Consider the following 81,792-nt stretch of genomic DNA (forward strand, 5'->3'; position numbering starts at 1 on the left):
CACGCGCAAGCGCGAGGTGGCCGCGTTCCTGGCCAACGTGTCGCACGAGACGGGCGGGCTCGTGTACATCGAGGAGATCAACAAGGGCGACTACTGCGACACGTCGTGGGGCCCTCCGGGGTGCAGCTGCGCCCCGGGCAAGCGGTACTTCGGGCGCGGCCCCATGCAGCTGTCGTGGAACGGTAACTACTGCGCGGCGGGCAACGCGCTGGGCCTGCCGCTCCAGGCGAACCCGGACCTGCTGGCCCAGGACGCGAACGCCGCGTGGCGCACGGGCTTCTGGTTCTGGACCACGCAGAATGGCGCGGGCTCCATGACGGCCCACAACGCCATCGTCAACAACGCGGGCTTCGGTGAGACCATCCGCACCATCAACGGGTCGGTGGAGTGCTACGGCCGTAACCCCGGCCAGGTGCAGAGCCGCATCGACAACTACCTGCGGTTCTGTTCCATGCTCGGCGTGAGCCCCGGCGGCAACCTGGGCTGCTAGGGAATCTGCCCCAGCAGTTCGTAGAGGGCCTCGCGCGTCAGCCCCACCGCGTCGCGGGCCACCGTCTCCAGCATCCCCCTCGCGCGCCCCAGCCGCGAGGGGTCCGCCTCCTCCAGCGCGGCGACCGCGGCCTCCTGGAGCTCGCGCGACGCGGCCGGTCCCAGCTGTCCCTTCAACAGGAACAGCGCCTCCGCCGCCGGAGCACCGGAGCGCACCAGGGCCACGGCGGAGCGGGCCGCGACGTGGGCGCTCTCATCCCGCAGGTGCTCGCGCAGGGCCGCGATGGCCTCGGGCGACAGCGGGCCGCTCAACCCCAGGAGCGACGCGGCCTCCTGACGGATGGGCGCCTCTGGCGCGGTCAGCGTGCGCAGCAGCGCGGACTCTAAATCCGGCAACGCGGGCACGGGCCGCGCCTCGCCCTGCAGTTCATCAAACAGGCCCCGCAGGGACACCAGCGCCAGGTAGAGGCGCGCGCCCTCCGACCCGCGCACCTGCTCCAGCAGCCGGGGCGCGGTGAGCTCCGGGGCCAGCGGGGCCAGCGCCGCCAGGGACTCCAGCGCGGAGAGGGCCACGGGCTCCTCGTCCTCCAGGAGCTTCAACAGCCGGGGCAGCTCCGCGGCCGCGGCGGTGCCCAGCCGGCCCACCACGCGCGCCATGGCGCCGCGGACCGAGGCACGCGGATGCTCGAACATCGCCCCCAGCGCGGCCAGCCGGGAGGGGTCCACGCGGCACACCACGGTGAGCACGCCCGCCGCGTTCTCCAGCGCGGGAGACTCGGCCTCCAGCCGCGCCAGCACCGCGAGCACGCGCTGGACGGCGAGCCCGGCGAGGCCCGGCTGCGGCGGCCACCAGCTGCGCTGCAACAGGAACAGCAGCGGCTCCGCGACCGCGGTCCCGGGCCGCCCCAGCTCTTCCAGGAGCGCCCGCGCGGTCCGCTCCCGCGACTCCGGCGCCCCGGACACCAGCAACTCCTCCAGCGCCGACAGCGCCTCCTCGCGAGCACCCGCGTCCCGCGAGGAGAGCCTGCCCCACCAGTCCTCCACCGTGCGAACACGGCCCCTGTTGCGCTCCGAAGACATGGCCCCAGGCTAGCGCAACGCCCCCGGAGCACAGGGACTTCACGCTACGGGGAGGCCTCCGAGACGTGGCCCTGCGGGTCCACGTCGAAGTGGAGTGCACCCCGGTTCTTGCCCACCACGTACAGGGCGTAGCGGCCCCCGGGTTGGAGCTCCCGGGGACCGTCCAGCACGGTGAAGCCGGGTGGCGCCTCGCCGTACGTCAACGAGGCCACGCTGGCCATGTCGCCGTAGGGCTCCGCCCGCAGCTGCCAGTACATCTCCCCCGCGCGGTCCAGCACCTGGACCGTGGTGTAGCGGGGGCGATCCGCGTGCTCTGGATCCTCCACGGTGAAGCGCGGAGCAGGCAGCTGCCGCGCGCCCTCCACCAGGGACACCTGGAGGACCGGACGGCACGCGGTGAGCAGCAGGAGCAGGACCCAGGCCCACCCCAGGCTGGCGAGGCGCGACGAGCGCATGGCCTACGGCGCCCCTTCGCCGGCCCGGACCTGGGCGATGGCCGCTTGAATCTGCGCCGTGTAGTCCTTGCCGTTGAAGTGGAAGCCGCCGGCGGGGTTGGCGAAGTAGCCCGCGAGCTGGGCCTGCTGGAGGAACTCCGCTTGCTGCTCGGGGTTGAGCTCCTTCCACGACTTGCCCGCGTCCAGGCCCTTCTCGAAGTCGTAGCCGTCCCCGATGTGCTGGGCCACCAGGGCCTCGCTCATGTAGTCCGTGCCACCGTTCTGGTGCTGCCAGACGTGCGCCGACTCGTGCACCAGCAGGTCCGGCGTCAGGGGCATGTTCTCCGGCGGGATGTAGATGGTGTTGCCGTGGGTGAACGCGCGGCCGGTGGTGCTGAAGAGGCCGGACTTGCCCTCCTTGATGCGCATCTGCGAGTAGTCGATGGAGTCCCCGTAGACGCTCTTCAGCGTGGCGATCTCACTGCTGGACAGCTTGCGCCCGGGCGGCTCCAGGCCCACCAGCGTCTGGATGGCGCTCAGGGCCCGTCCGCCCATCATCAGGAGGGCATCCACGGGCGTCTGCACCACGGCCTTCAGCAGGCCCAGCCCCATCTGCTTGAAGCCTTCACCGAACTTGCCCTGGAACAGCTTGCCGATGCCGCCGAAGAAGGTCCCTATCCCTTCGCCCACGTTGCGGACCGCGCCCACCACGGTGCTGATGGCGCCGGTGACCAGGCCGCGGATGCCGTCGCCCGCGCGGTTGGCCACGTTCTTCACGCCGCTCCAGACGGTCTTCGCCGCGCCGCCCACCCAGCTCGCCGCGCTGGAGACCGCGCCGCCCACGGCCTTCGCCGCGCCCGTGACGGTGTTGCCCACCCAGTTCGCCGCGCTGGAGACCGCTCCACCCACGGCCTTCGCCGCGCCCGTGACGGCGTTGCCCACGGCCTTGGCCGCGTCACCCAGGGCCTTGAAGGGGTTCCAGAACTCGACCTCCTTCGTCTTGCCGTCCACGACGATGGTGCCCTTGTCGTTCTCCGCGCGGATGTCCGCCACCTGCTTCGGGGTCAGCTTCTCCCCGGACAGGATGCGGCGGAACAGCTCGCCCTCGTCGCCCTGCGTGTCCTCGGTGTTGAGCTTCGTGTCCAGGTGGTGGCCCGCCTCCTCCACGTAGGTGGAGGCCGCCAGCGACGGATCCAGCGACTCATTGATGAGCACCGTGCCGGATTCCGCGTCGTAGGCGCCGTTGGCCCCGCCCAGCGTCTCCGCGGACACCGTGCGCACCGGCGGCAGCCAGCCGAAGTCGCCCTTCAGCGCCTGCTGCCGGAACTGCTCGGCCTTGGCGGCGTCATAGCCCTCGCCGTAGACCGTCCGCATCGTCTCGTGGAACTTCTGCTTGTCGGACGCCATCGCGCCGAACTCGCGCTTGAACGTGGACTGCACGTCCGGCTGCTTGGAGACGAACGCGCTCTGCTCGGAGAAGCCCGCCCGGCGAGTCGCCACCTCCGGCGCACGCGCCGGCGTCCCCTGCGCGGTGTTGCTGCGTGCCGTGCCCGCCGCCAGCCCCTTGCGAGGCTCCTGCGGCGGAATCCTGGGTTGAATCCGCATCGTCATCACATCCCCCTGTGTGAAGCATGAACAGACAGGACACAGTGTATAAGCCGTGTCCGACATGGGATGACATACGACGAACGGCCGATATCCCGGGCCGGCTACATCATCTGCGCCATCTGGATGAGATTGCCGCAGGTGTCCTCGAACACGGCGACGGTGACGGGGCCCATGGCGGTGGGCGGAGTCTTGAACGTCACGCCCAGCTTCACCATGCGGTCATGTTCCGCCTGACAGTCATCCACGCCGAACGACGCCGCCGGGATGCCCGCGTCGAACAGCGCCTTCTGGTACACGCGCGCGGGCGGGAAGCCCAGGGGCTCCAGCAAAATCTGCGTGCCCTCCAGCGCGTCCGGAGCGACGACGGTCAGCCAGCGCTCCCCGCCCGCGCCCACCGGGACGTCCACCTTCAGCACGAAGCCCAGGACCTCCGTGTAGAACTTCAGGGCCCGGGCCTGGTCATTCACCATCACGCTCATCACGCTGATCCGCATTCCGTGTCTCCTGGGTGTTTCGTTGTCTTGCTTCACCGGTGCCGGAAGCAGTCCACGGTGTGGTCATCCACGATGCCCGTGGCCTGCATCCATGCATAGACGATGACCGGCCCCACGAACTTGAAGCCGCGCTGCTTGAAGGCCTTGGAGTACGCCTCCGACAGTTCCGTCTTCGCTGGCACTTCGCCCCGGCTCTTCCACGCGTTGCGAATGGGCTTGCCGCCCGCCATGCCCCAGACGAACGAGGAGAAGTCCTCGCCCGCCTCCTGCATCATCAAATAGGCGCGCGCGTTGCCGATGGTGGCTTCAATCTTCGCGCGCGCCCGGACGATGCCCTCGTCCGCCATCAGGCGCGTGACGTCCTTCTCCGTGAAGCGCGCCACCACCTTCGGGTCGAAGCCCTTGAACGCCTTCCGGAAGGCCTCGCGCTTGCGCAGGATGACAATCCACGCGAGCCCCGCCTGGAAGCCCTCCAGCATCAGCATCTCCCAGAGCGCGCGGCTGTCGCGCACCGGCACGCCCCACTCCTCGTCGTGGTAGGTCTGGTAGAGCGGATCCGTCCCCACCCAAAAGCACCGCTGCCGCATCCCGAGCCTCCTGGTTCACGGCAGGGCTACCACGGCGCCTGAACAGGCGGCCAGTCCCGTTCAACGGGGCCGCGTCAGCAGCGCGAACAGCCCGTCGCTCCACCACCGTCCGCGCAGGCCCGGCACGAAGCGCTGCCAGTACACGCTGCTGCGGGGGATGCGTCCGGGCAGCGGATAGTCGAAGTCGATGGACTGGAAGCCCGCCTCCACGGCCATGCGCCGCGCGTCCAGCTCCGTGATGGGCGTGATGTGTCCGGAGTCCCGGTAGTCCTGCTCGCAGAACGCCGGGAAGTAGCCCCGGACCAGGAAGGACAGCCGCGCCGTCAGGCTGTCGTTGTTGGGCGTGGTGAAGAACAGGTGGCCTCCGGGCTTGAGCACGCGGAAGGCCTCCTTCACGAAGTGGCGCGGGTTGGCCAGGTGCTCCAGCACTTCAATGGCGAACACCCAGTCCACCGACCCATCGCCCCACGGCAGCGCGTCCCGGGACACGTCCCGCTGCTGGAACTCCACGCCCGGCAGGCGGCTGGCGCCCGCGTCGTGGATGTCCGTGCTGAGGATGCGCTCGATGGCGGGGTTCTGTTGCAGCCGGCGGATCCACCCGCCGCTGCCCGAGCCCACGTCGAGCACCACGCCGAAGGCCCGCTGCCCCGCCACGCTCCAGGCCGCGTCCCGCAGCGGCTCCGGTGACAGCCCGTCCTGACGCTGCGCGTAGGCGGCGGCGTCATGGCCCAGCGGCCCCGCGTTGCCCTTCACATCTGAATCCATGGGCGGGAGTCTACCCCCGGGAGCGGTGGGTTGCGCAGGTGATGGACCGTCTGCAATCCGCGCGAATCGCTATCATCCGCGCGCCAGGTGCTACCGGGAGGCACGCATGGGACAGCAAGTGGATGTCATCGTCGTGGGCGGAGGGCTCGCCGGACTCGTCGCCGCCACGGAGCTCGCGGATGCGGGCAAGCGCGTCGCCGTGGTGGACCAGGAGGGGCCGCAGAACCTGGGCGGCCAGGCGTTCTGGTCGTTCGGAGGCCTGTTCCTCGTGGACTCGCCCGAGCAGCGGCGCATGGGCATCAAGGACTCGCACGAGCTCGCGATGGAGGACTGGCTGGGCACCGCGGCCTTCGACCGCGAGGAGGACCACTGGCCGCGCAAGTGGGCGGAGGCCTTCGTCGCCTTCGCCGCGGGCGAGATGCGCCCCTGGCTCGTCCAGCAGGGCATGAGCTGGTTCCCGGTGGTGGGCTGGGCGGAGCGCGGCGGCTACGGCGCCGTGGGCCACGGCAACTCCGTCCCCCGCTTCCACGTCACCTGGGGCACCGGCCCCGGCGTGCTGGAGCCCTTCGTGCGCCGGGCGAAGGCGGCCGAGGCCAAGGGCACCCTCACCTTCCACTTCCGCCACCGCGTGGACGAACTGCTCACGCAGGACGGCGCGGTGGTGGGCGTGCGCGGCATGTTGCTGGAGCCCACGGAGGTCCCCCGGGGCGCCAGCAGCTCGCGCGTGACGGTGGGTGACTTCGAGCTGCGCGCGGGCGCGGTCATCGTCACGTCCGGCGGCATTGGCGGCAACCACGAGCTGGTGCGCAAGGCGTGGCCCCAGCGCATGGGCCCCGCGCCGAAGTTCATGATTCAAGGCGTGCCGGACCACGTGGACGGCCGGATGATCGCCATCACGGAGGCCGCGGGCGGGCGCCTCATCAACCGCGACCGCATGTGGCACTACACGGAGGGCCTGCGGAACTGGAACCCCATCTGGCCCCGCCATGGCATCCGCATCCTGCCGGGCCCCAGCTCGCTGTGGCTGGACGCCACCGGCAAGCGCCTGCCGCCGCCGCTGTTCCCCGGCTTCGACACGCTGGGCACGCTGGAGCACATCGTAAAGACGGGCCACGAGCACACCTGGTTCATCCTCAACCAGTGGATCATCAAGAAGGAGTTCGCGCTCTCCGGCTCGGAGCAGAACCCGGACCTGACGGGCAAGGACTGGCTGGGCGTGCTCAACCGCGCCGTGGGCAAGAAGGCCATGGGCCCGGTGGAGGCCTTCAAGGAGAAGGGCGAGGACTTCGTCATCTCCAACAACCTGCGCGACCTGGTCGCCGGGATGAACGCGAAGACGCCAGAGCCGCTGCTGGACTTCGCCACGGTGGAGCGCGAGGTGAAGGCCCGCGACCTCCAGATGGACAACCCGTTCAGCAAGGACCTGCAGCTGGCCGCCATCCGCCAGGCGCGCAACTACCGGGGTGACAAGCTGGTGCGCACCGCGAAGCCGCACCGCATCCTGGACCCCAAGGCGGGGCCGCTCATCGGCGTGAAGCTGAACATCCTCACGCGCAAGACGCTGGGCGGCTTCGAGACGGACCTCCAGGGCCGCGTCTTCAACGCCCAGGGGAAGACCATCCCCGGGCTCTACGCGGCGGGCGAGGTGGCCGGCTTCGGAGGCGGTGGCGTCCACGGCTACCGCGCCCTGGAAGGCACGTTCCTGGGCGGCTGCATCTTCTCCGGCCGCGCCGCGGGCCGTGCCGCGGCGGGGAGCCTCTAGGCCCTAGGCGGCGGCCTGGAAGGGCCACGGCGTGGGGCGCGGCCCGGCCGCCCAGTTGTCGTGCCGGCCGTCCCAGTACCCGAAGGTGAGCAGCGACGGATCCACGTCATCCAGCGTGTTGACGTAGATGGACACGAACTTGCCGCCCAGCTCCGGGACGTCGCCGTCGCCGTAGCACACCACCCCGCAGCGGCCGCAGAAGCTGCGGGTGTTGGGGCTGCCGTCGCGCCCGTACTTCTTGAGGGCGTCCTGGCCCTTCAAGAGGCGGAAGGCGTCCGGCTTCATGCCCACGCCGCCGCCGTAGCCGTACTTCATGCAGATGGTGCAGTTGCAGCGCGTGACGCCGGCCAGGTCCACGGTGGCCTCGTAACGCACGGCGCCACACAGGCAGCCGCCCGCGTAGGTGTGCAGGCCGCGCAGGGGAAGGGTCTTCGACAGGTCGTTCTGGGTCATGACGGAATCTCCGGGTGCCGCGTCGAGGGAACGCAATCAATCTGCCCCCGGCTCGTGACAGCCTTCTGTCAGGTTTGTCGCCGGCCTCTGTTGAACCCGGCGGGGCCTGGCCCAGAGTTCCCCCGTCCGCCGCCTTCCGGAGGCCCCATGCCCGTGTGGAAGTCCCTGTCCCGAGTCCTTGCCCCCGCCCTGCTCCTGCCACTCCTGGGGGCCGCGCCGCCCGCGTCCAGGCCTACCCCGGCCGCCCGGCCGTCGAAGCAGTACACGGTGGAGCAGTTCATGGGGTCCACGGAGGTGATGGCCCCGGTCTTCACCTCGGACGGCAAGCAGCTGCTCTTCTCGTCGAACGCGACCGGCATCTTCAACGTCCACAGCGTGCCGGTGGGCGGAGGCAAGCCCACCGCGCTGACGCGCTCGAAGACGGACGCCATCCGGGTGGTGGGGGCCTTCCCGCGCGACAACCGCCTCCTCTTCGAGCGCGACAAGGGGGGCGATGAGCAGACGCACATCTACGTGCGCACGCCGGACGGCAAGGAGAAGGACCTCACGCCCATGAAGAAGGGCGTCGCCCACTTCCTGGGCTTCAGCAAGGACGACAGCGCGTTCTACATCACCACCAACGAGCGCGACCCGGGCGCCATGGACGTGTACCGCCTTGACGCGAAGACGTACGCGCGCACGCTCCTGGCCCGGAACGACAAGGGGTTCGGCGTCGCGGGCGTGGCGCCGGACGAAAGCTGGGTGGCGCTGGAGGAGGCGGTCACCACGTCGGACGGCAATGTGTGGCGCTACGACGTCGCGACCCAGACGCTGAAGAACCTCACGCCGCACACGGGCGTGGCCAGCTACCGCGTGGGGGACATCCACCCCGTCACCGGGGAGCTGTACCTCATCACGGACGACGGCACGGAGTTCGCCCGCGTGGTGCGCCCGGCGAAGGAGGCCGGCAAGTGGGAGGACGTGGAGAAGGCGGACTGGGACATCATCGCCACGGAGTTCTCTCATTCGGGTGCGTTCCGCGTCTCCCTCATCAACGTGAACGCCGGCATCGAGGTGCGCCTGCACGACGAGAAGGCCGGGACGCAGGTTCCGCTGACGCAGCTGCCCGCCGGGATGATCTCCGAGGCCATCTTCTCCCGTGACGAGAAGCAGCTGGCGGTCCTCCTGGAGACGGACCGCTCTTCGGCGAACCTCTACGTCCAGGACCTGGCCACGAAGAAGACCACGCGCGTGACGGACACGATGAGCCGCGAGCTCGACTCCGAGGACCTGGTGGAGGCACAGGTGGTGACCTTCAAGTCCTTTGACGGGATGGAGATCCCCAACCTGCTCTTCAAGCCGCACCAGGCCACGGCACAGAACAAGGCGCCCGCCATCGTCTACGTGCACGGCGGTCCGGGCGGAGAGACGACCCGGGGCTACAACAACTTCGTCCAGTACCTGGTGAACCACGGCTACGTGGTGCTGGGCATCAACAACCGGGGCAGCGCGGGCTACGGCAAGACGTTCTTCAAGGCGGACGACCAGAAGCACGGCAAGGACCCGCTGCGCGACTGCGTGGAGGCGCGCAAGTACCTGGCCAGCCTGCCGTACGTGGACGGCTCGCGCGTGGCCATCATGGGCGGCAGCTACGGCGGCTACATGGTGCTGGCGGCGCTCGCCTTCCACCCGGACGCCTTCGACGTGGGCGTGGACGTCTTCGGCGTGTCCAACTGGCTGCGCACGCTCAAGAGCATGCCGCCCGAGTGGGGCGCCTTCCGTCAGGCCATGTTCCAGGAGATTGGCGACCCGGAGAAGCAGGAGGCGATGCTCAAGGAGATCTCCCCCCTCTTCCACACGGAGCGCATCAAGAAGCCGCTGTTCGTCGTGCAGGGCGCCAACGACCCGCGCGTCCTCCAGGTGGAGTCGGACGAAATCGTGGCGGCGGTGAAGAAGAACGGCGTCCCGGTGGAGTACCTGCTGCTCCCCGACGAGGGCCACGGCTTCAAGAAGAAGAAGAACGAGGCGCAGGTGGACCGGCGCACCCTGGAGTTCCTGGACCGCTACCTGAAGCCCGCCCCCGCCAGCGCCCCCAAGCTCTGAGGGCGGTCAGCCCTCAACGGCGGCGACGGGAGGGAGCCCTGGAATCAGCAGGGCCCGCCGTCGCCGCGGTGGCTTCGCCCCACTGCGTCCGCGCGACCGTGGCCAGCAGGTCGCGCAGCGCGGAGGCCTGGGTGTCGCCCACGGCGCGCTCGAAGTCCGCCTGGGCGCGCAGCCACAGCGGCCGGGCCTTGCGGTAGGCGGCCTGCCCTTCCGGAGTGATGGCGATGGCGCGCTGACGCCGGTCCGTGCGGCCCACCTCCAGCACCACGAAGCCGTCCTTCAAGAGGGGCCGGAGGTTGTGGGTGAGCGTGGACGGGTCCATCACCAGCTGTTCCGCCAGCGCGTTCACCGTCAGCGGGCCCTGGGACTGGACGTGGTGGAGGATGGAGTACTGCGTCGTCCGGAGGCCGCTGGGCGCGAGCACCTGATCATAGAACTGCGTGACGTGGCGGCTGGCCTGCCGCAGCGCCAGGCAGTTGCAGAGGGTGCGCTGAAGGTCGTCCGAGGACATCGCTGCCGGGAAGTATACGTGGGCGCACCCGCGCCGCGCGGGTCAGTCCCCGGCGACCAGCACGACCTTGCCCACCGTGCCGCGGCCCTCCAGCTGACGGTGGGCCTCTTCCGCGCGGGACAGCGGCAGACTCAGGCCCACCACGAGGCGAAGGCGCTTCGCCACGACCTCCGCCAGCAGCGCCTCGCGCGCCTTGCGCTGCACCTCCGGGGGCGTGGGGGTGTGCAGCCAGTAGGCGCTCACGGTGAGCGACTTCGCGTAGAGGGACTCCACCTCCACGTGCGGCGGATGGCCGCTGGCGTTGCCGTAGCTCACCAGGTGACCGAAGGGCGCCAGCGCGTCCAGGCTGGCCTGCCACGTGCTCGCGCCCACCGAGTCCAGCACGCGCTCCACGCCGCGCCCGCCCGTCAGCTCACGCACGCTCGCCGCGACGTCCTCCCGGTCGTAGCGGATGACGTCGTCCGCGCCCACGTCCCGCGCGAGCTTCGCCTTCGCCTCGCCCGACACCGTGCCAATGACCCGCGCGCCCGCCGCCTTCGCGAGCTGCACCGCCAGCAGCCCCACGCCTCCGGCCGCCGCGTGGATGAGCACCGTCTGCCCTGCCTCCACGCGCCCCACGGTGTGCACCACGTGGTACGCCGTCAGCCCCTGCACCAGCAGCGCGGCGGCCTCCTCGAAGGACACCTCTGGCGGCAGCACCAACAGCTGCTCCACGGGTGCGAGCGCCGCCTCCGCGTAGGCCTGCTTCGTCAGGGCGACCACGCGGCGTCCCACCCAGGATGCGTCCACGCCGGGCCCCACCGCGCGCACCACGCCGGCGGCCTCGCTGCCCAGGATGCGCGGCAGGGGCACCTGGGCGTCGTACAGCCCGCGGCGGCGCTCGGTGTCCGCGAAGTTCACGCCCGCGGCATGGACTCGCAGGAGGACCTGGCCTGGCCCGGGCACGGGCTCCGGCGCGTCCTCCCAACGGAGGACCTCCGGCCCGCCCAGCTGGTGGTAGCGGATGGCTTTCATGCGCGGAGTCCTAACGTCCAGCCTGCTTGCTTGTCAGGACTGAATTTCCGCCCACGTCGCTTCGGAGCGAAAGGAGCGGTCCCGATGCGCCAGGCGACGAAGCAGTCCCCGATGAACCTCAAGCACCAGAACCCTTCCAGTCACGGCATCGACGCGGCCTCGCGTCCCAGCCCGGTGACCGCTCCTTCCACGTGCCGCTGGCGGGGCTTCGCGTCCCTTCGCCTCGCCCTGCCCGGCTCCTGAAGGCGTCACGCCCCGTCCCTGACGTGGCTTGCCCCTGGAGGCCGGGCTCCCGACACGGGAACCCGGCCTTCTTCACGTCCGGGCACCCCGCTCCCCTTTTTTTCCGCTTCTTGCGTCCCACACGAAGGCCGCGCACCGGGTGCAGTCCGAACTCCAAATCCGGACGAGCAGGGTTCGACTCCCTGGCGGCCTGTCCCGCCCGAAAGGCCCGCTGTCATGGAAACGCTGGTGTTGAGCCAGTCCTATGAGCCTGTCGCACGCATCCCCTGGCAACGCGCCGTCATGCTGCTGGTCCAGGGCAAGGTGGAGGTCGTTGAAGAGTACGAGGACCGCGTCATCCGCTCGGTGACGGTGGAGCTGCGCATGCCGTCCGTCATCCGCTTCGTGCGCGCCCTGTGGAAGGGCCCGCGCGGCGTGCGCTTCAGCCGGGAGAACGTCTACCAGCGCGACCAGTGCCGCTGCCAGTACTGCGGCCGCAAGGTGACCCGCCCGGAAGCCACGTACGACCACGTGCTGCCGCGCGCGCAGGGCGGCCGCACCAGCTGGGACAACATCGTCATCGCCTGCGTGCCCTGTAACCAGAAGAAGGGCAACCGCACCCCGGCCCAGGCGCGGATGACGCTGCGCACCGTGCCCGCGAAGCCCAAGCGGTTGCCGGACGCACTGGTCGTGTCGTTCCTCGTGGAGAAGGGCCTGCCCCTGTCCTGGCGCAAGTTCCTGAGGGACGTGGCCTACTGGCACACGGAGCTGGAAGCGTAGGGTCCTTTGTCCACGCGGGTGGGCCGGGACTTCGCTTCCGCGCCGCAACGGTTAGAGTGCCGCACGTCGAGGGGGCGTTCCGGACCACACCATGGCGACGAGGAAGAACGAAGACCAGGAGCGGCTCATCGACCGCGACCTCACCGCGATGGCGCGCGAGGGGAAGCTGCCCGCCGCCCACGGCGTGGACACCGCCGTGACGGAGGTGCTGGGCCTCCTGGCGCGCGGAGGCAAGCACCCGCTGCTGGCGGGCGAGCCCGGCGTGGGCAAGAGCGCGCTCGTGCAGGAGGTGGCCCGCCGCATCGCCGAAGGACGCGTGGACGGGGACCTGGCCCAGGCGCGGCTGGTGGAGGTGTCCGTCGCGAACATCCTGGCGCGCAGCACGCAGCGCCAGGCCGCGGAGTCCTTCGAGGAATTGCTCAACCACCTGGGCCGCCACCCCTGCCCCATCGTCTACATCCGCGACCTGCCGGTGGCCCTGGGTGGCCCCCTGGCGCCGGTGGCCGTGCGCGCGCTGCGCACCGGCGGCCTGCGCTTCATCTTCGAGACCGAGCCCAAGCGCGTGCAGGAATTGCTGCGCGCCGATGAGGCTTTGGCGGAGCGGCTTCACCTCTTGCCCCTCCAGGAGCCCTCGCTGGAGAAGGCGCGCTGGATTGTCGGCCGCGTGGCGGAGGAGCTGGAGCGCGCGCTGCGGCTGCCCATCGACCCGGCGGCGTGCGACCTGGCGCTGCGGCTGTCCGCGAAGTTCCTGCTGGCGCAGCACATGCCGCGCAAGGCCATCGAGCTGCTGAAGGAGACGGCGGCGGAGGCCGCGGGCGTGGCGCGCGACCACGTGGGGCCGGAGGACGTGCTCACGCGCTTCTGCGCGGCCACGCGCCTGCCCCGCTTCGTCGTGGACGACGCGATGCCGCTGGACCTGGAGGAGACGGAGCGCTTCTTCGGGGAGCGGCTGCTCGGCCAGACGGACGCGGTGGCCGCGGTGCTGCGCTCGGTGGCGCTGCTCAAGGCGGGGCTCAACGACCCGCGCCGTCCGCTGGGCGTGTTCCTCTTCGCGGGGCCCACGGGCGTGGGCAAGACGCAGCTGGCGAAGCTGCTGGCGGAGTACCTCTTCGGCTCCGCCGACAGGCTGGTGCGCCTGAACATGGCGGACTATCCCAACGACGGCGACGAGAGCGTCCCCTTCGGCGCATCGTGGGCACCCGCGATGGAGACGCGGCGCGGAGAGCTGTCCGCGCTGCTGGACGGCAAGGTGTTCACCGTGCTGCTGCTGGACGAGTTCGAGAAGGCGGCGCGCAGCGTGCACGACCGCTTCCTCCAGCTCTTCGACGAGGGCACCTTCGTCAACGGCGCGGGCGAGGCGGTGTCGTGCAACAACACGCTCATCGTGGCCACGTCCAACGTGGGCTCGGAGGTGTACCGCGAGGCGGGGCTGGGGTTCGCCGCGCACAAGCGCGCGGAGGAGCAGGTGTCGGAGGTGGACCGCCGCATCGCGGAGGCCTTCCGTCCGGAGTTCCTCAACCGCTTCGACGCCATCTGCCACTTCCGTCCGCTGTCGCGCGTGGACATCCGCAAGATTGCCCAGCGCGAGGTGGGCCGCGTGCTGGAGCGCGAGGGCATCCGCGCCCGCGCGCTGGACGTGGAGGTGACGCCGGAGGTCGTGGACCGGCTGGTGGAGCGCGGCTATTCGCCGCAGTTCGGCGCGCGCTACCTGCAGCGTGAAATCGAGAAGACGCTCACCGCGGCGCTCGCGGTGGAGATTGCGCGCAGGCCGCTGCCGCCGGGCACGCCCGTGCGAGTGGAGTCCCGTCCGGGAGGCCGCGTGGTCGCGGTCGCGGAGCCCGTGCCGCCGCCTCGCGAGGTGACGGCGCAGCTGCTGTTGCCCACGCCGAAGGCCGCGGCGGTGAAGCGCCGGTTGGATCGCAAGTCACTGCTGATTGAGATGGACCGGCTGGTGGGCCGCGCACGCGCGCTCGCCGAGTCCACGGGGCGGACGGAGCTGGAGTCGCGCCGGGCCGCGCTGCTCGCGGAGACGCAGGCGCCCAACCTCTGGGACGACCCGCTGCGAGCGGCGGAGGTCCTGCGCGCCTTCCGCACGGTGGAGGCGCAGCTGGGAGAGCTGGACCGCCTGGAGGCCGCGTGCCACTTCGGGCGCCGGCTGGTGCGCGAGGCGAAGAACGAGGTGCAGCTGGGCTCCGCCGCGAAGCAGGTGGAGGAGGTCGCGCGCGAGGTCCAGATGGCGGAGGCGCTGCGGGCCTCCGGGGCCACGCAGATGGACAACGAGGCGCTGGTGGACATCTGCGCCAGCGACGCGTCGGAGCAGCAGGAAGCATGGGTGCAGGAGCTGGCCACCATGTACCTGGGCTGGGCGCAGCGCCGGGGCTACGAGGCCACGGCCGTCGCGGAGGCGGACGCACCCGCGCGCGTGGTGGTGCGCATCGCCGGACCGGGCGCGTACGGATTCCTCGCGGGAGAGGCGGGGCTGCACCGCCGCCTGGAGGACGAGAAGCGCCAGCGCGCGTACGTGCGCGTGCACCGGGGCGGGCCGCTGGAGGAGGTGGAGCGGGAGCTGCTGGTGCTGGAGGGCCGTCCGGTGAAGAGCCGCGAGGGCGACTACCTCCAGCGCGTGCGCAACGAGGTCACCGCGAAGGACGAGGCCACGGGCCGCGTGCTCACGCTCATCGGGGCCGGAGAGCTGGACGAACTCAAGGGCATTGCCGCGCGAGTCGTCGCCGGTCAGGGCGCCAGCACCGACGAGGCCCGCCGCTACTTCCTGGGCCGGGGAGCGCGAGTGGAGGATCCGCGCACGGGAGCCGGCACGCCGCGAGTGAAGGACGTGATGCGAGGCGAGCTGGACGTGTTCATCGCCGCGTGGATCTCCCGTCCGCCGCCAGAGGGCTCCACGCCGCTGTCCTGAGGGGTCAGGGCAGGTAGCCCTGGGCCACGCCCAGGCGCATGGCCTCCGCGAGCACATCCAGGCCCTGCGCGGTGTTGATGCGCGAGTGGGACATGGAGCCGCTGACCACCTGCACGGCTCCGCCCAGCACGAACGGCAGGGGCCGGCGTCCCAGCCGCAGCAGCCGCTCGTCGTAGAACGCGGCCGGGGCGCGCTCACGCACCAGACGCGCCAGGGCCACCATGTTCGCGGTGCGCGACGCCTGCATCGCGGGTCCCATGCACGAGAAGTCGAAGCCCACCTCCGGCAGCACGGCACCCCGGCCCTCACGGTCGAAGACGAAGATGACCTGCGACGTCTCCTCCTGGGAGCCGCGCACGCTCTTCTCCGTCGTCTTCGTCAGCTTCAGGCCGCCCGTGACGAGGGCCGTCCCCAGCGCCACCTTCGTCGTCTTCTCCGAGTGCTCACTCTGCGTGCGCAGGGACGAAGCGCCCCGGAGGATGACCGTCACGTCCTCCCAGGCCATCGTCAGCGGCGCGCCCGCGCGAGGCGTGAACGTGGCCTGCGCGGCGCCAAACGTCACGGTGCGTGCCGTGACACGCTCCGCGACCTCTGCGTCGTCGATGGCAAGCGCCGCGAGCCCCGCGTCCTGAAGGGTCTTCACCAAGGTATCCGCCGCATCGGGAGCCAGCCGCGCGAGCAGGGCGGGAGGCTCCGGGGCCAGTCGCATGCGGGCCTCCGCCGGAGCCATGCCCGCCGCGGCCGCGAGCACCTGCGCTGCTTCCGGAACCTCACCCGCGGGACGAACCAGCGCGACGATCTTCATGGCGTTTCCCACCCCTGGCGCGCCCCTCGTGCGAACGCAGGGCGGCGAACACCCGAACCCTGGCACCCCGGGAACATTCCCCAAAGGCCTCCGTCACGAGACTGTCGAGCACCCGCGCATGAGGCGCATCGCGGAGAAGCGCGGCTCCATCAGAAAACCTGTCCGACAGTCGGACAGGTTTTGACCACGCGGCCAGCTCAGTCGACCAGGTGCGGGTTGCGCAGCACCAGCACTCCGGCCAGCACGGTAGCGGTGTAGTCGTTGAGCTTGCCGGTGCGCATCAGCTCGCTCACGTCGCGCACGCCCGTCTCCGCGATGACGCGGTCCACCACTTCCTCCCCCTGGTTGTACGCCGCGAGCGCGAGCCGCCAATCGCCATAGCGCGCATACAGGTCCTGGAGGAGCGCCGCGGCGGCCTCCGTCTCCCGCGCCACGTCCAGCCGCTCGTCGAGCCCCGGCTCCACCTTCAAGCCATAGCGGCGAGCCGTCTCCGCGATGAACATCCACACGCCCGCGCCCCTCGGGCCCTTCGCCATCGACGGCTCGGGGGACGTCTCCGGCAGGTTGCGCACCGCCGACTCCACCATCGCCACCGCGAGCAGCCCCTCCGGCAGGGAGCGCGAGCGCAGCGTGCCCGTCATCGCCTCACGATGCGTCTGGAGGTTCGCCAGCGCCTTGCGCATGAAGTCGCGTCCCTTGCGCGTAGTGACGAACTTGTTGAGCTGATCCACCACGGCGGCATCCACCACCACCGGCAGGTCCCCCGCCTTCTGCCCCGCCTCCGCCAGCGCACGCGCCTCCGTCAGCGACACCGAGCGCCCCCGCACCGTGCCCTGCGCCCACAACGCCAGCGGCGCGAGCACCAACACCAGAGACAACGACAGACCCAGGGTGCGCACGGAACTGCGAGGACGAGGCTGGAACAACATGTGAATCCTCCTGACGGTGGGGTGGGACATGCCGGTGACTCCGGCGGGAAGAGAAAAGACAGACGGAACACGCAGCGACGCCTGCAACAGGCACCGCGCATACGCCTCCGCGGGCACGCGCCTCACGGTGACCAGCGCCTCGTCACAGGCCAGCTCCTGCCGCTCCGCCAACCACCGCGAGAACGCGCGCGCGAACGGATTCCAGAAGAAGGCGCTGTCGAACCCCAGCCGCGCATACGCGAGCACCGTGTCCCGCTGCCGGTGGTGTTGCAGCTCATGCCGCACCGTGAGCCGGAGCGCCTCCGGGTCCTCCAGCACTTCGGAGGGAACCACCGCCCACGCGCCGCCACCCGGGAACCACACGGAGTACGCACCCTCCGCCGCGTCCCCCATCACCACGCGCACCCGGCCCACGCGGCGAAGCACGGGCAGCGCCTCCAGCTTCCGCCGCAGCCGCGCGTACCGCCGAAGCTCCCATGACAGGACTCCCAACGCCCCCACCCCCACCAGCCCCAGTCCAAGCATCGCCCACGGCAGCTCCGGGCCCGGCGACGACACCTCCGTCACGGCACCGCGCACGGGCCGCGCTTCGACCGCCGTCAGCGGCGCGGCGTAGCGCACCAGCGAACGCTCGAACGTGAAGAGCGGCGCGGACGGCATCCACTCCCGCACCCCGAGCCCCACGAACGGCAGGAGCACCGCCAGCCCCAGCGTCACCCGCCCCACGCGCAGCGTCTGCCGCGAGGCCAGCCTCCGCTCCATCCCCAGCGCCAGCACCGCGCGCAACAGCCCGAAGCCCACCGCCACCAGCACCGCCGCCGTGAGGTACGCGGCCAGCACGTCCCGGACCGTGGCGCTCATCCCCGGCCCCCCTTGCGGCCCAGCAGCTTGCGGATCTGCTCCACCTCGTCCGCGGACAGCGGCACCGCCTCCACCAGCCGCGCCACCAGAGACGAAGGCGTCCCGTCGAACACCGTCGCCACCAGGTGGCGCACGCTCTGGGCCTCATAGGCCTCGCGCGTCAGCCGCGCCGAGTACAGGTGCCCCCGCCCCTCCTTGCGGCTCTGCACCACGCCCTTCTGCTCCAGGATGCGCAGCACCGTGGATACCGACGTGTAGGCCAACTTGCGCTCCGGAGGCAGCGCCGCCAGCACGTCCGCCACGCTCACCTCCCCCAACCTCCACACGAGCTGCATCAGCTCCAGCTCCACCGGAGTGAGCGGCTTGGACTCCTCGTCGGATGACGTCGGCTTCGTCACGGGCAGGGCCTCCCGGCTTCGAACTAAAACCTTAGTTCGAGCACAACTAAGCCTTTAGTTGAATTCCGTCAAGCAGGCGGGCGCGGGCTCGCGGTGGTCCAGGGTGCGGATTCCCACGCACAGGAGGGGCCGGGCCCTTAGACTTCCGGACACATGCTCCACGTCATCCCTCTGGGCGGCCTTGGCGAAATCGGCCTCAACGCCATGGTGCTCGCCTGTCGTGGGGAGATGCTGCTCATCGACGCCGGCCTGATGTTCCCCTCGTCGGGAATGCCCGGCGTGGACATCATCGTCCCGGACTTCACGCACCTGCAGCGCAACGCGGCCCAGGTGAAGGGCGTGCTCCTCACGCACGGCCACGAAGACCACATCGGCGCGCTCCCCTACCTGCTGGGCGAATTGCCGGTCCCCATCTACGGCACGCGCTTCACGCTCGCGCTCGCGCGCAACCGCCTGGAGGAGCTGGGCGTGAAGGCGGACCTGCGCGAAATCGAGCCGCGCACGCCCTTCCCCGTGGGCAGCGTCTTCACCGTGGAGGCCACGCGCGTGACGCACACCGTGCCGGACGCGGTGGGCTTCATCGTGCGCTCGCCCGAAGGCACCGTCATCCACACCGGGGACTTCAAGCTGGACCCCGACCCCATCGACGGGCTCAAGACGGACCTGGAGCGCTGGGGCGAGGCGGGCGACGAAGGCGTGCTGTGCCTCCTGTCGGACTCCACCAACTCCGAGCACGTGGATGAGACGGGCAGCGAGCGCGTGGTGCAGACCACCTTCGAGCGCCTCTTCCACGAGACGAAGGGCCGCATCGTGGTGGCCCAGTTCTCCTCCAACCTCCACCGCATCCGGCACCTGCTGGCGCTGTGCGAGCGCACCGGCCGGCTCGTCGCGCTCCAGGGCCGCAGCATGGTGCGCAACGTGGAGCTGGCGCGGGAGATGGGCTACCTGGACGTGCCCGACTCCCTGTTCGTGCACCTGGATAACGTGCCCAAGCTCGCGCCCCACCGCGTGGCGGTGCTCACCACCGGCGCGCAGGGCGAGCCTCGCGCGGGCCTCACCCAGCTGGCGAATGGGGACGGGCCCGTGCGCCTGGAGCCCGGCGACACCGTCATCGTCAGCGCCCGCCCCATCCCCGGCAACGAGCGCTCCGTGGGCGCGCTGCTCGACCAGCTCCACTGGCGCGGCGCCCGCATCGTGTACGCGCAGGTGGAGCCCGGCGTGCACGTCTCCGGACACGCCAGCCGCCCCCAGCAGCGCCGGGTGCTGGAGCTGATCCGCCCCAGGAACTTCATCCCCGTGCATGGGGAAGTCCGGCACCTGCACCGACACCTGACCACCGCCCGCGAGGCCGGCATGACGGCGGAGGGCCTGCTGCTGGCCCACGACGGGGACGTGGTGACGTTCGAGGGGGGGCGGGGCCGCTTCACGGGCAGCGTGCCCTCAGGGCGCATCATGATGGAGCGCTCCGGGGACGGGGTGGTGACGACGGAGACGCTGGCGGAGCGCAACAAGCTGGCGGAGACGGGCGTGGTGGCCGCGGCGGTGGTGCTGAGGCGCGACACCCAGGCGCTGGTGGCGGGGCCCCAGCTGTCCGGGCAGGGCCTCAGCCCGGACGAGCAGGGCGTGCTGGCCCGGGTGGCCCAGGAGGCGCGGGCCTACTTCGAGGAGCTCAACCCCCTGCTCCGGGGGGACGACGCCCTGGTGCGCGAGGAGCTCACGAAGGCGGTGAAGCGGGCCTTCAAGCAGCACACCTCCCGGCGAACCCTGGTGGTCCCCTTGGTCGTCCGGGTGTAGGTATGTTAAGGGCGCGAAAAGGTCCCCCCCATGCCCTCCTTCGACGTCATCTCCAAAATCGATCTGGCTGAACTCGACAACGCGGTCAATCAGACCCGCAAGGAGCTCAGCACCCGCTACGACTTCCAGGGCGTGAAGGCCGAAATCGACATCGCCCCGGACCATTCCGCGCTCACGCTGAAGACCAACAGCGAGGAGAAGCTCCAGGCCGCCAAGGAGGTCCTGCTCGGCAAGCTGGCCAAGCGCGGCATCAGCCTGCGCGTCCTGGAGTTCGGCGACATCGAGAAGACGGGCCTGTCCAACGTCAAGCAGCCCATCAAGCTCCAGCAGGGCATCCCGGTGGAGAAGTCCAAGGAGCTGATCAAGGTCCTCAAGGAGTCGAAGATCAAGGTGCAGGGCTCCATCCAGGCGGATCAGCTCCGCGTCACGGGCAAGAACCGCGACGACCTGCAGGAGGCCATGGCGCTGTTCCGCAAGGAGCAGGACCGCCTCAGCCTGGACATGCAGTTCACCAACTTCCGCGACTAGAGGCGTCCCTTCATGCACGCCGCCCGTCTGGCCCCCCTGCCCCTCTGTCTGCTCCTCGCCACCGGCGCCTTCGCGCAGGACGAGGCGCCCCGCCCCAGCAAGCCGGTGCCCGTGCTGAAGAAGGCGCCCCGGCCGGAGAAGGGGCTCAAGGACTTCGGCTCGCCGCTGGTCCTCAAGCCGCTGTCCACCGAGGGGGCCACCGCCAACTTCTCCGCCCGGGTGGGCTGGCGCAAGGACACGCTCTTCGTGGGCGTGGAGGCCACGGACAACCAGCTGCTCGCGGGTGACATCGTCACCCTGACGCTCCATTTCCCGGACGCGGGGCCTACCGCCCCGGGCTACACCTACCGCTTCGCCTTTGACGGCCAGCGCACCTCCGGCCCGGACAGCGGCACGCCCAGGTTCGCGCAGGGCCTGGTGAACGCGGCGGTGCACCGCCAGGGCGACACGCTGTCGGTGGTGTCCATGATTCCGGTGCGGGCCCTGCCGCGCTTCCCCGCGGTGGATCCGCTCGTCATGGACCTCTGCATCACCTACGAGGACCAGGACCAGGTGGGCGCCAAGGTGGTGCCGGTGTCCAACTGCAAGGGCGGCTCCATGCCGGAGGGCGAGTCGCTGCGCCTGCCGGACGAGGCGCGCAAGAACCTCAAGCTGAAGCCCTCCGCCAGCGTCACCACGCTGGAGGCGGCTCCCACCGGCTGGCTGGGCTGGGGCATGCTCAGCTACCCGGACTGGGCGCAGGGGGAAGAGAACCTCACCCCCGCCTCGCTGCGCGCGCTGGTGGCCCCCAACTCCGTGGACGCCAGCAAGATGGGCGTGAACCTGCCGGAAGCATTGAGCCTGCCGGACGGACGGCCGGTCGTTACCGTGCTCACTGGGAAGAACCCCTATGCCGTCGAGGGTCAATGTGACTCCGACGATGAGCTCCGGATGGGGCTCTATGTGGTGTCGGGGAAGACAGCCCAGCGGGTGCTCGACTGGCCGGCCGCCACCTGTGCGCTGGGTCGCGCCACTTCGGTGGAGCTGGAAGAAGACGGGGCGCTGAACATCGGTTACTCGAACGGCGCCATCATCAACTTCGTTTGGAGTGCGGACCACTTCGAGCGGACGCAACTGGGAAAGCGGTAGACGCGCGTGGAAGAGACCAAGAGCCTGTACATGATGACCCTCGGCTGCCCGAAGAACCGGGTGGACTCCGAGGTGATGCTGGGCACGCTGCGCACGCGCGGCTATTCGCTCGTGCAGGAGGCCTCGGAGGCCGAGGTCATCGTGGTCAACACGTGCGCCTTCATCGGCCCTGCGAAGCAGGAGTCGGTGGACTCCATCCTGGAGATGGCGGAGCTGAAGAAGTCCGGCTCGTGCAAGACGCTCGTCGTCACCGGATGCCTGTCCCAGCGCTACGGCCAGGAGCTGTCGCAGGAGATGCCGGAGGTGGACCACTTCCTGGGCACCAGCGCGTACGCCCAGATTGGTGACCTGCTGGCGGCCGAGGCCACGCCGCGCCAGGTGATTCCGGATCCGGACTACATCCACAACGCGGAGACGCCGCGCATCAACTCGATGCCGAAGTACACGGCGTATCTGAAGATTTCGGAAGGGTGCGACAACGCCTGCGCGTTCTGCATCATCCCCACGCTGCGCGGCGGCCAGCGCTCGCGCACGGTGCAGGACATCGTGGCGGAGGCGCGGAACCTGGCGGACAGCGGCGTGCAGGAGCTGAACCTCGTCGCGCAGGACCTGACGGCGTACGGGCATGACCTGCCCGGCAAGCCGAAGCTCCACGAGCTGCTCAAGGAGCTGGTGAAGGTGGACGTGAAGTGGATCCGCCTGCACTACGCCTACCCGCGCGTGTTCCCGGACGAGCTCATCGACGTCATCGCCACCGAGCCGAAGATCGCCAAGTACCTGGACATGCCGGTGCAGCACGCCAGCGACAAGCTGCTGCTGTCCATGAAGCGCGGCCGCAACTCGGAGTTCCTCAAGAAGCTGCTCACCAAGCTGCGCGAGCGCGTGCCGAACCTGGTGATGCGCACCTCGCTCATCGTCGGCCTGCCGGGTGAGACGGAGGAGGACTTCGAGCTCCTGAAGGAGTTCGTGAAGGAGCAGCGCTTCCAGCGCCTGGGCGTGTTCCAGTACTCGGACGAGGAGAACACCGCCGCGTTCGACCTGCCGGACAAGGTCCCGGCGAAGACCATCGAGCGCCGCTGGCGCGAGGTGATGGCCATCCAGAAGCGCATCAACCGCGAGCAGAACAAGAAGCTCGTGGGCCAGAAGCTCACCGTGCTGGTGGAGGGCCCCAGCGAGGAGTCCGAGCACCTGCTGGTGGGCCGCCACGAGGGCCAGGCGCCGGAGATCGACGGGCAGGTCTACATCAACGACGGCCTGGCGTACCCGGGCGAGTTCGTCACCGTGGAGGTGACGGAGGCGCACGACTACGACCTCATCGCCCGCGTGGTGGAGCGTCCGGATCCGAAGCAGCGCGAGCACACCCCGCGCGAGGCCCCGCCCGCGCCCGTGCCGCTGAAGGCGCTGAAGCGTCCGCCGGAGCCCCGGCCGGAGTAGTCCGTCTCAAGCGAAGGCAGTGCCCCGGGCCCGCCCCGTCCTCTCACAAGAGAGGCGGTCGCGGGCCCGGCTACTTCGGATCCTCGGGCTCCAGCTCGCGCTCCTCGACGGGCGGCGGCTGCGGGCCCGAGCCCTTCGTCGGCACGGCCACGCCCTCGCCCAGCGGCGTGGGCTGGCACTCGCAGACGGTGCGGCGCGACGCGGACTCCGTGACGAAGGCGCACGTCGTGGGGCACTCGGCCTGCCGTCCCTCCTCCACCAGCGACACCGCGTAGCCCTTCGCGCCCTGGAGCGCCGCGTGGCACGCGGGCAGGGTCTTCGCCAGGGACGCCCACGGCAACCGGTGCTGCGTGTTGGCGCCTCGCGTGGTGGTCGGGAAGCTCAAGCCCACCTGACAGCCCGTCTCCAGGCGCTGGCCGTCCGCGCCCCGGGGCTCCACGTAGAGGCGCACGCCCTCCGGCACGTCCCGGAACACCGCGCCGGACAGGGCCACCGCGCCGTCGGGCTCCGCGCGCACGAAGAGGCCGTAGCAGGCCTCCTCGCTGAACGCGCCACCCTCGCCCGCGCACTGCTGCCGGCCTCCGCCCTCGGGCGTGCGCACGTGCGGCCTGCGCAGCACCAGCGCCCCTCCCTGCGCGTCCACCGTGGCGGTGAAGCGGCCCCACACGTCCGGCCCCAGCCGGCCCAGGCTGCTCTGCGACGGCCAGCGCCCCGCGGCCTCCATCACCAGGGGCTTCACGCCCAGCCCTTCCGCTACCTCCACCGAGTCCACCGCGAAGGTGCGCGGCGGCAGCCCCGCGGCCGTCTCCAGCGGCTGCAGCCCCAGTCCCAGCGCGGGGTCCACCGCCAGGCGGGAGAAGGGCTCGCGCGTGCCCAGCACGAAGGGGCCGGTGATGCTCGCCCCACCTTGCCTCACCTGCACGGCCAGGAGCGGCCAGTCCCCCAGCGGCTCGCGGCTCAGCTCCACCACGGACGACTCGCGCACCGCGTCCGTCGCGCGCAGCTCCGCGTCGTAGGCCTCCCGGGGACGCGACGCGGTGAAGGTCACCTCGCGGCGCAGCGGATCCACCGTGAGGGCATACGGGAACAGCACGTCCTGCCCCAGCGTCACCGAGCAGCCCGTCTCACCGGAGAGCAGCAACGTGCGCAGGGGCGGCGAAATGGGGCCCACCGTCAACGGCGGGGCCGGCACCTCCGGCCAGGAGCGATGCCCTCCGGAGGACTCCGGCACGCGCGCGGTCCCGGCGGCCGCGGGCGGCGCACCGTCGAAGCAGCTGCTGGACACGAGCGACAGCGGCCGCGTGACGTCCAGCACCACCGGCACGGCCCGGTTCCCCAGCCGCCCCGCCACCGTCAGCCGCAGCGCGGGCGACGACAGGAGGGGCAGCGTCTGCCCCGCGAGGCTCGTGGGACGTGAAGGGCCCGGGGGCGCGGAGGAGTGACACCCCGCGCCCAGCAGCACGCATCCCGCCAGCAGCACGCCACGCATGGAGGGCGGGCCGTCCTACTGCTGCGCCTTCTTGGTGAAGTCGTCCACGCGGGTGCCCTCGGGCGGGTTCAGCTTGAAGCTGTCCGCCGCGATGCCCACGTTCGTCTTCAGGTCCAGGAAGGCGATGGTGTTCTCACTGCCGTCCGGATCCACCACCGTGCTCTTGAGCACCTGCGCCGTGGAGGGGTCCACCTCCAGGCGCACCTGGCGGAAGCGCGGCTCGTTCTTCAGCGGATCCAGCACCAGCAGCGTGCCCTTGCAGTCCTTGCAGTCGCCCTTGGTGATGGCGAACTCGTCCGCCAGCTTCCCCTGGCCGAAGAGGAACGTCACCGACGCGGACAGCTGGCTGGTGTCCATGGCCGCCACCGACAGCGTCTGCGCCTCCGGGTCGTGCATGTAGACCTTGTTGCCCGCGAGCACGAACGTCCGCTTGGACGGGTTCTCGTACTCCCAGCGCATCAGGCCCGGCTTCTTGTAGGTCACCGTGCCCGTGGACGTCTGCGTGCGGCGGAAGGCCTTGTACTTGTAGTCCTGCTTGAAGCCCGCCTTGAAGTCGCCCGTCTTCTCGTAGAAGGCCTGCATCCGGTCCACGAGCGTCTTCACCTCGGGCGCCATCGGCTTGGGCGCGGGCTTCGCGGCGCCAGCGGCCACGCTCGCGTCGCCGGACTTCGCGGACGGGGGCATGGCGGCCGTGCCCGCGTCCTTGGGAGCAGCGGGCGCCGGCGTGGCGGCGGGGGCCTTGGCGGCGGCCGCGGGCTTCGGCGCGGGCGCGGTGGTGGGGGCCTGCGTGAGGAGCGTGAAGAGCAGGGATTCCAGCAACATGGCGTGCGCCTCCGGAGCGGGCCCCTGGAGGCGCCCGCAGGGTCCATCTACCGCATCCGGACGGGCCCCGGGGGGCCGGCATTCACCGCTGTGTGGCTTTGACCAGACGCTTCCGCTGCTTCACGCCCAGCAGGTAGAAGCGCTCGCGCAGCTCCTGGGCCTCCTCGGGGGACAGGTCCCCGGAGCCCCCCGCCAGGTGCTCGTCCCGCCAGGCGACCGCCCGGGTGATGCTGGCGGACGCGGCGGCGGAGATGTTCAGGCTCTGGCTGAAGCCCTTCATGGGCACCACGAACGTCCCGTCCACTCCGGTGAGCACGTCGTCGCTCACGCCGTAGCGCTCGTTGCCGAACACCATGGCGAACTTCGTGTCGAAGCGCAGGGTGTAGAGGTTGGTGGCCCCTTCGCGCAGCGCCGACGCGTAGAGGCTGAAGCCCCGCCCCTTCAGGTGCTCGCGGCACTCCGCGAACGTCTTGTAGAGGTGCACGTCCAACCACTTGTCGCAGCCCTGGGCCACCCGCGAGTTGGGGATGAAGGGCGCTTCCGGGTTGATGACGACGTGCACCTCCTGCACGCCCATGGACTCGCAGGTGCGCAGCACCGCGGCCATGTTGAAGTTGTCCTCCAGCCGGTCGAGGACCACCACGAAGTTGCGCGTGCGCTGGCTGACGACGCGGTCGATCTTCTCTTTCCGCACGTCGAGCAGGAACTGCTCCGGCTCGACGGCTTCGCGCTCGAACTTCTCGTAGCGGGGGCCTCCACCAGCCATCGGATCAGCGCCTCCCGCCAGACTTCTTCTTCGCCGGGGCCTTCCGGGCGGCCTTCTTCGCCGGAGCCTTGCGGGCCGGAGCCTTCTTCGCGGCGGCCTTCTTCGCCGGGGCCTTGCGGGCGGCCTTCTTCGCCACGGGCTTGCGCGCGGTCTTCTTCGCGGCGGCCTTCTTCGCCGGAGCCTTCTTCGCCGGAGCCTTCTTCGCCGGAGCCTTCTTCGCGGCGCCCGCCTTCTTCGCAGGGCCCTTCTTGGCGGCGGCCTTCTTCGCCGGAGCCTTGGCGGCGGACTTGCGCGTCGTCGGCATCTCGACGTGGAGCTTGCCGGTGCGGCCGGTGAAGAGCACCTCCGCCACCGCGTCCATCAGGGGCTGCATGCCCTCGCCCGTGGCGCAGGACACCGGGTACACGCGGATGCCCTTGCGGCGCAGCGCCTCCGTGAAGGGCCCCAGCCGGTCGCGCGCCTCCGTCAGGTCCAGCTTGTTGGCGGCCACCACCTGCGGCTTGCCGGCCAGATCCTTGCTGTACTTCTCCAGCTCCTTGTTGAGGATGTTGAAGTCGTCCAGCGGGTTGCGGCCCTCGCCCTCGGCGCCCATGTCGATGAGGTGCACCAGCACCTTGCAGCGCTCCACGTGGCGCAGGAACTGGTGGCCCAGGCCCACGCCCTCGCTGGCGCCCTCGATGATGCCGGGGATGTCCGCCATCACGAAGGACAGGTTGTCCTTGTACTGGACCATGCCCAGGTTCGGCACCAGCGTGGTGAACGGGTAGTCCGCCACCTTCGGCCGAGCGCGGCTCACCCGCGAGATGAACGTGCTCTTGCCCGCGTTGGGGAAGCCCAGCAGGCCCACGTCCGCCAGCAGCTTCAGCTCCAGCCGCAGGGTGATCTCCTCACCCTTCCCGCCGTCCTGCGCGAAGCGCGGCGTCTGGCGCGTGGAGGTGGCGAAGTTCATGTTGCCCAGGCCGCCCCGGCCGCCCTTGGCCGCCACGAACCGCTGGCCCGGGTCGCTCAGGTCCACCAGCAGCTCGCCGGTGTTCTCGTCACGGATCAGCGTGCCCACCGGCACCTGGAGGACCAGGTCCTCGGCGCCATGGCCGTTGCAGTCGCTGCCCATGCCGTGCTCGCCGCTCTTGGCCCGGTGGTGCTGCTGGTAGCGGTAGTCCAGGAGCGTGGTCAGCTGTGGGTTCGCCACGAACACCACGGAGCCGCCATTGCCGCCGTCCCCGCCGTTGGGGCCGCCGCGCTCGATGAACTTCTCACGCCGGAAGGCCACGGCGCCGTTCCCACCGTCTCCTGCCTTCACGTAGATGCGTACTTCGTCGACGAACTTCATGGGGCGACTGCCCTCCTGGAAAAACACAAAGCGGGCCGTCCACGCATCCGCCCGCTCCCAACGGGAACGGAGAGGACCGGGAACGACCCGCTCGGTAAGCCGAAGCCCCGGGTCACCCCGGGGCCACTGACTAGGCGCTCGCCTGCTCGGCGGCGGCCGGGTACACGGACACCTTCTTCTTGTCGCGGCCGAGGCGCTCGTACTTCACCACGCCGTCCACCGTCGAGAAGAGGGTGAAGTCGCGACCGAGCTTCACGTTCGTGCCCGGGTGGATGACCGTACCGACCTGGCGCACGAGGATGCTGCCCGCCGTGATCGTCTCACCGCCGTACACCTTCACGCCACGGTACTGCGGGTTGGAATCACGCCCGTTGCGCGAAGAACCCTGACCTTTTTTATGGGCCATGACACCTGCTCCTTGAAGTTCGTGTGGGGAATGCCCGGAAAGACGACTAGCCGGAGATCGAGGTGACCTTCACCTCGGTGTACGGCTGGCGGTGGCCACGGCGACGGGTCCAGCCTTCCTTCTCCTTCCGGAAGTGCAGGACGCGGCGGTGCTTGTCCTGCGCCAGCACCTTGCCCACGACCTTCGCGCCCGCCACCGTCGGCTGGCCCACCTTCGGGCTCTCGGAGCCGCCCAGCAGCAGAACCTCGGTGAACGAGACCTCGGCGCCGATGTCCCCGGCGATCTTCTCGATCCGGACAACGTCGCCCTCGGCGACGCGGTACTGCTTTCCGCCCGTGCGAATGACTGCGTACATCGTCGAACCCCTGTCAGCTTCGGGTTGGTTCAACCCATGGAATCCAACGCGCATTTCGGACGGAAGACCGGCCGGCGCGCTAAAAGACGGCGGGACTTACGAGAATCCCGGGGGGGAGTCAAGGCAGTTGGCGGATCATCCCGCCCCCAGACCCCCTATTTGCTTTTGAATAGAATTCCCGGAATAAAGTCGACTGGACTGCAAGCGGGCGCGCAATAGGATGCGCGCCGCTTGCTTTTCACCTGTACCTCATCCCTGAGGGGGAGAACATCATGAAGAACATCCTGTTCGGTCTGGTCGCCATGGCTTCGCTGACGCTCACCGCCTGCGGCGGCAACGTGTGCGACGACACCGCGGACGCGTTTGACAGCCTGGTCGACAAGGCCGAGGAGTGTGGTCTGTCCACCAGCGGCTTCGAGAAGCCGACGGACGCGGAGCTCGAGTCCTGCAAGGAGTCCCTCGACTCCTGCAGCGACTCCGACAAGGACAAGCTGTCCGCCTACGCCGAGTGCCTGAGCGACGCGAAGGGCTGCTCCGACAAGACCGAGGCCGAGCAGCAGGCGTTCGCGATGCGCATCCTGTCCTGCAGCAGCAAGCTCGAGGGCGTGAGCGCCGCCTGCGGCAACTAGTCACGTCTTCCGGCTGAACGGCCGGAACGTGGCAGTCAGGGCCCGGTTCCCTCCCCAGGGAATCGGGCCCTTTCATTTCGGGCGCCCGGCGGCGGGCGCGTCCCCAGCGCCCGGTCCACCACCCGGCGGCGCTGCTGGAACTCCCACTCCAGGGGGTCCAGCTCCAGGCCGCGCTCGTAGGCCTCCAGGGCCCGCTGGAGCTGGCCGTCACGCTCCAGCGCGCTGCCGGTGAGGAAGTGGACCCGCGCGGTGCCCACCGCCCGGGGCTGCTCGGCCACGAACTCGCGGCGCAGCGCGTCTGTCTGGGCGGCGGTGAGGCCCGCCTCCAGACACCGCGCCACGCCCCGGCCGTTGCCCAGCCGGGCGTCGTAGCGCGCGCGGCGCAGGGGCACGCCCAGGGTGTCTCCGGCGTCCCGCACGCGGATCAGCATGGACTCCAGGCGCGAGCGCTGCCCGCGGGACAGGGGCCGCTGCCGCAGCGCGGACAGGGCGGTCCACAGCTCGCGCGCCCGCTCCCGCGCGGGCTCCAGCTCCACGTCCGGTGAGAGCCCCAGCACCGCGTAGTGCGTGCCCTCCCCCGTCAGCTGTCCGCTCCACAGGGCCAGGGCGCGCTCGGCCTCGGCGTCGTCCGGCGGCTCCCGGGGCGCGGGGGGCGGAGAAGCTGGGGGGCCGGCGAGGTGCTGCTCCACGCGGGCCTTCAGCGCGGCGGACGGCGCGACGAACTGCACGCCGAAGCCCGGGCGCATGCTCCAGGCCTGGGCCTGCTCGGGCGACACGTGGCGCACCACCTCGCACGTGACGGACAGCGGCCCGGTGGACAGGGGCAGCACCACCTGGACCTGGGCGAACAGCGGGGGCAGCTCCCCCGTCGCGTGCAGGAACACGCCGCCGCGGGACAGGTCCGACCCCGTGAAGGCCCGGGGCTGCGCGCCCGGCTGGAGCACCACCTGCACGGGCAGGGGGAGCGTCTTTCCCCCGGACGCGCCCGGCGAGGCCAGCGGCGGGGTGCGCCGGGGCCCCGTGGCCGGCGTCCCTGGAGGCACACCTCCCGGCGCGGGACGGGGCACGCCCACGGCCGCGCGCGGCACCGGGGTCCGCGAGGCCAGCGCCTGCTCCAGGGCGGCGCGCAGGGCGAGCGCGTGGGGGAAGCGCTCCTCCGGGGTCTTCGCCAGCGCGCGCAGCACCACCGCCTCCACGGCGGACGGAATCGACGGGCAGATGGAGCGCGGGGCCGGAGGCTGCCGCGTCTGGTGCGCCACCAGCTGGGCGGTGAGCCCCTCGTCGGGAAAGGGCAGCCGCCCGGTGAGCAGCTGGTAGGCGATGACGCCCACCGCGTACAGGTCCGCGCGGCCGTCCAGCTTCCGGCTCAGGGACTGCTCCGGGGCCATGTACTCCGGCGTCCCCACGATGATGCCCGCCACCGTCTCTGGCATGCTCGCGTCCACCAGCTTCGCGATGCCGAAGTCGAGCACCTTCACGAACGGCATCCCCCGCCCACGCTTCACCAGGAAGATGTTGTCCGGCTTCAGGTCGCGGTGGACGATGCCCCTCGCGTGCGCCGCATGCAGCGCGTCACACACCTGGGTCAGCATGGGGACCACGGCGCCGGCCGACAGCGGCGTGCCCACCCAGGCCGACAGCGGCGCCCCCTCCAGGAACTCCATGATGAGGTACGGCCGGGGCGCGGCGGCGTTGAGGTCGAAGATGCTGACGATGTTCTCGTGCCCGATGAGGTTCACCGCCCGGGCCTCGGCATGGAAGCGCTGCACCAGCTCCGGGTAGCGCGTCAGGTGCTCGTGCAGGACCTTCACCGCCACGCGGCTGCCAATGGACACGTGCTCCGCCAGGTAGACGGACCCCATCCCGCCCCGGCCCACCCGGCGCACCAGCCGGAAGCTGCCCATCTGGGTCCCCACCAGCGGATCCACCTCCTCTGTCGCGGCCACGGCGGCCGGTGCCTCCACGGCCTTGCCGGGACCGCCCCCGGCCTCCCGGACGAGCGTGTCGCACGACGTCCCCTCGCCATGTCCCCGCCCGCACGCAGAACACGTGCGCTCGTTCCTCGCCACTTCGGCCATACAGCCCCCCCTGGCCAATTCCCTGCCCAATCTGCACATCCCGGAAGCCCGGCATCCACTGCCGCCAAGGGTGGGTGTCGCAAAGTGAGGGGGCATCCAGCCCCGGGGCCGGGGTGACGGTTGGGCGGCGGACTGCGACGTGTCAGGAAGGTGTCACGCGGATAGGATGCGCGCATGTCCCGCTCGGCCCGACGCATCCCCACCGTGAACCTGTCCCACTACCGCTCCGGCAATCCCGAGGAGCGGGCCCGCTTCGTCCAGGTCTTTGGCGACGCGCTCAAGGAGTTCGGCTTCGTGACCGTGGAGGGCCACGGCGTGGATGACGCCCTCATCCGCCGCACCTACACGGACGTGGAGCGCTTCTTCCAGCTGCCGGAGTCCACCAAGACGCGCTACGCGGTGCCGGAGCGTCCGGGGCAGCGGGGCTTCATGGCGTTTGGCCAGGAGCACGCGAAGAACCGCAAGGTGGGGGACCTGAAGGAGTTCTGGCACGTGGGCCGGGAGCTGCCCGTGGGCCACCCGTACCGCGAGGACTATGGCGCCAACGTGTGGCCGGAGGAGGTGCCCACCTTCCGGGAGCACACGCTGACGCTCTACCGGGAGCTGGACGACGCGGCGACGGTGATGCTCCAGGCGCTGGCGGAGTACCTGGGCATCGCGCGCAACACGCTCAGCGACATGACGGTGGACGGCAACTCCGTGCTGCGGCTCATCCACTACCCGCCGCTGAAGGACCGCTTCATCCCGGGCGCGGTGCGCGCCGCGGAGCACGAGGACATCAACTTCATCACGCTGTTGTGCGAGGGCACGGCCGGCGGCCTGGAGCTGCTCACGCGCGACGGCGAGTGGATCCCGGTGGACACGCTGCGCGGCCAGATTGTCGTGGACTCGGGCGACATGCTGAGCCGGGTGATGAACGGCGTCATCCCGTCCACGACGCACCGGGTGGTGAACCCGCCCAGCCCGGAGCAGGACACGGTGCGCTACTCCATGCCCTTCTTCGTGCACCCGTTCTCCGACTGCATCCTGAAGCCGCTGCCGCAGACGGAGACGCCGGACAACCCCGCGCGCCACCCGCCCATCACCGCGGACGCGTTCCTCAAGCAGCGCCTGCGCGAGCTGGGCTTCCTCAAGTAGCCCCCGCGCGGGCAGTCAGTTCGTCCATGTGCACGCGGAAGTGGCGAGTCCCTTCCGCGCCGTGGAGCCAGGCGCCCCGCCCCTTGAGCCACGAGGGCTGCCACGCACGGCCCGTCTCGTCCGTGAGGACGACGCGGGCCAAGGGGCCCAGGCGCTGGTGGCCCCGGTCGTACAGCGTGAAGAGTTGGAGCTCGCTGGCCGCGTCGTAGCCGCCCCCGAACAGGACGTGCGTGCCGCTGACGACGATGGCGTGCGCGCCCCGCACCGGAGAGTTCCAGACCGTGGAGCGCTGTCCGGGCCGCATGCGCACGAGCGGGAAGTCCGTGTAGCTGTAGAACCAGGTCTCCTGCTCCGACGCGACGTTGAGCGCGTAGCAGTCCACGATGATCTGCTCTCCGGGCAGCGCCATCCGCACGCCGCTCTCCTGCCGCTGTCCCAGCGCATCGAAGCGCACCAGGCCGTCCTCACCGATGGGCCGCTGAGGCCCCTCACCGCCCCAGCCCCGGTTCCCGAAGACGCCCTCGTCGAAGTAGCTGACCCAGAGCTGTCCATCGGACGTCGTCTGCACGTCCGCGATGCCGTCGCCCAGGGTCAGCTCCCGGAGCAACAGGCCTTCCGGCGAATAGACGTGGGCGTTGCGCTCATGCTGCTTCTCGGAGAGGTAACGGCACCGCGCGTTCACGAGCAGCACCTCCCCGTCGGGAAGCGGCTGGACGTAGTCGAAGTCCGGGGCGCCGGCAGGCAGCGTGAAGCGCTCCCAGAAGTCCCACGCGTCCGCGAAGTGGAGGACCTCGCCGTCTTCCGCGAGCCACCACACGGTGTTGTCGGGCGCCACGCCCCGGGCCTTCGCCTTGCGTCCCGCGAGCGCCTCCGCCGTGTCGACGAACGCGTGCACCTCGACCTGGAGTGTCCTCTTCGTGGGCATCACGGCCCCGACGGTGGCACTCCCGGAAGCTGACGGTCCATCGCCGGGAGGCTCGCGTGCCCTTGGGGCGGGTGTCATCCTCGCGGCACCGTGGCCACCTCCCTCGACCTGTTCGCCATCCAGCCGCGCGTCACGCTCGACGACTACGCCTCGCCGGAGACCTTCGCCGCGCATCACCGGGCGCTGGCGGCCCGCGTGGACGCGCTGCGCCCCCGGGACGCTTCGGGCCGGCCGTTGAACCCCGCGCTCGCCGTCTGGCCGGAGATGGTGGGCGCGGCGCTGGGGCTGATGGGGCACCTGCCGCGCGTGCGCAACCGCAAGACGACGAACGGCGCGATGACGCGCGTGGCGCTCGCGGAGTGGCTGGGCATGTTCCGCACGTGGAGCGCCTTCCACCCGCCGACGCTGGAGGAATGCCTCTACGCCACGGTGGCGCCGCGCGTGCACCGGGCCATGTACGAGACCTTCTCCGGCATCGCGCGCGACTTCGGCCTGTGGGTGGTGGCCGGCAGCGCGCTGTTGCCCATGAACCGGCTGGGCCCGGACACGCCCGAGTACGAACCCGCGGGCGCGCGCACCTTCAACACCAGCTACACGTTCTCACCGGAGGGCCACTGCGTGGCCGTCACGCGCAAGGTGAACCTGGTGCCCACGCAGGAGGACGTGCTGCACCTGAGCCCGGGCCGCCCGGAGGACCTGCCCGTGCTGGACACGCCGTTCGGGAAGCTGGGGACGCTCGTCTGCTACGACGGCTTCCGCGAACCCCACACGTCCGGCGAACCCTACTTCGTGCCCTGCGCGCAGTACCTGGACGCGCTGGGCGTGGAGGTGCTCGCGCAGCCGTCCGCCAACGCGTGGAGCTGGGACGCGCCCTGGGCCTTCAACGCGCCGGGCGAGACACAGCTGCGCCGCGAGCAGTGGTTCAACGAAGGCCTCTTCACGCAGCTGCGCACCCTGAAGCGCGTGCGCTACGCGGTGAACCCGCAGCTCACCGGCGGCTTCTTCGACAACACCTTCGAGGCGCCCTCGCTCATCCTGGAGCGCCGGGGACCGGACGACGTGCACGTGCTCGCCCAGTCCGCGGATCCACGCGGAGAGGACGTGCTCCACGTCACCGTGCCCCGCTAGTCCCCCAGCTTCTTCTTGAGCAGCTCGTTGACGAGGCCGGGGTTGCCCTTGCCCTTCATGGCCTTCATCACCTGGCCCACGAAGAAGCCGTACACACTCTTCTTGCCGGCCTTGTACTTCTCCACCTCGCCCGCGTTCTTCGCGAGGATGTCGTCCACCACCGCCTCGACGGCGCCCACGTCGCTGACCTGCGCCAGGCCCTTCTCCGCGATGATGTCCGCGGGCGCGCGGCCCGTGCGGAACATCTCCCCGAGCACGTCCTTCCCCGCGTTCGCGGACACCGTGCCCTTCTCCACCGTGGTCAAGAGCTCGCCCAGCTGCGCCGGGGTGAAGCGCAGCGCGGAGATGGGCGTGCCCTCCTCCTTGAGCAGGCGGCTCAGCTCCCCCAGGAACCAGTTGGAGAGCTTCTTCGCGTCGGAGACGTGCTTCGCGCAGGCCTCGAAGAAGTCCGCCAGCGGGCGCTCGGCGGTGAGGATGCGCGCGTCGTAGGCCGGCAGGCCGTACTCGCTCATGAAGCGCGTGCGCTTGGCGCGCGGCAGCTCCGGCAGCGACTGCCGCTGTGAATCCCGCAGCGCGTCCGACACCAGGAGCGGCGGCAGGTCCGGCTCCGGGAAGTAGCGGTAGTCGTGCGCGTCCTCCTTGGAGCGCATGGACCGCGTGACGCCCTTGTTCACGTCCCAGAGGCGCGTCTCCTGGTCCACCTTGCCGCCGGACTCGATGACGTCCACCTGGCGCGCCGCTTCGTACTCGATGGCCTGCTTGAGGAAGCGGAACGAGTTGAGGTTCTTCAGCTCGCAGCGCTGCCCGTACGTGGTGGAGCCCTTGGGCATCACCGACACGTTGGCGTCGCAGCGGAAGCTGCCCTCCTCCAGGTTGCCGTCGTTGACGCCCAGGTACACCAGCACGTCACGCAGCGCCTTGAGGTACTCCACCGCCTCGTCCGCGTCGCGCAGGTCCGGCTCGCTGACGATCTCCATCAGCGGCACGCCCGCGCGGTTCAGGTCCACCAGGCTCTGCCCCGCGGAAGCGGACGCGTCGTGGATGCTCTTGCCCGCGTCCTCCTCCAGGTGGATGCGGCGCACGCGCACCGTCTTCTCACCGGAGGGCGTGTCGATGACCAGCTCGCCCCACTCGCAGATGGGCTGATCATACTGGGTGATTTGGTAGCCCTTGGGCAGGTCCGGATAGAAGTAGTTCTTCCGGCTCCACACGCTCGTGGACTTCACCGTGCACCCGAGCGCCAGGCCCGTGCGCACCGCGTACTCCACCACGCGCTGGTTGAGCACCGGCAGCACGCCGGGCATGCCCAGGCACACCGGGCAGGTGTGGTGGTTGGGCTCCGCGCCGAACGCGGTGGAGCAGCCGCAGAAAATCTTCGACTGCGTGAGCAGCTGCGCGTGGACCTCGAGTCCGATGACCGTCTGGAAGTCGCTCAGGGGCATGGCGGTGTCACCCGTGTGTCCGCGCCCGCTAGACGGGGGCGGCGCGGCGGAAGAAGTCGTGCTCGCGCTCGAACGCGCGGGCGATGCGCAGCAGGCGGGCCTCGTCGAAGGGGCGCCCCAACAGCTGCATGCCGATGGGCAGCCCGCCTTGAGTGAAGCCGCACGGCACGGACAGGCCCGGCAGGCCCGCCAGGTTGCACGGCAGCGTGTAGACGTCCATCAGGTACATGGACAGCGGGTCGTCCACCTTCGCGCCCAGCTTGAACGCCGGCACCGGCGACGTGGGCGACACGATGGCGTCCACCTGCTGGAACACCTTCGTGAAGTCCTCGCGGATGAGCGTGCGGACCTTCTGCGCGCGCAGGTAGTACGCGTCGTAGTAGCCGGCGGACAGCGCGTAGGTGCCCAGCATGATGCGGCGCTTCACCTCCGCGCCGAAGCCCTGCCCACGCGTCTGCGTGTACAGCTCCTTGAGCCCGCGCGCGTCCTTCGCCCGCTGCCCGTAGCGGATGCCGTCGTAGCGGGCCAGGTTGCTGGACGCCTCGGAGGACGCCAGCAGGTAGTACGTCGCCAGCGCGTACTTCGTGTGCGGCAGCGACACGTCCACCAGCGTCGCGCCCAGCTTCTCCAGCTCCTCCAGCGACGCGCGCAGCGTGCCAGCGACCTCCGGGTCCATGCCCTCCGCGAAGTACTCGCGAGGCACGCCCAGCTTGAGGCCGCGTACGCCGTCCTCCAGCCCCGTGAGGCAATCCGGCGTCTCCACGTCCGCGGAGGTGGAGTCCAGCGGATCATGCCGCGCGATGAGCTGGAACAGCGCCGCGGTGTCCCCCACCGTGCGCGCCATGGGGCCCGGCTGGTCCAACGACGAGGCGAAGGCGATGACGCCGTAGCGCGACACCCGCCCATACGTGGGCTTGAGCCCCACGGTGTTGGTGAGCGCCGCGGGCTGGCGGATGGAGCCGCCCGTGTCCGTGCCCAGCGCGCCGAACACCTCACGCGCCGCCACCGCGGCGGCCGAACCACCGGACGAGCCGCCCGGCGTGCGCGTCAGGTCCCACGGGTTGTGGGTCGGGAAGTACGCGCTCGATTCATTGGACGAGCCCATGGCGAACTCGTCCATGTTCAGCTTGCCCAACAGCGGCAGGCCCGCTTCCTTCAGGAGGCGCACCACGGTGGCGTCATAGGGCGGGACGAAGCCCTCCAGGACGCGCGAGGCGCAGGTGGTCTCCACCCCTTGCGTGAGGAAGATGTCCTTGAGCCCCACGGGCACGCCGTCGAGCGCGCTCAGCGGGCTGCCGGCCTTGCGGCGCGCGTCGCTGGCCTCGGCGGCCTTGAGCGCCCCGGACTCGTCCACGCGCAGGAACGCGCGGACCTTGGGATCCACCTGGGCAATGCGCTGGAGGCTCGCGCGCGTGGCGTCCACGGAGGACACCTCGCGCGAAGCCAGCTTCGCCGCCAGCTCCAGCATCGACAGGTCGGTGAGCGACGACATGGCGGGCTACTCCAGGATTTTCGGGACCGCGAAGGCGCTGCCCACCTTCGCCGGCGCGTTGGCGAGCCCGGCTTCCGGGGGCAGCGACGGACGCAGCACGTCCTCGCGCAACAGCGAGGACGCGAGCGTCGCGTGGGAGGTGGGCTCCACCTGGCTCACATCGAGCGCTTCCAGCTCCGCCACCGCGTCCAGGACCGCGGACAGCTGGGTGGCATAGCGCTCCTCCTCCTGCGGCGTCAGTGACAGCCGCGCCAGGGTGGCCACGTGCCGGACCTGCTCGAGCGTGAGGGCCATGGGGAAGCCTCCTCCAGACGGGGGACTACGGGGTCGGCGGCGTGCGCTTGAACAGGTTGAGGATGGCGCCCATCACCTTGCCGCTCCCCTCGTGGCCGTGCTGCTTGATGACCTCGTCCAGCTCACCCGCGTCCAGCCAGACGCCGTGGCAGTTGAAGCAGCTGTCCAGCTCCACGTTGCCCTGCTTCAGCGTCTGCAGGTCCATGCCGCACTTGGGGCACTTCATGTAGTGCAGCTGCTTGAGCGACTCGCGCTGCTGGGCGGCCATCTCCTTGGACTGCTCGAGGGCCAGCTTGCGCTTGGCTTCAATCTCCTCGCGCGCGAAGTAGTCGTCTTCGTTGTGGGAGGGCTTGTCAGGGGTCACGTTGGACATGGTCTTGGGTTCTCCTTGGCGGCAGGCACCATACCTTCTCGCCGCGGGGACGCGCCCGAAATGTAGGCCCTGCTGCCGCCTCCTCGGGGCCCCCTTGGACGCCTGCCGGAAAATTGACCCCGCCCCCTCCCTCCCTATTCTCGCCGGGCGGATTGCTACAGCTCGCTACGCGGCTGGAATCGGGCAGAGGGAACAGGGGTCCATGACAGCGGCAAAGAAGGGTGGCCGGGGCGAGAAGGCGGTGCTCTCCCGGCAGGAGATCGCGACGCGCCGCAAGGCGCTCAACAACAAGAAGATGAAGGCGCCGGGCGCGGCCAGTCCCGCCAAGCGGGCGCTCGTGGGCGTCTTCATCCTGGCCGCCTCGTTGCTGGCCTTGCTGGCGGTCGCCACGTTCGACGCGCATGACCGGGTGGGCCCCGGCTTCCACAACGCGGTGGGCCCCATGGGGCACCTCATCGCGGAGACCCTGCGCGGCGCGCTGGGCGTGTGCGCCTACCTCATCCCCGTGGGGGGCATCTACACCGCCGTGGTGCTCTTCGTGGGCAGCCGCGACCGGCGCCGCATGCCTCAGATCATCTCCCTGGCGCTGCTCACCTGCAGCGTGTCCGTGCTCGCGCAGCTGATGTTCGCCAAGGACAAGGGCTGGGCCCACCCGCCCGGCGGCGCGCTGGGCGCGAGCCTGGGCGGCCTGATGGAGGGGATGTTCTCCACCGTCGGCACCATCATCCTCGTCACCGCCATCAGCGCGGCGGCGCTCATCGTGGGCACCCAGTACACGTTCTTCAAGCTGTGCTCGCTGGTGTGGGCCGGCCTCACCGTCCTGGGCCGCCGCCTCTCCGAGTCCGCGCACGTCTTCTGGGAGCAGCAGAAGGTCAACTACGCGGCCCGCCAGGAGCGGCTCGCGCAGGAGAAGGAAGAGGAGGCCGCGTTCCTCGCGGAACTGGAGGCAGAGGAGGAGGAGCTGTCCGAGGCCGAGCGCCTGGCCGCCGAAGCCGAGGCCGCCGAGGCCGAGGCCCTGGCCGAGGAGGCCGTGCGCCTGGCCCGGCAGAACGAGAAGGAGCAGCTCGCCAACGCGAAGAAGGCGCTCAAGGAGCAGAAGGACCGCGAGAAGCTGGAGAAGAAGCTCGCCCGCGAGGAGCCGTCCGAGGACGAGGAGCACGACGACGCCTCCGGCGAGCAGTCCTCGCTGCCGCCCGAGCGCGCCGAGCGCCGTTCTCCGGGCGCCGACCCCGCCTGGGCCGCGTCCTTCCTCGCGCCCCAGCCGCAGCTGCCCGCCGGCGTGGACGCTGGCGAGCCCCCGCGCCGCGCTCGCAAGACGCCGCAGATCGTCACCCCGCCCGCCGCTCCCTCCACGCCGCCGGTGCCCGCCGCGTCGCTCACGCCTCCGGCCGCCGAGCCCGCCGCGAAGCCCGTGGCCGCGGAGAAGCCGGCCGCCGCGCCGGGCAACGCCCTCATCCCCGCGCCGCCCGCCGCGCTGGCGCGCATGCCGCTCATCGTGGAGCCCAAGGCGCCGCCCAAGCCCACCGCCACGAAGCGGCCGCAGGACCAGTTCGAGTTCGTGGGTGACCGCAAGAGCTTCTCCCTGCCGCCCCTGGACGTGCTGGAGGCGGACAAGAAGGAGCGCTCCGCGCTGGACAAGGACGCGTTCCTCGTCACGGCGGAGAAGCTGCGCGCGAAGCTGGCGGACTTCGGCATCGTGGGCGAGGTCGTGGAGATCCGCCCCGGCCCCGTCGTCACCATGTACGAGTTCCTGCCCGGGCCCGGCATCAAGGTCAGCAAGATCGCCGCGCTCCAGGACGACCTGGCCATGGCCATGGAGGCCATGCGCGTGCGCATCGTCGCCCCCATCCCCGGCAAGGGCGTGGTCGGCATCGAGGTCCCCAACCGCGACCGCGAGACGGTGTTCCTCAAGGAGATCGCGGAGCAGGACACGTTCCAGAAGAGCGGCAGCAAGCTCACCATGTGCGTGGGCAAGGACATCGAAGGCATGCCGTACGTCTTCGACCTGGTGAAGGCCCCCCACCTGCTCATCGCGGGCACCACCGGCTCCGGCAAGTCCGTAGCGGTGAACTCCATGATCATGAGCATCCTCCTCAAGGCCACGCCCGAGGAGGTCCGCTTCATCATGGTGGACCCGAAGATGCTGGAGCTCTCCGTCTACGAGGGCATCCCGCACCTGCTGCTCCCCGTCGTCACCGACCCGAAGAAGGCCGCGCTCGCGCTGCGCTGGGCGGTGGAGGAGATGGAGCGCCGCTACCAGATGCTGTCCGAGGCGGGCGTGCGCAACATCGCCGGCTTCAACAAGCTGGTGGAGACGCAGGCCACCGAGGAGAAGCCCGCCGTCGCCGCGCCCGCCGCGAAGAAGAAGAAGCCCAAGAAGGTCCTGGTCGTGGAGGGCAGCGCCGAGCCGGTGGCGGCCTCCGCCTCCGCCAGCGACGGCCTGGGCGTGGCCATGCCGCGCGAGGACGACGAGGACCTGCGTGAGGCCATCGTCTCCGAGCCCGCCCCCAACCTGGAGGCCGACGGCGAGGAGGACGCGGAGTTCGAGGAGGACGGCGAGGAGTCCACGCCGGCCGAGGCCGCCTCCACGGAGAAGAAGGAACTCAAGAAGCTGCCCTACATCGTGGTCATCATCGACGAGCTCGCGGACCTCATGATGGTCGCCAGCCGCGAGGTGGAGACCTACGTGGCGCGCCTGGCGCAGATGGCGCGCGCCGCCGGCATCCACCTGATGGTCGCCACCCAGCGTCCGTCCACGGACGTCGTCACGGGCATCATCAAGGCCAACTTCCCCACGCGCATCAGCTTCATGCTGCGCTCGAAGCCGGACTCGATGACGATTCTGGGCACGGTGGGCGCGGAGGCCCTGCTGGGCATGGGCGACATGCTCATCATGCCGCCCACGAGCGCGCACCTGCAGCGCGTGCACGGCGCCTACGTCTCCGAGCAGGAAATCAAGAAGGCGGTGGACCACCTCAAGGCCCAGGGCAAGCCCGTCTTCGACGAGTCCATCCTCAAGCCGCGCGACGACGAGAGCGAGGGCGGTGGTGGCGAGGAGGACGAGCTGTCCGACGAGCTCTACGACCAGGCGCTCGCCGCGGTCAGCGAGATGCGCTCCGTCTCCATCTCCATGCTCCAGCGCAAGATGCGCATCGGCTACAACCGCGCGGCGCGCATGATTGAGCGCATGGAGCGCGACGGCGTGGTGGGCCCCGCGGACGGCGCCAAGCCCCGCGAGGTGCTGCTGCGCGGCCTGGGCGACATGCCCGGCGCCGGGGCGATGTAGCCACCTTCACCGATTCAAGACCGCTTCAAGGCCGCCGGGGAACGGGCTCCCGTCCCCGGCGGTTTCCTCCTGACCATGATTGTCGCCATCTCCCGCTTCCGCGCGTCCCCCGAAGAGGCCGACGGCTGGGTCCAGCGGCTCCAGGAGCGCTCCCGGCGGGTGGACGGCCACGCGGGCTTCCTGGGCCTGGAGGTGCTGCGCTCGTTCGAGCGCTCGCCTGAAATCCTGCTCGTCACGCGCTGGAGGGACCGGGAGGCCCTGAAGGCCTACTTCCAGTCAGAGGACTTCCAGCGGGCGAAGGGGGCCAGCGCGTCCCAGGAGGACGCCACCTTCACGATGTACGAGGTCGTGGCCACCTGAGCAGTTCCCAATCGCCCCCCAAGTCGTCTAAGGGCGGTGCACCATGGCTGAACGTCTTGCCCTATTCGCCACCGCCGCGCGCGGCACCGAGGACCTGCTCGCCGAGGAGCTGAAGGAGCTCGGCGCCAAACGCATCCGCCAGGACCGGGGCGGCGTGCGCTTCATGGCCGCGCTTGATGAAGCCCTCAACGTCTGCCTCTGGTCCCGCATCGCCATGCGCGTGCTCTACCCGCTGGGCGAGTTCGACGCGAAGGGGGCCCAGGGGCTCTACGACGCCGTCGCCAGCGTGCCGTGGGAGGAGCACCTCACCACGAACGTGACCTTCGCGGTGGACGCGAACCTGAAGGACACCGAGCACGCGCACTCCGGCTTCGTGGCGCTGAAGGTGAAGGACGCCATCGTGGACCGCCTGCGCGACAAGCTGGGCTCGCGGCCGGACGTGGACACCCGCAACCCGGACGTGTCCGTGGTGGCGCACCTGGTGAAGGAGAAGCTGTCGCTCTCCCTGGACCTCGTCGGTGAGCCGCTGCACCGGCGCGGCTACCGCGTGCGCCCCACCCCCGCGCCCCTGAAGGAGAACCTGGCCGCGGCCCTGCTGCGCGCGGCGGGCTACACCGGCACGGAGGCGCTGGTGGACCCCATGTGCGGCTCCGGCACCATCGTCATCGAGGGCGGCCTCATCGCGCGCAAGCGGGCCCCGGGCATCAACCGCGGCTTCGCGGTGGAGCGCTGGCCGCACCTGGGCACACGCGCGAAGGAGCTGCTCGCGGACCTGCGCGCGGACGCGCGGCGCAACGAGCGCAAGGTGGAGGTCCCCATCCTCGGCTTCGACAAGAGCGACGAGGCGCTGGAGGCCGCGGACCGCAACGTGAAGGCGGCGCGGCTGGGTGAGGAAATCCAGCTCGCGGAAGGCGACGCCACGAAGCTCCCGCCCCTGCCCGAGGGCGGCGGACTCGTCCTCACCAACCCGCCCTATGGAGACCGGCTCGGCTCCGGCGGCCAGAAGGGCATGAAGACCTTCTACTTCAAGCTGGGTGACAGCCTGCGCGCGCTGCCGGGCTGGCGCGTCTGGGTGCTGTCCGGCAACCCCGCCTTCGAGAGCGCCTTCCACGCGCGCCCCATGGCCCGGCGCGACGTGTGGAACGGCCCCATCCCCTGCACGCTGCTGGGTTATGGCGCTCGGCCGCTGCCGCCCGGCTCAAAGCCGGTGCTCGGTGCGCCGGGCGAGCCGCTGGAGGTTGCTCCGGTGCGTCCAGAGCATCAGGACGAATAGCCCCGCGGTGAGCAGCACGTACTCGCGCGCGGGCGCGGTGAGGAACGCGGTGGCGATGGCGACCACCGCCGCGGACAGCGAGCCCACGGAGCTCACGCGCCAGCGGGCCACCACCAGCCCGTAGATGATGGCGCCCGCGAGCGCCGCCTTGGGCACCAGCACCACCAGCACGCCCAGCGCGGACGCCACGCCCTTGCCGCCCTGGAGCTTGAGCCACACCGGGTACACGTGCCCCAGCACCGCGGCCAGGCCCACCAGCGCGTGCGCCTTCGCGTCCCCGGGCATGAAGTGCACGGCCAGCGCCACGGGCAGCACGGCCTTGAGCGCGTCCAGCAGCAGCACCACCGCGCCCAGCTTCTTGCCGGCGACGCGCGTGACGTTGGTGGCGCCAATGTTGCCGCTCCCGCTGGCGCGCACGTCCACCCCGCGCAGCCACCGCGTCAGCAGCACGCCAAAGGGGACGGAGCCGCAGAGGTAGCCCAGCAGGAGGAAGGCGGAGAGCACGGAAGAGGACAGGGTCCCGCCCTTCAGGACAGCAGGTGCGGGAAACGGGTGTGCACCACGACGTAGGCGTAATTGACCAGCAACACCAGCGGGAACGCGATGCGCACCCACAGCCACTCGCGCTCGCTCAACTCCACCTCCGGGATGGGCAGCGCGAAGAGGAAGTGCAGCACCGTCACCACCGCGGCCAGCGCGAACAGCAGCGCGCACACGGTGCCCAGGGGGTTGGCCTCCCACGCGCCCGGGATGTTGAAGTGCGCGACGCGGTCCGCCACGCGGGTGAGCCCGCAGCCCAGGCAGGGCCAGCCCGTGTGCTCGCGCAGCACACAGCCCCAGAACGGGATGATGCGCGCCACGGGGACGTAGCGCCCGATGAGCAGCCCCCCGAGCCCGACGAGCCCGAGCCATTCGAATGTGCCCAACCGGCGGTTGGGAGCAGGGATGGTGATCTTCATGCGCACCTCGCGCCGAGTGTGCGGGATAGGTCGCGTGGATGGAAGGGGCGCCTTGCCGGGGCCCGGAAACCTGGGCTAAGCGAACGGGCATGCACATGCTCCGCACCGCCCTCGTGATGCTGGTCGCCGCTCCCCTCGTGGCCCTCGCGGCGGACAAGACGCCCAAGCCCGCCGCCAAGGCCGAAGCCGCGTCGAGCGACTGCCACCACCCCGCCGACGCGAAGACGCCCGAGGCCGCCAAGGCCGAGAGCTCCGGCGGCTGGACGCTCACCCGCGGCGAGCCCCTCAAGGGCGAGAAGACGGTGAAGCTGTCGGAGCTGCTCGCGAAGCCCCAGGCCCACGACGGCAAGGTCGTGCGCGTGGAGGGCCAGGTGCGCAAGGCGTGTGAGAAGAAGGGCTGCTGGATGGAGCTGGCCCAGGACGCCAAGAGCCCCGGCGTGCGCGTGACGTTCAAGGACTACGGCTTCTTCGTCCCGCTGGACTCCGCGGGCTCGCAGGCGCGCGTGGAGGGCGTGGTGAAGGTCGCGGAGCTGAGCGACGCCCACGCGAAGCACTACGAGGCGGAAGGCGCCATCGTCCCGCGCGGCACCGACGGCAAGCCCCGCGAGGTGCAGCTCGTGGCCTCCGGCGTCGAGCTGCGCCGCTAGCCGCGATGGGAGGCCGCAGTTTCAGCATGAGGGGCGTGCAGGGCGCGGCCGACCGGGCCGTGCAGCACGCCCGTGCGTGGCTCCTGGAGACGGAGCCCGGCTCGCGCGTGCACGACGTGCAGCTGGATCCGCGCTTCCAGCACCGGGGCGTGGACCTGCTCTGGGAGCTGCCCTCCGGAGAGGTGCGCGGCATCGAGGTGAAGGGCGACCGCCAGGCCACCCGGCGCCGCTACTTCTTCGAGCTCATCTCCAACCTGGAGAAGGACACGCCGGGCTGCTTCCTCTACAGCGGCGCGGACCTGATGCTCTACGTGTTCCTCACGCAGGGGGAGCTGCACGCCCTGCCCCTGCCCCGGGTGCGCGAGTGGTTCCTGCCGCGCGCGAAGGAGTACGCCCTCAAGCACGCCTTCACCCAGACGGGTGCCATCCGCTACACCACCGTGGGCGCCGTGGTGCCCGTGCGCGACGTGTCGGAAGGCGTGCCTGGAGTCACCGTCGTGAAGCTCAAGCGCCCGGCGCCAGAGAGGCCTGAGCCCAAGCCTGGCGTCGAGCCCGCCGCGGCCAGCGAGCCCGAAGCGCCCGAGGCCCCGGAATCCCAGGGCCCCCGGCGCACGGGGACGTGAACTAGCGGCGGCGCTGCGGCTGCGCGTGCTGGTGCCGGTGCGCGCGGTGGCCGGGGTGCATCTTGTCGTGCAGGGCCTCCAGCCGCTCCTGCGTGCCCATCAGCTCCAGGAGCGCGGACCGGTCGTTCTGCTGCTTGAAGACGTGCTCCAGGCGGGGCACCAGGTCCAGCGCCAGGTGGATGTCGTTGGCCTTCTCCGCCTCCGCCAGCAGGCCGCGGCCCTCGACGGACGCGTCAATCCAGGCCTGCAGGTGGATGAGGCCGTCCACCGCCAGCAGGCGCGAGATGGGCGCGCGCGCCGTGTCGTGGATGAGGTTCTTGAGGTCCTGGATGGCCGGCTCGCGCTCGCCCTTCGCCGCGCGCACCACCGCCTGGGAGATGCCGCGCCGGTCGGGCAGCAGGAACTCCTCCACCTCGGCGAACGCCGTCGCGTCCTCCAGGTGGCCCTGGGCGGCCAGCGACTCCGCCAGGCTGTCGAACAGCTCCGCGTCCTTCTCCGAGAAGGGCGCCAGCGCCTCCTGGAGGAACGGCGCGGGCAGCGCGCCCTTGTCATCCACCGCCAGCTTCGAGCGCAGCGCCTTCAGGTGCTCGAAGGAGGAGGCCACCGGGGCCTCCTTCGCGCCGTTGAGCTTGTGCACGAGCACCTGCATCAGCGTCGCCAGCGACGTGGTGAACTCCTGCGGGGACACGCGGTCCGGCATCCACCGGCGCCACAGCTCCACGGCCGCGGCCACGACGTAGTCCTTGAAGGGGCCCGTGCCCTTCCACTTCGCCGCCCACTGCTGGGCGATGCCGAGCGGATAGGCGGACTCCGCCAGCTTGCGGTAGTCCTCTTCACCCACGGGAACGCCGTAGTGCCCCAGCGTGCCCAGCAGGGCCTCCGTCGAGTAGTCCTTGAGGCCCGTCTTCTGCCACGACTTTTCCACGCGCTGCGTGCTCACCAGATGCTCTCCGAGGCCATGCGAGTGCCGGCCATCGGCCCCGCCTTGCCGCCTTCTAGCGAAAGCGGAGCCCGGCGAATACGGCCTTTGCGGGCCCCGTCAGGCGGCGGACGGCTGGGGCGGCGGGCGACCCGGCACGATGGGCCACACCGTGGGCTGGCGCCGCCCGTCCTCCACCCGGCGGGCCATGTACGGCTCGCACCCGCGCTCCTGGAAGGCCCGCTTCCACGCGGCGAAGCTGCCCCCCGCGCGCCAGGCGTCCATGGCCGCGAGCCCCGCCTCCGGGCCGCACTGGGCCAGCATGTACTCCACCCAGGCCCAGCGCGCGGACGTGGGCCGCACCTCGGCCCGTCCCCGCAGGCCCTTGCGCAGCCGCTCCAGCTTGTTCTCCACCTCGCGCAGCCCCGCGAAGGGCGCCCCGTCCAGCGGCGTGTTGCGCTTGGCCACGAAGGGCGCGACCCCCAGCGCCACCGGCAGGATGCGCGACAGCTCCGTGGTGAAGCGGATCAACTCGTCGATGTCCGCGTCCTCCTCATGGGGCAGGCCCACCACGTTGTAGACCTTGAGCTGCTTCATGCCCGCCGTGCGCGCGAACCGGGCCGCGCGGACAATCTGTTCCTCGGAGTGCTTGCGGTCCACCAGGTCCCGCATCTTCTGGGACGCCCCGTCCGCGGCCACCGTGAGGTTCGTCGCCCCGCCCCGGCGGAGCTGATCCACCAGCTCCTGCGTGAGCCGGTCCGCGCGCAGCGAGGACACGCCCACCTCGCGCCCGGAGTCCACGATGGCGCGCAGCAGCTCCACGATGCGCGGGTGGTCCGTCACGGCCGCGCCCACCAGACCCACACGCTTCGCGTGCTCCGGGATGAGGGACAGGATGCGCTCCGGGGGAACCGTCCGCATGCCGCCATTCGTGGTGCGGCGCATGACGCAGTAGTGGCAGCCCCGGGAGCAGCCCCGCTCCGGCTCGATGAGGAACATCGAGCGCAGCTCCGTGTGCGGCGTGATGATCTGCGTGCGCGCCGGCAGCCGGGCATCCGTCGCCTTGGCCACGTGGTAGCGCGCCCCACCCCGCCCGGGCACCCGGAAGCCGGGGACCTTCGCCAGGTGATCCAGCAGCGCCTCGCGGTCCATGGAGGCGGCGGCGTCCAGCAGGACGTGAATCAGATCCTCCGCCTCCCCCTGGACCAGCACGTCCACGAAGGGCTCCAGCGGATCCGGGTTGGAGAACGTCAGCGGGCCGCCCGCCACCACCAGCGGATGCCTGGCATCCCGCTCCGCAGAAAGAACCGGCAAACCAGACAAATCCAACATCGTGAACAAGCCTGAAAGCTCCAATTCGTAGGCAACCGAAAAGGCAAGCATTTCAAAGCCAGACACGGATGCCTGGGATTCCCAGGTAAACAGTGGCGTCCTTGTTCTCTTGTATGTCTCGACATCATCCGGAAGAAAGACACGCTCAGCGGTCGCGCCCGCGTGCGCATGCACCTCCCGGTAGATGGCCTGGTAGCCGAGCGAGCTCATCCCCACGTGGTAGGGGCTCGGGTAGCAGAGCGCGACCCGGTAGGGCGCCTCCTTGCGGAGCGTCCCTGCTTCGTCCGCCAGCAGCGAGCAGACGTGCTCGATGAGTTCGTAACGGCCCTCCATGGTCCTCCCGACGTGGATTCCAGACACCTAACAACAGCGCGGCCCCGGACCGCCACTCCCGCGTGGGGGAGGGGCTGCCGGGGCCGCGTTGGCCTTCAGGGTCGGTCAGTGCCGACTATTCCTTGAACGACGGGATGGCCTTGGTCGGCGTGCAGGCCTCGGTCTCGGGGTCGCACGTCACGGCGAAGTCCGGGTTCATGCCGGAGCCCGCACCGCACGTCGAGGGGGCGTTCGCCGGATCGTTCGGATCCAGCGACGGATCGCAACCCACCGCCGGCCAGATCGCGCGCATGACGTACTTCGCGGTGCAGCCGTTGTTCGTGTAGGTCAGCTCGCCGGTCATCTGCGTGCCAGGAGCGCCAGGGTTCGAGTACACCCGAACCTTGCCGAACTGGTAGTTGATGTCCTGCGGTTCCGCCGAGAACTTGCCCTGGTTCGCCAGAACGCCTGCCGCAGTGAACCCGTCCGCGGTGCAGAACTGCTCCGCGTCCTTGTCGATGCTCAGGTTGCCCGTCGCCTGGAGCTTCGCGAACCCAGTCGGCGTGCTGTCCGTGTCGAACTGTCCCAGGGCCGCCAGGCCCAACGGCCGGATGACCAGGATGGACGTGTTGGCCACCGGGTCCGCGAACTTCCAGACACCGAGTTCGTCACCCACCAGCGGCTCGAAGCCCTCGCAGGTGCCCTGGGGCGCATCCACTGCGTCGAACTTCGCCCACCAGTTGCCGGCCGTGGAGTCCTGAACGATGCACCCAGGATCCGGCTGCTCGACGTCGCAGGCGGACAGGCCGCCAGCGAGCCCAAGCATCACCACTGTCGAAAGAATGCTCTTGCGCATGTTGCTGATCTTCCTCACGTGGTCAGGTGATTAGAACGTGTACCGGACACCGAAGCGGATCTGCCGCGGGGCCTGGTAACGGTCCGGGTTCTTGAAGTTCTTGTTCAGGTCGTCGTCGGTCAGGAAGTCGCCAGAGCCGTCCGCGAGCGGGACGCCACCGGGCAGATCCGCCTGCGTACCCGCCTTCTGGGTGACCGGATCGTAGATCGGGAGAACCTCGGTGAACGTGTAGGACTGGTCGACGCGGTCCGCAGTCTGGAAGTTGAACAGGTTGAACACGTCCACGGTGAAGGACACCACGCTGTCCTTGCTGACGCGGTAGTTCACGCCCACGTTGGAGTCAACGCTGTTGACCCACGGGGTGCGACCGCCGGTGCCGCGCGGCAGGATGAACGTCTCATCCTGGCCGTAGCCCGGGTACGCGCCGAGGTAGCTGATCGGCGTGCCGGAGTTGCCGCGGTAGGACAGACCGATGCTCGCCGACAGCGCGTTGGAGATGTTGAACTCCTTGGCGCCGAAGACCTTGATGGCGTGCGTACGGTCGAAGGGCAGCAGGCCCGTGCGGTTGTTCAGGAGGGCAATCAGGTCGAAGTCCGCGAGGATGTTCGGGTCGAGCTGGTTGTTCTCCGGACGGAACAGACCGGGGTAGTTGCCGTACAGGCGGGACCACGTGTAGCTCGCCTGCGCCAGCCAGCCGTCCGTGAACGTGCGGTTCAGGTAGACGGTGACCGCGTCGTAGTCACGCACCGGCGTCGGGAACTCCTTGGCGAAGCCGCTGCCAGGGTTGCCGAGGAAGTACGTGTTGCCGTCGTCGCGGCTCATGTCCTCGATGACCGAGTTCATGTCGCGGTGCGTGTACGTCGCGCCCAGGCGGGTGTTCGCCAGGAGCTCGTACTCGCCACCGACCACCACTTCGTCGGAGGACTGGGGCTTGATGTCCGGATCGACCGGCTCGTTCTGCACCAGACCGCCGCTGTAGTACTGGTTCGACTGGAAGGTGCTCTCCGGGCGCGGGACGATGAAGTTCTTGTCCGCGCAGTTGCCGCGCTGGCCTTCCAGCGTGGACGGATCGCAACCGGCCGTACCGGCGCCCGGCTCCGAGAAGAAGCGACGCGCGCTGAAGCGGCGCTCACCCGGGAAGGCACGGTCCATCATGTTGAGCGGAACCTGCTCGTAGTACCGGGCGAAGTTCACGAACAGCTTCGCGCGGCCGTTGGCGAACGGATCCACCACCGCGCCGAGGCGGGGCGACCACTGGTTGCCGAGCTTCAGGGCCAGGTTGCCGTCACCGCCGTACATGGACTGCACGTCGTACCGGACGCCCAGGTTGAGGGTGACGCGGTTGGCGATGGACCAGCTGTCCTGGAGGAAGCCACCGATGGTGGTGCCGCTCGTGGAGGACTGCTGCAGGGTCTCGAACACCGGGGTGTCCGGGGCCGTCTGGTATCCGTAGCGGCGGTTGTCCGCCCAGATCTTGATGGTGGAGCCGTTGTAGGACGCGCGCGACTCCTGCAGGAACACGCTACCGGAGTAGGCCTTCTTCTGATCGAAGGTCAGGAACTCCGTGTCCACGCCCGCCTTGAACACGTGCGTGCCCAGGGCATTCAGCAGGTACGTGGCCTTCGCGTTGATCTGGTAGCGGTCCAGGGTGGCCTGGGACATGAAGCCAGGGCCGCCGACGTTGTAGTTCGTCACGGGGCAGCGGGCCGCCCGCTCAGCGTCGGTCACGCCGCAGTACTGATCCGCACCCGGAACGCTCTCGAACACCGTCAGGGGACGCGTGGTCGAGTACCGGGCCAGCGCGTAGCCGGCCAGGCCGTTCGTATCGCCAATGGCCGTGCCGTCCGCCGGAGAGTTACCCGCGGTCTGGTGGAACCAACCGAGGTTGGCGTCGACCAGGACCTTCTTCTCCAGGAACGCGCCCGCGTACTTGAAGGCGAGCGCCGTGGTGTTGGCGCGGTTCTCGGTGGCGCCGATGTCGCCAGGACGGCGAGCCTGCGCAGCCGGCAGACCGCCCGACTGGGGATCGATCTGCAGCTTGCCCAGACCACCCGTCACGGTCGGGGTGCCGTTCAGGGCGAACGACACGTTGTGATCCTGGTTGATGAGGTAGGTCAACTTACCCATGAACTGGATCGTGCGGGAGTCCGCGAAGTACTGACGCTCGGAGCCCGGGATCCGCTCGGTGATGCTGAAGCCGTTCTCGTCGGTGGCGACCGGGTTCTTCGCGTTCGGAGCCGGGTCGAACGGGGCCTCCAGCTGGAAGGCGTTGAGCGCGCGGGTGTGCTCGTAGCGCTGGAACGACGGCGCGAAGCCGGCGAAGAACCAGAGCTTGTCCTTGAGGATGGGGCCACCGAGGGTCGCGCCGAAGTCGCCCATGTTGCTCAGGGCGTTCAGGCCGGTGATCGTGCTGCCGTCCTCGATGACGAGCTTGCGCTTGCCTTCTCCGAAGCCCGGGGTCCAGTTGGCGAACACGGAGCCGTGGAACTCGTTGGAACCGGACCGCGTCACCGCGTTGATCACACCGCCCGTGGAGCGACCGAACTCCGGCATGTAACCGCCGGTGATGATGTTCACGTCCTGCACGAACTCGATGCTCAGCGGGCTGGCGTTGACGCCGAAGGCCGGGTCGTTCGTGGACAGGCCGTCCACCACGTAGCCGTTCTCAGGCGACGTCGTGCCGTTGATGGACACGCCGTACTGGTCGGACTGGGCGCCCGGGGCGAGCTCGGCCAGGGATTCAAAGGAGCGCGTCGCGCCACCCTTGCCCACGGGACGGGCCACCGCGATGCGCTTGATGAACTCCTGGTCGACGTTGACGCCCTGGTTCGTCGAACCGACGTCGATCGTCGGCGGGGCGCCAACGATGGTCTCCGTCGACGAGAAGCTCTCAGGGAGCAGCTCCACGTTCACGCGGATGGTGCGGTTGAGCAGCAGCTGGATTTCAGGGCGGGCGAAAGGCTTGAACGACTCCTTTTCGAACCGCAGGGTGTACGTGCCCGGTGGAAGCTGGGGAATACGGTAGTTACCCTGTGCGTCGGTAACCACGGTCTGCTCGCCCTGCAGGTTGGGCGAGGTGGCGGTGACAACGACATCAGCGGCCGGCTTCTTGTCCTCGGTATTGATGACAGTGCCGATGATGACGCTGGACTGCGCGAAAGCCGCGGATCCGTACAACAGACCCGCAGCAAGGACGACTCCGGTTTCCCGAAGTACTTGTTTCACTTGCATACCTAACCCCTCCAAGGTGGGCTGCAACCGAAAATGACTCCGGAAAATATCCGAGGTCAAGCAGTTGTCAATAGACCGTTGCTTTTTGGTGACCAGTGCGGCATTGCGCGATCACGCAGCGGCTTCATACACGGTTGCTTGAACCCGGAACCCTTTTCTGTATGGTGGCCGCCCTTCAATCCGGGCATGGCGGGGACGGGTAGTCCACTGGTGAAGAGGAGTTACGTACATGTTCGATTCAGTCCTTGACCGCGGGCAAGGACCCAGGTCGCGCTTCGGCGTGGGTGCTGGCGTTTCCACAGTGCTCCACGTTGGCCTTCTGGGTCTTGTGGCCTATCTCTCCACGCGTCCGCCTCCCGTGGAGGAGAAGGAGGTCGAGGTCACCCTGAAGGCCACGATGGCGCCTCCGCCTCCGCCTCCGCCTCCGCCTCCCCCGGCGTCGAAGCCGAAGACGGAGAAGAAGGTCACGCCCAAGAAGCCCAAGGACGTGATCGTGCAGCCGAAGGAGATCCCGCAGCAGAAGCCGCAGGAGACGGAGACGGCGCCCGAGCCTGAAGAAGAGGCGAGCGAGTCCGAGGTCGAAGGTGGCGTGGAGGGTGGCGTCGCGGGCGGTGTGGTCGGTGGCGTGGTCGGTGGCGTGATCGGCGGCGTGGTGGGCGGGCAGCTGGGTGGTACGGGTACGGATGTGCTGGCGTTCGGCCAGGGCATGACGCGTCCTGAGAAGATCGCCGGTCCTGAAGTGGCCTATACGCGTGAGGCCCTCGAGGCTCGCGTGCAGGGCCTGATGATCGTGAAGTGCGTGATCACGACCGAGGGAAAGGTCGAGCGCTGCCGCACGATCAAGCCGCTCCCTCACATGGAGCAGGCCGTGATGGACGTGCTCACCGCCTCACGCTACAAGCCGGTCACGTTCCAGGGCAGGCCGGTCGAAGTGCAGTACACGTTCAACTTCAACCTGAAGCTGCCGCGCTGATCCAAAGCAGGCAGTCACGCTTGAGCAGTCCGCCGAACATCACCTCGCGCTCGTGAGGAGGAGCGCTCCACAGCCATGCAATTTACCCTGCTTGATATCTGGCACCACACGGGCCTCTTCGCCCGCATGATCATCTTCACCCTCGCCATCATGTCGGTGGCGTCGCTGGTCGTCATGGCGGAGCGGATCATCGTCTTCCGCAAGACCCGTTCTGACAGCCGCAACTTCGCCGCCAAGATGGGCGCCATCCTCGCGAAGGGCGACCTGACCACCGCGGCGAACACCAACCTGGGCAAGGACGTGGGCCACCTGGGCCGCGTGATCAACTCCGGCCTGACGGCGTACCGGATCACCCCCGGCAACAAGGACCTGGCGGTGGAGTCCGTTGCCCGCGCGCTGGAGCGCCAGGCGCAGCGCGAGGTGCAGAGCCTCAAGCGCGGCCTGGGCCTGCTGGCCACGGTCGGTTCGACGGCGCCGTTCGTCGGTCTGCTCGGCACCACGATGGGTATCGTGAACGCCTTCCAGCTGATGGCGGCCGCGGGCTCCGGCGGTCTGGCGACGATCTCCGCCGGTATCTCCGAGGCGCTCATCACCACGGCGTTCGGTCTGCTCGTGGCGATCCCCGCCGTGATGGCCTACAACTTCCTGCAGGGCTGGGTGGATGCCCGTTCCGTGGACATCTCCGAGTCCTCCAACGAGTTCCTGGACGTGGTGGCGCGTCACGTGGGCGGCGGTTCGCACACGGCCTAGTCGTAGCCCCACCCAGGGGCGTTCCCACCCATGAGGGCGGTCTGGCTGAGAAGCCTCGCTGCCCCGGGGTGGGCGTCCCTTCCCGGACACAGGTGCACGCATGGGAATGTCAGCAGGCCCCAAAGGGGGCATCAAGAGCGAGATCAACGTCACGCCGCTGGTGGACGTGGTGCTGGTGCTCCTCATCATCTTCATGGTCGTGACGCCCATGCTCCAGCGCGGCAAGTCCGTGGAGCTGCCCAAGGCCACGGAGATCGAAAAGGAAGGCAAGGAAGCCGACCCGCTGATCCTCTCCATCACCCCGGACAAGAAGATGTTCGTGGAGAACGATGAGGTCGACGAGAAGGGGCTTCAGGAGAAGATCGCCGCGGAGCTGAGCAAGGATCCAGGCAAGAAGATCCTCCTGAAGGGCGACAACGCCCTGAACGTGGGTGACGTGCGCAAGGTGCTGGACACGGCCCGCAAGGCCAAGGCGAAGCAGATCGCCCTGGGCGTGGAGGAGAAGAAGTAATGTCCCGAGGACACAAGCAGCGTCAGTGGGTCAAGCCCGCGTCCGCGCCGAACTCGGAGATCAACGTCACGCCCCTGGTGGACGTGGTGCTGGTGCTCCTCATCATCTTCATGGTGGTGACCCCCCTCCTGGAGAAGGACATCCTCGTCCGAGTCCCGGAGACGGAGGTGGAGGAGAACCAGCCGCCGCCGGAGCCCGATGATCAGCAGATCGTCGTGCAGGTGGACAAGTCCGGCGCCTACTCCATCAACACGGAGCAGATCCCCGCTTCGGACTACATCGCCCGCCTCAAGCGGATGCTGAACGCCAAGAAGCCGGACGAGAAGGTCGTCTTCTTCATGGCGGACGACGCGGCGAACTACGGCAAGCTCGTGGTGGCGCTGGATGGCGCCCGTGCCGCGGGAGCGAAGATCCTGGGCATGGCCACCGAGCTCCCCCAGAACGCGGTCATCCAGGGCACGCAGACCACGCCGGACGGCGCGCCGCCCGCGCCCCCTGCCCCGCCGACGCCCTGATCCACGCCGTCATCGATTGAATCCGAAGCCCGCTGGCGTTCCGACGCCAGCGGGCTTCTTCATTTCTAGAGCCCCGCGTCCCCACCCGGGACCCGACGTCTGGCGCGATGGATGGCCGTGCGCGGCCGTCCCAGAGGGCGCCGCGCCGGTACAAGCATTGCTCTTCCCTCCTCCCGTACGGGTTGGAAGGGGGAGACGATGCTGGCGAGGGTGCGGTCTGGGGCGTTGATGGGCATCGACGCGGTGGTGGTGGAGTGCGAGGTCGACATGGCTCTCGGGCTGCCCTACTTCAACGTCGTGGGGCTGCCGGAGGGAGCAGCCCGGGAGTCGAAGGTCCGGGTGGTCTCCGCGCTGAAGAACGCGGGCTTCGACCTTCCGCAGAAGCGGATCACCGTCAACCTGGCGCCCGCGGACATCCGCAAGGAGGGGGCGGCGTTCGAGTTGCCCATCGCGCTGGGCGTCCTGGCGGCGGCGCGGTTGATGGAGGAGGAGCCGCTGGAGCGCTACCTCTTTGGCGGTGAGCTGTCGCTGGACGGCTCCATCAAGCCCATCAAGGGGGTGCTCCCGCTGGCCGTGGCGGCACGGAATGGCGGCTTCCAGGGGGTGATGGTCCCCGCCGCCAACGCAGCCGAGGCCGCATTGGTGGAAGGGCTCCAGGTGCTGCCCGTGGCCCACCTGCGAGAGGCCGTGGGTCACCTCACCGGCAAGGCCCCGCTGACGCCGCTGACGCGCACGGGAGGCTCCACGAGCGGGCCTCGCGTGGTGACCGCGGACATGGCCGATGTGCGAGGGCAACCGGAGCTGAAGCTGGCGCTGGAGCTCGCGGCGGCGGGCGGACACAATATCTTGATGGCCGGCCCTCCAGGTTCGGGCAAGACGATGCTGGCGCGACGGCTGCCGGGCATCCTGCCCGAGATGACCTTCGACGAGGCGCTGGAGGTCACGAAGGTCTACTCCATCCTGGGGCTGCTGGGAGATGAGCAGGCATTGATGCGCGAGCGTCCATTCCGCGCGCCCCACCACACCCTGTCGGATGCAGGGCTCGTGGGAGGAGGCCCCACGGCCCGTCCAGGCGAACTGTCCCTGGCGCACCACGGCGTGCTGTTCCTCGACGAGTTGCCGGAGTTCCGCAAGAACGTGCTGGAGGTGCTCCGCCAGCCCCTGGAGGAAGGCGCCATCCACCTGGCGCGCGCCACCCAGCACATCACCTATCCCTGCCGGGTCATGCTGGTGGCGGCGATGAACCCCTGCCCTTGCGGCTACTTCAACGTGCCGGGGCGCAAGTGCGAGTGCCAGGAGCACCGTGTCTTTGCCTACCACGAGCGCATCAGCGGGCCGCTCCTGGACCGCATCGACATCACCGTGCAGACGCGGCCGGTGGAGTACCACCACCTCGCCGCGAGGAACCAGGAACTGCCCAGCCACTACTACCGGCAGCGTGTGGAGGCCGCGCGTGAACGGCAGCGCGCCCGCTTCCACGAGATGCCTGGGGTGCACTGCAATGCCCAGATGCCTTCGCACCTGCTGCGCCGCTACTGCGTGATGTCACCGAAAGCGGAAGAGGCGCTGAGGGACGCGGTCACCCATTTTGGTCTGTCCGCTCGGGCGCATGACCGCATCCTCAAGCTCGCGCTGACGCGCGCGGACCTGGAGGGACACGGACGTATCGAGGCCGTGGACATGCAGCTTGCCGTCGATTGCCGGATGCTCGACCGCCGGGGCTGGCTCCACGCCAATACCCGGGGCGCGGTGGATGCCCTACCCCGTGCCTCTGCGGTCAGACGCGAGAACGGCTGACGCTCCACCCGGCAGCAGTGGCTCCACGCTCCGCTCCTCCAGACGGGGGGCGGGGCCCGTGATGATGCGCGCCGACCTGCCGAAGGTCAGGTACGAGTATGCCCAGTTGAGCAGCACGGCCAGCTTGCTTCGGAATCCAATGAGGAACGTGATGTGGATGAAGAGCCAGGCCAGCCACGCGATGAAGCCGGACTGCTTCACTCGGCGGAAGGCCACGCCCACGGCATGGCCTCTGCCAATGACCGCGTAGGTGCCCCTGTCCCAGTAGCGGAAGGGCTGCATGGGCTGCCCCGCGAGCTGGCGGCGGAGGTTGTGCACCGCGTGCTTGCCCTCCTGCATCGCCGCGGGCGCCACTCCGGGGACCGCGCTTCCGTCCTCCTGTTTCACGAGCGCCAGGTCGCCCACGACGAAGATGTCGGGATGCCCGGGCACGGTGAGTTCGGGCGTCACCGGGACGCGCCCTGCCCTGTCCAACGTCACGCCGAGCGAGCGGGCCACGGGCGAGGCCTCCACCCCCGCGGCCCACAGCACCGTGCGCGCCGCCAGATGTTCCGCGCCCATGTCCACGCCCGCGTCGTCGATGTTCGTGACCCGGGTGCCCGTACGGACCTCGACGCCGAGCCTCTCCAGCACCCCGCGGGCCTCGCCCGAGAGGTTCTCCGGGTAGGTGGGAAGCACGCGGTCCATTCCCTCGATGAGGATGACGCGCGCATCCCGGGGGTCGATGTTCTGGAAATCACCCGACAATGAATTGCGGCTGATCTCCGCCAGCGCGCCCGCCAGCTCCACGCCCGTGGGTCCCGCGCCAATGATGGCGAAGGTGAGCAGCGCGCGGCGGCGCCCGGGGTCCGGCTCGCGTTCGGCCTGCTCGAAGGCGAGCAGCACGCGGCGGCGGATCTCCAGCGCGTCCTCGACGGTCTTCAACCCCATCGAGTGTCGCGACCAGGCGTCATTGCCGAAGTACGAGTGCGTCGCTCCCGTGGCGACGATGAGGAAGTCGTACGACAGTTCGCCATCCGCCAGGAGCACCCGCTTGCGCTCGGGGTCCACGCCGGTCACCTCCGCGAGCAGGACCTGGACGTGATTGCGCCCAAGCATCGCTCGCAGCGGCGCGGCGATGTCGCTGGGGCTGAGCGTCGCCGTAGCCACCTGGTACAGCAGCGGCTGGAAGAGGTGGTGGTTGTGACGGTCCACCATCGTGACGCGAACCCCTGCCTTTCGCAGGTACCGGGCCGCGTAGAGGCCGCCGAAGCCGCCTCCCAGGATGACCACATGGGGAAGGTTCTCACGGGTCGTATTCACGAGAGGGAATGTCACGTCGAGGCGCCGGGGATTCAATGCAAAGCCTTCCATCCCTTCAAGCGGACCTGTCGCACGCCCTCGGGTCTGCTTATGCGGTGGCGCACTCACCTTGTGTCTCTTCTCAGCACCCGGGAGACAGCCTTGCCGCTCCGCCAATCTGGACGGAGTGAGCGGACCTGGACGCCCTTGCAGGCCCTGCTCCCCTGGCTCCTGCGCGGCATGAGCGTTGCTCTGACCGCCGGCGAGGGAGGCAGACACGAATGAGCAGGCTGACGGAGAAGTTGAAGGCAGTGGCGGCGGCGGTGGCGGCCATCGAAAAGCAGTTCGGCCGGGGCGCGGTGATGACGCTCGGCGCGGACGCTCCGGAGCAGAAGGTGGCGGTCATTCCCACGGGTTCGGTGGGGTTGGACCGGGCGCTGGGCGTGGGGGGCTACCCGCGAGGGCGCGTGGTGGAGCTGTTCGGCAACGAGTCCTCCGGCAAGACGACGCTCACCCTGCATGCGATTGCGCAGGTGCAGGCCGTGGGCGGCGTCGCGGCCTTCATCGACGCGGAGCACGCGCTGGACCTGTCCTACGCGCGCAAGCTGGGGGTGCGCACGGAGGAACTGCTCGTGGCGCAGCCGGACACCGGAGAGCAGGCGCTCGAAATCACCGAGCAGCTCGTGCGCTCGGGCGCCGTGGACCTCATCGTGGTGGACTCGGTGGCGGCGCTGGTGCCCCGCGCGGAAATCGAAGGGGAGATGGGCGACGCGCACATGGGCGTCCAGGCGCGGCTGATGAGTCAGGCGCTGCGCAAGCTCACGGGCGCCGTGAGCCGTTCCGGCACCTGCATCATCTTCATCAACCAGATCCGCATGAAGATTGGCGTGATGTTCGGCAACCCGGAAACGACGACGGGTGGCAACGCGCTGAAGTTCTACGCGTCGGTGCGGATGGAGATCCGCCGCACGGGCAACCTCAAGGACGGCGACGCGGTGGTGGGCTCACGGGCCCGCGTGAAGGTGGTGAAGAACAAGCTGGCGCCCCCGTTCCAGGAGGCGGAGTTCGACGTGCTCTATGGCACGGGCATCCACCGCGCCGCCGAGGTGCTGGACCTGGCCGTGAGCGCGGGCGTGGTGGAGAAGTCGGGCAGCCACTTCAGCCTGCGCGGAGAGCGCATCGGCCAGGGCCGCGAGCGGGCGTGCGAGTGGCTGCGAGAGCACCCGGACGTCCTGGAGTCCCTCGCCCGCGACCTGGTGGGGGCCACCGCGCCGTCCGTGCCGTCCGCGTCCGCCGAGGCGGCCTAGGTCGCGGCCTGGAGCGCATCCAGCGAGAGGGGGACCTCCCATTGGCGTTGACCCGCGCGCAGCACCAGGTGCCCTCCGGGGCCCTCTTCCAGGAGCTCACCGAACTGGTACTGCGCATCCCGGGAGAAGCGGGCCTTTGCCCTGCCCTGCTTCACGCGGCAGGTGAGGACTCCGTCCGGCGTGAGCTGGAGCGATGCCAGGTCCAGCGCTTCCGCCGTCCGGTCACTCAGGCGCAGGGACACGCGCTCGTCCGGGGTGACGTCCACGGTGCGGACCTCGTAGGCCGCGTCCTCCACCTGGACGTAGCACCAGTCCGGGGCGATGCGGAGCTGGTAGCGCCCGTCGTCATCCAGGACCAGCGAGGCGTTGAAGAGCTCGATGATCTTCGGGTGCTCGATGGGCTCGTCGTCGTGCCACCAGCGCAACGCCGCATCCAGGCGGATGCCGCTGTCCTCACGGGTGTGCCAACGCTTGCCTGGAGGGGGCTGGCCGGTGGGAGGTTGCATGTCGCCCTTGATGTGCGGGTGGGGCCCGGCGGATTCAAGCCGCCGGGGCCTGGAGGCCTACCAGTTCCGGACGAACTCCGTGTAGCCACGGAAGGCCACGGCTCCCCAGAAGTTCACCAGCACGCCAAGCGCCAGCACGGCCACCACCGCGCGGTTGCGCAGCGACCATCCGCCAATGGCGAAGAGCAGCAGCAGGTAGGGCGTGTAGTCCAGGCTGAACCGGAAGCCGAACTGCATGTAACCGGTGTTCTGGTAGAAGAGCCCCGGCAGCGCGCACACCGCCACGGTCAGCCACAGGGGCCAGTGCAGCCGGGGACGCGTGCGGGGGACCAGCAGGAACACCAGCAGGGGCAGCGTGAGCAGCAGCGTCAGCCCATGCGGGTCGTACGACAGCCGCAACGGAGACAGCGACACCTGCGGCAGCTTGAGGAACGCGGCCTGGATGTTGCGCGACAGGTACTCGAGGTTGAAGAGCCCGAAGCGGTCGATGTCCGCGTTCACCCGGTTGTTGTAGAAGTACGAGTGACCGAACTCGCCCAGCTTGCCGAAGCGGTAGAAGTTGTACGCGGCGGCGAGCGACGCGATGGGCGCGGCCCCCGCGCCGAAGAGGGCGAGCTTGCGCAGGGCGGGCTTCCACGCGGAGGGAAGGGCCTTCAGCTGGGCCAGCCGGTCCGGCCCGGGGCAGAGCGCCTCCAGGACGAAGAAGAGGCCCGCGAACACCAGCGGCGTGCGGGTGAGCACGGCCATGGAGAAGAAGAGGCCCGCGAGCACGGGGCGCCGGGCCTTGACGGAGTTGCGCACGTACAGACACGTGAGCGCCACGCCCATCACCTGCGCGCTGAACCAGACCTCGCCCCGGATGGCGCAGTAGAAGAACAGCGTGCCGAAGGCGAGCACCAGCGACAGCGCCACGTTGTCATTGCGGTTGCGCTCCGTCTCTCCCTCCTGCGCGAGGAAGCGCAGCAGCGAGTAGAAGAGCGCCACCGCGAGCGCGCCCACGAAGACGCCGAAGGACGTGTCGTTGAACTGGTAGCCGTGCAGCGCCACGAACGGGAGCATCACGACCGCGGGGAAGGACGGGAAGCTGACGAACCAGCGGTCATCGCGGAGCACGCGCCCCTCGCACCGCACCTTGTGTCCGTCCACCAGCCGCACGCAGGCCCAGTCCTCCAGGTTGGGCAATACCTGGGGGTCCACGTCGAGCCGGCCGTCCAGCCAGGACTGCGCCTGGTAGATGAAGTGCGGCGCGGCGCTCTGCCGGAGGAAGCGCTGCGAGCTGAAGCTGGCCAGCACCGCGAACGCGACCAGGAACAGCACCACCTCCACCCGGTAGGCCGACAGCCACAGGCGCACCGCGCCGCGCACCGGATGCGCTCCCGCTCCTGCTGGGGACGGAGGGGGACTGTCGGGCGGCGCGGAGGGCTCGGGCGTGGCCGGGACAGGCTCGCTCATGGCGGCGGGGGCCGGGGGCACCGGGGACGGTGTCTCCACGGAGGAAGGACGGGGACGCTTTGACTTGGAGCGGCTCATGGCGACACAGGGGCGGCGAGCAGGTGCAACCTCAACATTTCCAGCACGTGGGACGCGGCGAACAGGCGGACCCGGTCCCGGTCACCCGCGAGCGAGATGCGCTCACAGCGGGGCTCCATGCCGGGGCCGGCCAGTCCGCAGTACACGGTGCCCACGGGGTCCTCGGGCGTGCCTCCGCCGGGTCCCGCGTAGCCCGTGACGGACAGGCCGAACGTGGCGCCACATGCGGCGCGGACGCCTTCCGCCATGGCGAGCGCCGTCTGGGAGGACACCGCGCTGTGCTTCGCGAGGACGTCCGCGGGCACACCCACCCAGGCGGACTTCATCTTCTCCGAGTAGACGACCGCGCCGCCGATGAAGACCTGGCTGGAGCCCGGGATGGCCGTGAGCTGCTGCGCGATGAGGCCTCCCGTGCAGCTCTCCGCTACCGCCAGCGTATGGCCGCCCCGCGCCAGCAGTTCGAGGAGGACGGGCGCGTATTCGCGGCCATCCGCGCCGTAGACGTGCGTGCCCAGCACCTGCCGGCACGCGGTCTCCGCGGCGGCGAGCGCGGCGTCCGCCTCCGCCTGCGAGGGGGCCTCCGCCATCAGCTTCAGGTGGTTCTCCGGCGCGTGCGTCCGGAAGCCGAACACCACCCGGGGATGGTTGGGGGCCAGGGGCATCACCCGCTCGTTCAGCACGGACTCGGGCAGGCGCACGGTTCGCAGCAGGCGGAAGGCCCGGAACGTCCGGTGGGCTTCCACCGCGAGCCAGGTCCGCACGCGCGGCAATACCTCTCCGTCCACCAGGGCGCGGTACTCGCGCGGGACACCCGGCAGGAAGAACAGGTGGGCTCGGCCCAACCGCTGGATGACCAGCGGCGCGGAGCCCTGTGGGTTGCGCACCGGCTCGGTGCCCGTGGGGATGCGCGCCATGCGCAGGGCGCCGGGATTCAGGGCCATGCCCCGCGCGGCGTAGCGCTCCTTCAACCAGCCGAGCACTCGCGCGTCCTCTTGCATGGACACGCCCGCGGCGGCGGCGGCGCACTCCAGCGTGAAGTCGTCCGACGTGGGGCCGAGGCCTCCCGAGACGATGACCACGTCCGCGCGCGCCGAGGCCTCCAGCAGCGCGCCCGTGATGTCCGGACGCACGTCGCCCACCACCGTGACCCGTTCGACCTTCACACCCAGGTCGAAGAGGCGGGCTTCCAGCCAGGTGCTGTTGGTGTCCGTGATGAGGCCGGTGACGAGCTCGTCACCGGTGCACAGCAGCTCGACGCGCATGGGCCGGGCATCCTAGCGGCCAGCACGGCCCGCGTCCCGGCTCCCGCGCCTGACTGCTCAGAGGAACGCGGGACCGTCGTCCGTGGTGGCGTTGGGCTCGGAGTCCTCGTCGTCGTCCTCGTCGAGCCCGGCCGCCACCACCACCGCCGCGACGGCGCCGACCTTGCGCGACGCCAGCCGGCTGCGCACGGAGACCGCGGACTCCACCAGCCCCATGAGCAGGTACGCGGCGAAGTACGTCACCAGCACCCAGGCCGGGTGGAAGCGCTGGGCGATGAACGCGCCCGCGAGCGCCATGACCATGAAGACGAGCGCCGTCTTGCGGCTGGGACGCGCGTCCTTGAAGGTGCGGTAGCGCACCGTGGACACCATCAGCAGCGACAGGGCGCCCACCGCCACCGCCACCGGCAGGCGCGCGCCGTCACCGAGCGCCTCGCCCTGCGTGGCCACGTGGTGGGAGATGATGAGCGAGACGAGCACGCCGGCCGCCAGCGGGATGGGCAGCCCCACGAAGAAGCTTCCGCCACCGCCGTGCGGGTTGCGCATGGCGAGCACGTTGAAGCGCGCCAGCCGCATGGCGCCGCAGGCCATGAACGCGAAGGAGATGAACAGGCCCCAGAAGCCCATGGGGGCCAACGCCCACTTGTAGACGAGCAGCGCCGGCGCCGCGCCAAAGGACATGACGTCCGCGAGGCTGTCGAGTTGCATGCCGAAGTCGCTCTGCGTCTTCGTCAGGCGGGCCACCCGTCCGTCGAACCCGTCGAAGAACATGGCGAAGAGGATGGCCAGGGCCGCCTGGTACAGCTGCACCGGTTCAGCCTCACCCGAGCACAGGGTGATGGCGTAGAAGCCACAGAAGATGGAAGTGACGGTGAAGAGGTTCGGGAGCACGAACATCAGTTTCCGCAGCTTCATCGTTCCCTCGACTTCCCCAGGTGGTCGGCTGCCCATGTGGCAGAAACGGCGAGGGAACGGACCTTAGCAGGGTTTTATTCGCGCCGGAGTCAGTCCCCGGTCGCATGGGAGGAGAAATGCCGTACGGGCAGTGGGCCCTGTGGGGATTGACCGCGGCGGCCGTCCTGCTGCTGGTGAACGTGGCGTGGGTGCTGCTCGTGCGGCGGTGGTATCGCCTCAAGGGGCCCCTTCCCGAGATGCTGCGCGTGAAGTGCGCGGATGGGTGGGAACTGACCGTGCACGCCCGCCGGGCGCCGGTGCGCCGCTTCGCGGAGCCCGTCCTCCTGTGCCACGGGCTGGCGGCCAACCGCTTCACCTTCGACTTCGAGCCGCCCTACTCCGTGGCCCACTACCTCACCGAGGCCGGCTTCGACTGCTTCAGCGTGGAGTGGCGCGGCACGGGGCACTCGCAGCGTCCGCCCAGGGGACGGCGGCCCACGGACTTCACCGTCGACGACCACATCACCCACGACGGGCCGGCCCTGCTGGAGCTGGCGCTGAAGGAGACCGGCGCGAAGCAGGCGTTCTGGCTGGGCCACTCCTTGGGAGGCCTGGTGGGGTACGGCGTGGCGCAGGGGCCCGAGGGCGTGAAGCTGGCGGGCCTGCTCGAGCTGGGAGCGCCGGTGTACCTCAAGTCCGAGCCGTTCCTGCGGACGCTCATCTCGCTGGGCGTGCGCGCGGCGTGGCCCGGGAGCATCCGGCAGTCGTGGGTGAGCGCCAGCATGGCGCCCTTCCTGGGCTACCTCGCGCTGCCGCTGTCGGACATCGTCGTGAATCCCCGGCACGTCCCGCCGCGCGTCCTGCGGCAGCTGTCCGTCAACATGATGGCGGCGATGAGCCGCAAGGTGCTGCTCCAGTTCCAGGACTGGATCTCCCACGACGCGTTCCGCTCCTACGACCGCAAGACGGACTGGCGCGCGGGCATCGCGAAGCTCCAGCTGCCCGTGCTGGTGATGGGCGGCAGCGCGGACCGCCTGGCCACCTCGGCCAACGTGGAGGCGCAGTACGCGCTGCTCACGTCGCCGGATCGCACCCTGCACGTCTTTGGCCGGGACCGCGGGGACAAGATGGATTACGGCCACGGGGACCTCATCTTCGGCACCGGCGCGCCCGAGGAGGTCTACCCCGTCATTCGCGAGTGGCTCGAGCAGCGCGCCACGCCCCTGCCCCCCACGTCCGCGCCCGCTCAGGGCTGAGGCGCGCGGGCGTCGAGCTGGACACAGGGGGCGCGAAGGCCTCGCGTGGTGCTGGCGTCGACGTGGCGCAGGTGGACGCGCGTCTGGCCCTCGCAGTCGGTGGAGACGAGCTCGCCTTGAGCGTCCTTCGCGGTGAGGTCCTCCACCTGCAACTGGCCCTCTTCGATGGCCAGCAGGATGGAGCCGGAGGTGTCACGCACGTCGATGTTGCGTGACGTCAGGGTGGCCCGCGAGTCCACCGCCACCGCGGCGAGCCCGCATCCCGAGAGCCGGGCCTTGCGGAGCGCCACCTTCGCCCGCTGCGAGGCCAGCACGCACGAGCCCCTGGCGCCCTCGACGGTCACGGTGTCGACGTCCGCGTCCACGTTGCGCAGGTGGAGCCCGTCACCCGCGATGCCATCCGCGGTGCTCACGCCCGTGATGACTCCGTCCCGCAGGCGCACGCGGCCCTGCAGCGCCACCACGCCGTACTCCCTCGAGCCCTCCAGGCGGAAGCGCCGCACCTCCAGGTCCGAGGCGGTGAGCTGCAGCGCGCCGTAGTTGCCCGCGTCCTTCACGACCACGTCCTCCAGGAGCCCGGTGGCCGCCGTGAGCCCCAGGCCCGCGCGCGTGGCGTGCTCCGAGGTGAAGCCCCGCACCGACAGCCGGGCCCGGTTGGCCGTCACGCCGTACTCGTGGCCCTGGACCCGCACGTCCACCAGCGTCAGCGCGCCCTCCACGGTGGAGAACGCCGTGCCCGTGCCTCCCGAGACCCGCGCCCGTTCGACCTCGGCCGTGCCGCCCTCCTGGCTCAGCGCCATCCGGGCTCCCTGGACGCACACGCCCTCCAGGCGGACCGTGGCGCCGCCCCGGGTCCGGACGGCGCGATCAAACGGCCCCACGAACGCGCTGTCCCGGAGGATCAGCGAGGGCGCGGCCTCCGGGGTTCCGGCCTCCACGAGCACGCCCAGTGCCGTGCCTGCCGGCTTCGGTGCCGGGGCGGCGGGTGGATCACAGGTCCATGCCTGGCTGTCCGCTCCGGCCTCGAAGCGCAGGCCCCTGCCCTCCAGCGGGCCCGCCCCCAGCCGGATGGCGCCCCGGGCCTGGTTCCGGAAGGTCACCGCCTGGACCCGCACGGGCCCCCGGGCGTCCAGGCCCCAGCCTCCTCCCTCCACCGTCAGGCCTTCCAGGGAGGTGTCCCCGGAGGCGTCCACCACGGTGGCCCCGGGGTCCGTGGCCGCCAGGATCGTGGCGAGGCCCTTCCCCACGAGCCGCGTGCCGTCCGGGAGCCGGAGGGGCCCCTCGTAGCGGCCGGTGGCCAGGTGCACCTGCTTCGGGCCGGGGCGGGCCAGGGCCTCCGTCAGCGATCGCAGGGGCCGCTCCCGGGTGCCTTCACCACCAGGGGCCGCCGCTGCGTCCACCCAGAGCTCCGCCGCCGCCTGGGGACGCGGCGCGGGCCGTGAGCAGGCGAACAGTAAGGCGAGGAGCCATGGCAGCAGTCGGGTGGGCACGCGGGCAGGCATCCTAGCCCCTTGATGGCACCCTGCTGGAGCTGGATCAGGAGCGACTGCTAAGTGATCGATTTCCCAATGCCTTTCATCCGGAAGCGATCAGCACGCGATCACTCCCCCTGATGGGAAAAGGAGGAGTGTGAGGCTGTATCAAAAGATGCGATCCTCCACTCTCTCTACAGGGTGTATTTTCAGAGGCGAGTTTTCATCCAGAGGCCGATTTTCCGGCCTCGGAGCAGGTGGCGCATTGACAGTCGAAACCTCGATTTGTTACCTCCGCCATCCGCTCGTTCAACGCCAGACAACGCACAGAGGGAGGGGTGTCATGACCAAGGCAGAGCTCGTGGAGGTGGTGGCTGCGCAGTCGAGGCTCACGAAGAAGCAGGCCGCCCAGATCCTCGACAGCGTCTTCACCAACATCGGCAAGGCGGTGAAGAAGGACACGCGCTTCAGCTACCCCGGGTTCGGCACGTGGTCGCTGCGCTCGCGCAAGGCGCGCAAGATCCGCAACCCGCAGACCAACGAGATGATGAAGCTCAAGGCGTCGAAGACGGTCGGCTTCCGCCCCGCCAAGGAGCTGAAGAACTCGCTGTAGTCGCTTCCTGCGACGTGTCCGGGTCCGCTTCGGGGGCGACGAGCGCCTCCAGCGGATCCAACGCGCTGCCGTCGTGCCAGAGCTCGAAGTGGACGTGGACGCCGGTCGCGAGACCCGTGTCCCCCGCGAGCCCCACGACGTCGCCCCTGCCCAGCACCTCGCCCGTCGTGACCAGGACCTCGGACAGGTGGCTGTAGCGCGTCACCCACTGGCCCGCGTGCTGGACCTCCACCATCTTGCCGTGGTCCCCGTTCCAGCCGGCGCGCAGGACGACGCCCTTGTCCGCGACGCCCACGGGCTGTCCCCTCCGGGCCGCCAGGTCCACGCCCGAGTGGCGGCGCAGCCGACCGGTGATGGGGTGCCAGCGCTCGCCATAGAGGCTGGTGATGGTGACCGGCTCCACGGGCCAGGCGAGGCGCGGCGGGCCGAAGGTCTCCTCCGCTGGCGTCTGCGCCCAGCGGCGCAGCGTGGACGCGCGCACGATGAGGCGGCCCACGCGCACCACCACGGCCTCCGCGAGCGCGCCCGGCATGTCGCCGTAGAGGCGCGCGTCCTGCTCCAGCTCCGCCTCCATCACGCCCCGCGCGCGCGTCAGGTCGCGGGTGTCGGTCTGCTCCACCGGCAGGTCCAGGAAGGCGTCCAGGGCCGCGTTCACCGCTTCCCAGTTGCGCACCTGCTCCACGGGCATGGCGCTGCCGCGCGGGGCCTTGGCGCGGAGGGCCTGGGCCTTCTCGGCGAACAGGGCGAGGCGCGCTTCCAGCTCCGGGGAGCGCACGGGCGCCAGGGGGCCCCGGGCGTGCCTGGGTTCGTGGGGGAGGAAGGGGGTGCTGTCGCTGACGAAGCCGCTTTCGCCCGAGGTGGCGTACAGCTCCTCAAAGCTCATCTTCTCGCGCTGCGGCGTCGCGCAGGCGGAGAGGGCCAGCAGGGCTAGGACGGCGGGTCGGCGCACGGCGGGACGAACCTACCACGCTCCCGGCCGTCCACCCGTTCGCGGCCGTGGATCATTCCTCCAGCGCACAGGTGCGAGCGGTCCGCACCTGGCGTGGACAGAAGGTCGTCCCGGGGTCGGAGGGGACCGTCAGCTGGCGAAGGCCTTGCGGATGCGCGCCAGGGCGTCGTCGATGTCCGCCGTGGACACGTCCAGGTGGCACACGAGCCGGATGGAGTGCGGGCCGGTGGGGTTGGCGAGCACGCCCTGCTTCAGGAGCAGCGCGGAGGCCTCCGCGGCGGGGCGCACGAGGTCCGCGAACACCATGTTCGTCTCCACGCGCGCCAGGTCCACCTTCACGCCCGGCACCTGGGCCAGGCCTTCCGCCAGCCGGCGCGCGTTGGCGTGGTCCTCGGCCAGGCGCTCCACGTGGTGCTCCAGCGCGTACAGCGCCGCCGCCGCGAGGATGCCCGCCTGCCGCATGCCGCCGCCCAGCCGCTTGCGCAGCCGCCGCGCCTCGCGAATCACGTCCTTCTTGCCCGCGAGCGCCGAGCCCACCGGCGCGCCCAGCCCCTTGGAGAAGCACACCGACGTGGAGTCCGTCAGCGACGCCCACGCGGACGCGGGCTGGCCCGCCGCCACCTGCGCGTTGAACAGGCGCGCGCCGTCCAGGTGCACCGCGAGCCCGGCCTTGCGCCCCGCGTCCACCACCGCGCGGAAGCGCTCCACCGGCCACACCGTGCCGCCGCCGCGGTTGTGCGTGTTCTCCAGCGAGAGCAGCCTCGTGCGCGGGGCGTGGATGTTGTCCTCGCGCACCGCCGCCGTGACGGTCTCCGGCTTCAGCAGGCCCCGCTCGCCCTGCAGGGGTCCGGGCTGCACGCCCCACAGCGCCGGCACCGCGCCGCCCTCGTACTGGAGGATGTGGCTGCCCTCCTCCGTGAGGACTTCGTCGCCGGGGCGGCAGTACGCGCCGATGGCGATCTGGTTCGCCTGCGTGCCGGAGGGGACGAAGACCGCGGCCTCCAGTCCGAGCAGTCCGGCGACGCGCTCCTCCAGGCGGCGCACCGTGGGGTCCTCGCCGTAGACGTCGTCGCCGACCTCCGCGTCGGCCATGAGGCGGCGCATGGCGGGCGTGGGCTTCGTCACGGTGTCGGAGCGGAAGTCGATGGGCTTCATGGTTCTCCTCGCTGCGTGGAAAGAGAGGCCCGCCATGGTGCTTGGGCAGGGCCGCTCCGTGACATACAACGCCCGCGTGGCCCGGCGAGAGACAGTGGGTGAGAAGCGGCAGCGCGCGGTGGCGGTCCTGGACGGTCTGGAGGCAGCCATGCCGGACGCCCGCATCGAGCTGGACTACCGCACGCCGCTGGAGCTGCTGGTCGCCGTCATCCTGTCCGCGCAGTGCACCGACAAGCGCGTCAACCTGGTGACCCCTGCCCTGTTCGCCCGCTTCCCGGATGCGCGGGCCTACGCGAGCGTCGAGCCCACCGACGTGGAGCCCTTCATCCGCACCTGCGGGCTGTACCGCGCGAAGGCGAAGAACATCGTGGCCACGGCGCGCGCGCTCGTGGCCGAGCATGGCGGGCAGGTGCCGCTGGTGCGCGACACGCTGGCGGAGCTGCCGGGCGTGGGGCTGAAGACGGCGGGCGTGGTGTGCATCCACCTGGGCGGCGACGCGGCCTTCCCCGTGGACACGCACGTGAAGCGGCTGGCGTACCGGCTGGGCTTCACCCCCCACGAAGATCCGGACAAGGTGGAGAAGGACCTGCAGGCGCTGCTGCCTCGCGAGCGGTGGACGCTGGGGCATCAGCTGCTGGTGTGGCACGGGCGACGCACGTGCTTCGCGCGCTCGCCCGATTGCGGCTCCTGCGTGGTGGCGGCGCGGTGCCCGAAGAAGGGCGTGCGCGCCACCGCGAAGGTTGTTTAAGCGGACGCCGGAGCGCCCTGCTCGCGCGAGGCCTTGAGCTTCTTCATGCGCTTGCGGATGAACTCGCGCTTGAGCGTGGAGACGTGGTCCACGAAGACGGTGCCGTCCAGGTGGTCCGTCTCGTGCTGCACGGCGATGGCCAAGAGGCCGTCACAGCGCAGCGTCTGCTCCTGGCCCTCTTCGTCCAGGTAGCGCACGGTGGCGACGGCGGCGCGGTCCACGTCCTCGGCCTCACCGGGGATGGAGAGGCAGCCCTCCGTGTAGGTCGTCTCCCCTTCGAGCGAGACGAACTGCGGGTTGATCATCGCCAGGGGCTTGGACTCCGGCTGCTGCGGCCGGGTGTCCAGGACGATGATGCGCTGGAGGATGCCCACCTGCGGCGCGGCGAGACCGACGCCTTCCGCGGCGTACATGGTCTCGAACATGTCCTTGATGAGCGCGCGGACCTTGTCGTCCACCTTCGCCACCGGCTGGGCCTTCTGCTTCAGGATGGGGTCGGGCCAGATGAGAATCTCGCGAACCATGGAGGGGACTCTTAACCCCTCCGGACCGCGACGGGCAACCGTTCCACCGGGCATCAGTCGAGCAGATTACGGGCGTACTCGCCCCGCAGGCGGTCGTCTCCCAACGCCCGGGCGGCCTCGGTCAACACCGCGCGGATCTGCTGCGCGCGGTGCTGGAGCGCGGGGTCCGGATGGCCGGCGAAGCGCAGCGGGTGGAACTCGGCGGCGAGCAGCGCGTAGGCCCGCTTGACCTCCTCGCTGCCGGCCGAGCGTGCGAGCCCCAACACGGTGAAGTAGTCCGCGTCCTGGATCTCCTCGAACTTGGCCTCCAGGCGGTGCACGTCCAGCTCCGGCGGCAGGTCGCCCTGGGCGTCCTCCGACGGTGGATGCAGCGCGATGAGGCCCAGCGCCCGCGCCACCGCGAGCGTCTTGAGCGCGCCGTCCTGCGGCAGGCCCGCGCCCAGGAGCAGTGCCTCCAGGGTGCGCTCGCCGTCCACGGACTGGAGGAGCTGGAGCTCGCGGGCGGAGAGGCCGAAGTCCGCGGGGGCCATGTGCGCGTCGCCTCGGGCGACCGTGGCTCGCAGGGAGCCGGCGGCGTCCAGGAGCGATTCGGCGGTGAGCGTGTTGCGCAGCCCTTCCGCGAGCAGGTGCAGCGGCGGGCGCGTGGCGGCGGCGAGCGCGACCTCGTGGGGCGCGGGCTCCGGCACCAGGCGGTAGAGCGTGGAGGGCTCCGAGAGCGCGTCCAGGAAGACCTGTTCGGTGTAGCGCTGGACCAGCGGGACGGACTCGGCTTCGCGCACGTAGCCGCGTCCGCGCAGGGCCTCCAGCAGCGTGCCGGTGGTGGCGCTGCGCACGAGCCGCAGCTCGGCTTCCTGTCGCGCGTCGATGAGGCCGTCCGCTCGGGCGCGGTCGATGAGGGATTCGCCCTGCGCGGAGGACGCGGCGCCGACGAGGGCTCCGTCGCGCAGCCAGAGGACGCGCAAGGCGTTCATCACCTTGAGCTCCAGGCGGACCTCCATGCGCGCGTCGCACAGCCGCAGGATGAGGCGCGCGAGGCCTTCCTGCGTGAGGCTGCCGCTGCGGGAGACCGCCATCTCCGGGCGGCCGGGCGACTCGAGGGGGATGATGGTGGCCCGGGCCTGGGCCGCGGCCTCTTCGGCGTCGCGCAGTGCGCGGGCTTCGAGGGCTTCGCGCTCGCGCTCGGCCTGGAGGCGCTGTTCGACGGCTTCGGCTTCGAGCCGGGTGCGCGTTTCGCGCTCGCGGGTGAGCTCTTCGCGGAGCTGGTCGAGCTGGGCTTGCAGCGTGTCCCGGGCCTGGGTCAGGTCCGTGGCTTCAGCGCGGGCCCGGGCTTCGGCTTCGGCGCGGGCCTGGGTTTCGGCGGCGAGCTGGGATTCCGCGGCGGTGCGGGCCTGGGATTCGGTTTCGATGCGGGCTTCGAGGGCCTGGCGTGCGCGGGCCTCGGAGTCGAGGCGGACTTCCAGCACGGTGCGCAGACGTCCTTCGGACGTGGCCTTGGCGGTGGCTTCGGTGGCCTTCTGCTCGGCCTGGAGGGCTCGGGCCTCCGCGGCGGTGCGGGCCTGGAGTTGTTGTTCGGCGGTGGCTTCTGCTTCGGCGCGGGCCAGTTCGGCCTGGGCCACGCGGGCCTGTGCGGCTTCGTCGGCGTGCGTGGACTGCTCGGCGCGGGACCTGGCCTGGGCCAGTTCCTGCGTGAGCTGTTCGATGCGGGCCTGTGCTTCGGTCTGGGCCTGCGTGAGCTGTTCCGCTCGGGCGTCCGTTTCGGCGCGTGCCTGGGTGAGCTGTTCCGCCCGGGCATCTGCCTCGGCGCGCGCCTGTGTCAGTTGCTCGATGCGGGTTTCGGCTTCGGCGTGCTTCTGCGTCAGCTGTTCAATGCGCGCCTCGGCTTCGGTGCGCTCCTGGGTCAGCTGTTCAATGCGCGTCTCGGCATCCGCGTGCTTCTGCGTCAGCTGTTCGATGCGGGCATCCGCTTCGGTGAGCGATTGGGTGAGCTGCTCGATGCGCGCCTGGGCTTCGGTGTTCGCCTGGGTGAGCTGCTCGATGCGCGCCTGGGCCTGTGCGAATTGCTCTGCCTGGGTCCTGGAGTCGGATTGGAGATGCTGGAGTTGCTCCGCACGGGCCTCTGCTTCAGCTCGCGCCTGCTTCAACAGCTCGGCGCTCTTCTTCGCTCCAGCGTTGAGCTGTGCTTCGCGGGCTTCGGCTTCGGCGGCCTTGGCTTCGGCTCGCTGGCGGGCCTGCTTGAGCTGCTCCATCCGGGCGTTGGCCTGGCTCAGCGTCTCCGCGAATTGCGCCTCGTTCTGCTGCCTCGCCGCTTCGGCGGCGGCGAGGGCTTCTTCCGCTTGCGTGGCGCGGCTTTCGGCCTGGCTCACGGCCTGCGCGGACTGTTTTGCCTTGGCTTCGCCCTGGAGCAGCACCTGCGCGAGTTGCTGCGCCCTGGCTTCCACCTGCGCCAGCGCCTGCGCGGACTGCTTCGCCTTCGCTTCGGACTCGTTCAGCGACTGGGCCAGCTGATGTGCTCGCACCTCCACCAGGGAGAGCGCTTGCGCGGAGTGCTTCACCTTCGCTTCGGCGGCCGTGCGGGCCTTTGCCTCCGCTTCGGCCCTGGCTTCCGCTTCGGCACGCCGGGCCTCCAGGTCCGCTCGGAGCGCGGCCCCTTCGTCGTTCTGGCTATGTGCCTGCTCGGATTCGGCCTCTGCTCGCTGGCGCGCGTCTTCGCGAGCCTTGGACTCGGCTTCCAGCCGCGCTTCCACGTCCGCGCGCGCGGACTGCTCCAGCTCGGCGCGGGCTTCGGCTTCCTCGCGCGTCTGGGCTTCCTGGCGGGCCCGGAGCTCGGCCTCCTCGCGCGCCTGGACCTCCGTGGCGAGGCGCTTCTCGAGCTCGGCGAGCTCCAGCCGGGCCATCTCCGCGATGGCTTCGGCTTCGCGGCGGGCGCGCTCCTCGGCGTCCGCCCGGGCTTCCGCGTCCACGCGACCGGCGGCCTCGGAGGCGAGCCTTGCTTCGACCTCCGCGAGGGCCTGCGTCGCGGACACGGCCCGGACCTCGGAGGCTTCGTGTGCCTCGGAGGCCTGCTTCAACAGGGATTCGGCTCGGGCTCGGGCGTGGACCTCTGCTTCGGCGCGTACCTCCACCGCGCTCCGGGCCACCACCTCCGCATCCGCTTCGAGCCTCGCGTCTTCGCGTGCTCGCTCTTCGCTCGCGATGCGCTCTTCCAGCTCGACGCGGAGCGACTGCTCCGATTCGGCCAGGGCTTCCGCGTCGGCGGCTCGGGCCTCCGCCTCCTCGATGGCGGCGTGGGCCAGCGCGAGTTCCTCGCGCAGCGATTCCAGCTCCGCGACGAGATCCGATGATGGCTCGGCCGCGTCCGTGCGCGATGACGCGGGGGATTCCTGCTCCTGCGTGCGCGTCTTGTTCGCCCGCTGGAGTCCTCCGGGCACCATCAGCGGTGACGACGGCGCCTGGACTTCCAGCCGGGCGCTCGTGCTCTCCGCTCGCGACGAGGCACTGCCTGCATCCTCGGCACCGTCGCCCGGATGCGCGGAGGTGTGGCCGGCCCTTGCCGCCTCACCCGCTCCGGGCTTGTCGCTCAGCCCCTCGGCGCTACCTCCCGTTCCCGCCGCGTCACCCACTGCGGATTCGTTGCCCGCGCGCGTGGAGGTGCCGCTCGTGCCTGCCCCATCGCTCGGGTTCGCGGACGCAACACCGACGGTCGCCACGACGCCCGCGCTGCTCTTGCCCGACGAGCGCAGCGGCACACGGGCCGCGACGCGCAGTGGCCGCTCGGTGTTCGCTCGCGGCGTGGCGCTGTCCGACGTCCCGGCATCCCGCGACGCCTTGGACTCTTCCGGACCCGACGCCGCCTTGCCCGGCTTCGCGTCGTCCCCACTCGTTCGGGCCGCGGGCTCCGTCCACTGGAGGGGCTTGGACGCCTCCTCCTTCGTGTCGTCGACCGTCTCGGAATCGAACCAGTCCGACCCCACCGGCTTCGCGTCGGCGGAGGAGTCCTCCTGCTCGCGGGCATCAGCGGAGGCCTTGAGGTCCGCCTCCAGCACATCCCAGTTCGACAGGCCCGCCGCCGCCAGCTCCTCCTCGGTCGGCTCCGACGGTGCGTCGTCCTGCGCCGCCGCAGTGGCCCGCTCCTCCGCCGCCACGTCGTCCGCGACCGAACCGAAGTCCGTCTCGTCGGGGTCCTCCACTCCGCCCGGTGACGGACGCGCCGCCTCCAGCTCCGGATCCGGCTCCAGCTCCTTCCACGCCAGCGGCGCCGAGCCCTCCGGCTCCTCGGCCTTCGCCGCCCCGCTGTCCTCGTCCGAGTCGACGTCGAAGAACCCCTCGTCCCCCAGCTTCGGCGCGGGCTTCACCGGCCTCAGTCCCGGCGGCGTGAGGTGCTCCTCACGGAACGCGAGCTGGCCCTCCGCGGGCGCCTCTTCCGCGCCCTCCTCGTTCGGGAACGGGAAGCGCAGCGTGGAGCGCGCCTCCGGTGAACGGCCCTCTTCCGCGTCCGGCGGCTCCGCGTCCCATTCCGAGCCGACGTTCGCGTCCGGATCCTCCTCGCCCCACGCCTCACCGGAGTCCCCCTCCTCCGCCGCCCCGCTCCACTCCGACTTCGTGCCCACCGACAGCGCGGAGTCGATGGACGAAATCGACTCCGTCTCCACCTCCAGGTGCGCCTGCTCCAGCGCGGCGTTCATCGCCAGCTGGGTGCTGCGCTCGCGCTGCTGGGTCACCGCGTGCGCGCTGCGCTCCTCGCGCGTCATCGCCGCCACTTCCCAGTCCGTCTGGTTCAGCGGCGCCAGGTCCCCGAACAGCGCGTTGGCCAGCGCCGGGTCCCCGCCCACCGAGCGCGGCGCCGTCACATGCCACGCCTCGTCCGCCGGAGCGCTCCCCTTCGCCGGCTCCCCCAGCGTCCGGTTCTCCACCACGCGCCAGGCGTCCGCCTCCGCGGGCGCGCGGATCAACGTGTCCACCAACGTCACGAAGCTGGGACCGTCCAGGGGCAGCGGCGCCACCGGCGCGCTGAAGCCCTCGATGGCCTCACTCAGCAGCAGCACCCGGGCCTTGTGGCCGTCCGGGTGCACCACCAGCTCCTCCAGCACCACGCGCCCGCGGCCGCTCTCCACGCCCGGCGCGAGCACGATGAGCTCCGGCAGGTGATGGCCGAACGCGATGAGCGCGTCCGCGGCGGAGGTCGCGAGGATGACCTCGTGCCCTTCGCGGGACAGCAATCGCCGGACGGCGGCGATGGTGGCGATGTCGTCGTGTACGAGGAGGACCGAGGCGCCCATGGGGGAGCCCGGGAGTCTACAGCATGGCCCCGGGATCCACGTCGATGACGACCTTCACTCCATTCGGTACATCCGCCAACGCCGCCTCCAACCGGGCGAGCAATGGGGCGAGCGCCGCATGCGTCGGCGCCTTCAGGAGCAACTGCCAGCGCGTCTTGCCCCGGATTCGGGCAATGGGCGCCAGGGCCGGCCCCAGCAGGCGCACCCCCGCCGACGCTGGCGGCATGTGCCGGCCCACCAGGTTCCCCAGGAAGCGCGCCACCCCCGCCGTCTGCTCGGGATGCTCGCCCTCCAGCCGGACGGCCGCCATGCGCGCGAAGGGTGGGTACGCCAGCGCCTTGCGCCACTCCAGTTCCTGCTTGGAGAACCCGTCGAAGTCGTGCGCCAGCATCCGCTTCACCGGCTCCGCGTCCGGGTTGTAGGTCTGCACCAGCACCCGCCCCGGGTCCTTCCCGCGCCCCGCGCGCCCCGCCACCTGGGTCAACAGGTGGAAGGTCCGCTCGGCGGCCCGGAAATCCGGAATCGCCAGGGACGTGTCCGCCATCACCACGCACACCAGCGTCACGCCGGGGAAGTCGTGCCCCTTGGCCACCATCTGCGTGCCCACCAGCACGTCGATTTCACGCCGAGCGAAGGACGCCAGCAGCTCCGTCAGCTTCTCCGCGCTCGTCGCCGAGTCGCGGTCCAGCCGCGCCACGCGTGCGTGCGGCATCCGCTCCAGGACCTCCGCCTCCACGCGCTCCGTGCCGATGCCGAGCTTGAGCAGCGGGCCCGTGCACTCGCGGCAGCGGTCCGGCACCGGGAAGGCCACACCGCAGTAGTGGCACACCACCCGGTTCTGCGAGCGGTGGTGCGTCATGCACACGTCGCAGTCGTGGCACTTGAGCGACAGGCCGCACACCTCGCACAGCAGGATGGTGCTGTGGCCCCGGCGGTTGAGGAACAGGATGACCTGCTGCCCCTTGGCCACCGTCTCCTCCATGGCCTGGAGCATCTGCGGGCTCAGGATGGGCGCCTCTTCCGTCACCTGGCCCTCGCGCGGACGCTCCACGCGCAGGTCCACCAGGTTGATGGTGGGCATGGGCCGGTCATCCACGCGGTTCTTCAGCTCAATCAGCTTGTAGCGGCCGGAGCGCGTGTTCTGCAGCGTCTCCAGTGAAGGCGTCGCGGAGCCCAGCACCACCACCGCGCCGGCCTGCTTGCCGCGCACCACGGCCAGGTCGCGCGCCTGGTAGCGCAGCTTCTCGTCCTGCTTGAAGGACGGGTCGTGCTCCTCGTCCACGACGATGAGCCCCAGGTGCTCCACCGGCGCGAACACCGCCGAGCGCACGCCCACGGCGATCTTCACCGTGCCCTTGCGCAGGGCCTGCCAGTGGAACAGCCGCTCACGGTCCTTCAGCCCCGAGTGCAGCACCGCCACGTCGCCGCCGAAGCGGCTGCGGAAGCGCCCCACCAACTGCGGCGTCAGCGCGATTTCCGGCACCAGCACCAGGCTGCCCAGGCCGCGCGCGAGCGTGTGCTCCACCGCGCGCAGGTACACCTCCGTCTTGCCGCTGCCGGTGACGCCGTGCAGGAGGTACGGCTGGAAGCCGCCCACGTCGACGGCGCCCTGGAGCTCCTTCACCGCCAGGGCCTGCTCCGGGGTGAGGCGGTCCGGGCGGTTCTGAACCAGGCCCTCGCGCACGCCGGGCTGCAGCGTCACCTCCACCCACTTCACGAACTTGCGCGTGGCCAGCTTCTTCAGCGTCTCGCGAGCGCCGGGGATGGCGTGCGTCACCTCGTCCAGCGGCGCGCGTCCGCCCACCGCCAGGAGGTACTGGAGCACCGCGGCCTGCGCCGGAGCGCGCGCGAGCTGAGGCGGCACCTCCGCGACCAGCGCCTCCACGAAGAACTGGATGTCCGGCTTCGCTTCCTTCTCATCCACCGCGGTGGAGAGGCCCGGCGGCAGCGCGCCGCGGATGACCTCGCCCAGGGGGTAACGGTAGTGCTCCGCGGTGAAGCGCAGCAGCGCGATGAGGTCCTTGGGCAGGGAGGGCGAGTCCTCCAGCACGCGCTGGATGGGCTTGAGCCGCACGCCGCCCTCCACCGGCGCGTTCGCGGGCCCCAGGTAGAAGCCCAGCGCCATGCCCCGGCCGAAGGGCACGAGCACGCGCTGGCCCGGGGCGAGGTTGCCCGCGAGCGCCTCCGGCACCAGGTAGGTGAACTCCCCGCGCACGGGACGGCCCACGGCGACAGAGGCAAGTTGGGCAGGGGTGGCGCTCACGACGGGGCGCACTGTACCGGCGTGCTCCCGCTGCGACACTTCCCTTCCCACTTCCGTACGCCGCGTCCGCAACGGAATGGAACCCCGAGCGGGGGTCGCTCCTGGTGCCCGCGGAAAACCACCCAGCGCGAAGTGCTCTTGCTCCATGACCGCCCTCTTGCCGCTCGACGTCCCCGGCCCGCCCGTCCTGCACCCGGGATCCACTGTGCCCCGGGCGTCTGACATTCCCCTGGTGCTGGCCCCTGATGCTGGAAAGACGAAGGGCCCCTCCCGGCCCTGCGGGGCAGGGTTCGGAAGAGGCCCGGGGGCCTGCGAACGGCGCGGAAAGGAAGGGGCTCGTGCGGGCGGGCTAGCGGCCGTGGGCCTTCTTCACGGACGGCCGGTTGGACACGCGGTCCCACCAGGCGCTCACGTTCTTGTGCGGAGCGAACAGGTCCTTCTCGCCCACGGCGAAGAGGTACTCCACGTACGGCGCGAAGCAGACCTCCGCGAGCGTGAAGTCATTGCCCGCGAGGAACGGCCGGTTCGCCAGCGCCGCGTCCAGCACCTCCAGCGGACGCTTCACACCTTCACGGCCCTTGGCGATGTTCTCCTCGTTGTTGGTGTTGAAGAAGCGCTCCATGACGATCTTCATCGCCGGGCCGGAGAAGTAGGACTGCTCCACGCCGATGAACTGCTCCATCAGCGCGTAGGCCTTGGGGTCCGCGGGCGTCAGCGACGTGCCCGGCAGGGTGCGGTCCAGGAAGCGGGCGATGGCGCGCGACTCGTACATGATGAAGCCGTCATCCAGCTCCAGCGCGGGCACCACGCCAAAGGGCTGGCGGGCCAGGTGCGCGGGCGTCTTCTGCTCGTGCTTCTGCAGGTCGATGTTGACGAACTCGGCCTCGCGGCCCTTCTCCGCCAGGACGGTGAGGACCTTGCGGGTACACGTGCTCATCGGGTTGCCATAGAGCTTCATGCGAATCGCCTCCGCGCCATGAACCGGGGAAATCCCGGTTCTGGAACGGGCGGGACTTTCACCGTCAGCCCCGCCCGCCGCAAGCGATTCAGCGCGGAACGCGCTACTTGAAGAGCGTGTCCGGCACGGCCGAGCGGTTGTCCGCCTTGAGGGCCGTGAAGCGCACCACGCGCTGGCCCGCCTTCCAGACCTCCACCGTGCGGGGCATCCAGTCCCCGGTGGCCGGGGACGCGTAGTCCAGGAAGCGCACGTCCCAGGCCGCCCCGGACGCGTCCGAGTAGCGCACGCGCGCGGGCCGGAAGGCGTCCTTGTAGACCCAGAACTGGGGCTTTCCTTCGGCGGGGTCTCCCAGCACGTAGGCCACCTCGCCGCCAAAGCGCGCCAGCGACGTGACCTTGGTGTTGATGCCCAGGCCCTGGAGGTACGCCTCCTGGGCCAGCTTGGTGTCCTGCACGCTGCCCGCGTCCTGCGCGAGGATGGCGCACACCTGGGCCACCAGCACGGAGACGGCGGGAAGCTCCTTGCCCTCCACGCGCTTCTTGCCGGAGGCCTGCACCGTGGAGGACTTGAGGCTGCTGTCCGGCGAGCTGGCGTCGAAGCGGCAGCGGCCCGGAATCTTCACGGACAGGACGCCGTCACCCTGGAGCTCCGGGCGGTCCGTGGGGACGTTGAGCGCGGCCCCCGCTTCCTGGACGCCGGTGGAGGAGAAGATGACGGAGCCTTCCACGCGGAAGGCCGACAGGTGCTTGTCCTCCCGCGCGGTGGCCATGCGCCGCAGGATGGAGCCGCCGGGCAGCACGTAGGCGCCGGCGGTGAGGGAGGCGAGGACTGCGGATACGGCGATGAGACGCTTCACGGCTTCTCCGTCTTGACGACCTCGCGCAGGTACTCCAGGAGTCCTCCGCGCAGGTCGGGGCGCTTGAGCGCATAGGCGATGTTCGCCTTGAGGTAACCCACCTTGTCACCGGCGTCGTAGCGCTGGCCCTGGAACTTGTAGCCCAGCAGACCTTCGGTCTTCTGCAGCGTGGCCAGGCCGTCCGTGAGCTGGATTTCACCGCCCACGCCGGTGGTCTGCTTCTCCAGGATGGGGAAGATGGACGGGGGCAGCACGTAGCGGCCAATCACCGCCAGGTTCGACGGGGCGGTGCCCTTCTTGGGCTTCTCCACCACGTTCTCAATCTGGATGACGCCGTTGCCCAGGTCCTTGCCGGCGGCGATGCCGTACATGTGCGTCTCGCTCTCGGGGACCTCCATGAGCGCGATGACGGCCTTCTGGTGCTGCTGGTAGACGCGCGCCAGCTGGCCGATGCCCGGCTCCTCCGAGTCGATCATGTCGTCGCCCAGGAGGACGCCGAAGGGCTCGTCGCCGATGACGCTCCTGGCGCACAGCACCGCGTGGCCCAGGCCGAGCGGCTCCTTCTGGCGCACGCTGTTGATGCGCGCGAGGTTGGCGATGGCGCGCATCCGGTCCGCCTCCGCCGTCTTGCCGCGCGCGCGCATCGTGGTCTCCAGTTCGAACGCGATGTCGAAGTGGTCCTCGATGGCGCCCTTGCCGCGGCCGTTGATGACGACGACGTCCTCCATGCCGGCCTTCACCGCCTCCTCCACGATGTACTGGAGGGTGGGCGTGTCGACGATGGGCAGCATCTCCTTGGGCACGGCCTTGGTGGCCGGGAGGAAACGGGTGCCCAGGCCAGCGGCGGGGATGACGCACTTGCGGATGAGCTTCGCTGCCTTCGTGTCGGTGGAGGACATGGGGCGGGGAATCTATTGGTGGCCCAGAACCCCAGCAAGCCGGATAGATTCCCTCCAGCCATGCCGCTCCGTGCCATTGCCGCCGTCGTGTCGTTGACGCTCCTCCTGGTCCCCTTCACCTCCCGCGCCGTCACCACCGAAAGGGCGGATGAGCTGCGCAACGTCGCGAATGCACGGTCCCTGGGCATGGGCAGCGCCTTCCGGGCCACGGGCCTGGGTGCGGATGCACTCCTGGGCAATCCGGCGGCGATGGCGCTGTTCCCGGCCTACCGGATTGAAGGCACGGGCGCGGTCGACCCTCGCAACAAGGAGGGCTACCTGGGCATCAGCCTGGCGGACTCCAGCAGCGGCCGGCTGGCGATGGGCGTGGACTACCACTGGCTGTCCCTGGGGCGCGGCGGGGCTCGGACGAAGTCGAGCTACAGCACGCTGGGCGCGGCGCTGCCCCTGGGGCAGTCGCTGCTCATCGGCCTGTCGGGGCACTACCTGCGGTTGAATGGCCAGTCGCGCTTCGCCAACTCCGTCACGATGGACGCGGGCCTGATCTTCCGGCTGAGCGAGCAGCTGTCGCTGGGCGTGTCCGGGCACAACCTCATCGACACGGACAACGTGGAATTGACGCGCTACTTCTCCGGGCACGTGGCCTACGTGGGGCCGTCGGTGGTGGTGGCGTTCGACATGCGCGGAGACTTCGAGACGCGCGACTCCTCGGTGTTCACGTACAACACCGGCGCGGAGTACATCGTCGACCAGACGATTCCGCTGCGCGTGGGCTACACGTACGACGGCTTCCAGCGGGTGTCGCGCGTGACGGTGGGCGCGGGCTTCCTGTCGCCCGGAGGCGGTGGCGTGGACCTGGCGTACCAGCACGACCTGGGCGGGCTGAACGGGCGCATGCTGGCGCTCACGCTGCGGCTGCTGGTGAACTGAAGCGCTTAGCGGCCCCGGCCGGATTCGGTGGGGTCTCGCAGGGCGAGGTAGCGCTCGGAGGCGGCGAAGCGGACCAGCTCCTCCAGCTCCGAGTCGTGGGGGCGGCGGGCCCGGAGCACGGTGAGCGCGGGGCCCGGGCCTCCGCAGGCGACGAGCCCCGCGCGGTTGGCGGAGTCTCGCGCGGCGGCGACGAGCAGGCTCGCGTCGAAGTCCCGGGTGCCGGGCTCCATCAGGACGGCGGCTCGCTCCAGGGCCTTGGGTGAGAGGGATTCGCGCACCACGCGGGCGTCGTCGCCGGCGTCCTTGGGGTTCTTGAGGACGGAGGACAGGAGCGCGAGCGCTCGCAGCAGGTGGTCCTTGCGCAGGGCGCGCAGGGCGAGCAGGTCCGGGGACAGCGAGAACAGCGCGCGGCCAGCGTGGAAGCGCAGCTCGGCGTTGGTGGGGGGCTGCTGCACGAGGAGCCGGCCCACGACGAGGCGCGGGGCGGTGGTGTGCAGCGGGGTGATGTTGGCGGTGTCGTCGTCGCCCGCGACGAGCTCCGGCAGGGGCACGCCCAACAGGCGCGCGGCGGTGTTCAGCGCGTCGAGGACGGCGGCGGCGCCCGGACCGGAGGATGCGCGCAGGGGCTCCGTGGTGTTGGCGATGCGCGCGGGTGACGGGAACAGCCGGCACAGCGCGATGCCCACGCACGCGAGCAGTTCGCCGGACGGGGTGCGCAGGCCCGGGTGGCGCAGGCCGGCGCGCTCCTGATTCGTGAGGGGCGCGCGCTGCACGCGAGGGGCGGAGACGTCTCGGCCCTCCAGCGCGTCAGCGAGCTCGCGCATGAGCGCGGAGCGGGTGGCGTCTCCGCGCTGGTCGAAGTGGTCCACGAGGCCGCGGTAGGGCTTCGGGTCGAGCGGCCGCTCGCGCACGAGCTTGAAGACGAGCGGTTCCGCGGAGGTGGCGTCCGCGGGAGGCGCGGTGTCCGGGGCTGCGGCGGGCGTTTCACGCGTCTCCGTGGAGCCGACGGTGGGGCGGCCGCTGGGCTGGGG

The 81,792-nt window shown here is 70.2% G+C and carries 72 protein-coding genes and 1 pseudogene (1 of these 73 only partly in view); 28 read left to right on the top strand and 45 right to left on the bottom strand.

The features are described from left to right. On the top strand, nucleotides 1–490 hold the end of the coding sequence (locus D7X96_RS04360) for a glycoside hydrolase family 19 protein (RefSeq protein ID WP_121769062.1). It extends 722 nt beyond the left edge of the window; only the last 490 of its 1,212 coding nucleotides appear in the window; the start codon falls outside the window, past its left edge; the stop codon is at nucleotides 488–490. Here D7X96_RS04360 and D7X96_RS04365 read toward each other — a convergent pair. The 6 genes from D7X96_RS04365 to D7X96_RS04390 form a co-directional block, all read right to left on the bottom strand. Then, the gene (locus D7X96_RS04365; RefSeq protein ID WP_147468224.1) at nucleotides 487–1,569 is read right to left on the bottom strand and encodes a hypothetical protein; all 1,083 of its coding nucleotides are present in this window, start codon (nucleotides 1,567–1,569) and stop codon (nucleotides 487–489) included. The two genes, D7X96_RS04360 and D7X96_RS04365, sit on opposite strands and share 4 nt — an antisense overlap. Nucleotides 1,570–1,613: 44 nt before the next feature. Beyond that, nucleotides 1,614–2,024, bottom strand: a complete 411-nt coding sequence (locus tag D7X96_RS04370; protein WP_121769063.1) for a hypothetical protein — start codon at nucleotides 2,022–2,024, stop codon at nucleotides 1,614–1,616. A 3-nt stretch (nucleotides 2,025–2,027) separates the two neighbouring features. Further along, the gene (locus D7X96_RS40385) at nucleotides 2,028–3,614 is read right to left on the bottom strand and encodes a hypothetical protein (protein ID WP_208647265.1); all 1,587 of its coding nucleotides are present in this window, start codon (nucleotides 3,612–3,614) and stop codon (nucleotides 2,028–2,030) included. Nucleotides 3,615–3,712: 98 nt separating this feature from the next. Then, the gene (locus tag D7X96_RS04380) at nucleotides 3,713–4,105 is read right to left on the bottom strand and encodes a VOC family protein (protein ID WP_120547476.1); all 393 of its coding nucleotides are present in this window, start codon (nucleotides 4,103–4,105) and stop codon (nucleotides 3,713–3,715) included. A 32-nt stretch (nucleotides 4,106–4,137) separates the two neighbouring features. After that, nucleotides 4,138–4,692 (bottom strand): DNA-3-methyladenine glycosylase I, encoded by a 555-nt coding sequence (locus D7X96_RS04385; protein ID WP_120547475.1) that lies wholly within the window; start codon nucleotides 4,690–4,692, stop codon nucleotides 4,138–4,140. A gap of 60 nt (nucleotides 4,693–4,752) precedes the next feature. Further along, nucleotides 4,753–5,457: a class I SAM-dependent methyltransferase gene (locus D7X96_RS04390; RefSeq protein ID WP_120547474.1), complete on the bottom strand. Its 705-nt coding sequence runs from the start codon at nucleotides 5,455–5,457 to the stop codon at nucleotides 4,753–4,755. A gap of 106 nt (nucleotides 5,458–5,563) precedes the next feature. On the opposite strand from D7X96_RS04390, the gene D7X96_RS04395 reads away from it, so the two are divergent. Then, nucleotides 5,564–7,219 (top strand): FAD-binding dehydrogenase, encoded by a 1,656-nt coding sequence (locus D7X96_RS04395; protein ID WP_121722404.1) that lies wholly within the window; start codon nucleotides 5,564–5,566, stop codon nucleotides 7,217–7,219. Nucleotides 7,220–7,222: 3 nt separating this feature from the next. On the opposite strand, the gene D7X96_RS04400 is transcribed toward D7X96_RS04395, so the two are convergent. Then, nucleotides 7,223–7,672 carry a GFA family protein gene (locus D7X96_RS04400; protein ID WP_120547472.1) on the bottom strand — a complete coding sequence of 150 codons (450 nt, stop codon included), beginning with the start codon at nucleotides 7,670–7,672 and terminating at the stop codon, nucleotides 7,223–7,225. Nucleotides 7,673–7,819: 147 nt separating this feature from the next. Here D7X96_RS04400 and D7X96_RS04405 point away from each other — a divergent pair, with 147 nt between their 5' ends. After that, nucleotides 7,820–9,754, top strand: a complete 1,935-nt coding sequence (locus tag D7X96_RS04405) for a S9 family peptidase (protein WP_121769064.1) — start codon at nucleotides 7,820–7,822, stop codon at nucleotides 9,752–9,754. A 13-nt stretch (nucleotides 9,755–9,767) separates the two neighbouring features. Here D7X96_RS04405 and D7X96_RS04410 read toward each other — a convergent pair whose 3' ends face one another. Next, entirely contained in the window at nucleotides 9,768–10,265 is a 498-nt protein-coding gene (locus D7X96_RS04410; RefSeq protein WP_120547470.1) for a MarR family winged helix-turn-helix transcriptional regulator, read from the bottom strand. Nucleotides 10,266–10,307: 42 nt separating this feature from the next. Further along, a complete protein-coding gene (locus D7X96_RS04415) occupies nucleotides 10,308–11,279 on the bottom strand; it encodes a quinone oxidoreductase family protein (protein ID WP_121769065.1) in 972 nt (323 codons plus the stop codon). 84 nt (nucleotides 11,280–11,363) lie between these two features. Here D7X96_RS04415 and D7X96_RS39880 point away from each other — a divergent pair, with 84 nt between their 5' ends. From D7X96_RS39880 to D7X96_RS04425, 3 genes are all read left to right on the top strand, one after another. After that, complete coding sequence (locus D7X96_RS39880; RefSeq protein ID WP_158626548.1) at nucleotides 11,364–11,522, top strand: hypothetical protein; 159 nt, start codon at nucleotides 11,364–11,366, stop codon at nucleotides 11,520–11,522. Between the two features lie 216 nt (nucleotides 11,523–11,738). Then, nucleotides 11,739–12,281 (top strand): HNH endonuclease, encoded by a 543-nt coding sequence (locus D7X96_RS04420; RefSeq protein WP_120547468.1) that lies wholly within the window; start codon nucleotides 11,739–11,741, stop codon nucleotides 12,279–12,281. A 91-nt stretch (nucleotides 12,282–12,372) separates the two neighbouring features. Further along, nucleotides 12,373–15,195, top strand: coding sequence for an AAA family ATPase (locus D7X96_RS04425; RefSeq protein ID WP_121769066.1), 2,823 nt, complete (start codon nucleotides 12,373–12,375; stop codon nucleotides 15,193–15,195). 4 nt (nucleotides 15,196–15,199) lie between these two features. On the opposite strand, the gene D7X96_RS04430 is transcribed toward D7X96_RS04425, so the two are convergent. The 3 genes from D7X96_RS04430 to D7X96_RS04440 all read right to left on the bottom strand — a co-directional run bounded on the left by D7X96_RS04430 (nucleotide 15,200) and on the right by D7X96_RS04440 (nucleotide 18,188). Then, nucleotides 15,200–16,000, bottom strand: coding sequence for a hypothetical protein (locus tag D7X96_RS04430; RefSeq protein WP_121769067.1), 801 nt, complete (start codon nucleotides 15,998–16,000; stop codon nucleotides 15,200–15,202). Between the two features lie 197 nt (nucleotides 16,001–16,197). Continuing rightward, nucleotides 16,198–17,790, bottom strand: coding sequence for a transglycosylase SLT domain-containing protein (locus tag D7X96_RS04435; protein ID WP_121769068.1), 1,593 nt, complete (start codon nucleotides 17,788–17,790; stop codon nucleotides 16,198–16,200). Beyond that, a complete protein-coding gene (locus tag D7X96_RS04440) occupies nucleotides 17,787–18,188 on the bottom strand; it encodes a BlaI/MecI/CopY family transcriptional regulator (RefSeq protein ID WP_120552517.1) in 402 nt (133 codons plus the stop codon). Before D7X96_RS04440 ends, D7X96_RS04435 begins: the two co-directional genes overlap by 4 nt. Nucleotides 18,189–18,341: 153 nt before the next feature. Between D7X96_RS04440 and D7X96_RS04445 the strand changes: the two genes are divergently transcribed. From D7X96_RS04445 to rimO, 4 genes are read left to right on the top strand one after another with little or no spacing between them, the layout of a single operon-like run. Then, on the top strand, nucleotides 18,342–19,982 hold the full coding sequence (locus D7X96_RS04445; protein WP_121769069.1) for a ribonuclease J: 1,641 nt from the start codon (nucleotides 18,342–18,344) through the stop codon (nucleotides 19,980–19,982). Nucleotides 19,983–20,012: 30 nt separating this feature from the next. After that, nucleotides 20,013–20,510, top strand: a complete 498-nt coding sequence (locus tag D7X96_RS04450) for a YajQ family cyclic di-GMP-binding protein (protein ID WP_120524455.1) — start codon at nucleotides 20,013–20,015, stop codon at nucleotides 20,508–20,510. Nucleotides 20,511–20,522: 12 nt separating this feature from the next. Further along, the gene (locus D7X96_RS04455; RefSeq protein ID WP_208647266.1) at nucleotides 20,523–21,638 is read left to right on the top strand and encodes a hypothetical protein; all 1,116 of its coding nucleotides are present in this window, start codon (nucleotides 20,523–20,525) and stop codon (nucleotides 21,636–21,638) included. A gap of 33 nt (nucleotides 21,639–21,671) precedes the next feature. Next, nucleotides 21,672–23,072 carry a 30S ribosomal protein S12 methylthiotransferase RimO gene (rimO, locus tag D7X96_RS04460; RefSeq protein ID WP_370450073.1) on the top strand — a complete coding sequence of 467 codons (1,401 nt, stop codon included), beginning with the start codon at nucleotides 21,672–21,674 and terminating at the stop codon, nucleotides 23,070–23,072. Between the two features lie 70 nt (nucleotides 23,073–23,142). On the opposite strand, the gene D7X96_RS04465 is transcribed toward rimO, so the two are convergent. The 6 genes from D7X96_RS04465 to rplU all read right to left on the bottom strand — a co-directional run bounded on the left by D7X96_RS04465 (nucleotide 23,143) and on the right by rplU (nucleotide 28,240). Further along, on the bottom strand, nucleotides 23,143–24,561 hold the full coding sequence (locus tag D7X96_RS04465; protein WP_121769070.1) for a hypothetical protein: 1,419 nt from the start codon (nucleotides 24,559–24,561) through the stop codon (nucleotides 23,143–23,145). Between the two features lie 15 nt (nucleotides 24,562–24,576). After that, nucleotides 24,577–25,383, bottom strand: a complete 807-nt coding sequence (gene lolA / locus D7X96_RS04470) for an outer membrane lipoprotein periplasmic chaperone LolA (protein ID WP_120552513.1) — start codon at nucleotides 25,381–25,383, stop codon at nucleotides 24,577–24,579. An 82-nt stretch (nucleotides 25,384–25,465) separates the two neighbouring features. Continuing rightward, on the bottom strand, nucleotides 25,466–26,149 hold the full coding sequence (locus D7X96_RS04475; protein ID WP_120552512.1) for a TrmH family RNA methyltransferase: 684 nt from the start codon (nucleotides 26,147–26,149) through the stop codon (nucleotides 25,466–25,468). A 4-nt stretch (nucleotides 26,150–26,153) separates the two neighbouring features. Further along, the gene (gene obgE, locus D7X96_RS04480; RefSeq protein WP_121769071.1) at nucleotides 26,154–27,479 is read right to left on the bottom strand and encodes a GTPase ObgE; all 1,326 of its coding nucleotides are present in this window, start codon (nucleotides 27,477–27,479) and stop codon (nucleotides 26,154–26,156) included. 130 nt (nucleotides 27,480–27,609) lie between these two features. After that, nucleotides 27,610–27,885, bottom strand: a complete 276-nt coding sequence (gene rpmA, locus D7X96_RS04485; RefSeq protein ID WP_014394223.1) for a 50S ribosomal protein L27 — start codon at nucleotides 27,883–27,885, stop codon at nucleotides 27,610–27,612. 46 nt (nucleotides 27,886–27,931) lie between these two features. After that, nucleotides 27,932–28,240 carry a 50S ribosomal protein L21 gene (gene rplU, locus D7X96_RS04490; protein WP_014394222.1) on the bottom strand — a complete coding sequence of 103 codons (309 nt, stop codon included), beginning with the start codon at nucleotides 28,238–28,240 and terminating at the stop codon, nucleotides 27,932–27,934. Nucleotides 28,241–28,512: 272 nt separating this feature from the next. On the opposite strand from rplU, the gene D7X96_RS04495 reads away from it, so the two are divergent. Further along, a complete protein-coding gene (locus D7X96_RS04495; RefSeq protein ID WP_120552510.1) occupies nucleotides 28,513–28,869 on the top strand; it encodes a hypothetical protein in 357 nt (118 codons plus the stop codon). A 35-nt stretch (nucleotides 28,870–28,904) separates the two neighbouring features. Here the strand turns inward: D7X96_RS04495 and D7X96_RS04500 are convergent, their stop codons facing one another. Beyond that, nucleotides 28,905–30,947: a serine/threonine-protein kinase gene (locus tag D7X96_RS04500; RefSeq protein ID WP_121769072.1), complete on the bottom strand. Its 2,043-nt coding sequence runs from the start codon at nucleotides 30,945–30,947 to the stop codon at nucleotides 28,905–28,907. Between the two features lie 174 nt (nucleotides 30,948–31,121). On the opposite strand from D7X96_RS04500, the gene D7X96_RS04505 reads away from it, so the two are divergent. Then, nucleotides 31,122–32,084 carry an isopenicillin N synthase family dioxygenase gene (locus D7X96_RS04505; protein ID WP_120551007.1) on the top strand — a complete coding sequence of 321 codons (963 nt, stop codon included), beginning with the start codon at nucleotides 31,122–31,124 and terminating at the stop codon, nucleotides 32,082–32,084. On the opposite strand, the gene D7X96_RS04510 is transcribed toward D7X96_RS04505, so the two are convergent. Beyond that, on the bottom strand, nucleotides 32,077–33,009 hold the full coding sequence (locus D7X96_RS04510) for a hypothetical protein (protein WP_121769073.1): 933 nt from the start codon (nucleotides 33,007–33,009) through the stop codon (nucleotides 32,077–32,079). The genes D7X96_RS04505 and D7X96_RS04510 overlap by 8 nt on opposite strands. 90 nt (nucleotides 33,010–33,099) lie before the next feature. Between D7X96_RS04510 and D7X96_RS04515 the strand changes: the two genes are divergently transcribed. Continuing rightward, nucleotides 33,100–34,137, top strand: coding sequence for a carbon-nitrogen hydrolase family protein (locus D7X96_RS04515; RefSeq protein ID WP_121769074.1), 1,038 nt, complete (start codon nucleotides 33,100–33,102; stop codon nucleotides 34,135–34,137). On the opposite strand, the gene gatB is transcribed toward D7X96_RS04515, so the two are convergent. From gatB to D7X96_RS04535, 4 genes are read right to left on the bottom strand one after another with little or no spacing between them, the layout of a single operon-like run. Continuing rightward, nucleotides 34,134–35,579, bottom strand: a complete 1,446-nt coding sequence (gene gatB / locus D7X96_RS04520) for an Asp-tRNA(Asn)/Glu-tRNA(Gln) amidotransferase subunit GatB (protein ID WP_120551004.1) — start codon at nucleotides 35,577–35,579, stop codon at nucleotides 34,134–34,136. The two genes, D7X96_RS04515 and gatB, sit on opposite strands and share 4 nt — an antisense overlap. 28 nt (nucleotides 35,580–35,607) lie before the next feature. After that, complete coding sequence (gatA, locus tag D7X96_RS04525) at nucleotides 35,608–37,071, bottom strand: Asp-tRNA(Asn)/Glu-tRNA(Gln) amidotransferase subunit GatA (RefSeq protein ID WP_121725092.1); 1,464 nt, start codon at nucleotides 37,069–37,071, stop codon at nucleotides 35,608–35,610. Nucleotides 37,072–37,077: 6 nt separating this feature from the next. Continuing rightward, nucleotides 37,078–37,365 (bottom strand): Asp-tRNA(Asn)/Glu-tRNA(Gln) amidotransferase subunit GatC, encoded by a 288-nt coding sequence (gene gatC, locus D7X96_RS04530; protein WP_014394213.1) that lies wholly within the window; start codon nucleotides 37,363–37,365, stop codon nucleotides 37,078–37,080. Nucleotides 37,366–37,390: 25 nt separating this feature from the next. Further along, nucleotides 37,391–37,738, bottom strand: coding sequence for a TFIIB-type zinc ribbon-containing protein (locus tag D7X96_RS04535; RefSeq protein WP_120551002.1), 348 nt, complete (start codon nucleotides 37,736–37,738; stop codon nucleotides 37,391–37,393). A 202-nt stretch (nucleotides 37,739–37,940) separates the two neighbouring features. Here D7X96_RS04535 and D7X96_RS04540 point away from each other — a divergent pair, with 202 nt between their 5' ends. The 3 genes from D7X96_RS04540 to D7X96_RS04550 all read left to right on the top strand — a co-directional run bounded on the left by D7X96_RS04540 (nucleotide 37,941) and on the right by D7X96_RS04550 (nucleotide 42,657). Next, on the top strand, nucleotides 37,941–41,024 hold the full coding sequence (locus D7X96_RS04540) for an FtsK/SpoIIIE family DNA translocase (protein WP_208647267.1): 3,084 nt from the start codon (nucleotides 37,941–37,943) through the stop codon (nucleotides 41,022–41,024). Nucleotides 41,025–41,099: 75 nt separating this feature from the next. Continuing rightward, complete coding sequence (locus D7X96_RS04545; protein WP_120551000.1) at nucleotides 41,100–41,384, top strand: antibiotic biosynthesis monooxygenase family protein; 285 nt, start codon at nucleotides 41,100–41,102, stop codon at nucleotides 41,382–41,384. 43 nt (nucleotides 41,385–41,427) lie between these two features. Continuing rightward, a complete protein-coding gene (locus D7X96_RS04550) occupies nucleotides 41,428–42,657 on the top strand; it encodes a THUMP domain-containing class I SAM-dependent RNA methyltransferase (RefSeq protein ID WP_121723405.1) in 1,230 nt (409 codons plus the stop codon). Here the strand turns inward: D7X96_RS04550 and plsY are convergent. Both plsY and D7X96_RS04560 read right to left on the bottom strand, forming a co-directional pair. Beyond that, the gene (gene plsY / locus D7X96_RS04555; RefSeq protein ID WP_121723406.1) at nucleotides 42,583–43,161 is read right to left on the bottom strand and encodes a glycerol-3-phosphate 1-O-acyltransferase PlsY; all 579 of its coding nucleotides are present in this window, start codon (nucleotides 43,159–43,161) and stop codon (nucleotides 42,583–42,585) included. The two genes, D7X96_RS04550 and plsY, sit on opposite strands and share 75 nt — an antisense overlap. Nucleotides 43,162–43,184: 23 nt before the next feature. Continuing rightward, the gene (locus D7X96_RS04560; protein ID WP_120550997.1) at nucleotides 43,185–43,616 is read right to left on the bottom strand and encodes a DUF2752 domain-containing protein; all 432 of its coding nucleotides are present in this window, start codon (nucleotides 43,614–43,616) and stop codon (nucleotides 43,185–43,187) included. A gap of 89 nt (nucleotides 43,617–43,705) precedes the next feature. Here D7X96_RS04560 and D7X96_RS04565 point away from each other — a divergent pair, with 89 nt between their 5' ends. Both D7X96_RS04565 and D7X96_RS04570 read left to right on the top strand, forming a co-directional pair. Beyond that, on the top strand, nucleotides 43,706–44,263 hold the full coding sequence (locus D7X96_RS04565; RefSeq protein WP_208647268.1) for a DUF4920 domain-containing protein: 558 nt from the start codon (nucleotides 43,706–43,708) through the stop codon (nucleotides 44,261–44,263). A 26-nt stretch (nucleotides 44,264–44,289) separates the two neighbouring features. Further along, on the top strand, nucleotides 44,290–44,886 hold the full coding sequence (locus D7X96_RS04570; RefSeq protein WP_244219443.1) for a hypothetical protein: 597 nt from the start codon (nucleotides 44,290–44,292) through the stop codon (nucleotides 44,884–44,886). 1 nt (nucleotide 44,887) lies between these two features. Here the strand turns inward: D7X96_RS04570 and D7X96_RS04575 are convergent, their stop codons facing one another. The 4 genes from D7X96_RS04575 to D7X96_RS04590 form a co-directional block, all read right to left on the bottom strand. Continuing rightward, complete coding sequence (locus D7X96_RS04575) at nucleotides 44,888–45,826, bottom strand: hypothetical protein (RefSeq protein WP_208647269.1); 939 nt, start codon at nucleotides 45,824–45,826, stop codon at nucleotides 44,888–44,890. 99 nt (nucleotides 45,827–45,925) lie between these two features. Continuing rightward, nucleotides 45,926–47,470: a radical SAM protein gene (locus tag D7X96_RS04580; RefSeq protein ID WP_120550993.1), complete on the bottom strand. Its 1,545-nt coding sequence runs from the start codon at nucleotides 47,468–47,470 to the stop codon at nucleotides 45,926–45,928. 115 nt (nucleotides 47,471–47,585) lie between these two features. After that, complete coding sequence (locus D7X96_RS04585; protein ID WP_147468225.1) at nucleotides 47,586–48,305, bottom strand: hypothetical protein; 720 nt, start codon at nucleotides 48,303–48,305, stop codon at nucleotides 47,586–47,588. A 30-nt stretch (nucleotides 48,306–48,335) separates the two neighbouring features. Beyond that, complete coding sequence (locus D7X96_RS04590; protein WP_208647270.1) at nucleotides 48,336–51,536, bottom strand: TonB-dependent receptor; 3,201 nt, start codon at nucleotides 51,534–51,536, stop codon at nucleotides 48,336–48,338. A gap of 229 nt (nucleotides 51,537–51,765) precedes the next feature. Here D7X96_RS04590 and D7X96_RS04595 point away from each other — a divergent pair, with 229 nt between their 5' ends. The 5 genes from D7X96_RS04595 (at nucleotide 51,766) to D7X96_RS04615 (ending at nucleotide 56,082) form a co-directional block, all read left to right on the top strand. After that, nucleotides 51,766–52,509 (top strand): energy transducer TonB, encoded by a 744-nt coding sequence (locus D7X96_RS04595; RefSeq protein ID WP_120550990.1) that lies wholly within the window; start codon nucleotides 51,766–51,768, stop codon nucleotides 52,507–52,509. A 75-nt stretch (nucleotides 52,510–52,584) separates the two neighbouring features. Then, a complete protein-coding gene (locus D7X96_RS04600; protein WP_120550989.1) occupies nucleotides 52,585–53,259 on the top strand; it encodes a MotA/TolQ/ExbB proton channel family protein in 675 nt (224 codons plus the stop codon). 100 nt (nucleotides 53,260–53,359) lie between these two features. Continuing rightward, complete coding sequence (locus tag D7X96_RS04605; protein WP_120550988.1) at nucleotides 53,360–53,770, top strand: ExbD/TolR family protein; 411 nt, start codon at nucleotides 53,360–53,362, stop codon at nucleotides 53,768–53,770. Continuing rightward, nucleotides 53,770–54,285 carry an ExbD/TolR family protein gene (locus D7X96_RS04610; protein ID WP_120550987.1) on the top strand — a complete coding sequence of 172 codons (516 nt, stop codon included), beginning with the start codon at nucleotides 53,770–53,772 and terminating at the stop codon, nucleotides 54,283–54,285. Before D7X96_RS04605 ends, D7X96_RS04610 begins: the two co-directional genes overlap by 1 nt. Before the next feature lie 198 nt (nucleotides 54,286–54,483). Next, nucleotides 54,484–56,082: a YifB family Mg chelatase-like AAA ATPase gene (locus D7X96_RS04615; RefSeq protein ID WP_120550986.1), complete on the top strand. Its 1,599-nt coding sequence runs from the start codon at nucleotides 54,484–54,486 to the stop codon at nucleotides 56,080–56,082. Here D7X96_RS04615 and D7X96_RS04620 read toward each other — a convergent pair. After that, nucleotides 56,044–57,384: an NAD(P)/FAD-dependent oxidoreductase gene (locus D7X96_RS04620; RefSeq protein WP_120550985.1), complete on the bottom strand. Its 1,341-nt coding sequence runs from the start codon at nucleotides 57,382–57,384 to the stop codon at nucleotides 56,044–56,046. The two genes, D7X96_RS04615 and D7X96_RS04620, sit on opposite strands and share 39 nt — an antisense overlap. Nucleotides 57,385–57,644: 260 nt before the next feature. On the opposite strand from D7X96_RS04620, the gene recA reads away from it, so the two are divergent. Then, nucleotides 57,645–58,670, top strand: coding sequence for a recombinase RecA (gene recA, locus D7X96_RS04625; RefSeq protein ID WP_120550984.1), 1,026 nt, complete (start codon nucleotides 57,645–57,647; stop codon nucleotides 58,668–58,670). Here recA and D7X96_RS04630 read toward each other — a convergent pair. Genes D7X96_RS04630 through pssA form a run of 4 tightly spaced genes read right to left on the bottom strand, consistent with a single transcriptional unit; the run spans nucleotide 58,667 to nucleotide 62,883 of the window. Beyond that, nucleotides 58,667–59,176 carry a DUF1285 domain-containing protein gene (locus tag D7X96_RS04630; RefSeq protein WP_199746974.1) on the bottom strand — a complete coding sequence of 170 codons (510 nt, stop codon included), beginning with the start codon at nucleotides 59,174–59,176 and terminating at the stop codon, nucleotides 58,667–58,669. The genes recA and D7X96_RS04630 overlap by 4 nt on opposite strands. Before the next feature lie 57 nt (nucleotides 59,177–59,233). Continuing rightward, nucleotides 59,234–60,706 carry a hypothetical protein gene (locus tag D7X96_RS04635; protein ID WP_121769078.1) on the bottom strand — a complete coding sequence of 491 codons (1,473 nt, stop codon included), beginning with the start codon at nucleotides 60,704–60,706 and terminating at the stop codon, nucleotides 59,234–59,236. Further along, complete coding sequence (locus tag D7X96_RS04640; protein WP_121769079.1) at nucleotides 60,703–61,968, bottom strand: CinA family nicotinamide mononucleotide deamidase-related protein; 1,266 nt, start codon at nucleotides 61,966–61,968, stop codon at nucleotides 60,703–60,705. The genes D7X96_RS04635 and D7X96_RS04640 overlap by 4 nt, the downstream gene beginning before the upstream one ends. Nucleotides 61,969–62,025: 57 nt before the next feature. After that, entirely contained in the window at nucleotides 62,026–62,883 is an 858-nt protein-coding gene (gene pssA, locus D7X96_RS04645; RefSeq protein ID WP_121725441.1) for a CDP-diacylglycerol--serine O-phosphatidyltransferase, read from the bottom strand. A gap of 116 nt (nucleotides 62,884–62,999) precedes the next feature. Between pssA and D7X96_RS04650 the strand changes: the two genes are divergently transcribed. Continuing rightward, the gene (locus D7X96_RS04650; protein WP_120550459.1) at nucleotides 63,000–64,118 is read left to right on the top strand and encodes an alpha/beta fold hydrolase; all 1,119 of its coding nucleotides are present in this window, start codon (nucleotides 63,000–63,002) and stop codon (nucleotides 64,116–64,118) included. On the opposite strand, the gene D7X96_RS04655 is transcribed toward D7X96_RS04650, so the two are convergent. After that, entirely contained in the window at nucleotides 64,109–65,608 is a 1,500-nt protein-coding gene (locus D7X96_RS04655; protein ID WP_147468226.1) for a DUF1565 domain-containing protein, read from the bottom strand. The genes D7X96_RS04650 and D7X96_RS04655 overlap by 10 nt on opposite strands. A 325-nt stretch (nucleotides 65,609–65,933) precedes the next feature. Here D7X96_RS04655 and D7X96_RS04660 point away from each other — a divergent pair, with 325 nt between their 5' ends. Continuing rightward, nucleotides 65,934–66,203 (top strand): HU family DNA-binding protein, encoded by a 270-nt coding sequence (locus tag D7X96_RS04660; RefSeq protein WP_120550461.1) that lies wholly within the window; start codon nucleotides 65,934–65,936, stop codon nucleotides 66,201–66,203. On the opposite strand, the gene D7X96_RS04665 is transcribed toward D7X96_RS04660, so the two are convergent. Together D7X96_RS04665 and ltaE are read right to left on the bottom strand one after the other, a co-directional pair. Next, entirely contained in the window at nucleotides 66,145–67,152 is a 1,008-nt protein-coding gene (locus D7X96_RS04665; RefSeq protein ID WP_120550462.1) for a M23 family metallopeptidase, read from the bottom strand. The genes D7X96_RS04660 and D7X96_RS04665 overlap by 59 nt on opposite strands. A 129-nt stretch (nucleotides 67,153–67,281) precedes the next feature. Then, entirely contained in the window at nucleotides 67,282–68,307 is a 1,026-nt protein-coding gene (gene ltaE, locus D7X96_RS04670; RefSeq protein ID WP_120550463.1) for a low-specificity L-threonine aldolase, read from the bottom strand. Between the two features lie 34 nt (nucleotides 68,308–68,341). On the opposite strand from ltaE, the gene nth reads away from it, so the two are divergent. Next, nucleotides 68,342–69,055 carry an endonuclease III gene (nth, locus tag D7X96_RS04675; protein WP_121724100.1) on the top strand — a complete coding sequence of 238 codons (714 nt, stop codon included), beginning with the start codon at nucleotides 68,342–68,344 and terminating at the stop codon, nucleotides 69,053–69,055. On the opposite strand, the gene def is transcribed toward nth, so the two are convergent. From def to galU, 6 genes are all read right to left on the bottom strand, one after another. After that, nucleotides 69,052–69,579, bottom strand: coding sequence for a peptide deformylase (gene def, locus D7X96_RS04680; RefSeq protein WP_120550464.1), 528 nt, complete (start codon nucleotides 69,577–69,579; stop codon nucleotides 69,052–69,054). The two genes, nth and def, sit on opposite strands and share 4 nt — an antisense overlap. 53 nt (nucleotides 69,580–69,632) lie before the next feature. Continuing rightward, nucleotides 69,633–74,855 (bottom strand): response regulator, encoded by a 5,223-nt coding sequence (locus D7X96_RS04685; RefSeq protein ID WP_121769081.1) that lies wholly within the window; start codon nucleotides 74,853–74,855, stop codon nucleotides 69,633–69,635. A gap of 16 nt (nucleotides 74,856–74,871) precedes the next feature. Then, the gene (gene priA, locus D7X96_RS04690; RefSeq protein WP_121724098.1) at nucleotides 74,872–77,265 is read right to left on the bottom strand and encodes a replication restart helicase PriA; all 2,394 of its coding nucleotides are present in this window, start codon (nucleotides 77,263–77,265) and stop codon (nucleotides 74,872–74,874) included. Between the two features lie 202 nt (nucleotides 77,266–77,467). Next, entirely contained in the window at nucleotides 77,468–78,076 is a 609-nt protein-coding gene (locus tag D7X96_RS04695) for a glutathione S-transferase family protein (protein WP_120550467.1), read from the bottom strand. Nucleotides 78,077–78,179: 103 nt separating this feature from the next. Next, nucleotides 78,180–78,932, bottom strand: a complete 753-nt coding sequence (locus D7X96_RS04700) for a hypothetical protein (RefSeq protein WP_120550468.1) — start codon at nucleotides 78,930–78,932, stop codon at nucleotides 78,180–78,182. Continuing rightward, a complete protein-coding gene (gene galU / locus D7X96_RS04705; RefSeq protein ID WP_120550469.1) occupies nucleotides 78,929–79,831 on the bottom strand; it encodes a UTP--glucose-1-phosphate uridylyltransferase GalU in 903 nt (300 codons plus the stop codon). The genes D7X96_RS04700 and galU overlap by 4 nt, the downstream gene beginning before the upstream one ends. Before the next feature lie 60 nt (nucleotides 79,832–79,891). Between galU and D7X96_RS04710 the strand changes: the two genes are divergently transcribed. Beyond that, entirely contained in the window at nucleotides 79,892–80,761 is an 870-nt protein-coding gene (locus tag D7X96_RS04710; RefSeq protein WP_233609989.1) for a PorV/PorQ family protein, read from the top strand. Between the two features lie 5 nt (nucleotides 80,762–80,766). Here D7X96_RS04710 and D7X96_RS39885 read toward each other — a convergent pair. After that, a pseudogene (locus D7X96_RS39885) lies at nucleotides 80,767–81,792 on the bottom strand (hypothetical protein); the annotation flags it as partial.

This window comes from Corallococcus interemptor, assembly GCF_003668875.1.
Classification (GTDB): Bacteria; Myxococcota; Myxococcia; order Myxococcales; family Myxococcaceae; genus Corallococcus; species Corallococcus interemptor.

Coding starts and splice junctions, on each gene's coding strand:
- D7X96_RS04365 (WP_147468224.1), bottom strand. CDS start 1,569: ATGTCTTCGGAGCGCAACAGGGGCCGTGTTCGCACGGTGGAGGACTGG.
- D7X96_RS04370 (WP_121769063.1), bottom strand. CDS start 2,024: ATGCGCTCGTCGCGCCTCGCCAGCCTGGGGTGGGCCTGGGTCCTGCTC.
- D7X96_RS40385 (WP_208647265.1), bottom strand. CDS start 3,614: ATGACGATGCGGATTCAACCCAGGATTCCGCCGCAGGAGCCTCGCAAG.
- D7X96_RS04380 (WP_120547476.1), bottom strand. CDS start 4,105: ATGCGGATCAGCGTGATGAGCGTGATGGTGAATGACCAGGCCCGGGCC.
- D7X96_RS04385 (WP_120547475.1), bottom strand. CDS start 4,692: ATGCGGCAGCGGTGCTTTTGGGTGGGGACGGATCCGCTCTACCAGACC.
- D7X96_RS04390 (WP_120547474.1), bottom strand. CDS start 5,457: ATGGATTCAGATGTGAAGGGCAACGCGGGGCCGCTGGGCCATGACGCC.
- D7X96_RS04395 (WP_121722404.1), top strand. CDS start 5,564: ATGGGACAGCAAGTGGATGTCATCGTCGTGGGCGGAGGGCTCGCCGGA.
- D7X96_RS04400 (WP_120547472.1), bottom strand. CDS start 7,672: ATGACCCAGAACGACCTGTCGAAGACCCTTCCCCTGCGCGGCCTGCAC.
- D7X96_RS04405 (WP_121769064.1), top strand. CDS start 7,820: ATGCCCGTGTGGAAGTCCCTGTCCCGAGTCCTTGCCCCCGCCCTGCTC.
- D7X96_RS04410 (WP_120547470.1), bottom strand. CDS start 10,265: ATGTCCTCGGACGACCTTCAGCGCACCCTCTGCAACTGCCTGGCGCTG.
- D7X96_RS04415 (WP_121769065.1), bottom strand. CDS start 11,279: ATGAAAGCCATCCGCTACCACCAGCTGGGCGGGCCGGAGGTCCTCCGT.
- D7X96_RS39880 (WP_158626548.1), top strand. CDS start 11,364: ATGCGCCAGGCGACGAAGCAGTCCCCGATGAACCTCAAGCACCAGAAC.
- D7X96_RS04420 (WP_120547468.1), top strand. CDS start 11,739: ATGGAAACGCTGGTGTTGAGCCAGTCCTATGAGCCTGTCGCACGCATC.
- D7X96_RS04425 (WP_121769066.1), top strand. CDS start 12,373: ATGGCGACGAGGAAGAACGAAGACCAGGAGCGGCTCATCGACCGCGAC.
- D7X96_RS04430 (WP_121769067.1), bottom strand. CDS start 16,000: ATGAAGATCGTCGCGCTGGTTCGTCCCGCGGGTGAGGTTCCGGAAGCA.
- D7X96_RS04435 (WP_121769068.1), bottom strand. CDS start 17,790: ATGAGCGCCACGGTCCGGGACGTGCTGGCCGCGTACCTCACGGCGGCG.
- D7X96_RS04445 (WP_121769069.1), top strand. CDS start 18,342: ATGCTCCACGTCATCCCTCTGGGCGGCCTTGGCGAAATCGGCCTCAAC.
- D7X96_RS04450 (WP_120524455.1), top strand. CDS start 20,013: ATGCCCTCCTTCGACGTCATCTCCAAAATCGATCTGGCTGAACTCGAC.
- D7X96_RS04455 (WP_208647266.1), top strand. CDS start 20,523: ATGCACGCCGCCCGTCTGGCCCCCCTGCCCCTCTGTCTGCTCCTCGCC.
- rimO (WP_370450073.1), top strand. CDS start 21,672: ATGACCCTCGGCTGCCCGAAGAACCGGGTGGACTCCGAGGTGATGCTG.
- D7X96_RS04465 (WP_121769070.1), bottom strand. CDS start 24,561: ATGCGTGGCGTGCTGCTGGCGGGATGCGTGCTGCTGGGCGCGGGGTGT.
- lolA (WP_120552513.1), bottom strand. CDS start 25,383: ATGTTGCTGGAATCCCTGCTCTTCACGCTCCTCACGCAGGCCCCCACC.
- D7X96_RS04475 (WP_120552512.1), bottom strand. CDS start 26,149: ATGGCTGGTGGAGGCCCCCGCTACGAGAAGTTCGAGCGCGAAGCCGTC.
- obgE (WP_121769071.1), bottom strand. CDS start 27,479: ATGAAGTTCGTCGACGAAGTACGCATCTACGTGAAGGCAGGAGACGGT.
- rpmA (WP_014394223.1), bottom strand. CDS start 27,885: ATGGCCCATAAAAAAGGTCAGGGTTCTTCGCGCAACGGGCGTGATTCC.
- rplU (WP_014394222.1), bottom strand. CDS start 28,240: ATGTACGCAGTCATTCGCACGGGCGGAAAGCAGTACCGCGTCGCCGAG.
- D7X96_RS04495 (WP_120552510.1), top strand. CDS start 28,513: ATGAAGAACATCCTGTTCGGTCTGGTCGCCATGGCTTCGCTGACGCTC.
- D7X96_RS04500 (WP_121769072.1), bottom strand. CDS start 30,947: ATGGCCGAAGTGGCGAGGAACGAGCGCACGTGTTCTGCGTGCGGGCGG.
- D7X96_RS04505 (WP_120551007.1), top strand. CDS start 31,122: ATGTCCCGCTCGGCCCGACGCATCCCCACCGTGAACCTGTCCCACTAC.
- D7X96_RS04510 (WP_121769073.1), bottom strand. CDS start 33,009: ATGCCCACGAAGAGGACACTCCAGGTCGAGGTGCACGCGTTCGTCGAC.
- gatB (WP_120551004.1), bottom strand. CDS start 35,579: ATGCCCCTGAGCGACTTCCAGACGGTCATCGGACTCGAGGTCCACGCG.
- gatA (WP_121725092.1), bottom strand. CDS start 37,071: ATGTCGTCGCTCACCGACCTGTCGATGCTGGAGCTGGCGGCGAAGCTG.
- gatC (WP_014394213.1), bottom strand. CDS start 37,365: ATGGCCCTCACGCTCGAGCAGGTCCGGCACGTGGCCACCCTGGCGCGG.
- D7X96_RS04535 (WP_120551002.1), bottom strand. CDS start 37,738: ATGTCCAACGTGACCCCTGACAAGCCCTCCCACAACGAAGACGACTAC.
- D7X96_RS04540 (WP_208647267.1), top strand. CDS start 37,941: ATGACAGCGGCAAAGAAGGGTGGCCGGGGCGAGAAGGCGGTGCTCTCC.
- D7X96_RS04545 (WP_120551000.1), top strand. CDS start 41,100: ATGATTGTCGCCATCTCCCGCTTCCGCGCGTCCCCCGAAGAGGCCGAC.
- D7X96_RS04550 (WP_121723405.1), top strand. CDS start 41,428: ATGGCTGAACGTCTTGCCCTATTCGCCACCGCCGCGCGCGGCACCGAG.
- D7X96_RS04560 (WP_120550997.1), bottom strand. CDS start 43,616: ATGAAGATCACCATCCCTGCTCCCAACCGCCGGTTGGGCACATTCGAA.
- D7X96_RS04565 (WP_208647268.1), top strand. CDS start 43,706: ATGCACATGCTCCGCACCGCCCTCGTGATGCTGGTCGCCGCTCCCCTC.
- D7X96_RS04570 (WP_244219443.1), top strand. CDS start 44,290: ATGAGGGGCGTGCAGGGCGCGGCCGACCGGGCCGTGCAGCACGCCCGT.
- D7X96_RS04580 (WP_120550993.1), bottom strand. CDS start 47,470: ATGGAGGGCCGTTACGAACTCATCGAGCACGTCTGCTCGCTGCTGGCG.
- D7X96_RS04585 (WP_147468225.1), bottom strand. CDS start 48,305: ATGCGCAAGAGCATTCTTTCGACAGTGGTGATGCTTGGGCTCGCTGGC.
- D7X96_RS04590 (WP_208647270.1), bottom strand. CDS start 51,536: ATGCAAGTGAAACAAGTACTTCGGGAAACCGGAGTCGTCCTTGCTGCG.
- D7X96_RS04595 (WP_120550990.1), top strand. CDS start 51,766: ATGTTCGATTCAGTCCTTGACCGCGGGCAAGGACCCAGGTCGCGCTTC.
- D7X96_RS04600 (WP_120550989.1), top strand. CDS start 52,585: ATGCAATTTACCCTGCTTGATATCTGGCACCACACGGGCCTCTTCGCC.
- D7X96_RS04605 (WP_120550988.1), top strand. CDS start 53,360: ATGGGAATGTCAGCAGGCCCCAAAGGGGGCATCAAGAGCGAGATCAAC.
- D7X96_RS04610 (WP_120550987.1), top strand. CDS start 53,770: ATGTCCCGAGGACACAAGCAGCGTCAGTGGGTCAAGCCCGCGTCCGCG.
- D7X96_RS04615 (WP_120550986.1), top strand. CDS start 54,484: ATGCTGGCGAGGGTGCGGTCTGGGGCGTTGATGGGCATCGACGCGGTG.
- recA (WP_120550984.1), top strand. CDS start 57,645: ATGAGCAGGCTGACGGAGAAGTTGAAGGCAGTGGCGGCGGCGGTGGCG.
- D7X96_RS04630 (WP_199746974.1), bottom strand. CDS start 59,176: ATGCAACCTCCCACCGGCCAGCCCCCTCCAGGCAAGCGTTGGCACACC.
- D7X96_RS04635 (WP_121769078.1), bottom strand. CDS start 60,706: ATGAGCCGCTCCAAGTCAAAGCGTCCCCGTCCTTCCTCCGTGGAGACA.
- D7X96_RS04640 (WP_121769079.1), bottom strand. CDS start 61,968: ATGCGCGTCGAGCTGCTGTGCACCGGTGACGAGCTCGTCACCGGCCTC.
- pssA (WP_121725441.1), bottom strand. CDS start 62,883: ATGAAGCTGCGGAAACTGATGTTCGTGCTCCCGAACCTCTTCACCGTC.
- D7X96_RS04650 (WP_120550459.1), top strand. CDS start 63,000: ATGCCGTACGGGCAGTGGGCCCTGTGGGGATTGACCGCGGCGGCCGTC.
- D7X96_RS04660 (WP_120550461.1), top strand. CDS start 65,934: ATGACCAAGGCAGAGCTCGTGGAGGTGGTGGCTGCGCAGTCGAGGCTC.
- ltaE (WP_120550463.1), bottom strand. CDS start 68,307: ATGAAGCCCATCGACTTCCGCTCCGACACCGTGACGAAGCCCACGCCC.
- nth (WP_121724100.1), top strand. CDS start 68,342: ATGGTGCTTGGGCAGGGCCGCTCCGTGACATACAACGCCCGCGTGGCC.
- def (WP_120550464.1), bottom strand. CDS start 69,579: ATGGTTCGCGAGATTCTCATCTGGCCCGACCCCATCCTGAAGCAGAAG.
- D7X96_RS04685 (WP_121769081.1), bottom strand. CDS start 74,855: ATGGGCGCCTCGGTCCTCCTCGTACACGACGACATCGCCACCATCGCC.
- priA (WP_121724098.1), bottom strand. CDS start 77,265: ATGGAGCAAGAGCACTTCGCGCTGGGTGGTTTTCCGCGGGCACCAGGA.
- D7X96_RS04695 (WP_120550467.1), bottom strand. CDS start 78,076: ATGAAGCTCTATGGCAACCCGATGAGCACGTGTACCCGCAAGGTCCTC.
- galU (WP_120550469.1), bottom strand. CDS start 79,831: ATGTCCTCCACCGACACGAAGGCAGCGAAGCTCATCCGCAAGTGCGTC.
- D7X96_RS04710 (WP_233609989.1), top strand. CDS start 79,892: ATGCCGCTCCGTGCCATTGCCGCCGTCGTGTCGTTGACGCTCCTCCTG.